The organism is Streptomyces sp. RLA131, from assembly GCF_056270125.1.
Window position 1 is genome coordinate 8,300,753 of sequence record NZ_JBWDOQ010000002.1, and the last position, 114,256, is coordinate 8,415,008.

Here is a 114,256-nt window from a genome sequence, read left to right on the forward strand (position 1 = left end):
CTCCTTGCGGGCCGGGCCGCCGCTCGCTCTGATGTGTGAGAGCCATGACCCGTCGCGGAACTGTTTGGTGACGGGCAGGACGCGGTTGGCGGGCACCCGCCACAGCAGGTCGGCGCCGGTGGCGGTGAACGCCTGCCACAACGGGACGCCAAGGAACCCACGGTCGGCCAGGACCAGCTGACCTGGGCCGGTCGAACGCGGCAGGCGGCCTACCAGAGTGACTTCCCCGGTGCGGCAGCCGGCCAGTTCCGCGTCCAGCACCGCATGGCTGCCGATCTCCACCAGAGCTGCCATCCGCACTTGCGGAAACGCGCTCCTGCCCGACCCGCGGCCACTGCCCGGACGTCCGAAGGCAGTCTCGTTGGCTTCACTGTCCGCGACGTCCCAGCACGTGCCGTCGACGGCGAGCAGCCGCAAGCCCCGCCAGAACGCGCCGGGCGTCGCCTCGGTCGCCATCGGCTTCGCGGTCGTGGCGAACAGCACCCGCAGCGGCTCGGAGCCCAGCCGCTGCCGGGCCCTGAACAGCGAGGACTTCGCCGGAACACGCCAGTTGCCCAGCAGCCCCGAGCCCCGCAAGCCCTCGACGAGATGGCGCATCACTTCCAGATACGGGGCAGGTGAGAACAGGGCCAACGCCAGCACGAAGTACACCACCAGCCGCGCGGGAAGCAGCCGCTGACGTCGCTCGGCACGGCCGCACGCCGTCACCACCCGGTCCACCAAGCCTGGCGGATACACCCAGGTCAACAGGCCGAGACCCGATAAGTCAGACACACTCGCAGCCATCCGAACCACCCCCGGGACGAACTGCCAAGCACAGTACGCCTACAGCAAAGGCAACGGCATTGGGCCTAAGGGCTGTCCCGTGATCCCCGGTGGATCGGCGCGCGGCGTCCGATGCGGTGCATCGCAAGGCGGTGGGGGCACCCCCGGCGGTAGCTGGGAGAGGTCGTCCTCATACCGGGTGTGTCCGGGAGATCCGGCAACGCGGCGAGGCGCCGTAGTCCCCCTGCCCGGCCGAAGGCTGGGGGAGTGCCCCCGCTCGGTCGTGCGGCCGCCGGGGATTACGGGACAGCCCTTGGCCCGCCTCTCAACAGGGTTGACCCCAGCGCCTCTCCCGCGGCAGGTCATTTGGTGAGTCTGCGCCGGCAGATGAAGGTGCAGGCGATGCTGGGCGCTTCCAGCTTCATGTACATCGTCCGACGCGTACCGGAGATCGACGGCCACAGCCGGACGTCTCCTGGCCCGCTCGGCTCGTTGGTACCGTCGTAGAGCAGGTCTCTGAGATGACCCAGCTCACAACATCGCCTTGCGCCGCATGCAGTTCCACCAGCACAGTGAGTGGGTCGGCCTCCGCGTAGTGAAATTCCGCCTTGAACGGCTCGCGGATCGTCGGACCAAGGATGCTGTGGATGTTCAAGCTCAGCGAGCGCATGCTGCAAGGGGGTTGTCGTGGGCACACGGGCTTGGCTGTTGCGTGGACACCGCGGTTCTCCTCATTCTGGCAGGGCGAGTGGAACGACGACGACGGCCACCACACCTGCGACGGGAACATCCCGATCGTGGTGACCACGCTGGACCTGCTGCGTGAGCACGGCCCTACCGGACCGGCGTTCTGCCGCTTCGGCCGCAACAGCCGCCAGCCCCTCCTGGACGCGATCGGCAACCCACGCAGGGACGCCCGCCGACGCCCGCTACTACAAAGCAGAGCGGGCCCGCACGGCCGCGTACAAGACCGAGCAGCAGCGCCTGGCCGATGAGGAGAACGCGAGCGTGAGGCCGGCCGCCCGGTCTGCGTGAGGTGCGGACGGAAGTTCACCGACGACCGGTGGGAAGCCGTCGAAGCGGCGTACCACCGGCAGGGGGCCCCGCTGTCATCGGGCAAGCCTCTGCGACACCGGCGGGTGGCTGCGTCAGTGACAGCTGACTCCGTTGGCAGGTTGGTTCTGACTCCAGTCAGGAGCATCCGGGCCAAGATCTGAAGGCGAGAAGCGACTCCACTCTGGAGGCGTGCGCAACCAGGATTTGAGATGTTGTCTGGCAGCGGTCGACCTCCTGAACCGATGGATCAGGCCGCTGTGAGCGGTGGCCTGGTTCGGGACGCCGGCCGAGCCCATGGGTGGTGGCAGCCCGCTTTTCCCTCCTCGTTGGATCTTCAAGGATGTGAGGACGATCGGGAGCGGCCAGGAACCGAACCGATGCAGGACACGTCTCCCGAACCATGATTTCTGACGAGCACCAAGAGCACGCCGGCTCCGCCGGGTTCACCTCGCCGTCCGCGGTGGCTGTGGATCTGCCGAAGGCCAACGACTACAACAGTTTCGCCGAGGGGTACACGGCCGAAAATGAATCCAACCTCATCAATGCCTACTACGAGCGGCCCGCGACGCTGGCCCTCGCCGGGGACGTGGCCGGCCGGCGGATCCTCGACGCCGGTTGCGGCTCCGGGCCCCTGTTCGCGGCGCTGCGCGCCCGTGGCGCCAGCGTGAGCGGCTTCGACGCGAGTGCCGGGATGCTGGAGCTGGCCCGGCGGCGGCTCGGCGACGGTGCGGACCTGCAGGTGGCCGACCTGGGCAGCCCGCTTCCCTACCCTGACGACACGTTCGACGATGTTGTCGCGTCCCTGGTGCTGCACTACCTGGAGGACTGGGGGCCGGCACTGGCCGAGCTGCGACGCATACTGAAGCCCGGCGGTCGGCTGATCGCGTCCGTCGACCATCCCTTTGCAATCCACCTCATGCACCGCCAGGCCGGCCGCGAGGCCGAGTACAAGTATTTCGACACCACCAACTGGACCGAAGAGTGGACCATGGGCGGTCAGACCGCCCTGATCAGTCTCTGGCACAGGCCGCTGCACGCGATGATCGAGGCCTTCACCGGGGCCGGCTTCCGGATAACGGTCATCAGCGAGCCAGAGCCTGATCCAGCCGCCCGCGAAGTGTTCCCCGAAGCCATCGCGGCCAAGCCGCGCTTCCTGTGTTTCCTGTTCTTCGTCCTGCAGGCCGACTAAATAAGGGCTGTCCCGCAACTGTGTGTCCCGGCTGGAACTACCATGCCGAGCTTCTCCAGCGCCGGACACGCTGGCTGGTCCTTCGGATCGGCGGGCGCTCAGCGTCAGCGGGGCTCTGTCAGCGTAGAGTCCGTTGCTCAATTCCCCTGCTGGTGGTGCCCGGGTACTGCCGGGGTAAGCCCGAAAGGGCCCTTCATTCAGCTTCCGGTGCTGCCGTAGGCGGTGTACGCAGGGCTGGGGGGACGTGGGGCCGGTTGGACCGTCAGCACCCGCGTGGGGCGTGCGGGTAGAAGAGCTGCTGTACGCACGGGCACTCGTAATGCTGCCCCCGGCGCGGAAGTGACCGGCACGGGCAGCGAGAATCCACAGACCACGACGACAACGACGACGAGGGAGGGCCCGTGAAAAGACCGGCCCCGCGCTGCGCCACGGTCCTGTACGCGATGTCCGCGCCCTGCGCCGCCATAGGCGCCCTGCTGTGGATGCGCGGCCAGACCAGCGCGCCCCCCAGGATCTACGGGTCCTTCCTGGCGGCCGACGCCTACACCCCGTCGGCTTGGCGGGTGTGGTCACCGGCAGTGCCCGAAGAACGTCTTGGCCTGTACCTCATCGCGGTCGGGCTGGTGCTGGCTGTGGTGGCGCGCCTGTTCTCTGTACGGCGCGGCTGAGCAGCGGCAGGACCCAGGACGACGAGCACGGGCAGCGCGGCACACGCTCAGGCAGACGTTTCCCCGACCAAGATCGAAGTCCCCGTCGATGTGTTCGAGGTGCTTGCGTGGCACGTTCAGGTGGCCTTCGCGAGCGTGGAACTGCCGGGCGGCTTCCATATTGAGGGCCCACTTGTCGGCCTCCGCGCGTTTCACCGGCCGCTCGTCTTCCCCGGCTGGGGAGAGCCCGAGCATGTTCTCCAGCATCCGCTGCCGCCCGGTGGCGAGCACGGCCGTGCGGCGCGATGAGCGTCTGCAGGACCGGGACGACGACGCAGCCGATCGCCAGCACTGCGAAGAACAGGCCGACGGTGGCTGCGGTGCCCACCCGCAAGGGTGGGAATACCACTTGGCGAACGATGTCGAGGCCCCGATGGTGACGGCATAGACCCACCACGGAGCCGGACGAATGCGGTCATGACCGCCCCCGCCGAATCCCTCCTGACCGTCACCACCGGCGCCCTCTCGGCTCCGCCGTGGCCCGGCTCAACCTCACTGCCATGCGCTGCGCCCTCGCCCTTCTCGGTGCTGGCTCCCCCCCCCCCCGCCGTCGTCCCCTGGTGGGCGATGGGCGCCGTGACGGCGGTCTGCACGGCGGTGGCGGTGGAGTGTGCGGCGGCGGCCGGAGCGTGGTCCCTGCGGCGTCACGGGCTGAGGCAAGCAGACTCTCTTGATGAGAGTTAACTTGCACTATGCGTGTGAGAGGCCTATATTCATGAGAGTCAGCCCTCACGAAGAAGGAAAGAGACCATGACTGCCAACGCCGCCGCCGTCACCGCCGCCACCGTCCGCACCGTCGACCTGGCCGGCGGCCTCTCCCTCACCATCGAGGAGTACGGCGTCAACACCGACGGCAGCGCCGTCCTGCTGCTGCACGGCGGCGCCGGGCCCCGCACGATGACCGGCCTGGCCACCGCGCTGTCCGAGCACGTGTACGCCATCGCCCCGACCCACCCCGGCTTCGACGGCACACCCCGCCCGGAGTGGGCCGACTCCGTCGCCGACCTGGCCGTGGCCTACCTGGACCTGCTCGACACCCTCGACCTGACCGGCGTCATGGTGATCGGCAACTCGCTCGGCGGCTGGATCGCCGCCGAGATGGCCCTGCGCGACACCCGTGGCCGCATTGGCGCCCTCACCCTGCTCAACGCCGTCGGCATCCATGCCCACCTGAAGAAGAACGCGGTCCTCGACCCCCGCACCATGGCCCCGGCCGAGGTGAGCAAGCTGTCCTTCGCCAACGCGGCCTTCCGCCCCGACTTCGCGTCCTTCAGCGATCAGCAGCGGGCTGCGGCCGCCGCCAACCAGAAGACCATGGCCGTCTACGGAGGCGAAGGCTTCACCTACGACCCGAAGCTGCGCGGCCGCCTGCACCGGATCACCCTGCCCGTCCTGGTCGTCTGGGGCGAGCAGGACGGCATCGCGCCCCTGACCTACGGCCGCGGCTACGCCGACTCCTTCCCCAACGGCCATTTCGCGCCCATCCCCGAAGCGGGCCACTTCCCGCAGATCGAGCAGCTGGGACGCACCCTCGGCGCCATCGGTGACTTCGTCGACACCGTCGTCAAGCCCGACGAGGCCGCCTGACCCACCCGCCCGATGGCGATCGCGAACGCGCGTACACCCGGGGGGGTGCGGTGCACCCCCCCGGGCCGGGGTGGGCAGCGGGAGCCGTGGTTCACGGCGACGGCCGCCAACTGCTCCAGGACGTCCGCGACGTCCGCGACGTCCTCGGGGTCCTCGTGGTCCTCGGTGAGGATCTCTTCGGTGAAGCGGATGATGGCCTGGGTGATGCCCGGTGCCGGCGCCGGGCATACGTCGTCCTCAGCGCGCAGGATGCCAAGGCGGATGCGTCCGGGGGCCTCCAGGGCGAAGGAGTCCTCGCACGGCTCCCGGTCCGGGCCGGGCAGTGCGGTGACCGGGGTGATGATGCGTTCGGCGACATCCGCGAGCAGCTTGTCCAGCTGCGGCTCGGTGTCCGGGACCTCGCAGGCGGCGTCGATGTCGCGGGCCTGAACAGCCAGGTGGTAGCGGAAGGCGCTGAAGGCCGTGTCCGGGTCCATCGGAGCGAGCGGCGTGGTGTTGGTCTTGGGCATGACGGCTCCTCACGTACGGGTCGCCGCGCTGGTCACCAGCCGGTCGGCCTTGCGGTCGTGAGCCTGCCGATGCCGTTGGCTTATTGGTTTGCCGTCGGCGAGCCCGGTCGGATAAGAAGTTCGCATGCTGAGGGGCAACAAGGTGGGGCTCAGGGCCCGGCACGAGGACGACGTCCCGATCCTGCGGGCTGAGCTCTACGACGACGTGGTCAACTCCTCGCGGGCCGAAGGCCGGCCGTGGCGGCCGATCACGCCCGGCTCGAAGGACTCGCGGCTCGTGGTGGACGACACGGAGCAAGGACACGTCCCCTTCTCTGTGGTGGAGCTGGACGGCGGCACGCTGGTCGGCACCGCGGTGCTGTGGAACATCGACAACCACAACCGGTCCGCGCACATCGGCCTTGGACTGCTGCCGTCCTCTCGCGGCAAGGGCTACGGCACCGACGTGGTCGCGGTGCTGTGCCACTACGGCTTCGTCGTCCGCGGCTTGCAGCGGCTGCAGATCGAGACGCTGTCGGACAACGCCGCGATGCTGCACTCCGCCGAGCGCAACGGCTTCGTCCGCGAGGGCGTGCTGCGCTCCTCGGCCTGGGTGATGGGCGAGTTCCTGGACCAGGTGCTGCTCGGGCGCCTCGTCCAGGACTGGAAGCCGGACTCCCAGAGCTGGTAGTGCTTCGTTGCCTTGGGTGATCTCGCCTGGTGGTGGGCATCTTTGGGTGGGAGGTGGAACGGCTCCGGGGTGAGTCGGCGGAGTTCGTTGTCGATGTGTTCGGGTCGTTGCTGCGGCGGAATCAGCGGCGGAATCAGCGGCGGTGGGGCGGGCGTTGTATGCGGGGCCTGATGCCGGATCTCGTTGCAGGTGAGCGGGATCAGTCCGTCAGGGCTGGTCCCATCGTCGGCCGGGGCTTGGTCGCGGCGTTCGAGGGTGGTGGTGACCGCGAGGAATGCGTGAGCGAGCAGGGCCAGGGTGCCCCGGCGGTGCCAGGAGCCCCAGCGGCGTACCTGGTGCTCGTCCAGTCCCGCCGGCAGTCCCGCCAGTGTCTTTGAGCTCTGGAACGTCTCCTCCACCGCCCATTCGGCCCGGGCTCCGGCGTCCAGGGCACGTTCGATCATCTGCCAGGCCAGTTGCGGCTTGGTCGCGAAGCCCACATCCCTTGGGACGGCGGCCTGTTCGCAGCGCCTCGGGTCGCCGGTCCAGGACTTGGGCAGGCAGAGGGCGCGGTCGATGCCGGCGTGGCCCGCCGCCCACCGTGAGGGTGCCTTTCTTCAGGTCGCCGGTCTCGTCGAGCCCTTTTCACGGTCGGGGCGGCACACAGCTGCCGCTTCACGCAGCAGGCACCGGGCGCCCGGACGGGCTCACAGAAGTTCCCCGATATTTCCCCGCCCAGTGCCGCCCGATCGGGCACGCAGGGGACACGGGCGGCTGCCTGTGTGCCGCTACGGCGACGGAGTCGGCCTCCTGCTCGGGGCGAATCGACACGGCGAGTCTCTGCCGCGACCTGCATCTCTGACGCGCGGTCGGCGGAGCGACTGGCCGCCGACATCTTCAGAGGTAGAGGAGTAGTCGAACGCGGACCTTGCTTGGGTCAGCCCGTCATGGTCGCCCGGTCGACCTCCACGAACGCCCGCAGCAGCAAGGTGTCGCGCTGCCGGTCGTAGAAGACGGCGTCCGGGATGACCGCCTCGTCCGCCACCGGCCCGGTCCAGCGATCGCACCGGCCACAGCCTCCATGACGTTTCCTCCGACAGTTACGGCCTCCGGCACCAGCCCGGTCGCCTTGCTGACGGTACTCACAGGTGGGGGGTGATGACGGCGCGTCCTTGGATCTTGCCGTCGTGCAGGAGCTGGTAGGCCTCGGCGGCGCCTTCCAAGGGGAAATGCTCGACCAGCAACTTGATCTTTTGCTGCTGGGCGAGGGTGATCACTTCCATCAGTTCGGGAAGGGAGCCCCAGTAGGGCGAGGCGACCGAGCACTCGTGCGGCGGGCTCGAGAAGTTGACGGGCAGGGCTCCGCCGCCGAGACCGACGATGGTCACGTGGCCAAGCACCCTGGCCACCTGAGCAGCCATGCGCAGAGTCGGGTCTATCCCGACCATGTCCAGCACGAGCTGAGCGCCCTGCTGCTCCGTCATGTCCTTGATGCGCGTGACCGCCTCCTCGCCCGAGAGCAGCACCTCGTCCGCGCCCATGCGCTTGGCGGTTTCCAGCTTGCCGGTATCGGTGTCCACGGCGACGACGGTGGTCGCCGCGCTGAGCGCTCGCACCATCTGGATGGCCATCTGGCCCAGACCGCCCACCCCGATCACCACCGCGGTCGAGCCCGGCCCCAGCAGGTGCACCGATCGCTTGACGGCGTGGTAGCTGGTCAGCCCCGCGTCGCTGAGCGGGGCGGCCTGGCGGGGGTCGAGGGTGCCCAGCGGAATCAGGAATCGCGCCGCCGGAACCAGCAGGTACTCAGCCATTCCGCCGTCTTGACCGCCTCCCAGGCCGCCGCCCTGACCACTGACCTTCTGGCAGTAGTTCTCCCGGCCCTGCCGGCAGTTGGCGCACACCCCACAGCCCCAGGGACCGTAGACCATCACGGGGTCTCCGGGCGCGAACCCGGTGACACCTGGTCCCAGCCTCTCCACCCATCCCGCATTCTCATGGCCGAGCGTGAAGGGCAGTTCCGGGGTGAGCCCGGGTGCTGGTCCGGGTGCCTCCATGATGTGCAGATCCGAGTGGCAGGCACCGGCACCCCCGACCTTCACCAGGACCTGCCCCGGCCCGGGCTCGGGCACCGGCACCTCGCGCAGCTCGGGCGGTTGCTGCCATCCGACTAGCTGAAAAGCGCGCATAGCGATCCTTTACGCATGCCGAGTCAGTCGCGGATCCCGTCGATGTCGACCAGGACGTGGCGCGGGCCGCGAAAAATCTGGTTGTGGCGGTACGGCGGTGGGTCCTCTACGAGCCGGGGGTTTTCCACCCGGCGGACGAACTCACCGACCGCGACTTGGACCTCGAGCCGCGCGAGCGGAGCGCCGAAGCAGAAGTGGATGCCCTGGCTGAACCCGACGTGCTGGTTGTCTCGGCGTTCGAGGTCGAGCTCGTCAGGGTTGGCGAACCGCTTCGGGTCGCGGTTCGCCGAGCCGTATGCCAGGAAGATCGGCGCGCCCTTCGGGATGGTGGTGCCCGCGATGTCGATGTCTTCCAAGGCGGAACGGGTGTGCCAGAACTGGACCGACGACTCGAAGCGCAGCAACTCCTCGACCCCGGGCACGATCAGCTCGGGCCGGCGGCGCAGCTTCTCGAGCGCGTCGGGGTGCCGCAGCAGGGTGAGCACGCTGTGGGCGATGAGATTGACCGTGGTTTCATGCCCGGCGAAGATCAGGAGCAAGGCATTGCTCACGAGCACGCCCTTGGACATCCCTCCATCCGGGCTGTCCTCGTTCACCATCGCCGAGAGCATGCCCGGGCCGGGCTGCTGGGCGTACCGGTCGAGCAGCTCAGCTGCGAACTGCCCGAACTCCTTCACGGCCTGGCGACCCCGACCCTCGGCCAGTCGGTTCTGATGCTCCCCGGAGGCAGCCTCGGGGCCGAAATCCAAAGCGTCCAGGGCCGTCTCGATCCAGCCGTGGAAGCGTGACTCGTCTTCCAGCGGCACGCCCAGGACCTTGCAGATCACGGTCACCGGCAGGGGGTAGGCGAACTCGTCGACGGCATCGATCCGGGTCTTGCCCCGCATGTTGTCCAGAAGGCCGTCCACGATGCGGCGGATCTCGGGTTCCAGGTCGGAGATCAGGTGAGGGGAATGGGGCGGTCCGACGAAATGCGGCGTCATCATCCGGCGATCTCGATCATGCTCGGGTGGATCCTGGGTGATGATGTTCGGCTCCAAGGAGATGACCGCCTCCGTGATCGGCTCGGCCTCCGCCGAGCCGGCCTCCGCCGAGCCCTCGGCCGGGGCCGCAACCGGGTCGGGGAGCTTCCTGACATCCGAACTGACCCGGGGGTCGTGGAGTAGCGCGACGATCTCCTGGTAGGTACTGACGACGTAGGTACCGTCCGGCTGCCGCGCCACCGGTGTCCTGCGGAGTTCCTCGTAGAACGGATACGGATTGGCGCGGTTGGCGTAACGGAGGGCCTGCTGCCAGGGAGTTTCCTCGACCACGAGGCTCCCCTCCTTCTCCTGTCGATGCTGTCCGCTGCACGCCCGTCCGGCGGGCGCGTCAACGAGGGCGAGACCGGAACTCGGCCGCCCGCTCGTTCGGGTCGTGGCCGGTCAGGACGACGTCGGGGATCGCTGTCGGGACGCCGAGTTGCGGGAACTTGGCCGGGATCGGCTTCAGGTCGGGGGGCTGGTCCCAGCCCGGAGGCGGAGGCGGGAACGGACCCGATTGCTCGATCAGCTTCCCGTAGTACTCCAGCCACTTGCCGTGATCGAAGGTGACGGCGGCTACGATGCGGCCCCGGCGACCGTAGGCGGCGGCGAAGTGGCGCTCCTCGACTGACCCCTGCGTGAAGACGATCTCGTCGCCGAAAGGCGGCACGCCGACGGATTTGATGTTGACGCCGAACTGACCGGACCAGAAGCCGGGCAGCAACAGATGCGGGCGATAGTGGGGCTCGAGGTTCACCATGTTGTGGGCCGCGGCCTCGGCGCCGAGAACGGCATTGTCCCAGTGCTCCATCGCGAGGAACTGGTACTCGTACAGCACGTGAGGCGCGCGCGCCACGTCCCCTGCCACGTAGATGCTGTCGGTGACCACGCCGTTGATGTCGAAGGCGCGACCACCGGCGTCGCAACCGACGCCCCAGAAGCCGGACGCCAGCCCGGCGCCCTCCAGCCATTCCACGTTGCGGATCGACCCCAGCGAGGCCACCACCACGTCGGCGTCGACGGTGGTTCCGTCCGAGAGATGAGCACGCCGCACGTGTCCGCCGGAGTCCCCCTCCAGTGACGACACGCCCAGGCCGCAGCGCAGGTCCACACCGTGGTCGCGCTGCATCTCCGCGGCGATCTCTCCGATCACCCCGCCGAGCGCGCCGACCAGCGGCGCCGAGCCCCGCTCGACGACGGTCACCGGGAGATCGAGTTCCCGGCAGACGGAGGCCACTTCCGAGCCGATGAACCCGGCGCCGATGACCATGACCCGCGACGGCGGCGCGGCCAGCGCCTTTTGCAGCTGTGCGGCATCATCACGCGAGCGCAGCGTGTAGACCCCGTCCAGGGCGGCCTCGTCCGGGTTCGGCCACTGTCGCGCGCGGGTGCCCGTGGCGATCAGCAACCGGTCGTACGGGATCTGCTCGCCGTCTGCCAGGCGCACCTGTTTGGTGGCTCGGTCCAACGCGGTGGCGGCCACCCCGAGCCGCCACTGCGCATTCACTTCTCGCAGGCGGGGCAGCTTGGTGTGGTCGGCAGGCACCCAGCCTTTGAGTGCCTGCTTGGACAGCGGAGGACGGTCGTAAGGCTCGTACGGCTCGTCCCCGATGATGGTCAGAGGCCCGGTGAAGCCCTCGTCACGCAGGGCTTCGGCGGCCCGCAGTCCGGCCAGGGACGCACCGACGATGACGATCCGGCCGTTGGCTCTGAAGTCGCGCACCAGCTCTGCGACCGTTGCCGGCACGGTCATGATGTCGCGCTCCCTTCTGTGCCGTCCAAGCGTTCGATCACGATCGCCTGCACCGGGCACGCCGCAGCGGCTCGCTCAACCTGCAGGCGCCGCTCGTCATCGGGGTTCGGCTCGTAGGTGAGGGCCTCCTGGCCAGTCAGTCTGAAGACCTCGTGCGCCAAATACACACATTGTGCGTATCCCTGGCATCGATTCAGGTCCACGGTGATCCGCATGGGCAGACTCCTTCCGATCTGCCTGCCGCCCCACAGAGACCATTGACCATCGATCATCGACCATCGACGCGGTCACGTGCCATGCGGCGGTTGCCCGTTGTACAGGTGACCCAGCTGGACAGCCCACCCGTCGCCCCGGCCGACGCCACCGGCTGAGCACCGTACGTTCGATCTTCTTCGCCACGGGGTACCTTCGCGGTGACGCTTACTGCCGGTGAGCTTCACGGTCCGAAGGTCGCGGTACACATCCGATGGCGTGGGCCTCAAGGTTCGCCCTGGTGGTTCTGTCCTACGTAAATTCTCGCCCCGTCTTCCGACGAGCGCAAATCCGCTGTTACGGAACAGGGCCGCTTCGCGCGTAGCGGCCGGAGAACGTCACCGCAGTTGACGAATCAAGCTCCCGCACGGAGGAACCGGATGCTCGCTCGGCCAGGGCGCGAGGAACAGAGGACCCTGGGCGGCTCAGCATTCATGCGCACGAGTCGTCCTCCCGGCCAGAACGCAGGGGGCTCGTTGGACTGAACGGGTACTGGACAGGATGCGGAGCGTGGCAGGTCACCCCAAGGCGCGGTCGAGATTGAAGGCGGCGCTGATGAGGGCAAGGTGGGTGAAAGCCTGGGGGAAGTTGCCCTGTTGCTCTCCGGTGTGGCTGATCTCTTCCGCGTACAGGCCGAGGTGGTTGGCGTAGGTGAGCATCTTCTCGAAGGCCAGGCGGGCTTCGTTCAGGTACCCGGCGTGCGTGAGCGCCTCGACGTACCAGAAGGAACAGATGGAGAAGGTGCCCTCCTCGCCTTCCAGGCCGTCCGGGCTGGCCTTGGGGTCGTAGCGCCAGACCAGGGAGTCGGAGACCAGTTCGTCGCCAAGGGTGTCGAGGGTCGACAGCCATACGGGGTCGCTGGGGGAGATGAACTTGGTCAGCGGCATCATCAGCACCGCGGCGTCCAGCACGTCGTCGTCCTCGTGCTGGACGAACGTCTGCCGGGCGGGCGACCAGCCCTTGTCCATGATCCGCCAGTAGATCGCGTCCCGGACCGGCCCCCAGCGGCCGAGCTCGGCGGGGAGGCTGCGGTGCCGGGCGATGCGGATGGCGCGATCGATGGCCACCCAGCACATCAGGTGGGAGTAGAGGAACTTCTTGCGCCCGCCACGGGTCTCCCACACACCCTCGTCCGGCTGGTCCCAGTGCTCACAGACCCAGTCCACCAGTGCGCACACCGCGCGCCAGTGGCCGCTGGAGATGGGCCGGCACCATTTGTCGCACAGATAGACGGAGTCGAGCAGGGCGCCGTAGATGTCGAGCTGCAGTTGGGTGGCCGCGTCGTTGCCGACCCGCACGGGCGCCGAGCCCCGGTAACCCTCCAGGTGGGGCAGCTCGCGTTCGGGCAACTCGGTGCGTCCGTCGATGCCGTACATGACCTGCAACGGTCCGGACGATTCGTAGCCGCGCCGGTCGGTGTACCGGGTGAGGAAGTCCATGAACGCCTCTGCCTCCTCGGTGAAGCCGAGCCTGAGCAGGGCGTAGACGGCGAACGCGGCGTCGCGCACCCACACATAGCGGTAGTCCCAGTTGCGGCCGCCGCCGATCTGCTCGGGCAGGCTGGTGGTGGGGGCTGCCACGATCGCGCCGGTGGGGGCGTAGGTGAGCAGCTTGAGGGTGAGGGCGGAGCGGTGCACCATCTCCCGCCATCGGCCGCGGTAGCGGGACTGGTGCAGCCAGCGCCGCCAGAAGGCGACCGTGGCGGTGAACTCCCGCTCGGCCTCGGCCTCGGCGTGCGGGCAGCGGCGCGGCGGAGCCTCGCTGCTGCCCTGCTCCAGGACGAAGACCGTGGTGTCGCCCCGGGAGAGTTCGAACTCCGTCCACACGTCCTTTTCGTCGTACTCCAGCGGCACCGTGGCGGTCAGCGTCAGCGTCAGCTCCTCGGAGGCGAACAGGGCGGCCCGGTCCAGCATCCGTACGGTGTGCGGGTGGGCGCCGTAGCCGAACCGGGGGGCCACCCGAGCCCGGAACGGGATCGTTCCGCGGACGCACACCACCCGCCGGATCAGCCGGTGGCGGTCGGAGGCGCCGGAGTCCGCCACGGGCATGAAGTCCTGGATCTCCCCCAGCCCGTCCTCGGTGAAGAAGCGGGTGATCAGCACATTGGTGTCCGGGAAGTAGAACTGTTTGGTGCTGGCAGGCACGGTGGCAGCCAGCTCGAATGCCCCGCCCCGGTCCGCGTCCAGGATGGCCGCGAAGACACTCGGGGAGTCGAAGGAGGGGCAGCAGTACCAGTCGATCGTGCCGTCGGTGCCCACCAGCGCCACCGTGCGCAGATTCCCGATCAAGCCGTGCTCAGCGATCGGCAGATACCGGACGGACTTGTTCTGTGCCGGTGCTTCAGACATAACAGCACCCTCCTTACTCCCGCCTCTCCTGCTTCGGGCCCCTGCGATCGCACCATCCGGCGGAGATTTGACCTGCTCGGTCAGTTCGCGGGAGGCAGCGCGACCCTCCTCGACCGCGCCATCCATATCGCGAAGCCGAGGGCCCGCCGACGGATCGCTTGCGGCCTTCCGCTTCGGCGCCTCGTTCGAGGGTCGTGGGACAACCACGTCCCTCTACCTCCAGTGTCCTACAAACGCCGGAGCAGGTGTCTTTTGCGCCCTGGCCGGTCCCAGCCGTCGAGGGGATCCCGGCCGGCCTGTGTTCGTTCCGATCCTCCTCAGCCCTCCAGCACCCACCCACACCACTGCCCTGCACAACGGGTCCCAGTAGTTCTGCCTTCTCGTAGGCGATGGGACTACGTTGTCCGAGTCGGGACTGACAGCGTCGGGTGTTGTAGCGGTGCAGCCACCGGAACGCCGCCAGTCGGGCCTCGCGCTCGCTGGTCCACCCCTTGCGCCCTGGAGGGCTTCCCGCTTGAAGGTCGCGTTGAAGTCCCCGCAGCAGGCCCGGCGCGGGACCGGAGCGGTGTGGTGCTCCCTGCCGCCGAGAATCAGCAACAGGGCGCAGCTGGGCGCGTCGGAGCCCGAGCCGGAAGTGCTGGTCACTGCGATGTCCTAACCGTACGGCCAGCTCGGTGGGCCGCCGCACGACATGGACGGGAACCGGCACCGGGCGGCAGGCTCGTCAACTCGACCTCGGGGCCTGCGACGCGGAGTGCGGGGTGGCGGGCGGTCACTCGCTCGCGGAAGGGGTGGGGCGAGAGGCGTTTCCCTTGGGTTTGGGGCCGGGGCGGCGGCTGCGCGAGGCGCGGGTGCGGATCTCTTCGGTGGCCGCCCGGTAGGCGGGGGCTGCATGGGTGAAGTAGTCGAAGAGGACCTCGCGCTGCTCGGGCGTGTAGCGGTCCAGGACCTCGGCGATCAGTCGGCGGGCGGGGCCGACCGCGTCCTCGACGTCGGGGAAGGTCTCGGCCGAGGCTTCGATGATGACCCGTCGGCGGTCGGCCGGGTCCGAGGTACGGCGTACGTAGCCAGCTTTTTCGAGCCGGTCGATGAGCCGGGTCGTGGCCCCGGTGGTCAGGCCGGTGCGAGTGGCCAGGTCACCCGAGGTCATGCGTCCGGCCAGGGCGATCAGACTGACCGCGTACCACTCGGTGGGCTGGAGTCCGGCGGCTTCCGCGCCGGCCATGCCGTGCAGTCCCACCGCGTCGAGGTACTGCCGGAAGATCACGTGATGGTCTCCAGGCGTCTCGTTTGCCATCGCTGCGAATGCCCCTTACGCTCATAGTTGCAATGATGCAGATACTGTTTAAAGGCAGGTTCTTCTCCAGCTTAACGAACAGGAGGATGGCATGACCACCCAGGACGACAAGGCTGCGATCACCGCGGTGATGACCGAGATGAACAGCGCATGGGCCCGCAACGACGCCGACGCGTACGGGGAGCTGTTCACCCAGGACGCCACGTACGTCACCTTCGTGGGGACGTACTACAGCGGGAGGGCTGACATCGTGGAGTGCCACCGCACGCTGTTCGCAAAGTTCCTGAAGAACACCAAACTTGCCGGTGAGATCACCGATGTCCGTTTCTACGGCCCGGACACCGCGGTCGTCACCAGCCGCGGCGACACCTACAAGGGCGCCACCGCGCCCAGGGCGTCGAGGCTGTCAAAGGTGCAGACTTACACGTTCGTGCGCGAGGCGGACGGGCAGTGGCGAGTGGCGGCCTTCCACAACACCCAGCGCAAAGCGCTGATGGAAGCCATCTCCTTCAAGACCGCCCCCGGCACGATCCCGGCCGCACAGAAGTGACCGTTCAAGCCGTCCGGCGCACGGTCCTGGTCGCTGGCGCAAGTGCTGGCATCGGCCGCGCGCCGGCCCGCTCCACGGGTGCGGCCGGCTACACGGTCATCCGGCCGTGCCCGGTGAGGTACAGATGAACGTGCTCAGTCATAGATGCCGAGCCGAAACGATCGGCCCATGCTGACCCCCGGGCCTACCCAGAACTGTCAGTGCTGGGTGCAAGGCTCTCCTGCATGAATAGTGAACCCCTCGACCTGCGACAGGTCACAACCCCAGGTGACGTCACGCCGGAGCTGAGGCAAGCACTCATTGGATGCTGGATTGAGGTCACGAACGCCGGCGGAGCAGCAGGGTTCCCCTTCCCGCCCATCGACGCGAGCCAGGCCGCCCCTGCGGTCGACTCCCTCATCGCGGGCCTTGTCCCTGAGACGAGCCGTCTCGTGGTCGCATCGATCAACGGCAACCTCGCCGGGTGGCTAAATGTTCGGCGTGATCCCTTTGAGCTCATCTCCCACTGGGGGACGCTCCACCACGTCCAGACACGGACGGGCCTGCGGGGCCGCGGCATCGGGGCCGCTCTCATGAATCACGTTCGTGACATCGCCCGCGACGAGATGGGGCTGGAACAGCTCCACTTGGCTGCACGCGGCGGCGTTGGGCTGGAGGACTTCTACGGCCGCTTGGGCTGGAAGGAGATAGGCCGTTGGCCGGGCGCTCTTCGCCTCGCCCCCGGCGGTGATCGCGACGAAATCCTGATGATCCTGGCACCGCTCTAACGCCAAGCATCTGTCTCAACACCCCCGCGACAAAAGATCCCGTGTTCGCCCCGATGAACACGGGATCTTGCATGTCAGGCAGACCTCACGATGTCTCATGAGACATCGAAACGGTGGGGAATGTTTCCACTCTTCTGCGCCGAGCCGACGAGGCCAGCATGCATGATGAACAGGAGGACGGCGGCCGACACCGACAGCGCGATCACCGTCAGGGAGGCCAGCACCGCGGTGGTCCGGCCGCGCACCGTGCGGGGCAGAAGTCCCGGACGGCGCCGGGCCAGCTCAGGCCCCATCGGGCCGGAGTCGGTAACTGCCTCCCGCGACAGTCTCGATACTCGCACGGCCGAAAGGGCGGTCGATCTTCCGGCGGAGCGCACTGATGTATACCTCCACGATGTTCGGACCGCGTCGATCCGCACTGTCGCAGACAGCGTCGAGGATGGCCGTCTTGTGGACGGCGGTGTCCGGGCGCTCGGCCAAACAGGCGAGTACCGCGAACTCGCGGCCGGTCAGCGGCACTTCGACGCCGCCACGACGGCAGCGCCTGGCCGCGCTGTCTATCTCCAGATCACCGAGGTGCTGGACAGCCCGTCCCTCGGGCCGGGTGCGCCGCAGCAGCGCGAGCAGTCGTGCCCCCAACACCACGAAGGAGAACGGCTTGACCAAGTAGTCGTTCGCTCCGGTCTCCAAACCCTCGGCCTGGTCGTAGTCGCCGTCCTTCGCCGACAGCGTGGTCTGTCAGGAGCGGCCGGGTGCGTCAGCACGGAGGTCCTTGGCAAGGAGGCGGTACAGCAGCGTGCCGAGGCTGGCCTGTTCCTCGGCCGTCAGTCCGTCGAGCAGGGGGGTTTCGACCGAGCCGACGGCATGGTCCATCTCGCGAAGCAACTGACGGCCTGCGTCGGTGACGCGCAGTTCGGCGGTGCGGCCACGTCCTGCTGGAGTCACGCGGCGGACGGCGCCGGCTTGTTCGAGTTGGCGAACGGTGGCCTGCATGCTCTGCGCGGTGACTCCAGCCCTGCGCCCCAATGCGCTGTAGGAGAGCCCGGGCTCGCGCGAGAGGTGGCCCAGGGCGCTCAGATGTCGCAGCGACAGTCCCTGGGCCTCAAGGGCGCGCTCGACCTCCTCCCGCACGATCCGCCCCAGGGCGAGCAGCAGCAGCGCGGGGCGCCCTGGGGGTGGGGGTGGGCGCTCGGCCGGGTTACTCGTCACCTGTCCCACCTTCCAGAGCCGGATGCGGGCAGCCGGCAGTTCTGGGCTCTTGAAAGCGAAATGCTATCGTCGTCCAAGTTTAAGGCAGACTGAAACCGTGCGCAGGCGCTCCACCCGGCGTGCGCGCGAAAAGGGAGACACCGCCATGGCCAAATTCCTGCTCAGCGTCCATGTGCTGGCGGCGATCCTGCTCATAGGACCGGTCACCATCGCGGCGAGCTTGTTCCCGCGTTACGCGCGCCAGGCCCTGACCGACGGACACGAGCAGCAGGCAGCCACGGGCTCGGTCCGGCTGCTGCACCGAATCTGCCGGGTCTACGCCGTGGCCGGCATCTCCGTCCCGGCCTTCGGCATCGGCACCGCCCAGGTGATGGGCGTGATGGGCAGCGCCTGGCTCATCGCCTCCACGGCTCTGACAGCGGTGGCCGCCGTCCTGCTGGGCATCGCGGTGCTCGGTACCCAGGACAACGTGGTCACCCACCTCGACAACCCCGAACAGCCGTCGACCGCCGCGGAGTCCCTGATCGCCCGGCTGCCCCGCCTGTCGATGATCACCGGCCTGTTCGCCATCGCCTGGCTGATCGTGGTGGTCCTGATGATCGTCCGCCCCGGCTCGACGACAGGCGCATAGCGGCTCAGTCACCGCAGTGAACCCCACGCTCTGCCGGTGGCTGCTGACGTGGTCGTGCCGTTCGACAGCGTGCGGGTGCAACCCAGGGCAAGGCCCCCAGCCTCGAACAAGGGACAGGACCAGACCCAGTCCATAACGGTGGTCGGTGGTGTGGCAGAACCGGCGCACCGTCGCCGTCACCCGCCGGGCCTGGTGCTTGACGGTGATCTTCGTGGAGTCCACCGGCAGGTCACGCTCGATCCCCAGCCGACGCGCGGTCTGCCAGGACGGCAGGCGCTACACGCACGACCTGTTCGGCCGACAGGTCGGCGCCACCGTGGCCGGTGGCGTTGCAGGCGTAGGAGACGGTTTCGGCGGCCAGGCCGCCGGCGGCCTGGCCGAGGGTTGCGCAGCGAGCCCCACGAGGGCACCGGGAATGCGCAGTCCGCCGGCGACTCTCTCGACAGTTGCCAGCGCGGTGACGGCTGCGGTGCCGCAGGCGATCTGCTGACGCGCTCGGCTTTGAGCGCGCACGCTTCGGCGATCCGGTTGAAGGAGAGCGCCGCGTCGTGGGCCATTGCGAAGACCACGGTGAAGTACCGCTCGCGCAGGGCCCGGACGAGGGCGGGGTCGGCCAGCAGATGGTGCGGCACTTGGGCTGGTGACGGCGGTAAGTCGTCCACAAGTCCCCCCTGCCGCGCACCGTCGCGGCGCGCGGGGTGAGCAGAACTGTGAGCGTGGAGGATGGATCCTCGGCTCGGCCGGTGCGCCGTGACCTCGCAGTGGCGTGACTGCACGTACGCGGAGAAGGCGTCCTGGAGGATGGGGTCGAAGCGAGTGGCCGCACCACGATGTGCTGGCGGGTGCCGTCTCCCCGAGCGTGGGTTCGTCGAGTTGCGTGCCCAATACGCTGCGAGACACTGTTTTTGTACGCATTCGTCAGGCAAAGAACCCGAGCCATGAGTACTGGACTCCTCGATCTGGCCATCGCCACCGCCGGCGGTAAGGAGCTCTGGGACACCGTGAGTGGCCTGAAGGCCGATGTCTCCATCGACGGTCCGGTCTGGGCGCTGAAGGGCTGGCCACCGGGGACGAGCTTCGACCAGGTTCTGACGATCGACACGGCCAGAGAACACATCGTGTTCACCCCGTTCACCCGCCCGGAGTGGCAGATGATCTTCGACGCTGCCACTGACAGCGTCACGGTGCAGACTCTCGACGGCGAGCCGGTCGAGACCCTCGCGCCCGCCCGCGCCGCCTTCAAGGGAATGCTACGGAACACCGGCTGGGACGCTCCGCACCTCGGCTACTTCCTCGGCTACGCCTGCTGGAACTACTTCACCAGCCCGTTCCTCTTCACCTATCCGGGCGTGCGGACCCGCGAGATCGAGCAGTGGCACGAGGCAGGGCAGACATGGCGGCGTCTGCACGTGCGCTTCCCGCCCGACATCGCCACACATAGCCCGGACGCGGTGTTCTACTACGACGCCTTCGGTATGCAACGTCGCATGGACTACGTCGCCGAGGTCAACAACAGCTTCCTCGTCGGCCACTACACCGGCCGCCACCAGAGTTTCGACGGTCTGGTCATGCCGACACGACGACGAATGTTCCGCCGCAACCCCGACAACAGCGTCAACCTCAACTTCCCCTCCATCACGGTCGACGTCCACGGTGTTGAGCTCGTCCGCTGTGACGATGAACAGGCACGGCCATGACCACGGACAGCGCCTTCATCGACCACCCCGCCCGGAGGCTTGTCGTGACGCTCCCGCGTCCCTACGACGCGGCGTGCGAGCACTTTGAGACCCTCGTCCCGGAGGCGGATCTCCACCGCTTCTACCAATTGGGCTCCTGGAAAGCCATTCTCGAACTCGCCGAGATCAACGGCCCCCACGGGTTCATGCGCTACTACCGCAGCGACCTCTGCGCCCTCATGGCCGGCTCGCAGTCCCTCTGGAAGGCCACCCAGTACCTCATCGGCAACCACACCATCGCCGAACGCGCGTTCCGCGAGGATGCGTCGGGCGGGCTGTACGCACCGCTGCCCTTCCTGATCTACGCCGACCCCGACGGCGACACCAAACTCGCTGTCGATCAGCCCAGCTTGCTGTTCGCCAGCTACGGCAACCCGCAAATCGCCGAGGTCGGACGCGAGCTCGACGCACGCCTAGCCCAGTTGATCACGCTCCTCGGCGGCGACATACCTGCCCAGCTGTGAGCCTCCGCGACCTCCGGAGGTGTTGCTCGGAGGCCGCGGAGGCCGCGAGCCCACGGCCCAGCACAGTCGTGATCCGCCGGACGGGCCCTGACGACCTCGCGCATGGTAGGCCGTGGCCCGGCGAAGCCACTTCAACTCAAGCCGCGCAGCCCGCCCCCGCTGGGACGGCTTGATGGGCCGGAAGGAGTCGATGCCGGTCAGGACGGTGAGCATGCCACCCGGTGCGGCCAGTCATGTCCCTACACCGCCAGCGGCACCGCCACCACCGCCGAGCCGGCCGCGACCAGCGTCGGGTCCCAGCCGAAGATGCCGTTCAGGCCCTGCGACAGCAGGACCTGGTCCGCGACATCGAAGCCGACGTACGTGAAGATCGTCGCCGCCAGCAGCACGACCACCCCGCGGTAGCCGAACTGGGCCCGCGGCTGGATCATTCGCGGCAGCCCCAGCACGGCCCGAGCGGCAGGCCGGGTGGCGGACCGACGAAGCCGACGGACGGCGATGGTGAAGTACTGGAAGTTGCCGAGGAACCACAGCGGTCCCCGGTGCCAGAGCTTGCCGTGCCGTTCGCCGTCCGGGACCCAGTCGATCGACCGGGTCCCGATGCCCGGCCTCGCTCGCGATTCGGCCACGGCGGTGCCTCGGGGGGACTGGCTGCGGCGCCTGTGGGAGAGCACGGCGCTGTGCTGTGCGAGGACCGTACGCGGCGGGCGCCGAGGATGACTGGTGTGCGTTTGCTGCTTTTGTCGCGCCTTCATGCTGGAAACGCACACCCGGCTTCACGCGGCCACCACACAGCCATCACACCACGACAACACCCAATGTTCGTTCTCTCGTCAGCAACTACGCGCGTCCGGGCCATTTTTCAGCCATTGACTCTCCCCGGTGCGACCAGAGACCGTCGCGCCGCCTGACATGTGGGGGGAGCCGCGATGGCAACCGCAGAATCGGGGTCCGGCAGACCCGGCCCTTACGCCGTCTCCGACGACGTCCCGCGCCGCCTCGGCACCGCGCGCGGCACGGGAGACCGGATCTTCCGGTACCAACTGACCGCCGCCGGGGCCGTGGTGCTCGCCATCATGGCCGCCGTCGGCCTCTTCCTGCTGCTGAGGGCGGGGCAGGCCCTGCGCGCCACCGGCTTCTCCTTCCTCACTGCCTCCCAATGGCAGCCGGACGTCCACCGCTTCGGCATCGCCGCCGTCCTGACCGGCACGCTGTTGATCGCCGCCGTCGCGGTAACGATCTCCGTACCGCTGGCGCTCGGCACGGCGCTGTTCATCTCCGACGTCGCGCCGCGCCGGCTGCGCCGCACGCTGGTGGCAATGGTCGACCTGATGGCGGCGGTCCCGTCGGTGGTCTACGGGCTGTGGGGGCTGTTCTTCCTCCAGAAGAACGTCATCGGGCTCTCGCGCTGGCTGTCGGACTGGTTCGGGTGGATCCCCTTCCTGCACGTGGACGGTGCCCAGCCCGGACAGCCGCTGGCCTCCGCGAGTGTCTACACCGCGTCCACCTTCGTCGCCGGGATCGTGGTCGCGCTGATGGTCGCGCCCATCCAGTGCTCCGTGATGCGCGAGGTCTTCACCCAGGCCCCGGCGGGCGAGCGGGAGGGCGCGTACGCGCTCGGCGCGACCCGGTGGGGCATGATCCGGGCCGTCGTCCTCCCGTACGGGAAGGGCGGGGTCATCGGCGGCACCATGCTGGGACTCGGACGGGCGCTGGGAGAGACGATCGCGGTGTACCTGATCATCTCGCCGGTCTTCACCATCCAGCCGCACATCCTGCAGACCGGCACCAACTCGGTCTCCTCGCTCATCGCCCTGCACTACGGCGACGCCTCCGACTTCGGCATGTCGGCCCTGATGGCGGCGGGTCTGGCGCTCTTCCTGCTCACCCTGGTCGTCAACTTCACCGCGTCGTCGATCGTGGCCCGTTCGCGGTCCGGCGCACAGAGCGAGGGATGAGATGACGCTCCTAGACGAAGCGCCGGCGGTCGACACGGCCCAGGACCCGGCCCCGGACGTACCCGACACACCCCGCCGCATCGGCGGCCCCACCCGCTCCGGAGTGCTCGCCCTGTGCGGCGCCGCCTCGTCCGGGCTGTGTGTCGCGCTGCTGCTCTTCGGCCGACTCGCCCCGCTGTCGGGCGGTCTGGGCTTCGCGGTGGTCGCGTACGCCGCCTTCCTCGCCGCGTACGCGGTGCTGACCGGCCTGGAGGAGGACGGCCCCGCTGTCCGTGACCGGGTGATGACGGTCGTGCTGTGGTCGGCGGCGACGCTGCTGTTCGCCGCGCTCGTCCTGGTCGTCGGCTTCACGCTCTACCGGGGCCGCGAGGCGCTGCCGCATCTCAACTTCTTCACCCAGGACATGCAGCAGGCCGGCCCCCTGGACCCGCTCACCAACGGCGGCATAGCCCACGCCATGCTCGGCACCCTGCTGATGATCGCCATCGCGCTGGCGGTCACCGTACCGCTGGGCCTGGCCTGCGCGGTGTACCTCAACCAGATCCCGGGCCGGTTCTCGCGGTTCGTACGGACCATCGTCGAGGCGATGACCGCGCTGCCGTCGATCGTGGCCGGCCTGATGGTGTACGCCACCTGGATCCTCGGCCTGGGCCTGCAGAAGTCGGGGCTCGCGGCCGGGTTCGCGATCAGCGTCATGATGCTGCCCATCGTGATCCGCGCCGCCGACGTCGTACTGCGGCTGGTCCCCGGCAACCTCACCGAGGCGGCGGAAGCCCTCGGCGCGCCGCGCTGGCGCACCGTCTGGCACGTCGTCCTGCCCACCGCCCGCTCGGGACTGGCCACCGCCGTCATCCTGGGCACCGCCCGGGGTATCGGCGAGACCTCGCCGGTACTGCTCACCGCCGGCTACACCGCCGCCCTCAACACCGATCCGGTGCACGGCCCCATGGTCTCGCTGCCGCTGGCCGTCTTCTCCTTCGTCAAGTCCCCGGAACCGACCATGATCGCCCGAGGCTTCGGCGCCGCGGCGGTCCTGATGGCCCTGGTCCTGGTCCTGTTCGCGGTCGCCCGGATCCTCGGCGGCCGTGGCCCCGGCCAGCAGACCAAGCGGCAGGCGCGCCGCACCGCCCGCGCCTCCAAGCGCGACGCCGCGCGCTTCGCGGAACAGCATGCCCCCGCCCTTTCCCTGTTCGACGGTGAGAATCCCGGAGAGACCTCCTGATGCGCACGTACCTCGCGGCACGCCGGTTCGCCCCCGTGCCCCTGCTTGCCGCGCTGCTCGCCGTGGTCGCGTCCGTGCTGCTCGGGCCCGGCGCGGGCACCGCGGCCGCCACGAGTTACACCCCGATCGCCGGAGCGGGCTCCACGTGGGCCGAGAACGCGGTCGACGAGTGGCGGCGCGACGTCAACCAGTACGGCATGCGGATCAGTTACTCCGGCACCGGCTCCTCCGACGGGCGCCGGCAGTTCCTGAACGGCACCGTGGACTACGCGGTGTCCGACATCCCGTTCCAGACGCACCCCACCGACGGCTCGGCCGCCGAGAACCCGGCCTCGGGCAGTTACGCGTACATGCCGATCGTCGCGGGCGGCACGGTCTTCATGTACCACCTCACGATCGGCGGGAAGAAGGTCACCAACCTCCGCCTGTCCGGCGACGTGGTGACCAAGATCTTCACCCGCGCCATCAGCTACTGGGACGACAGGACCATCAAGGCCGACAACCCCGGCCTCGCGCTCCCGCACCGCACCATCGTCCCCGTCGTCCGCTCCGACGGCTCCGGATCGACGGCCCAGTTCACCCTGTGGATGGCCAACCAGCACAAGTCGCTGTGGAACGCGTACTGCGCGAAGGTCGGCCGCTCCGGGGCCTGCGGCCAGACCTCGAACTACCCCACCACCTCCGGCATGATCGCCCAGTCCGGTGACCTGGGTGTGGCCGGTTACGTGGCCCAGGGCTACGGCGAGGGCTCGATCGGGTACGTCAACTACTCGTACGCGCTCAACGCGCACTTCCCGGTCGCCAAGGTGCTCAACCACGCCGGCTACTACACCGAGCCGACCCCCCGGAACGTCGCGGTGTCACTGCTCAAGGCGAAGATCAACACCAACAGGAACTCCGCCGACTACCTCACGCAGAACCTCGACGGCGTCTACACCGACAGCGACAAGCGCAACTACCCGCTCTCCAGCTACTCGTACATGATCCTTCCGCTCAAGGTCGAGGGCACCTTCACCAAGTCCAAGGGCAAAACGCTGGGCGCGTTCTCGTACTACTTCATGTGCCAGGGGCAGCAACAGGCACCGTCGCTGGGCTACTCACCCCTTCCCATCAACCTGGTGAAGGCCGGCTTCGACCAGATCAAACGCATCCCGGGTGTCGCGGCGAAGTCCATCGACATCAAGAAGTGCAACAACCCCACCTTCAGCGCCGACGGCACCAACAAGCTGGCCCAGACCGCGCCCTACCCCAAGGCCTGTGACAAGAAGGGCGCCGCGCCCTGCACCACCGGCAGCGGCGGCGCGACTGCCTCCGGCGGCAGCACGGGCGGCTCCTCCGGCGGTACGTCCTCCGGCGGCAGCACGGGCGGCACCGGCACCACCGGCGGCGACACGGGCACCACTGGAGCGGCCGGCACCACCACCGGCGGCGCCTCCGTCGACCCCGACACCGGCCAGGCAATCTCCCCCGCGGGCTCCTCCGGCGGCACCACCTCGGACGCTACGACCACAGCCGGCGGCACTGTCGCCCTCGCGCAGCCGGTCACCGTGGCGGGGCAGGACGGCTGGGGAGGCGCCCAGACCCTGATGCTGCTGACGGTGATCAGCGTCCTCGGCCTCCTGCTGCTCCCGTCGGTCGTTTCCCGGCTCCTCCGCACCCACAAGAACTCGTCCTCATGAGGGGCACCATGAAGAAGAGACTGGCCAGGCTCGCCGCAGGCGCACTCGTCGGTGCGCTGCTCGGCACGGCCGTCGCCCAGGCGGCGCAGCCCGCCACGGCCGCGAGCACGGACTCGGCGGTGACGGTCGCCGGGCGCGGCGAGTTCAAGGACATGAAGTTCACCGTCAACCAGACCGCCAACCTCAACAGCCAGGCGGTCAGCGTGTCCTGGACGGGCGGCACGGGCACCACCTTCGCCGGTACGCAGTTCAACACCGACTTCGTACAGATCATGCAGTGCTGGGGCGACGACGACGGCACCGTCGCGTCCAACCCCGGCCCGCCGCGAACCCAGTGCCAGTACGGGGCCTCGCCCACCACCAACCGCACCAGCTGGCCGGGCAGCGGCTACGACGACACCCGCGCCGTCACGTACAGCGCCGACCCGACCAGCTACGGCCAGGACGACCGCTACGGAGCCGCCGGCAACTTCGGCCAGGGCGAGGTTCCGTTCAAGTCCGTGGACGGCACCTGGGTCACCAAGAACCTGCAGAACAACGCGCTCTACAACTACAACACCACCAACGAGGTGGACTTCGCCCGCACCAGCTCCGACGGCGCCGGCCAGGAGTACTTCGAGGTCCAGACCGCCAACGAGGCCCCGCACCTGGGCTGCGGAGGCTCGGCCAGGCCCAACTGCTGGCTTGTCATCGTCCCGCAGGGCCACCTCGACCTGGACGGCCAACCGTACGCCGACCAGACGCAGGTCAACGCGGGCTCCCCGGTGTCGTCGACCAACTGGAAGAACCGAGTGGCGATCAAGCTCGGCTTCAACCCGGTCGGCGTCAGCTGCGCCCTCGGCTCCGACGAGCGCGCCACGACCGGCAGCGAGCTGGCCGCCGACGCCATGACCAGCTGGCAGGCCGCCCTCTGCTCGACGGGCACCGTCTACGGGTACACCCAGCTCGGCGAGCCCGACGCCCGCGCCCGCCTGGAGAACGACGGCAGCACCGGCCTGGCGTACACCACAAAGACCCTGGCGTCCGGTACCACCGGCAAGACCGTCTACGCCCCCGTGGCGCTGTCCGGGGCCGTCATCGGCTTCACCGTCGAGCGAAGAGCCAAGGCCGGCGCACCGGACTCGGAGAAGAAACTCAACGGCAGCAAGGTCGAGTCCATCGACCTCACCCCGCGCCTGGTCGCCAAACTGCTCACCGAGTCCTACCGCAACTCCACCTGGGGATCGGTCACCACCACCTACGCCTCCGACGGCACCTCGTCCCTGACCGCCGCCAAGGGCTACGCCTGGGCGAAGAAGAACCCCGCCGGACTCGTCTCCGACCCCGAATTCCTCGCGCTCAACCCGGAGTTCGCGTATCTGTCGGTCGGCGAGAACCCCAGCACCGACACCGACCTGATCAGCTCCATCGGCCACTCCGACACCGCCCGCGCGATCTGGGACTGGATCATGTCCGACACGGAGGCCCGCAGCTTCCTGGCCGGCGTCCCGGACGACGACGGCATGCGGGTCAACCCGTACTACAGCACCAACGGCGACCTGAACCCCACCGGCTTCGCCTTCGACCCGAACAGCGCGGACGACTACCCCAAGAGCGACCCCTGGTGCACGATCCCGACCGGTTCGGACGCCACCATCAAACAGTGCATGATCGACTTCCATCCGTACGTCGACGACATGCACTCCGGCGCCCTGCACACCCGCCGCGCCGACCAGCTCTGGAAGTCCAGCTGGGACGCGCTCAGCGTGCCCACCGCGTGGAAGTCCCCGGGCCCGCAGACCGTCGGGTCGCGCTTTGTGATCACCATCACCGACGCCGCGTCCGCCAAGCGCTACGGGCTGCAGACCGCCCGGCTGCGCAACGCGTCGGGGAAGTTCGTGGCGGCCACCGGCACCTCCCTGACGGCGACGGCCGGCACGGCGGCCAAGGCCACGGTCCGCACCATCGACCCGGCGACGACGAAGACCACGAAGGCCTACCCGCTCACCGAGCTGGTCTACGCCGCCGTACGCCCCGCCAAGATCAAGGCCGCCGCCCGCAAGGACTACGCGACCCTCATCACGTACGCCGCCGGCGCCGGCCAGACCAGCGGCTCCGACCCCGGCGAGCTGCCGGTCGGCTACGCCCCGCTCCCCGCGAATCTGCGCGCCGAGGCCGACAGCGCCGCCACCGCACTCGTCAACTGGAAGCCGTCCGCCGCCGACCCGGGCGCCGGCACGACCACGGGCAGCGGCTCCACCAGCACCAGCGGCACCGGCACTGACGGCACGGGCGCGAGCGACGGCACCCCGCAGGGCCTGAGCAGCAGCGCCGGCCCTTCGACCGCCGCCGCCTCCCCGGCCCCGTCCTACGACGGCGGCAAGGCCGTCGAGACCACCGCGATGGGCACCACCCCGGCCGACCCGTCCGGCGCACTGTTCTACGCCGTCCCGGTCGGCGCCGCCCTCGGCACCCTCGCCGCCGCCGGCGCCCCCTTCGCGGGCGGCGCCCGGCCCCGCGTGCCGCTTCCGCTGCGCGTCCCGCTCCCCGGCGGCCGCACGGTCACACTGCTGCCTCGCCTGCAACGGCCCAGGTGGCTGCGATGGCCCGGGTGACGCGGCTGATGACAGCACCATCCCAAGCTCCGGGGGCGGCACCGCCGGCCCCGGCCCGCCGGACGCCGTCCGGCACAGCGTCCCGAAGCCCGCGAAGCGGTGCGAGGGGCGCGTAAAGGAAGAGGACGGCCGCCCGCCCCGAAAGGCAGTCGGGGCGGACGGTTGGCACCACCCTGCACGACCGGCGCCGCACGGCGCCACCCGGCACCACCTGGCGCAACCGCACAACCACCCGTCACGACACACGCAGCCCGAGCAGGAGACCTTGATGCGCTCCACCCGCCTTACGGCAGCGATACTCGCCGTTGCCGTTGCCACCGCAAGCGGCATCGCTCTCGCGAGCCCGGCGTCCGCCGACCCGACCCCTGCGGGCACCTTCCGCAGCCTCGTCGGCGTGGGCTCCGACACCACGCAGGACGTGCTCAACGCCCTCGCCGGTGACACCGTCAACGGCACCAGCTACGCCGCCACCGCCGTCAAGGCGAACGGCAACGGCGTCGCCTCGTACGACGCCGTCGAGCCGGGCACCGGCTCGACCTCCTCCACCATCACCACCCGCAGCGGAGGCAACGCCTTCCTGCGCCCCAACGGCTCCGGCGCGGGCCGTACCGCGCTCAGCTCCTCCCTCACCAACGGCCTGTACCCGCTCGCGGGCGGGGTCAATGTCGGCGGCCAGATCGACTTCGGCCGCTCCTCCGGCGGCCCGAGCGTCTCCGGCACCGCCCTCACCTATGTCCCGATGGCCCGGGACGCGGTGGGCGTGGCCGTCCTGGGCAGCGCGCTGCAGAACCTGACGATCGCCCAGCTGCACGACATCTACGCGGGCACGCTCACCACGGTGAACGGCCAGACCGTCCACCCGTACATCCCGCAGACCGGCTCCGGCACCCGTAAGTTCTTCCTCGGGGCCATCGGCCTCACCGACTCCGACATCAAGTCGGACGTCGTCACGACCGTCCAGGAGAACCAGGCCAATGACGCGCTGACCGCCTCCGGCGCCCTGGTGCCGTTCTCGGCCGCCAGCTGGATCGCCCAGCTCAACGGCGTGGCCCCCGACCACAGCAGCACCGCGGCCGCCGCCGGCGCCTACCTGGCCGGCATCGAGCTGGACCCGACGGGCGCCGCGGGCACCTACACCGCCCCCGTCACCACCGTCGGCGGCAAGGTGACCGCGGTCGACTCCTACTACAACAACGCCACCTTCGGCCGCGACGTCTACAACGTCGTCCCAAGCCGGGCGATCGACCCCACCAGCGTCTTCTACGACGACTCGCTGTACGACATCTTCGTCACCGTCGGCACCCACAAGGCGGAACTGGCCTCGGACTCCTCCAGGGCCGTCATCGCCGCCTTCGGCTTCCTCAACGAGTCGTACGACGGGTCGATCGACCCCACCAAGCACGCCAAGTTCGGTGGCCTGGAGAACGGCGCGGTCACCAACCTGCCCACCGCCCCCACCCTCACCGCCACCCCGGCCGCCGGCAGCCTGGCCCTGTCCTGGACCGCCGCCACCAGCGCCGGCCTCCCGGTCACCGACTACCGCGCGGTCCTGACGGGCCCCGACGGCAGCGTCGTCGCCAACAAGGACGTCGCCGCCGGCACCCTCTCCACCACCTTCACCGGTCTGGCTCCCGGCTCGTACGGCGTCTCGCTGACCGCCGACAACCTGGTCGGCGCCGGCGACGCCGCCACCTGGACCGGCACCGTCGCCGCCGTCCAGAGCACCAGCACCACCAAGGCCTCGGCACCCAAGACCGCGTACGGCAAGACCCCCAAGGTCGCCGTCACCGTCACCAGCGCCGGTTCGGCCGTCCCGACCGGCAAGGTGACCGTCAAGGAGGGCACCAAGACCCTCGGCACCGGCACTGTGGACAGCAGCGGCAAGGCCTCGGTCTCGCTGCCGAAGACCCTCAAGGTCGCCACGCACACCCTGACGGTGTCGTACGCCGGTGACGCCAACACCAAGTCGTCCAAGGCCACCGCCAAGCTGACGATCGTCAAGGCCACCGCGAGCGTCAACAGCTCGGCGCCGAAGACCATCGGCCACACCAAGCACGCCAAGGTCACCGTCAAGGTCACCGCCACCGGCACCACGCCGACCGGCAAGGTCAAGATCTACGAGGGCACGAAGGTCATCGCGACCGGCACGCTGAGCCACGGCAAGGTCACCATCACCCTGCCGAAGCTCAAGAAGGGCACGCACAAGCTGCACGCCCGCTACCTGGGCTCGACGACGGTCAACGCCAAGTCCGGCAAGACCTTCACCATCAAGTCCACCTGACACAACCGGAGTCGGGGGCCGGCCGTCCGCAGTGACGGCCGGCCCCCGGCACCGCCCTCCCACTTCCCGAGGTATTCCCAAGGAGGCCGGCCGCCGTGACGGTCGCCGTACAGATCCAGCTCCCCCGGATCCCCGCCGCGCGGCACCTCGCCCGGGGTGCCCTGCTCACCCTCGCCGCGCTGTTGCTGGGCCTGACCGTCCAGCTCCTGCTGCTCAGCGGCCTCCAGCAGCGCGCCGCCCAGCAGGCCGCCCACGACTCCCTGCGCGCCACCCTCGCCGAGGGCACCGCCCCGGTCGCCCAGACCAACCAGCAAGGACAGTTGCTCGCCCCCGGCACGCCGGTCGCGCTGATCGACATTCCGGCGCTCGGCGTCCACCAGGTCGTTCTGGAGGGCACCGACTCGGCCGTCCTGGCCGACGGCCCCGGGCACCGCCGGGACACCCCGATGCCGGGTCAGTCGGGCACCACCGTACTGATGGGCCGCGCGGCCGCGTACGGCGGACCCTTCGGCGCCCTCGACCGGCTGCACACCGGCGACACCTTCAGCGTCACCACCGGCCAGGGCAAGGCCCGTTACCGCGTCCTGGACCTGCGCCGTGCCGGTGACCCGGCCCCGGCCGCGGTGGCCGCCGGGAAGGGCCGGCTGGTCCTGGTGACGGCCACCGGTGTTCCGTACCTTCCCCGGGGGATCCTGCGGGTCGACGCCGATCTGGTCGGTACGCCCGCCCAGACCCCGGCCGCCACCATCCGGTCCGGTACCCTGCCCGACTCCGAGGAGCCCCTCGCGGGTGGCGACGGAGTGCCCTGGCCGCTGGTGATGTGGCTCCAGGCGCTGGCGCTGGCCTCGGCCGGTGCCGTGTGGGCCTGGTACCGCTGGGGCCGCCACCAGACCTGGATCGTCTTCGCGCCGATCGTCGCCGTCCTCGGCCTCCAGGTCGCGGGCCAGGCCACCCAGCTCCTCCCCAACCTCCTCTAAGGGCCAAGCCGATGACCACTGACACCGCAGTCCTCCCCCTGGTGACCACCGCTCCCGCCGCCCTGGACGCCCGGGCCGTCTCCGCCTGGTTCGGCACCCACAAGGTCCTGGAACGCGTCAGCCTCACCATGCCCGCCGGCCAGGTCACCGCCCTCATCGGCCCCTCCGGCTGCGGCAAGTCGACCTTCCTGCGCACCCTGAACCGTATGCACGAGCTGATCCCCGCCGCCCAGCTCGCCGGCGAGGTCCTCTTCGACGGCGAGGACATCTACGCCCCCGGGCGCCGCCTCACCGACGCCCGCCGCAACATCGGCATGGTGTTCCAGAAGCCGAATCCCTTCCCCGCGATGTCCATCTACGACAACGTGGTCGCCGGCCTGCGCCTCACCGGGGCCCGTGCCTCCCGCCGTACGAAGGACGACCTCGTCGAGGAGTGCCTCACCCGCGCCGGCCTCTGGAAGGAGGTCCGTGACCGCCTCCGCCGCCCCGGCGGCGCGCTCTCCGGCGGCCAGCAGCAGCGCCTCTGCATCGCCCGCGCACTGGCCGTGCGCCCCCGCGTCCTGCTGATGGACGAGCCCTGCTCCGCCCTCGACCCCACCTCCACCCGCCGGGTGGAGGAGACCATCCAGGAGTTGGCCAGCGACGTCACCGTCGTGATCGTCACCCACAACATGCAGCAGGCCAACCGTGTCTCCCAGCAGTGCGCCTTCTTCCTCGCCGAGCAGGGCACCCCGGGCGGCATCGTCGAACACGGCCCGACCGACGCCATCTTCGGCTCCCCGAAGGACGAGCGCACCGCCGACTACGTGGCGGGCCGCTTCGGCTAGGAGCGTGGGTCGGTCATGGGCAGGCGGCCGGCTGTCTGATCGACGGGGATCGATCCCGGTCGCGCCGCTGGCACCTGTGGGGCGGTGGCTGGGATCCTGTCCGTCTGGTGCGCGGCCTGCTTTCTGGGCCTGTGGCGGGGCCGGGGGCCCGGCTGGTCAGCTGGCCAGGGCAGCGAGCCCGATGGTTCCGGCGTGTCGGAAGATCTTGCGGAGGTTGTGGCAGGCGGCCAGCAGTCTCCACTCGCCGCGGGCACCGTCCTCGCCGTGCAGGGGGAGCCGGCGACCGTCCTGGCAGGTCATGATCCGGCCGAAGACGGGTCCGACGACGGCCTTGCGGCGGCGGTAGGCGGCTTTACCGGGTTTGGTCCGCAGTGTGCGGGCCATGCGCTCCTTCAGGGTGGCGCTCGCCGGGACGCGTCCGCGTGGTGCGGGTGGGACCTGTTCGTCGTGGGCGAGGCGGCCGGTGGCCATGAAGGTGTCGGTGCCGCAGGCCCGTTGGCGGCCCTTCGCGGACTCAAGGCTGGTCTCGGAGCAGTAGCCGGCGTCGACCAGCGCCTGCTTGGGTGGACGCCGGTGTTCACGGCGGACTGGTCGGGCATCGTGGTGTAGTTCCGCGCGTCCGACGCGTTGGTCGTCACGTCGGCGGCGGTGATGACCTGGTGGTCGGCGTCCACGACGGCCTGGGCGTTGTATGCCTGGATGTCGGCGCCGTCGCTGCCGTCATGATCCGCGAGCAGGGGTCGGTGAAGTTGGCTTGCGCCTTGGGCTTGGGACGGGCCTTCGCCGCAGCTCGTCGCTGGCGCTGGCGCTGGCGATGACCCCGGGTGTCGTGCTGGCTTCGACGAGGAGGGCGACGCCCCCGGCTCCTGATCACGTGCGAAGGACGACGACCTGGTAGGTGATCATTCCGCCGGGGATGGTGAGGGTGTCGCCTTTGGGGTCGAGTCCTCAGCCCTGCCGCCTGACACCGGGGGTACTCCTCCCGGGCACCGCCGCCTGGGCACGGTGCACCGGACGGGCCTGCGCCCGGCGGTCCCGGCGGGCCGGCGAGTAGGTGGCCGGCGCGGTGCCGGGCACGCCGACGGCTGGAAGCGTGTGCGGTTCAAACGGCTGCGCCCTGGACGGGGCCGGCGGCGTTCTCGGGTTCCCGATGGCAGGCATGCGGCGTTGCGGCTGGCTGGAAGACAGTGCCCGGTGGCGGGTCCGGTGTGCGAGCGTCAACCTCGAAACGGCGATTTCCGCCATAGCGGTGGTTTGCGTCCCGGCCGCCGCTCTGCCCGGTGCGCCGCCAGGACACTGGCCGGGGCGGCCAGGGGCGCCGCCGTGGAGCGTGGAGGGCTGGAAACGCATGGCCGACAGCAGGATCCTGGTCGCGGTACCGGAACACCCTCGGGGCGAGGGCGCCGGGCCCCAGCAGCTGCGGAAGATCCGGGACGCGATCGAGGCGGGCGGCTTCGAAGTCCGGTGGGCGGTCACGGCGGAGGACGCGGACGCGGTACTGCGCACCGAGGCTGGTCTCGCGGCTGCGCTGGTGGCCTGGGACCTTCCCAGGGCCGCCGGTGACGGGCCCGGCGCCGCGCTCGCCGCGCCGGGAGGCACCCTCGCCCGGCCGGGCAGCACCCTCGACGGGACCTCGGGCGGCGGCGCCGTGCTGCGCCGGATCGGCCGCCGTTTCCGGGACCTGCCGGTCTTCCTGGTGATGGCCGACGAGGGCGTACGGGACCTGCCGCTGTGGGTGTCCGAGTCGGTCGTGGGCTACGTCTGGCCACTGGAGGACACCCCGGGCTTCATCGCGGGCCGCATCACCACCGCCGCCCGCGCCTACCGGGAATCCGTGCTGCCGCCGTTCTTCCGGGCGCTGCGCCGCTTCGACGACGCCCACGAGTACTCCTGGCACACCCCGGCCCACTCCGGCGGTGTCGCCTTCCTCAAGTCGCCGGCGGGACGCGCCTTCCACGACTACTTCGGGGAGCGGCTGCTGCGCAGCGACCTGTCGATCTCGGTGGAGGAACTGGGCTCGCTGTTCGAGCACACCGGCCCGATCGGCGAGGCGGAGCGCAACGCGGCCCGTGTGTTCGGCTCCGACCTCACCTACTTCGTGCTGCACGGCGACTCCACATGCAACCGCCTGGTCGGCCATTTCAGCGTCACCCGCGACGAGATCGCGCTGGTGGACCGCAACTGCCACAAGTCCGTGCTGCACGGCTTGGTCGTCTCGGGCGCCCGGCCGGTCTACCTGGTCCCCACCCGCAACGGCTACGGCCTGGCGGGACCGCTGCCCCCGGCCGAGATCGCCGCGGACGCGGTGGCGGCCCGGATCGCCGCGCACCCGCTCACCGAGGGCGCGGTGTCCCCGCACCCGCAGTACGCGGTGTTCACCAACTCCACCTACGACGGTCTCAGTTATGACGCCGTACCCACCGCTCGGGCGTTCGCCGCCAGCACGCCCCGGTTGCACTTCGACGAGGCGTGGTTCGCGTACGCCCGTTTCCACCCGCTCTACGCCGGCCGTTACGGCATGTCGGTGGACGAGGAGGCCTTCCCCGGCCCGGACCGTCCGACCGTGTTCGCCACCCAGTCCACGCACAAGCTGCTGGCGGCGCTGTCGCAGAGCGCGATGGTGCACGTGCGGCCCGCACCGCGGGCGCCGGTGGAGCATGACCGGTTCAACGAGGCGCTGATGATGCACGGCACCACCTCGCCCCTCTACCCGATGATCGCCTCGCTCGACGTGGCGACGGCGATGATGGACGGCCCGCAGGGCGAGTGGCTGATCGACGAGGCGGTGACCGAGGCGATCCGCTTCCGTCAGGAGATGGTGCACCTGCGACGGCGGATCGAGAGCGCCGGGGACCGGCCGCCGTGGTTCTTCGGGGTGTGGCAGCCGGACACGGTCACCGACCCGGCGAACGGCGAACGGCTGCCGTTCGAGGAAGCCGCGCCGGAGCTGCTGCGCACCGAGCAGTCCTGCTGGCTGCTGGAGCCCGGCGCCGACTGGCACGGCTTCCCCGGGCTGACCGAGGGCCACTGCATGCTGGACCCCGTCAAGGTCACGCTGACCTGTCCGGGGATCAGCGCCACCGGCGAGATGGCCGAGGAGGGCATCCCGGCCCGGGTGCTCACCGCCTATCTGGCCACCCGCAAGATCGTGGTGGAGAAGACCGACAGTTACACCACGCTGATCCTGTTCTCCATGGGCATCACCAAGGGCAAGTGGGGCACCCTGCTGGACGCTCTGACGGATTTCAAGGCCCTCTACGACGCCGACGCCCCACTGGAGCGCGTCCTGCCGGAGGCCGTCGCCGCGCACCCCCGCCGGTACGCGGGCCTGACCCTGCGCGGGCTGTGCCAGGAGATGCACGAGCAACTGCGCTCGGTGCGCCTGGTGGAGCTTTTGGACGCGGCCTTCCAGCAGCTCCCGCAGCCCGTGGCGCCACCTCAGCACTGTTACCAGCGACTGGTGCGAGGTGGCACCGAGCGGGTCCGGATCTCGGAGGCGGCGGGCCGGGTGGCGGCCGCCATGGTGACGGTCACCCCGCCCGGCATCCCTGTCCTGATGCCGGGCGAGTCCATCGGCGCCCCCGACGGCCCGCTGCTGCGCTATCTCGCCGCCCTGGAGTCCTTCGACCGTCACTTCCCCGGCTTCCACAGCGAGACCCACGGCGTGACCATCGACGAGGACACGGGCGACTACCTGATCGAGTGCCTGTTCCAGGGCGAGGAGCAGCGCCCGGGGCACTCGCCCGGGCGTATCGGCCAGGTGTATTGACCCGCAGGGTTGTTCACACGGCTGATGGGTTGCCGGCCTCCGAGTGCGGTGTGGCAGCGATGGTAGTTGTAGGTGTGGAGGAAGGTGTCGAGGGCTGCGGTCCGGGCCCTTTCGTCGAGCAGGGTGCGGTGGAAGCGTTCGACTTTTGCCGTTGGTCTGGGGCCGGTAGGCGCGGGTGTGCTTTCCCATGGCGCCGAGTTCTCGCAAGGGCCTGTTTCCAGGCCAGGCCCTTGCGGTAGGCCCAGGCGTTGTCGGTTGAGGACCCGCTCGACGTGGGTGATGCCGTGGGTGTGGAAGAACGCGGCCGCGTGGGTGAGGAAGCCGCGCAGGTCGTGACCTTCTCGTCCGCGTGGATCTCGCTGCAGGCCAGGCGCGAGTGGTCGTCGACGGCGGAGTGGACGTAGCCGAAGCCCATCCCGCGGATCGGGCGGCCGGCGTGCCGTCCCGGGCCGGTCGAGCCAGGCAAGGCGGTGCAGGCCGTGGCGGGTCAGGATCCGGTGCACGGCTGTCCGACGGCGAGCTTTCGAGACTTCGTCACCGAGACCGCCGCCGCGGGCCACTGGTACTGATCGAGCGGCCCTCGGCGCACTCCGAGGATCCGCGACCATTGGGCAGGGGCCTGAGCGCTCCTCCGCCGCGTCCGCCTCACCAGTTCCGCAATCGAGAATCGGTCACCGCCAACGGCGGAATCCCAGGTCCCGGACGGCTCATTCTGTACCAGTGGTGGATCCTCGGCTGGGGTCACTGGCTGTCGAAGCGCGTCGTAGTCCGAGGCGGCCGGGGAGCCGGTTGACCACTGCTGCGAGTTCCCGGGAGGGGGGACGGCGGGACACCATGAAAAGTGTGAGGTGGCCGGGCAGGGGTGCGAGGGACAGCCGGTCCGTCTCCTGTGCGTAGGCGCGCCCGAGTCCGCGGGGCAACACGGCCGGGCATTTGAGGAGGCGGGCCATCCGCACGGCGGTCTCCGCGGTGGCCGCCGTGCGGGGCCTGGCGCCGAGTTCGCACAGCCGTTCATGCATGATGCCGGTGGACATGTCGTACGTGTAGGCGACGACGTCGAGGCCGGCGAAGGAACGCCGGCCTTTGCCGACCGGCACTCCGGCGGGTGTCAGGACGGCCAGCCGGTCGCTGCCGACAGGGACCGCGCTCACGGTGGCGGGAAGGCGCATCTGGTTGGCGACGGCAACGAAGGCCGCGTCGAGGGATCCTTCGCCGACCGATTCCGTGAGCCGGTCACCATGTTCCACGACCTGGTGGACGGTGGCGCCGTCCATCAGCTCTTCCAGGGCGGGAAACAGCCACGGCGCAAGGCTGCTGAAAGTGCCGACGGTGAAGGCGCGTGTGCGTGCCGCGGTCCGGATCCAGGGCCAAGGCGATCGCGGCACGCATCCCGTCACAAGACTGATGCCGTCGCCGGCGGCGCGACTGGACCAATCCTTTCGCCGAAATGTCCTCGGCGTCTCATCGGACAGGCCGTTCGGGGATCGTCGGAAGAAGCTTCTCAGCGATGTCGAGGAGAACGCTGTCGTCCGGGAGGGCCGTGGACGTGCTCCACACGGTGATCTCGTAGTAGCCGCCCCGGTCATCACGGTCGAGGGCCACGGACAGCGTCCTGGCTAGGGGACCTTGTTCGACCGGTCCGCCGGATCCGCCACTCCCGAGATTGATCTCGAACTTCATGGTGTGATCCGAGGAGAGGACCGCGGGCCGTCCGAGAACCGTAAGCGTCTTGATGTCCTTCTCATCCCCGAACTTCATCAGCTTCACGTACTGGTCGGTCGACAGCTCGTTGTAGGTGGCCGAGACATTCACGGTGTACGTGTCGAACGTGACCTCGGCCTCCGGTTGGGCGACCTTCCCATCAGTCAGGGGAGCGGTGTTGCTGGTGCCGGAAGCAGTGGTCGCGGTCTCTCCAGGCGTTCCAAGGAGCTTGGCCAGGTCTGGCCGGTTGAGCGCCTTGCACAGTTCTTCACCGGTCACAGGCTGGGGCGTGTCCTTGTAGGCCTTCGGCAACTCCTCGTGTACCCCGTCCGAACACGAGGCGGGCTGCGAGGCGGTGTCGTCGGACGGCATGAAACGTGGGGCCACCAACAGCGCGGCCGCGAGTGCCCCGAACACGGCCACGGCCGCGACGGCCTGGCCCCACGCGTTGGGCTCCTTCTCCGGAGTGTCCGGGCCGGGACGCGGCCCGGTTCCGGCCTGGGCCTGGGGCTGGGGCTGGGGTTGGGGCTGGGGTTGGGCGGCAGCATCGACCGCCGGCCCGTCTGCGGAGGCTGCCGGACTCGGGTTCCGGCGTGCGCGCAGGGCCTGGATCACCGCGTAGACGCGTATCGCGGTGAACACGAGGAACGCCACGCCGAGACCGGCCGCGACCCCGTCGTGATCCCGGACGGCGAGATACATGATGCGTACGCCGAGAACGGACCCGACCGCGATGAGCAGGGGCTCGCGGACCCAGAACGGGAGGAGACGGAGGAGGAAACCGAGCATCCGGCGATCTCACCAGGACAAGAACACATTCGCTATGGTGGAAGCCACAGTTCCGGGCACGTGAAGGGCCGGGGTGTCTGCCTGGTGTTCCCGGAGGCCGATCGTGCTCACTTCTCGGGCTCTTTCTTCCCCTTCTTCTTCTTGGGAAAAAGGCTTTTCCACCAGCCGTCCCCCCAGGGGCGGGGGGACTCGCGCCTGGGTGGCGCGGGGTAGCGGGCGATGCCGCCGCTCGTCGGAAGATCGTCCTCGAATTCGCAAGCGGCTATGGCTAGGTATCCCTGGTGCCACAGCGTCTGGAGGACTGCGGTGATCGCGGCGACTACTTCGTGGGCATCCGCCGTTGGCGGGGCCTCGCACTCCAACACGGTTTCCCATTGGAGGAAGTCGAAGGGATGGGCGCTGCCGGCGGTGGCGTAGCCGTTGCCTGTTCCGTGGACCCGCACCGGGCCGACGGTCAGCTCCCCTGCATCGTCAGCATCGCCGAGGCGGACCTTCAGCCACGCGGTCAGCTGTGAGCCGTCGTCCGCATTGACGTAAATATCGCAGTCCTCGTACGAGACCCCCGCACCGAGAGAAAACGATGACGACCCATCCTCCACTGAACTCCCCAACCCCTCTGTACGGAACTCCGCCGGGACCATCACCCGCAAGGTGCCATCGGCCGATTCAGATGAGCAACTCAAGCTGGTGATCGGCGTGGCGCCCCGGGGCGGGCGCAACTGAGATTCTCCGCCAACACCCGGCATGACCGTGGCTCCTGCCCGCTGGCTACAGCCTCCGTCACTGCTTCCACGTCCGGGCCCGAGGGTCACTCTCGGGGGAGTGGACAGCCACACCCTGATCGGCCACACATAGCATTCACTTGGCAGAAGCGCAGGGCTCGTGCCCGACCTTGGTCGGACACGAGCCCTTTCGGTTCGTGGGGATCTCCCCGCTGCTCAGCGCACGAGCGGCACGACGATTTCCCGAGGACACCACTGCGGGTGGTCTGGGATCAGTCGCGGGTTGTGCGGTCGGTGCCGGCAGGGACGGTGGAGGCGGTGACGTCGCCTTCGTAGACCAGGGCGGTGCGGTGGTTGTACTGGATGGTGTACATGGACTTGCCGCCGATGACGACGGTGCCGCTGGACTTGAAGTAGTCGTCGGTGGGAGCGGCAGGCGCCGTGGAGACGTAAGCCTGACCCGACGGGATGGTGTACATGCTCAACGCAGCCTGGGTGGAAGGTGACAGACCCACGGGGTACTCGGCGGCGTCGGGGTAGCTGGAGCCGTAGACCTGGACGGGCGGGCTGGCGGAGGTCTGGCCGCCCTTGACGATGGTCGTACCGTTGGCGGGGATCGTGTTGACGCCGCCCGGGTTGTGGAACCAGACCTCGGTGCCGCTGTACCAGATCGCGGTCCAGTCGCCGCTCTTGTCAGCCACAACGAACTGCTGGCCGGCCTCGGCGGTGCTGCCCCAGTCGTTGATGCGGTCGGTGCCGGCGGCGCCGGGGTGGACTGCCTGGTCGCCGAACAGCGGCGCCGAGTCGCTGGGGGCGGTGCGCAGGTAGACGAAGTTGGACGGCTGCTCCCCGCGCGTGCACGTCGTGATGGCGCCGGTCGGATCGTCTGCGGGGCAGATCTGAACGGTCTGCTCGTTGCCGGCGAAGCCGGGGGCGATGGTCACCGCCGACCCGACATCACCGATTCCGTGCTCCCCGGCGATCGGGGCGCCGATCAGGGCCATGAAGTGCTCCCAGTCCCAGGACGGACCCGGGTCCCAGTGCATTCCGGACACGGTTCCCGAGGTTGGGCCAACAACGTTGTCATGCCCGATGATGTGCTGCCGGTCCAGTGGGATACCGAACCGCCCCGCCAGGTATTTCACCAGGTCCGCGGTCGCCTCGTACTGCACCTCGGTGTACCAGGTCGCGCCATGCGCGGCGTACCCCTCGTGCTCGATGCCCACGGAGTGCATGTTCGTCGAGTAGTTGCCCGCGTGGAAGGCGAGGTCCTTCGTGGGCACCATCTGCGTCACCGCGCCGTCCGAGGACCGCATCACGTAATGTGCGGCACCGCCGCCGGGGGTCTGGAAGGTGGTGATGGTCGAAGCGTACGAGGACTCGGTGTCATGGATGACGATCGAGTCGATCCTTATGCCATTGGCCGGCCGGTCGGAGACCTGGCCATTGGACGCTGCCGCCGGCACGAACGTGCAGTCCACCGTCGTGGGGCACTCGGTGTCCGCCGCCGCAGCCGACTTCAAGTGCAGCCGGGACAACTGCTCCGTGGCCGGGCTGACCTGGGGGTCGGCCGTCAGTGCCACGCGCTGCCCATCCGCCGTGGTGCGCCCGGCGCCCTTCTTCAGAGTGCCGAAGACGCGGTCGGCGAACGCCTGCGCGCCTTGCCGCTGGGTCGACTGACTGTACCGCGCCACGGCTGCGTACCAATGACCCGGATCGGCCGAGGACTCCTCACCGACCGTCTTCTGGTACGACGCCAAGAGTGCCGCCCCACCTCGGATGTTCGCTGCTGCGTCAGCGCGCAGCTGCTGTTCCGAAAGCCCGGTCAGCCGTGCCGCCGCCTCCAGCGTGTGCAGGGCCGGATCCGCAGCCGTCTTCGCCAGGTCTGCCCGACCCGCCGCACCCGCGTCCCCGCCGGCCAGCATGGATGGTGTCATGTCCGTCAGATGCATCGGCCCGTACCCGCCACCGGCACTGTGTTCGCCAGCATGCGCGTCCCACGCCGACTCCTGATAGGCCACCGCCAGCAGCACTCGTTCCGGCACATCGAACTCCGCCGCCGCAGCCGCGAAATCCGTTTGCCGCAACGCCCCTGCTAGTACTCCAGCTGTAGATGGTGATCTTCAGGCTTGAACGGCTTGTCGCCGGTAGTGGTTGGCCTGGGATCGGGCCTGGTGGCGCCGTCGCCAGTCGGACCAGCCGAGCTGATGGGCGGCATCGTGGACGGGCCGAATGACGAGGGCGATGAACAGGCGCTGGATCTCGTTGCAGGTGAGCGGTATGAGGCCGTTCGGTGCCGACTGCCGGGCGTGTTCATCGGCTCGGACGACAGCGAGGAAGGCATGGGCGAGCATGGCGAGGGTGACCCAGCGGGACCAGGACGCGTAGCGGCGGACCTGGTGCTCGTCCAGAGCGGCCAGGCCTTTTCCTGACTGAAAGAACTCCTCCACCCGCCACCTTGATCCAGCGACTCGCACCAACTCGGCCAGCGGCACTGCGGCGGGCGAGTAACAGCGGTAGTAGGCGAGTTCGCCAGTGCTGCGATTGCGGCGGATCAGCAGCTGGCTGCTTCCGGGGCGGGGGGCGGCGAGGTCGATGACGGCCCAGTCGTAGAAGCGGTGACCCTTCGCCCCGGTCCCAGCCGTCAGCTTCTGCCAAGCACGCTTGGGAACCTTCTTGGCCAGGGCATCCGCGCGGAACGTGCCAGCCCCCGTGGCGGCTTCGTGCGAGCAAGCCACCGCGAGGACGTAGCTGGTGCCGCGTTCCTCCAGCACAGCCCGAAGTTTCGGGTTGCCGCCGTAGACCTCGTCGCCCGCTACCCATGCAGCCCGGTGGCCAGCGTCCAGGAACCGGGCGACCATGCGCGCAGCCAGTTCCGGCTTGGTGGCGAAAGCGGTCTGCTCGCCGAGCCCGGCGGCGCGGCAGCGGTCAGGGTCAGCGGTCCAGGAGCGCGGGATGTACAACTCCCGGTCCACCGCGGCGTGCCCGCGCCGACCGGCGTAGACCATGTAGACGGCAACCTGGGCGTTCTCGATCCGGCCGGCAGTCCCGGTGTACTGGCGCTGGACGCCGACCGTGCCGACGCCCTTCTTCACGTCGCCGGTCTCGTCGACCACCAGCACCGCCCGCTCGTCGTGCAGATGTTCCACTACGTAGCCCCGCAGGGCGTCACGGACCGCGTCAGCGTCCCACTTGGCCCGGCTGAGCAAGTGCTGCATGCCGTCCGGGGTGGACTCCCCGGCCCACTCGGCGATGGTCCAGCAGTTCTTGCGAGGCAAGTCCGACAACAGTCCGAGCACCAACCGCCGGACCCGGCGTCGGGGTTCGACCCGGGCGAAATGGCCTGCGATCCGCGCCATCAGGCCCTCGAATGCCTCCTGCCAGTGGGCAGGATCTAGGCTGTGACCTGCGGCCATCGCGTGATCTTCAGTCTTCACACACCGATGATCAGCGGTGGCCGTACCCATTCCCGCACCGGCCCCTGCCAGTACGAACGCGGCTTGGGGTGATAGCACTGACCACTCACGAGCTGAACCAGCGCAGCCAGATGGGCACGTCCGTCCCTGCGTGCCAGCGGTCGCTTGCCGCACGACGCAGTTCCGGGGTTGTCAGCGGCTCCTCGCGGGTGAGCCAGTCCAGGTACCACTCGCCGAAGGAGGCGGGCTGTCCGTCGTCGTTCAAGAGCGGGTTGAGGCGATCGCAGGTCGCGCGTCCGTCGAACCACATGGCACCACGCATGGGTCCGCTGACCACGAGGAGGGTGTAGAAGCCGCAGCCGTCATCGCAGAGAGGAACGGCCCCGGAAGTCCGCGCGTCCTCGGCGGCATCGGCCGTCTCCAGCCACGCGTCGTGATCGGCTTGGTAGGCCGCAACAGAGGCGTAGTCCCCCTCCTGGGGTTCGGTCAGACAAAGATCTTCGCTCGCTGCGAGAGCGGTGTCGTGGTCCGGGAACGGCACATGCAGGTTCGCACGGTCCACAGGCTGGTCGCCGTCCCAGCGCCAGCCACGCTGATCGACCCGAAGCGTGCGAACCCGCCCGCCGGCACTGACGCGCAGCAGGTACTGGCGATAGTCGTCAGGGAACACCACACCGAACTGTTCCTCGGCCTGACGCACCTGAGCCTCACTTAGAACCGGCGGGAGAACGGCGCTGGCCTTCGATCCCCGCCGTGCGTAGAGAGCGATTGTCCGCTCCCGGACACCGCTCCAGTCCATAGTCTGCATGCCCGGCAAGATAGCCCGTCGGCCAAGGACCATTCAGGCGGCCCTTGTCGGATTCGCCGAGTTGCAGCTGGGGTGTCCCCGCAGTTGACCTCCCATCTCGCGGCGACAGGGAGATCACTGGAAAGCCCAAGATCACGATCTACGACTGGAGTACTAGGGTCTTTTCCCCCGTAGCCTGTGCCGCTGCCGGGACGGCAATGGTCCCGGCCACCGCTAGCAGCGCCGCCGCCAGCGCGATCGGCCGATGTCGCGCGGCGTCCCGTCGGCGTATGTCTGTCTCTGTCGTAATCAAGGGTCCCCGAATCTCAATCGACGGGGCCGTGGCCCCTTCGACAGTGCTGGTTGTTATGGCGTAAGTCGTCCGAAGGCGTGCGGAGCCATCACGCAAGATGCCTTGCCGCCTGTGCGCCGAAGTGCAGCCGACATCCGCCCGTACTCAGCCTGAGGCCGAGTTCTTCGCGAATCTAGCAGACAGCATTGCTCGTGATCACTGAGGAGGTTGCTTCAACTTGGTTGTCAGCAGGACGAGTTGAACTGAAACGTGTGGATAGGTGCGGAGGGACCCCAGTCGTGTGGTGTGTCCGCTGGAGCGGTGTACTGACGGCCATTCGATGATCTCGTGAAGGTCAGCAGTTCGTGCCGAAGAACCGGGTCGAGCTGTGCTTCACCCCGACCTACGCGTCCTGGGCCAACCCCATCGAGGCCCACTTCGGGCCGTTGCGGCAGTTCACCGTCGCCAGCTCCAACCACCCCAACCACGCCGCGCAGACCCGAGCCCTCCACGCCTACCTGCGCTGGCGGAACCAGAACGCACGACACCCCGACGTGCTGACCGCCCAACGCAGGGAGCGTGCTCGGATCCGCAGCGAGAAGGGCATCCGCTGGGGCGGGCGACCGGCGAAAGCCGCGTGACCCTACGAACGGCACCAGCAACACTGACGGCCATGACCGTTGATCGTGAGGCGCTTCAGGCCAGCTGGAACCAGACCCATAGCCACCTCGGCGCCGCCCGGGCGCACTTGATGGGCCTGCCAGACATCGATCTCTCCGTGCTGGACCTGATGCTGTGGGGCCTGCCCACCCACGACGCCGACCCGCTCACCACCGGCACCCTCACCCACGGCAGCAAGATCACCTTCAGCACCAACGCCCCCGACCCCGTCCTGACCGGCGGCTGGCCCCGGCGCATGACGGGGACACGCGCGGAGAAAGCCACTCGCATCGTGGTCAACTCCGTGGTCTTCCGCTCCTCCGGACAGAACCTCACCACCGCCGGCACCTACATCGAGATGGCCTCCCGCCTCCTCGAACCCACCCTGCTCGCCCTCGCCGCCCTCGCCGCCCTCGCCGTCCGCGGCCGCATCAAACGCTGACACCCACCACCCGCCCGAGACCACCGCCACCACGAAGCGTTCAGCCCACTGAACGCTCTACCGGTGATCCCTGCGCCGATATCTCCGGCGCCGCTCCTCACTCCGTTGAGCAGCGGAGCAAATGGGGCGACATCGGTGCCGACTTCTACCACCAGCTCGGGTTCCGGTTCCACTGGCGTGACGTTCGCACGACCGGCTCGCCGGCCAGTGCGGTCGCACCTGGAGCGGCCGACCCCGGCCATCACCTCCGGGAACGCCGGCCTCATCTCGGGTGCTGCGCCTCGAGCGCAGCTCCACCCGGGCCCGCGTCGAATACCGGGGCCCGGAATCCGTCCCACTTGGCCTCGGCGGCGTGCAGCAGGGCAAGGTCCGGGCTGTTGTAGGACAACGCCCGCGACACCGCCACCCTGCGCGACGCCTGCGGCCGCCTCGTCGACGATTATTCGTCGGACCAGGATGGCCACTACCGCGGCGACGCATGTCGCTGACGCCGCATACCGCGGGCGGGCAGACCATGCCGCCTGCCCGCGCACGTGAGACGGCGGCACGTCGGGGTGGTTGGGGTGTGGTGTCAGCCTGCGACGTGGATGCCGGGGCGGCGGGCGGGGTCGGGTTGGTGTTGGCGGATGATCTCGCGGGTGAGGGGGGCGGTGTCGCCGCGGCCGAGGAGGAAGTAGCGGAACATGTGGGTCAGGGGGCTGCCTTCGGCCCAGGCGAAGTAGCAGTGCGGCTGGACGCCGGTGGTGTCGTGCAGGGTGAGGAGGATCGCGGCGATGGCGTTCGGTGCGGCGGGGGCTTCGGCTCGCAGGATCCGGTGCCCGTCGATTTCGACGCCGTGGACGGTGAGGGTTTCGCTGAAGTCGGAGGGGTCGACGACGTCGATCTCCAGGAACAGGATGTCGGCGAGGCCGGGCACAGGGTTGGTGGCACGCTGTTCGCGTTCCTTGTCGGCGTATTCGGCGCCGTCTCCGGCCTGGCGGCGGTTGGTGATGATGTTGATGGCGTTGTCGTGGGCGAGGGTGTCGGTGATGAACCGGCGGGCGGCCTCGTCGAACATGATCTTGTCTGCGCGCAGTTCGGTGGTGCGTGAGATGCGGGAGATCAGCGAGATGGTGATGATGCCGACGATGAACATCGCGGAGATGGTGATGCCGTCCGGCTTGTCGATGATGTTGGCCACCAGCGCGTAGAGCAGTACTGCGGTGAGCGCGGCGAATCCCCCGGACAGGGTGCGCTGGCGGCGGCGCAGTGCGGAGACGGTGGCGGCGAAGGCACCGGAGACCATCATGGCGAGGATGCCGGTGGCGTAGGCGCCGGCCTGGGCGTCGATGGCGGCGTCGAAGGCGATGGTGATGATGACGCACAGGGCTGTGTAGACGAGTACGACGGGGCGTACCGCGCGGCCCCATTCGGGGGCCATGCCGTAGGCGGGCAGGTAGCGCGGGACGATGTTGACCAGTCCGGCCATCGCGGAGGCGCCCGCGAACCAGAGGATCAGGATGGTGCTGATGTCGTATGCAGTGCCGAAGGCTTCCCCGACGTGTTCGTGGGCCAGCCAGGCCAGGGCCCGGCCGTTGGCCGCGCCGCCCGCCTCGAACTCCTTGTGCGGGATGAGGACGGTGGTCACGAAACTGGCGGCCAGCAGGTAGACGCTCATGACAAGTGCAGCCGTCGTGAGCAGTCTGCGGGCGTTGCGGATGCGGGACTTCAGCCGCTGCTCGCTGCTCTCGCCCTTGGCGGCGATGAGGGGCATCATGCTCACCCCGGTCTCGAATCCGGACAGCCCCAGCACCAGCAGCGGGAAGGCCAGCAGCGCGGGTCCGGCCAGGTCACCGAAGCCGCGGCCTTCGGTGAGGGCGCTGGTCCATGCCGAGAAGGCGTCCGGGCTGGTGAACACGTCCACCAGGCCGACGCCGATGGTCACCGCGTTGAGTGCGAGGAAGACGGCGACCAGGGGGATGGCCACGCTCACGGCTTCGCTGAACCCGAGCAGGAACACTCCGCCGAGGAGCACCAGGAGCGCCACGGTGATGACGACCTCGTGTCCTTGCAGAGCGTGCGGGGCGTAGGAGCTCTGCACCAGATGTACGGAGGCGTCGGCCGCGGACAGGGTGATCGTGATGATCCACGAGGTCACCACGAACCCGAGCAGGACCAGGACGAACAGTTTGCCCCGCCAAAACGGCAGCAGGTCCTCAAGCATCGCCACCGACCCGGCCCCGTGAGGACTCTCGCCGGCCACCCGCCGGTACATCGGCAGCATCCCCACCAGGGTCAGCATCACGAGCAAAAGCGTGGCCAGCGGTGAGACCGCACCAGCTGCGAGGGCGGCGATGGCCGGCACGTAGGCCAGGCTGGAAAAGTAGTCCACGCCAGTCAGGCACATCACCTTCCACCAGGCATGAGACTCGCCAGCACCTGTCTCCGCCGTCGGATTGACCGCCTGCACCCGGTGTCGCAGCAACCACCGCGCCAGAGCGCCACCTTGGCGCTCCGGTGTGGCAGGATCCTTCACCACGTCCACCGCGGCCAGATCGTTCACGTCGGTCATATCCCCCCACACCCTTCAACCCGCTCAGCGGACAGGGCTCCACAGCCCCGCGACGATCACCGAGTATGCGGCCTCCCGGCGCCTTCGCCCTACCGGGACGACGGCCCGCAGGAGAGCACGCATCCCCGCCCTTCTTCCCCACCGCTTCCCCGCCACTCATCTGGCGTGCGCGCTAATCACCGAGGAAATGACCTCACCTTCGCCCGGCACCGGGGGCGGCGTCGCGAAGGTTGGCTATGCGTTAGGCGAGAGTCAGGTGAGCTTCCTCGACGGACATCTGGGTATGGACGCGCACGAAGTAGCGGCGTCGCCGACTTTGGCGTCAACAACTCACCCGGCCGTGCGGTGAGAGCCGCGGGTGCGCTTGCGGCCGCGGACTCTGCGGGGAAGGGGGTCAGGGGGGTGGGGGGCGCACCGGTGTTGGCGGGGTAGGTCAGGAAGGGCTGGGGCTCGGCATCGGGGTCGATGACCGGTGACTCCGATCCGAACAGTGAGGGCACCAGCAGCAGCCCGCGGCCCTCCAGCCGCAGATCGTCCTGTGGGCTCAGATCGAGGGCCAGGCGCGCTTCCTGCGGTAACCGGGCAAAGGACCGCCGTCGCCATACGTCGTACCGCACCGGCTGATTCCGGTCCTGCAGGACCCGTACCGCGTTGGCGAGTTCCAGCATCGGCCTCGGCCACCCGGGTCCGGGCCAGGTCCTCGGCGGTGAAATGTATTCGGTAGACCACTGCTTCCCCCGTGCTCGATCGAGCCATGCCTGGTGATCGCCCATGATTTTTCCATCAGCCCGTGATTCAAGCCAGGTTGAAACACCTCGGCCCCTCCTGCCCGGGTGGGACAGGCTGGCGGACGGGCGCAAGTAGTCCCTCCAGGCCTCGAACCGACTCAAACAGGGGAGCAAGCAGATTGCACAGAATCCTTGCGGTGGTGCGAGACCGGTCGTGGCGCAGTCGGCGGTGGAAGGGGTCCAGGCCTCAATCAGGCGCCGGCACCCGTCGAATGTGAAGCACTGGTAGTCAGTCTTCGACGCTGCCAGCACCGGCGGCACTGGTCCGCTCTGTACGCGCTCCGACACACCATCTATAGGAGAAAACCGTGAAACGCATACTGCTCGTACTCATCGCAGCACTGGGCCTGCTGATCGCCGTACCCGGCGCGGCGAACGCCACCGACGACTGGCACTACGACACCAGCTCCCCAGGCGGCCGCGGTTACAATTATTCCGGGGACGAGAGCAGCGTTGCCGGCGGCGTGTACCAAGAGGTCGACGAGTGGACGAACTCCAGCGAGTATTCCGCGATCCAGGCGTACGTGGAGGACACATCCACCGACGGCTACTGCGGGACCATCGAGATCGCCTACACGTGGGGCGGATGGCAAAGTGACGACTGGCACTACCGCACCGTCCCAGTGCTGGACTGCTCCACCAACGGCGTCGGCACGGCCAAGGCATACTTCTACAGCAATTATCCGATTGGGAACCTCAACGCCCGAGCCTGCCACGCGAACTCGGCCGGGGAGATCATCGAGTGCGAGACGAAATGGCACCCGACGGTGCTGTTGCCTTGAGATAAGGGCGAAACGGCCCGCACCCCGAGGCGACGGGAGTGCGGGCCGTTCGTCACGATCCCGATCGTGTCGCGCATGACGATCGTTGCGGCGAGCTGTGAGGTTTCCGGCTGTCCTGTGACAGCGAACCCCCCTGGCTGGTCACCTCCTCCTCCGCTCGCAGGATCGCCGGCACTATCGCCCGACAGCGTCGGAGACACTGGTCATTGGGGCCGAACTTGTAGACCATGACGCGAAACGCTGGAGAGCAGGATCCGGTCCTCCATGTGCAAGTGCCGACCGACGGACCGCGAGACGGAGGCGCTGCGGCTGGTCGCGCAGCGCCTAAGCTGCCGGCAGATCGCTGCGCTGCTCTTCATCTCCCGCCAAACGGTTCACAACGAACGGTAGAACGTGAGCGTGTCGTGCACCTTCTTCCAAGCTGGCAGGTCCAGCACGCCCTCGTCAAGCTGAAGTTGACAACCACGGGGAACTCGTCCACTAAGCCGATCGGCAGTGAGTCGTGGCGCGTGAACACCCCCGGACGATCGAGGACATTGCGATGGGAGCGAGTGCCTACCGCATGCTCACCGAGCGCCACGGCGAGCGTCTGCCGGACTGGTTTCACGCCGTCCGGCAGGACGACCTGCCCTGCCTCCATACCCTGGCCGCCGCCATCGACCGCGACCGCGACGCTGTCATCGCCGGTCCGACCCTGCCCTGGGGCTCGGGTGCAGTTGAAGGGCGCGTCCACCGGATCAAGGTGCTTGAGCGCGAGATGTTCGGCCGCGCCGGCTTCGACCTCCTACCTCCTGCCCAAGCGAGTCCTGCTGGCGTGACACAGGCGCGCGACCTCCCACTGCCGCGACGCCTATACCGGCTCCTCATACAGGTCGATCTCGCAGGGTACGCGATCGAGTAGCAGGTCGAGATGGCCCTCCATGACGGCGAACCACTGGTCGAGGTCCACATCGGTATCGTAAAAGAACCAGGAGTCGAAGCTTCCCAGGGCGTCCAGGGTGGGTTCGGGCTCGTAGCGGAGTTCGTAGTGAACCTGCACGTAATGGTCGTGCTCGCCATCGTCGTCATCGCTGATGACGAACTGGCGAGTGAGGTCGACAGTGAACATCGGTCGCCCGCTGAAGGCGTACGTGCCGTATTGGAAGAGCAGGCCGTCGGAGTCGGGCGTGGGCGCTGTTGCAAAGCGCTGCCTGCCGAATCGCATGAAGGCCAGCCATGCAGCCCGAATGGTCAGCTCAGCCGTCGTTGGCCGCCCGGCCGTCAGCTCGGCACGCAGGATATCGAGGGCTTTCTCCTGCCTTGGCCGGTTGGGCACTCCGCCTCTCCTCGCTTCGTGACTCAGCATCTTGACGTCGTGGGGCCGGATCAAAACCAGTCCGACCAACGGGGCGTTCGCATCGCGTTCTCGCGATGCTCGGTCAGAGCTTCGCAAAATGATCCGCTTCAGCGTCCCCCCTGCTCTCGTCGTCGCAGCCGTGGGCCAGGTCGCCGTGCTTGAGCTCCTGCTTCAGTCGTGTCCACTACCCCGGGCTCGACCGCCCGACGGTCATCGGCCCGGTGACCCGCAGAGCGTCAGTGCCGCCCTCGCGCCACGCGCGCCCGCCGGCGTCGCACCGACTGCGCGCTCATCCGCAGATCCCTCGCGATGCCCTCGGTCTTCTCCCCAACCGCGAACTGCCCGGCTGCCTCCATGCGAAGCCGCCCCCGCTTCTCCCGCTCTGCCGGCGTCAGACCGTCCCGTTGTGCGTACCGCATGGTGCCTTCGGACCGCGACGATCAAGCAACGTCACCAGCTCGCCGACATCGCCAGTTCAACCTGAGTGACTGCGCCCAGTGGAACCGGCCCTCACTCCGTGGCTGCCCGTTTCAGGGAGATGCCTGGCGCATAGAGTGCCAGCACCGCCACAGCGAAGTAGACCAAAGCCACCAAGCCCATTTGCTTGTTGCCGCCCTCGTTGACGAAAAAGGCCAAGCTGGCCATCCCTCCCACAATCGCCAGCACTAGGGCAACCGCGTCGCGTTTTCTCCTGTCGTGATCACGGAGGATGGCCCACCAGCTGAAGAGCACGAGCATCGATGCGATTGCGAAGCACCACTGAAACGCTGGCTCGTGAATTGGCGATGCGGGAGGTATCAGCCAGTCTCTGACATCGACTTGCGAGGGCGAGGAGGTCGAACTCACCGCCCTGGGCAGATGAGCGGCGATGAAATAACTCAGCACCAGATAGATTGTCTGTGCTATGACCGCGACGAGGACTCCGAGTGCGGACATCAAGCGCACTGCTGCGGGAATCTGCGACGCTCTCGTGTACAGGAGACGTGCACGGTCGTGCATCGACTTTGCCCACGCGAACCATGCCTGCAGAGCCATGACGACTACGACGATGTAGAGGACCAGGCTATCGTCCCCGAATACGGTTCCCACGATCGCCTTGAAAATATCGTCTGGCTGAACCGGGTCGGGAATTGCCAATGGACTGTCCTCCGGTCATAAAGCCGATCGTTCAAGGGAAGCCAGCCGCAGGGTCCGGCGTCTTCCACGTCTCAGCGGCGCGACCCCGCAAATGCTCAGCCTCCACCCCGGGCTCCCTCGTGCGCAGCGCAAGGCTATACGGGGAGTTCGTCATCTGGAAGCTGATGGAGGGACCGGAGAGACTGCAAGGATCGGCCGGCTGCTCCTCGTCGGTCTCGTGGCCGGCGGATGCGACCGTTCGTGGTTCGGCTTGCTGATCGTTTCGGAATGAAGTTGTGGGGCGGCGGAGGCAGATGATGCCGCAGGCCAGTTCGAGCAGGCTCTGGTGGAGGTCGGCGCGGCGCTCGTTGCGGATGCGGAGTCGGTTTGAACTGGTGTAGCCACAGGCGAAGAAGGAGGTCAACAAGCTGATCGCCTCCGGGCGGGCTGTCGTCGAGTACGCCTTCGCCCATGGGAAGAACTGGCGGATCCTCACCACGCTGCGCCTTGACGTCCGCCGCGCGACAACCACCGTGAAGTCGATCGCTGACGGACGCTCTTGGCGGAAGACAGGCCGCGGCGACCTGGGCGAGTGTCCCGTCCACAACGCACGCGAGCCCCCGTCAGCTGCAGCTACTCACAAAGAACAGGTTCCTTGCGGAGGAAAGCGCATCCCCTACGCGACGTCGGGCCGTGTCATCAGCGGCGAGCGTAAATGCAACACCAGACTTGGGCCGGTCAGGGGCACGATGTTCCACGTCGCTATCGCTGTCCCCGCGTCGGCGTCGACCGACAGCCGAACCCGGTGCGGTGTGGTGATGACGTAAAGCTCGGCGACGAACGTGTTGCCCTGCCAGGCGCCGGCCGCGACGACAGGGCGGCCGAGCGGCGAACTTTCCCGCCATTCGCCGTGGCCGACCTCGACGTTGAGGAACGACCCGAGTCGAAGGAGCCATCCATCGTCCACGACATCGACGATCACCGTGGTTCCGTCGGGCAGAGGCGAGCCCTCGGCGGAGGCGTCGAGTCTCGCCTTGACGGAACGCTCCGGGGCGGCCGAACCCAGCACCGGTGCCAATGACAATTGCCGCAGCCGATCGGCGAGGATCTCGTCGTCCGGGGTGCTTCCCGCGTCCTCCATGCCGGGCAGCAGGCACTCCCATATTGCGTCAAGCATTGCCTGTGCCTGCGTATGGCCGCCAGTCACGGCGACCACGAGATCGTGCGACGGGACGACCACGCATTGCTGGCCGAATGAGCCGTCCCCGTGGTAGCCGTGACGCGACATCCAGAACTGGTAACCGTAACCACGAAGGTAGTCGACGTCCCCCGATCCGTCCTCGAGTCGCAGCGTATCGGTGTGCCGTCTGGTCGCGAGCTCCACCCATTCGCGCGGGACGAGCCGCCGGTCGTCCCAAGTGCCTCCGCGCAGGAGCAACTCACCGAAGGCGGCGACAGCCTCGGTCGTCAGGTGCAGTCCGTGGAATCCGAAGGCGGCACCGCTCGCCACACGGTCCCATTCGGCGTGATCGACGCCCATCGGCTCGAAGAGGCGCTCGTCCAGCAGTTCCGGGAGGCTGCGGCCCGTGACCCGTTCCACCATCCGGGCCAGGATGAAGGTGGTCGGATTGTCGTAGGCGTGCCGCGTTCCCTCGGCATCGGGAAACGGTACGCGCAGGAAGCCCTTCACCAGGTCGCCGGGTTCCAGTTGCCAGGCCTCGGCGAGGCTGTCCGTGCGATGTCCGGCCGTCATGGACAGCAGGTGGTGAACGGTGAGGCGGCGTCCCTGCTCCGAGATGTCGCCCGGAACGTGGTCGGGCAACACATCCACCACCCGATCGTCCAGTGAGAGCATCCCGTCGGCGATCGCGAGCCCCACGGCGACCGAGGTGAACGACTTGGTCAGCGAGTAGAGAAGGTGCGGGCGTTCGGCCGAGTACGGCGCCCACCAGCCTTCGGCGACGACGTGACCGTGGCGTACAACCATGATGGAGTGACACTCGACGGATCGTGCCTCAAGCCGATCCAGCAACGCGGCGATCGAACGGGACGACATCCCCGAGGCGGCCGGTGTCGAGCGCGGCAGCAGGGTACGCCGAGGAGCCATCCGGGTACCGTATACGAAGGCCCGTTCGGGCCCTAGCGATTAACTGACGCCCGGGATCTTGCGGCCGGCGATCTTGATCGGCAGGCTGTGCGGGTCGGTACTGATCTTGTGCCGGACGACTTGTGGGAGCGTGTGGCTCCGTTGCTGCCACCCGTTCCCGAGCGCCGTCGTCGCTCCCCGCCCCGCCGCTCCCGCCAGGCGGACTCGCGGGCGGCCTGCCACTTGGGGGCGAGTTCTTCGAGCAACTCGCCGAAATGTGCGCGGGAGACTCCGGACAGGGCAGGGTGGGAACAGGCCGCACCACGGGCCCAGGCTTGCGTCACAACTTGCGCAAGCCGTGCGGACCTTCGCCTGTAACGGCCGAGGCGCCTGCCATGATCGTCATCATGGGGGTACACATTGCACCGGCTGGGGTGGCCGACTTCGCGATCGCCTTCCATGGCAGCCTCGGCTTCGACACGAAGATCGTCGACGACTACAACGGCCCCCGCCGGGCTATGGCCGTCTTCCACCGAGACCTGCCGCTCAGCGTCTCGTGGCCCTGACCAGCCAGTCGTCACTGGTCATCGCTCGCCGGGCCGCTACCTCACCCAGCTGCCGACTGGCCACACCGTCCATCAAACCGACCCGGTCGGCTTTGCTACTGCTGTCCGCAGGTTCCTCGACTCATTGTGATCCCATGCCGGCCAGCCGAGTCCTGAAAAGCCTCGGCACCCTGTTGCACACCCTTCCTTGTCCACTTGGTCGGCGACCTGCACTTTTCCTGACGGGCGACCCGCCGCAAGCAACAGAACAGAGTCGAGCAAGAACCGGCCCCATGTCGGTGCCGCGCCTGGAGCGCGACCCCACCCGGCCCGCGTCGACGGAGCCCCCTGCCCGGTCTCATGAGACATCAGGCGCCGACGCATCGGTCACCCCGCCGCCGCGATGTCGCCAGGGGTGAGGTCATCCCCAATACGCAGGTAGCGCACTGGGTGCCGGTGCGGGCCGCGGTCTACCGCTGTGTCAGCGCGTACCTCGGCGACGAGGTCCGGCTGGACGGTGATGTACCGGAGCTTGTTCCCACAGCCCCATCCAGAGCTGATCTGCATTCCGTCCACGGACGCTCGGGCCCGCCGGGAGTCAGCGCGGCCCCCCAGCTCGCGCCGGCGCCGCGCGGCGGCGCCCGGACGGGTGCGGCGAGGGCGAGCGGCACGGGGAACTCCACCCGCCAAGGGTGACCCGGCACCGTGAATTAATACGTCGCCAAGGACGGAACCCCGCGCAACGTACCGATCGACTTCACCTGCCGACGGGTGCGCCTGATCCACGTCCCCACAGGTGGGCGCCTCGACCTCGTGGACTCGCAGCGCTGGCACGGCATGGACATCGCACGCATGGTCTTCAGGCAGGAGACCGACTGGCATCAGAAAGACGGGCGCTCGCCGCTGTGGCGTCACAACGGCCTCACCGACGAGGAAGCCGCGCACCATGCCTGCTGGGCGTACACCGCCAGCACGCCGCTGCGCAGCGCACTGCTGATGCGCTCCATGCCACTGTGGTACCGCTTCGACATTCAGCCTGCCTGGGTCACCGGCCACCCCACACGCCCGGACCGGCTCATCTGGGATGCTCACTTCGACACGGACCACGACCGCGTGGTCGAGCTGCTGACTCGCTCCGAGGCCCGCATCCCAGGAGCTCTCTACCGCGAGAAGACGCGTTGCTCCGGGACTCTAGAGCGCGGGCTCCGGCAGCGCGCAGCTCCCGCTGGCGCCGGCGCCACCAGGCCGTCGCCCGCCGATGCCACTACCAGCGCCGCACGCACCCCTGTCGGGTGAGTCACGAACCACCACCAACCTGATGCAACGTCAACCGACCAGACTCCGAAAGGGCCCCGTGACCAGGGCATATGGAGAAGCGCAACTGGAGTACCAGGACTCCAGCCGTAGATCGTTAAGTGCCCTGGTCTTGGGGCTGTCTGCCACTGGCGGAAACTCGGGTGGCCTCAGCGCACGATCTGGGTAGAGTCGGGCAATGCCCGAGCTGAAGCGGCTGGATGACGGCCACGCCCCGGCGGTCCTGGCCTTCGAGTTGGCGAACCGCACCTACTTCGCTGCCTCGATCTCCGACCGCGGCGACGACTTCTTCGACCAGTTCACCGACCGGTACAACGCCTCGCTGGCCGAGCAGGAGGCCGGTATCTGCGCCTTCTACGTGCTCGTCGCCGAGGACGGCTCGGTACTCGGCAGGTTCAACCTGTACGACTTGGAGGACGGCACTGCCAGACTCGGCTACCGGGTCGCGGAGCGGGTCGCCGGCCGCGGCGTGGCGACCGCGAGCGTCCGGGAGCTGTGCCGGAGGGCGACAGCGACGCACGGCCTGCTCACACTGCGGGCGGCCACCTCCCACGACAACGCCGCGTCCCAGAAAGTCTTGGTCAAGGCCGGGTTCGTCTCGGTGGGCCCTGCCACCCCGGCCGATCTCGGCGGCAAGTCAGGCACTTGGTACCAGCGCGATCTCCAGCCATAGACCTTGATCTTGCTGGTGGATCGGCTGCGGGAAGGCTGCCGCCGCTGATCATCGGGGTGTCGGGGTGTGAAGACTAACGATCTCGCGATGGCCGCAGGTCACAGCGTGGACCCTGCTCGCTGGCAGGAAGCGTTCGAGGGCCTGATGAGCCGGATAGCCGGCCGGTTCTCCCGGGTTGAACCCCGGCGTCGGGTCGCCTCGGGCGTGTGGTATCGCAGGCTCGAGGTGCCCGGCATCGACCGCCTGGAGGGCATCAGCGTCTGCTATGCGGCGACCGTCCACGAGGCCAGTCTCTGCCAGGCGGATCCGGTCGCCGTGGTCGGCGGCGGGAACTCCGCCGCGCAGGCGGCGCTGTTCCTCGCGAACCGCGCGTCCAGGGTCCACCTCCTCGTCCGGGGCGGTGACCTCACCGCGGACATGTCGCGCTACCTGGTGGACCAGGTGGAACGGCACCCGAAGATCGAGGTGCTGCTCCACACCGAAGTCCGGGGCGTCCTTGGGGAGGAGAAGCTGGAGTCGCTGATCGTGGAGGACAACGCAAGCAGTGAGCGACGGGAGTTGCGGGCCGCGGCGCTGTTCGTGTTCATCGGGGCCCGGCCGCGCACGGAATGGCTCAGGGGCGTGCTGGCCCTGGACGAGAGGGGCTTCGTCCTCGCCGGCGCCGACGCCCAAGCGGCGGCCGACGCGACCCGGTGGGACTCGCTCGGCCGTGGTCCGTTGCTGCTGGAGACCACCCTTCCCGGGGTCTTCGCCGCCGGCGACGTCAGGAGTGGCTCGGTCAAACGGGTGGCCTCGGCGGCCGGTGAGGGTGCCATGGCGATCCGTCTCGTGCACGAGCACCGGGAAAAGACCGGCAACCTGGTCCGCGCCACGGGCCCCGAGGAGCCTCGGCCGGTGGCGGGCCGGCCCGCGTCCCGGCGCTCACCCACCCCCTGACTGCCCCCCCGTAGGCGGCCCGGCCACCCTACGGTCGTCCTCCCAGCCAGCGCCCAGCGCACCGCCGACGGTTCCCATGGACGGGAGGAACATGGCAAGGGAAGTTGGTGGCCGGCATCGTGCTGGTGCCCGACGAGCGGGCGCAACGACCGCGGCGTGAGCAGGAACGCCGCGGTGACATGGACGAGCACGAACAGCGTGGCGTAGAGGCTGTGATGCCGATGAACAAGGCAGACCCTCTGTACGGGAAGGACGAGGAGATCCGGCCGTACCGCCTGCACCTGCAGGCGTGGGCCAGCGTGTCACGCGGCGTCGACGCCACCTCGGGGCATTCCGTGAGCACTTGGGACCGCGGGGGCAGCCGACGAGAAGGAGTCATGCGGGTGTGGTCTCAGGGCGTAACGGTCGTGGCTCTCCTGGCGGATCCGGACGCGCCGACGGAGATCGCGCAGCGCATGGCCCGGATGCTTCCTGATCGGCTCGCCGACAAGTCGGGCCAGGGGCGACGGTTCGACGTCGAGGTGGTCAGTGAGCCCTTCACTTCAGGGACGGAGCACCCGGCGCACCTCCGGAGGGGTGGGGCGGTAGGGCCGGTTCGCTGGAGTGGGACTGCTGGGAAACCGCCGAGCACCTCGCCAACGACCTGTTCTACTACGCCGTGCAGCCGGGGCCGCAGAGCCCACCGCTGGACACCCATGTGCCCTCGCGTTGAGCCAGAAGAGGCCGGACGGACCCGCGAAATTCCTCTTCGCGGACCGTGATGCGGGTCCGGCCGGCCTGGTGCAGGTGCTGGAGGCGTGCGGCGCGCTGCTGGTCGTCATGGTGCGTACCACGCCGCCCCGGGTCCGCGCCCACCACGCCGCCGGGGTGTCGGACCCCGAAGGGCTTCGCGGCGCTGGGGGTGCAAGAGACGCTGGTACACATGCACGATCTGGCGGAAGGCTTCGCGCTTGCCTGGACCCCGCCCTCCGCTCTCTGCTCGCGGGTGCTCGCCCGTCTGTTTCCAGAGGCTCCGGGCGGCGCAGATCCCTGGCTCACCCTGTTGTGGGCCACCGGCCGCGCCGAACTGCCGGGGCACCCCCGTCTCACCAGGTGGCGCTCGGACAGCACACCGCGGTCATAGGAGCGGATCGGCTTCAGCCGCGGCCAGGCTGATGATCGTGCCCTTACCGCGGCGAGAGCGCACTGGGCCAGCCGTCCCAACCGGCAACCAGCCTCTTGACGGCACCGTACGCGCATGTCCATGATCGTTGAAGGCCCCGTGATGGCGTGGGCGGCCACCTCGTCTGACCGACGCGGAACTGTGACGCTGGCCGTGGCCCGTAAATTTGGACCCGTACATGAACCTTCTACGGGTGATGCACGTAGTCCCCCGGTAAGACAGGGCGCACGAACAGCACCGAGCGCGGCAGTCACCGCGCTGAGGTGCGCGCCAGAGCGTAACTCATTGGAGGTCAGGGAATTGAGCCAGCGACGACTTCGCCCAGGGGCCAGCCTTGCTATCGGGGCTGCCGTGGCCGCGGTAGCAGCAGCCGCCATCGTGTTGCCGAACGCCCACACCAGCTCGAACGCTGGGGGGCCGCCGGACGCCGGGCAGTTCGCCTTCTTCGCAGCCGCAGAGCCGGTCGGCGTTTTGGGAATCGTAGACCCGGGCAACGGCGGTGGACTCATTAGTGGCTAGCCTCGCGCTTTCATGAAGCGTGCTGTCCGGCAGTGGTCAGAGAAGTAGAAAGTTCCTCTGACCAGCGGGAACGAGGATTGCTGCGGTCCTTGTTCCCGCCCCTGTCGGAGTCGACGGCAACCACCTGATCGAGATTCCCGTTCGACGCACACCCCTCAAGATTGGAACGACAACAGCTACTCGCAGACCCTGCTGCCGCTCCCAGCGTAGGGCGCCCGCCAGTAGCTCCGCCAGGGGCGTAACTGGTGGGAGTCTTGTCGTAGCGGGTGGCCAGTCCGCGCCAGGACGCCTGCCGTGTCCCCGTGTCCCCGTTGCCGCGAAGGCCGCGTGGCCGGCCGCCCGCGACGACGGCGCGATGCCGGCCAACTCGTGCGTGGACGCTTGCCTGACCCTGACTCTCCCTGACGTACGCCTACGGCCAGTACGGGATCCGCACCGAACTGCGCCCGGTCGACCTGGCCGTGCACGGAATCAGTGGGCGGGTCGGCGGAGCTGTCCTTGCGGGGTGTAGGTGAAGGTCTCAGAGAACGGGCCGTCGCCGCAGCGGACGGCGAGCAGCAGCGGCTCGTGATGAGCGGGCGGCCAGGACGGTTCCGTTCCGGGATCGGTGTCGTTCCACAGGTGGAAGAAGACCATCGGCGTGCCGGGGCATCGGCCGCGTAGCCGAGGACCTTGCCGTAGAAGGGGTTGGTGCCTCCGAACAGCACCGACGGCGGGCCGAAAGCGTCGACCACATCGGACCACACCCAGTCCCGGCCCGCCCACCGGCCGACCGCGGCGCGCATCGGCTCCAACGCGTCAGCGTCCAATAGACGGTCAGTGGTGAGCTGCGCGAGGGCGCCATCTCCTCGGCGACGCTGCTCAAGAGGCTGTGGTCCGGCTCGCACAAGAACGCCACGTACGTCGCCTTCCGCGAGGTCGGCCGCGTGATCCGCACGGTGCAGCTGCTGCGGTATCTGGCGGACGCGCCGCCGCGCCGGCGGGTGACGGCCGCGACGAACAAGGTCGAGTCGTTCAACCGGTTCTCCCGGTGGGTCGGCTTCGGCAACCAGGGCGTACTCGCAGACAACGACCCCGTCGAGCAGGAGAAGACGATGAAGTTCAACTCTCTGCTCACGAATGCGGTGATCTTCCACAATGCCCTGGACATCTCCGAGATGGTCCGCCAGCTGCTGGAAGAGGGATGGGAGATCGATCCTGAGGACCTGGCCCATATCTCGCCGTACCTGACCGAGCACATCAAACGGTTCGGCGAGTACAGCAGGCACGAACCCGGCATCGAACCCGACGCGTACGACCCGAAGCTCGACGTCGACTGCACCCTGCTGCGCGAAGGGGATCTGAACGTCGTCGGCTTGGACCAGGCCGCGTGATGCCGGGTGCGGCCACGAGCGGTGAGGCGGCGAGCAGCCCCGGGCGCGCGGGCCGGTGTCTGTACGCGCCGGGTGCGCCCGCGGCGACGACGCGGGCGCCGGGTCGTCAGGCGGGCTGGACGGTGATGGTGCAGAGGCGCTTGGTGGCGCGGGTCAGGGCTACGTACAAGTCCCTTTCCCCACCGGGGCGGGCCGTGATGATTTCCTCGGGGTTCATGACGACGACTCCGTCGAATTCCAGGCCGCGTGCTTCGGACGCCGGCACGATGCGTGCGTGGTGAGCGATGCCCTGGGCCGTCAGCTCGCTCACCCTGGTGTCCGCGCAGATCACTGCCAGAAGCTCGCCCGGGTGCGCGGTGCTCTGGGCGCGGAGTTCCTGAACGACGGCGGTGACCAACCCGTCCGGAGGTGTGGTCACGGTGCGAGGGCTCTCACCGCTTCGCAGTGACCGTGTGGGCCTCTGGTCCGGAGCGATCCGCGTGAGCAGGTCCCGGACGCTCTCCAGGATCTCCTGCGTGGTGCGGTAGCTGACGGTCAGGTTGTGCAGTTTGAACCGCGGTCCGACGTGGGGGCTCAGTGCTTCCTTCCAGTCGCGTGCTGTCGCGACCGGGCCTGCCTGGGCGAAGTCACCCACCAGCGTCATCGCCCTGGCCGGGCAGCGGCGGACGATCATCCGCCACTGCATGGCGGTCAGTTCCTGCGCCTCGTCGACGACGACGTGCCCGTACGTCTGCTCTGGGGGGCCGTCGACCAGGCTCGCCGCCTCGTCCAGCAACGGCACATCGGCATCGGTCCACGGGTCGTCCGGGCCGCGCAGCAGAAGGGACCGCTCCTGCGTGGTCAGGCGGGGCAGGCGCTCGGCGAGAGCGCCGGCGTTCGTCAGGAGCGCCTTCACGAGGTCACCGGGTACCAGCCGCGGCCACAACACCTCGACCGCTCGGTCGACGCCGGCGTCGTCGAGGAGATCGGCTCGGATGGCGTCCAGGTCCAGCTCGTGGACCGGACCCGAGTCGGCCGCACCTTCGGCACGGCGCTGGGCGGCTCCCGTGAACCGGTCGAGGTCCATGCCCGTCATCCTGGCGGCATCGGCGTCGATCTGCTCCAGGAGGTCGCCCATGTCTCGTTGCATCGCGTCGGTGACGGCGTCGACCAAGAGCTCCCTGAACACCTGGCGCGCGGGGTTGTGCCCCGGTGCGGCTGCCACGGCGGCGTCGCGTGCCGTGGCGACTTCCTCACCGGACAGGTGAACCAGTTCCTGTCCGACCCGCACGGTGAAGTCACCGGCGGGGGCTTGGTGGACGCGCAGCAGGCCGGCCAAGGCGTCGGCGAGGTCGGAGCTGCCCTTGAGACGCGCCGTATCGAACGGGTCCACCGTGTCCGTGGACACTCCGGCCAGTTCCCGGCAGGTCGCCAGAACGACGTCGTTCTCTCCGAGCGAGGGAAGGACCTGGGAGATGTAGTCGAGGAACCGGGCGTTCGGGCCCACCACCAGGACACCCTCCTCCGCGGCGCGCGGGAACGCGTACAGGACATAGGCCGCCCGGTGCAGGGCGACCACCGTCTTGCCGGTGCCGGGCCCGCCCTGCACCACGGTCACCCCACGGTGGGCGGAGCGGATGATCTCGTCCTGCTCGGCCTGCAGCGTCGCGACGGCCGCGTGCATCCTGCCCGTACGCCGTGCCGACAGAGCCTCGGTCAACGGGCCGTCCCCCACGACGTCCTTGTCGGTCGGGGCGGTCCCGTCCAGCAGTTCGTCGCTCACCGAGATGACCGTGCGCTCCTCGAGGCGCAGGTGCCGGCGCCGCCGCAGGTCCATCGGGTGGACCGGTGTCGCCTCGTAGAAGGGCCGCGCCGCGTTCGCGCGCCAGTCCACGAGCAGAGGCAGGTCATCCTCCTCCGTATGCAGTCCGATCCGCCCGATGCGCAGGGCCGTGCCGTCCGTCCAGTCGATGCGCCCGAAGACCAGCCCCTTTTCGGCGCCCTCCAGCCGGCCGATTTCCTTGGCCAGACGCTCGGCGGCGATTTCTCTCTCGTATGCCTCACCGGCGCTTCCCGCCGGGGCCTTCAGCACACTCGCTCGGTGTACTCGCGCCTCGGAAAGCCGCTCGGTGAGCAACTCATATAAGGAGGACACATAATCCCGCTCCGATTCAACCGCGCGCACAACGGGATCATTCATTTTCGACAACAGGGGACTCCTTCGATTCGAGCCACACCATACGGTCAAAGTTCCCTAAAGGTAAGTCTTGACTTACTTGGTAAGCCATGGCCCTACGACTGAATCCATGACGGCTGACCGTATGGCGTATCATGCATTCCGCCGTTCCGTATATCGCTAATTGCGCTCCCGGTGCCCGCCTGCCTTATGGCGAGCCCGCCCTTGGCTGCCGGCGATGTTTTGCCGCGCTCGGGAAAAGGGGGGAAGATCCGGCGAGGCGACCGGCGCCGTCGAGCTCACTGCCAGGGGGCATCTGGTCGCTTCGTCTGGCGACCCGACCCACCTCTGCCAGGTCCTCGACGGCACCGCGGCGCTCCCGGCCCAGCGCAAGGCCCGCCGCGAGTACGAGAATCGCGTCAACGCACTCCTGGCTGCCAGCCTGCGTTGAGCTGACCGACCACCACACCCGCCAAGATCAAGAACTGGCGGCTTTTGGACTCTTAGACGATGTCTCATGTGGTGATGCCGTGAGGTGCGGCATCATTGTTCTTCGTGGGTGTTGATCTGTCGCAGCGGCTGGTTCCTGACGGGTTGTGGGAACTGGCTGCTCCTCTGCTGCCGTCGTTCGTGCCGCGTCCGCAGGGTGGTGGGAGTGCGCCGTTGGACGAGCGGGCGGTGTTCACGGCTGTGGTGTACGTGCTGACCAGCGGCTGTGCGTGGCGGCATTTGCCGCCGACGTTCGGGGTGTCGCCGGCTACCGCGCACCGGCGGTTCACGGCCTGGACGAAGGCGGGGGTGTGGCGGCGGTTGCACCGGGCGGTGCTGGACGAGCTGGGAGCCCGGGGCGAGCTGGACTGGTCCTCGGTGATCATCGATGCCGCCTCGGTACGGGCGAAAAGGGGGGCTCGCTGACCGGGCCGAACCCGGTCGATCGCGGCAAGTCCGGCAGCAAGTTACATGTCCTGTCCGAAGGCGAGGGCATTCCGCTGGCGGTAGCCGTCTCCGGGGCCAACACTCACGACAGCCAGGCCCTCAAGCCGCTCGTGAAGGCGATACCGGCCGTACGGTCCCGGCGCGGACCGCGCCGCAGGCGCCCCGGCAAGTTCCGCGCCGACAAGGCGTACCACTCCGCCGACACCCTGCTCTGGCTGCGGAAACGCGGCATCATCACGCGAATCGCACGCCCGGGCATCGAGTCCTCCGAACGACTCGGACGCCACCGTTGGAAGATCGAACGCACCATCTCCTGGCTGTTCGGCTACCGCCGCCTCACTGTCCGGTACGAACGCAAGGGCAGTCACTTCCTCGCCTTCATCGGCCTCGCCGCCGCACTGACCTGCTACAAAAAACTCGCCAAACTCACCACATGAGACATCGTCTTAATGGGTTTAGTCAAGCCTCCTGAACCGCTCCGGCCGCCTTCTCACGGGGGTTGTAGTCCCTCTCGTAGAGCCGGCCGTCGCGGAGCATGGCCCACAGGATGGAGACTCGTTGGCGGGCGACAGCGATGACCGCCTTCTTGTGTCGGCCCTTGTCGTGCGTGTAGCCCTTGTACTTGCGCAGGTACGTCTCGTTCTCCCACGTCCCCACGGTCAAGCACGCGACCTGGCTCGACAGGAAGAATGCCCGCTGGAGGGGGCGGCTGTACTGGGTCGGGCGCAGGCGGTTTCCTGTGTTCGATCCGGAGTCACGGGAGAGCTATACCCAGCGAAAGCGGAATCCAGCACCAGGGAGCGTTTGAGAAGCTGGTGGCGTGCTCAGGGGGCGAGCTGTGTACCGTAGAAATCTGCAGAAACTCGTTCCGCGTCGGTCACTGTCAGTGGTCCCGCATACGGTTCTCCCATGGATCATCAGCGGTCGTCGCCTCCCCAAGAGGACAACTTCACAGTCCGGGAGACCGGGCAACGTGCCCTGCGAGCCAGCGCTATGGGTGGGTCTGCTCCACGTATGTGCGCATCCTGCCGAGGTGGAGATCACGCATGAGCGGAACTCCGATGCACGAGACAGGAGACGTGAGAGAGGCGTGGGGCCGGGTAACCGCGTGGCTTGAACGCGACGACCCTGAAACTCTCGCTGCGCTCGGCGGCCCGGGGAGCCATGCGGCAATCAGGGAAGCCGAACTGCGCATGGGTCTGGACCTGTCGGCGGAGATGCGGCAGTGGCTGCTGGCGAACGACATCGATGCCGGCAGGCAACCCGACGCTCAGTCCTGTCTGGTGGCGCTGGGGTGCGAGATCGACATCCCCGGCGGCCATATCCTTCTCGGGCTGACGGATATTCAGCGGGTCTACCTCAGCCGGATGGGCTTGGAGGAGATGGAGCCGTCCGCAGACCCCGACCACCCGTTCTGGCGTCGTGAGTGGGTGCCCATCGCCGCGGAGAGCGACGGTCTCTACGGGACGTTCTTGGACACGCTCAGCGGAACCATCGGAACCTGGGACGAGGCATACGGTCCCGAGGAGGGCGTATACGCCTCGTTGTTCGCCTTCTTCCAAGAGACAGCGGACCGGCTGGAAGGGGTGTCCTCGGGAGACTGGAGCGGCCCCGGTTGGTCCGCTCGACCCCGGAGTCTCGAACCCCGCCCGGAAGACGAGCCGATACGCCTCTGGGCACGCGCCAACGGCTATCTCGTAAATGATCGTGGGCGTATCCCTGCGGCCGTCCGCGAGGCTTACGAGGTATCGCGGAGGTGAGCACCAGCTCCGGCTGTGCCGGTCAACGACCATTGGTTGGTCACAGCCATTCGTTGATCGCGGCAACGAGGACGGTGGCCGCGAAGCGGACCGCAGGTTTGTCGAAGCGGCAGGCCACCGCCCGGTTCCGCTCCAGGCGGTTGATTGCGCACTCGACCGCGTGCCGGGCCTTGTAGTCCTCACGGTCGAAAGCCGGAGGCCGCCCGCCGGCCTTCCCGCGGCGCTTGCGGTGGCCCGCCTGGTCGGCGGGTTCAGGAATCGTGCACCGGATCCCGCGCCTTCTCAGGTAGGCCCGGTTGGCCCGGGACGAATACGCCTTGTCGCCCCGCACTCGCAGAGGGCGGACACGGGGACGGTCCACCCCGATACGGGGCACTCGGATGCTGTCCAGGACGGCGGCGAACTGGGGACTGTCGCCGCGCTGGCCTGCTGTGACCAGTAGGTACAGTGGCCGCTGGCCTTGCTCGCAGACCAGGTGAATCCTGGTGGTGAAGCCGCCGCGGGAGTGGCCCAGGCCGTGATCGTCGGGCTCAGGGCGGCCGCCGCCCGGCGGTTCCTTCTGGACCTGACCGTCACGGCGGGCGCCTACAGCGTGTTGATGAGCCCGGCAGATCGTGGAGTCGACGTCGACCTCCCACGTGATCAGCCCGGCTGCATCCGCCCGGGCTTGCAGCCCGGTCAGCAGGACGAACCAGGTGCCGTCACGCTGCCAGCGGCGAAAGTGACCGTAGACCGTCTGCCACGGACCGTACTCCGACGGCAGATCCCGCCACGGAACACCAGTTGGTACCCGCCACCGGATCCCGTCGATTGGGCTCCGCCTGCCCAACGGCGGTCGCCCCAACATAACAACCGGCAACAACGGCTTCAGCACCGACCACTGCTCGTCAGAAACCCGCGCGCGGGTTCGCCGTAGTTGACGGGATCTGGCTTCCCGGGCGTTCACCGTGCCGCAGCCAACTGGCTAGCCTGGGGGGCCAGTACGGGTTCGGCATGCCGTCATCGCTCATGTGCGCCCGCTGCCAGATCTCGTTCCAGCCGTACGGGATCTCCGGGACGAGCCGGTGCCGCTGCCCGCACGGACAGCGCACCGGCGCCCACGCGCACCCACGGCACAGCTCGACCCAGCCGTGCCCGGTCGAGTTCGACTCCAGCGGTCCCTCGTCCCCGCAGGCCGGGCAGCCTGGGAGATCGGCGCCGTCCAGAATCACGTTCTGTCGCCGGACGTAGTCGGACAGTCGCAGTGACGGGTGGCGGAACGGGTCTTCGTACCAGGCGCGGTCCGGGCCGTCCCACCTGCTCCGCAGCCACCACGGTCGCGGGTTCGCTACGGCCCGCCGCCCGGCCCGCTTCTCCGCCTGGCGTTGCGTCGCGTACTCTTCCGCCCGCGCGAGCCACAGCACCCGCGCCTCATGCAGTTCCTCGACCGCCCGCACCAGTGCGGGTGGGTCCGCCTCCAGTCGCCGGGGGATCCGGGCGCTGAGTGTGAGGTGGTGGTAGGTCGCCCGGAAGCCGTAGGGCGCGAAGAGGGTGATGCAGGTCCGCAGCGCGCTGTGCCGGCGGCGGAGGGGGAGCCGGGCGTCGTGCACGCGCGCTCGGTGGGTCAGGAAGCTGGTCATTGTGTGGGCCCCAGGTCCAGTGCCCGGGCCAGGGCGGCGGTGACGCCGGCGGCGTGTGCCGGCAGGTGTTGTTCGGCCCAGGTTCCGGCAAGGCTGAGGAAGTCCCGCAAGTCCTGCTGGGCACCGGCGACGAGCGCGCGTACCTGGTCTACTGGCAGCTCGATCACCGGGCTGCCGTCCTTCGCGTGGGCGTCGAGAGTCAGCCGGACGGTGTCGCCGACGCGTTCGGCCACCGAGGACGGGTCGTGGCCGAAGTCGGAGCAGCCGGTGCCGTCGAGCACCTCCAACCAGTCCCGCCAGGTCTCCAGGCCGCTGCAGCAGCCCGGCTCGACGAAGATGCTGCCGGTGGCGTTGTCGGTCACCCGGAACCCGCCGGCGGCGAACAAGTCGGGCATGGTGAGCAGCCCGTGCAGGAACGCGCCGACCGGGTCGGTCGGGCACGGCCCGTGCTCCTCCTCCGGCTCGAAGTCGTTGCAGTCGGCGATCCGCATAACCGCCGTGCCGACATCCGCCGGAGTCAGCTCCCCGTCCAGCACGAGGTAGCCGTACGACTCGTGTTCGCCAACCGGCCAGAGCGCGAAGTTGTCGGCAGCGAAGATTTCCAGAACGGGTTGCATCACAATCACACGGGGATGATGCCGGACCCACTGCCACACCGCCACGGGCTTTAGCTGCGGCACCTCGACGTCATCGCTGACCACACCGACGCCTGGCCGGCTCCACCCCGTCTTGAGGGAGGAGAGGCCGTTGCCACGGCGACGCTGCTACCCCTCCGACACGTGGGACGACGAGTGGGTCCTGATCGACCGCCTGCTGCCTACGCCGGCCTGCGACACCCCGACCGGCGGCCGCCCGGAGAAGCACCCCCGCCGGGAGATCGTGGACGCGATCCGCTACGTCGTGGACACCGGCTGCAAGTGGCGGGCCCTGCCCGAAGACTTCCCACCCTGGCGCACGCGTTACGGATCCATGGCCCGCTGGGTGGCCGCGGGCGTCGTCGGGCAGATCCGCGACCAGCTCCGCAAGCGCATCCGCCGAGAGATGGGCCGGGCGCCCAGGGCCGTGGCCACCGTCATCGACTCCCAGTCGGTGAAGGCCGCCGAAACCGTGGCCCGCAGTGGCCTCCTGTGGGTCCGCAGTCTCCCAGGCTCCCCAGTTGCCCCGCTCTCCTGCGGGATGCGGAGGGTGGTGTAGCCCTCGGGGCGCTTCTCAGGCTTTGCCGCATACGGATTCAGGGGTCCGTCGACATCGAGGAACAGCAACGGCCGACCCATGGCCCCCCCCAATTTTCGCTCCCGATCTACTGAGTCGCCGAAGCATATCCGTCTTCATTTATCGCTGGCGCGTCCGGTGATCTGGGTGAAGCCGGGCATCGCGGGATCCCTGATCGTCACCAGCAACCGGGCGCCCAGCGACCCCAACCCCGTCGTAGCCGAGTCGCTCCTGGACCGGCTGATCAACACCAGCCACCAGGTCATCATGAACGGCCCCAGCTACCGACCGAACAAACGCCCAAAGAACCCCACGTCTGACGCCGGCGACCATAGGACGAGTGCCGGTCGCCCCTGAAATAGGGGTGGCATAGGGTCGCAGCCATGACCCATCCGCTTCCTTCCCCGGTGTTGAGAGAGTTTCTGGCGACACTCCGTCGCGGGGACGAACGCTCGGGAGTGGTTACGTCGATCGAGAACTTCGGCGTCTTCGTGGACCTTGATGGAGCCCCCGAGCCTTCGGCGGGCTTCATTCCTCCGCCGGAGGTCTCGTGGAAGTGGATCTCTTCCTGCGGAGAGGTCGTGACGATGGGCCAACAGGTGACCGCGGCAGTCCTGGGCGTGGACGCCGAGATGCGCGGGCAGGCTGTCCTGTCCCTGATCGCCCTCCAGCCGAACCCCTGGCTGGCATGGGTCGATCAGGTCGGCAGCGTCCTGCGGGGACGCGCTACGAGGCTGGTCCCCTTCGGAGTGTTCGTGAGCGTTGATGACGGCATGGACGGTCTACTCCACAACTCCGAGTTGTCACAGCTGGGCGGCGACCGCGACATCCAGGTCGGCGACGAGCTGACGGCACGGATCGCCGAAGTGGACCCGGCACGGCGCCGCATCCGCCTCTCACTCCCGACCGAGCACACGGCAGCGGACTGACACGGCGGCTCGCCTGGGCCGCCTCAGCCGGACAGCCCCTGGGGAATTGCGTGATCGTCCACACATCGACGTTGAGACGACCGAACCGTCGGACTTACCCGCGCCGCCGGGACCGCTGAATCAGGCGATCACGGCGGATCAGACAGTCGGCCCTACCGCGCCGGCCGACTTCGTCCGGCAAGCCATGGCCGAACTCCCGGAGATCGCCGGCGCAGACCGCGCGACCGCACACCGCTACTTCGACGACTTCGCCCTCCGCCGACTCCCCGCCGCGCTCGCCACGGCCCGTCAGGACACCGTCACGGCGGCCATGGCACCGCTGGCCGAGATGTTCGCCGACGCCGGCGGCATGGTCCAGCTGAGCCGTGAGCAGGCTCGCGGCCGGGCCGGCGACTTCGAGATCATCGAGTACATCCTGCGCGGTCAGCCCGGAGGCGTGCCCGGCACCTGGGGCCACCACTTCGACGACTACCTCCTGCACGCTCCCATCACCGACCAGCACCGCAACAAGATCGCCTACCAGGCCGCACTCATCGAGTCCGCACTCGGGAGCGACCCGGCGGACGTCCCGAGCACGGCCCCCGCGCGCGCCACCGGCCGCCGCATCCTGCTGATAGCGTCCGGAGGCGCCGCCGACCTGCGCCGAGTCGACCCGGCTCTCCTGCACCCCGCCGACCGCCTGGTCCCCAACGACGTCGACCCCGACGCCCTCCAGTACGCCCTCACACACCTGCCGCCCGCGACCCGCGCCCAGACCGCCGCGGCCCCCGGCAACGTCCTGCGCACCGCCGCCCACTTGGCCGCCGACCACGGCCCCTTCGACCTGGTCCTGGCCGGAGGCCTCTTCGACTACCTCGAAGAACGCTTCGCCCGAGCCCTGGTCCGCACCATTCCGTCCCGCCTGTGCCGCCCCGGAGGCACGTTCTACCTCTCCAACATCGCGATCCCGAACCCCTACGCCGCCCTGATGACCGACATCGGCCGCTGGAACCTCGTCGAACGCACCCCCGCCGACATCGAGGCCCACGTCCGTGCCGCCGCGCCGCCGGGAACCGTCGCCGGACTGGACATCACCGCCGATGCCACTGGCCTGACGCTGTTCGCGACGGTGCGGCGCGCTGACGAGCCGGGGTGATCCCCGCAGTCGGCTTCGTGTTCGTCGCCGACGCAGCCTCGATCGTCAGTCGAGGCCTTCGATGATGCGGAAGTCGCGCTCGACGCCGTCAGCAAGTGCGGCCAGCGCCTCCTGGTAGGCCGCACTCGCATGTGCGGCGACCGCCTGTTCGAAGCTGTCGAACTCGATCAGGACGGTGCGCTCGGCGATTCCGGCGTCGTGTGCGACGACCCGGCTGCCGCGGGCGAGCAGCCGCCCGCCCGCGGCCTCGACGGCTGGACCAGCCAGCTTGTTGTAGGCAGCCAGCTTCTCGGGGTCCGCAATGGTGCGGTAGGCGCTGACCCAATAGCCCTTGACCACGGTACCTCCTGTGTTCGGAATTGATGCTCAGAAGCATGCTCAGATCCATGGCCGGCGCGCTGTGGGTCAGCGAGCCGACGGAGACGGCGTCGAAGTCGGACGGCTTCGATCCTCAGCTTCCGGTTCGACTCGACCGGCCCAGGCCCGGCACACCGACTGGGGCTGTGATCGGATTGGTCTCGGGTGAGCGTCGGCGGGCGAGGGCGAGGCCGGCCATCGTCGTGATCGCCATCGCGGCGACGCCGACCAGCGCCGCAGTCGTGTAGGCGTTGTCGTTCGGGAAGAGGCGGCCCGTGGTGGTGCCGGCGGCCAGGACCAGACCGCCGATGGCGCTGCCCAGGGAGTACCCGACGCTGCGGACGACGTAGTTGAAGCTCATGGCGCTCGACGTCTCGCTCTTGGGGGTGACGGCCAGGATGACGCCGGGCATGGCGGCCGAGAAGCTGCCGACGCCGAAGCCCAGCACGCCCATGGCCGCGAGCAGTTCGGCCAGGTTGGACCGGGCGGTGGCGAACAGGACGAACCCGCCGCCGACGATGGCGGCGCTGCCGGCCAGGAGCAGGGGGCCGTCGATCCGTTCGCGGACCCGCGGCGTGAGCTTGCCGGCGACGAACCCCAGCACGGAGAACGGGATGAGGACCAGCCCCGCCACGAAGGTGGTCAGTCCGAAGCCGTAGCCGGCGCTGTGCGGCGTCTGCGCGTAGCGGGTGATGAGCGTGAGCAGGAGGTACATGCCGCTCCCGCCGACGAACATGGCGATGTTCGCCCCGGCGACCGCCGGGTGCCGTACCGCCCGGACGTCGACCAGGGGCGTCTTGGTTCGCAGTTCGGAAACGGTCCAGACGCAGAGCAGGAGTACGGCGGCGACGGCAAGGGTCACCGCCACGGCGAGGTGTCGACTCCACAGGCTCCTCTCGCCGGCCAGGAACAGGACGAGGAGCAGTCCACCTGCCAGGACGAGCGCACCGGCCACGTTCACGTGAGCGGAGCGGCCTTCGGGAGCTGCGGGCATGGAGCGCCACGCGGTCACGAAGGCGATGGCGGTGACGAGCAGGCCGAGGCCGTAGGCGGCCCGCAGTCCGCCGAACTCGGCGAGCAGCGCGGCCAGCGGGTAGCCGACGCCGGCTCCGATGATGGAGACCACTGAGATCAGGGCGATCGTGGCCGCGCTGCGCTCCTCGGGAAGATGGTCGCGGGCCACGCCCATCATCAGCGCCGTGAGACCGAGTCCGACGCCTTGGGCCGCTCTGCCCACGAGCAGCCAGGCGAACGGCAGCGGCAGCACGGTGAGCGCGCTGCCGACGACGACGATCGCCAGCGTGGCGAGAATCGTGGCCCGCCGGTGCGGACCGGCTCCGAGCCGGCCGAGGACGGGTGTGGCGACGGCGCCGCTGAGCAGGGCGATGGTCAGCGTCCACTGCGCGCTGTCGAGGGAGACGTGGAACGTGGTCGCCACGCTGGTGATGAGCGGCGTCCCGAGGCTGGCGACCGCCGCCACGACCAGGGCGATGAACATCAGGGCGGGGACCAGCAGACGTGCCTCGGAACGTATCAGGGCAGTGCTCATGGGCTGGTCATGAGCCTGGGCCGCGGTCACCGGTCCGACTCCTCTCGGGCGTGGCTTTCGAGCTCCGCCAGATGCAGCAGCGCCGGAAGGGCTGCGGCCAAGGCCTCGACCTCGTCACCGGTGAGTTCGTCGATCAACCGCGCGTACGCGTCGACGCCCGCCTGGCGTCGCGTCCGGACGTACGACGCGCCGGCCTCGGTCAGGCACACCAGCGTGACCCGCTTGTCGGACGGATCGCCCTTCCGCTCGACCAGCCCGGATTCCTCCATCACCCGGACCAGGACGGTCATCGCGGGCTGGGTGACGCCCTCGGCCACCGCCAGATCGGTGATCCGTCGCGGGCCGGTCTTGTCCAGGGTGGCCAAGGTGGCGGCGGACGTCAGGCTCATGTCGCGGGGAAGGCGTCTCACGGCCCTGGTGGCCAGACCGTAGAGGGCTGACCCGATGGCATCGGAAGCGCCGTGCGCGGCGTCTCGGCGACTCATGCCTGAAGCATAGCAGCTTTATATGAATCCTTTATGCATCTCCCGATCAGGGTTCGGCGCAGTCAGGGGGCGCAGCGGGTAGCGGCCGACGAAGTTGCGAGCATGGTCGCCGCGCAGGTCGGCCAGGGCCAGTGTCCGGTAAGGCCGCACGGCTCGCTGCGTGGTCGTCGGTTCGGCCCGGGCCTGAGCGGCGGTCGCCCCGCCAAACACTAGTCCCAGGACCGCGACGATCACGGGCCAGCGCCTCCTGACGGGCCGTAAGGGCTCCTCCCTCTGCGTGTCGTCCTGTGTGGAATCATCCGGATCCGCGCGGCGGTCCGGTTGTGCGGGGGGCGGCGGCAGGGGCGGGCACTCGAACCCGGAGCCCATGTGGTCGAGGAGAGCGGACTCGTGGGAATGCACCCCGCTCCTGATCCAGAGCCGGTCGAGCGCTCGCCACAGGGCGGGCTCGTCCTCGTGACGGGAGGGACGGCGCAGGCCCACGGTCCCGACCAAGGACCATCGATAGACGTCGAAGGCCGTCCGGAAGAGCTGGCTGTACGCCTCGGCCGCACCGATGGCGGCTCGGTAGCCGAGCCATGCCACCAGGAATCCGCCCCACCAGCACAGAGCCACGGCGTACCAGGGCGGCAGCCAAACGGCGATGCCGGTGCTCGCCAGCGCGAAGGCCACGCCCAGGGAACACATGGTCACGGCGAATTCCAGTTCGCCGAGCGCCGCGGCAAGGGTGTGCTGGAACGGCTCGGGGAGTGTCGGGTACAGCCGGGGCCACGCGTTGATCGCTCGGATGGCGTACCGGTCGGCGCTGTATTGCTCCGCCCCGCGCATGATGTTGCCGAACGTCGTGGGCAGCAGGAGCCGGTTGTCGCGGGGGTAGAGGTGCCAGCGGGGATCGTCGATGGTGAGCCCGCCGTCGATCGCGCGCTGGCGGCGGAGACCTCTGTCGGTGAGTGCGGGCGGAAGCCTTTGCCAGTAGCCTTCCAGCAGGCGGAACAACGCGGTGCGCTGCGCCGCGACGAGCTGGCTGAGCAGGAGGGCCGCCACCAGCAGCACGCCCACGAGCGCCAGCCGTGCCGAGCCGTCCAAGGCCGCCCACCACCGGACGGACGTCGTCCAGCCGACGCCGGCGACCACCAGCCCGCCGAGGGCGATGAGGAATCCGAGCACAGGCATGAACACCGCACGCAGGATGCGCTGTTCGAGGACCCCCGCAGCTGTGTCGAGCACGCCCATCAGGTGCCGCCACGACGGGACGACGGCACCAGGTCATGGGGGCCGTGCTGGCAGCAGTAGATCTTCGCCTGGCTGTAGTACTCGAACTTGTTTTCCTTGCCGCAGGCAGTGCATGCGATGCGGACCGGATCGGGGAAGTCCGTCGGCCTCCCGAACGGCTGTGAGTCCACCCCGAGCTGGGCTCCTGACGTCTCCAGGAACCTGCTCGCCTCCTCACGCAACGCGGCCACCGACACTACGCCTGCCACGGCCCCGGCCTGCACAACCACCACCCCGGCCGTCTCCTCCAGCACATCGAGAACGTCGGCAGAGGTGAGCAGCGTGACGAGGTCCATGTTCGCGGAGACCACCAGGACCGGCCCCTCACCGTCGGGCCCCAGCAGCCCCAGCGGGATGCCCACCTCGTCCAGCAGGACTATGAAAGAGGCAGGCCGGTTCGGACCGTTCGGCTGGGTATGCGCGGTACGGAAGTCGGTGCTCATGAGGTCGGACACCATACGGTCGGGGGTCATCAGCACCAGTCTCCCGTCAGCACGAACGGCGCCCAGTGGTATGGATCGGCGAAGGCCCTCTCGTCTCCGGAACGCCGCTCGAAGATCGGCCGGGCGAGTCGCACCTGGCCGGCCTGTACCCGGGCGGCGGCGCGCAGACCGTCGTCCAGCGCGGGGGCGGCGCACAGCTTGTCGTAGATCTGCAACGCGGTGCCGACGTCGCCCGAACAGGCGAGGAGCCGGGCTTCCTCCAGCAGGAGTGTCGTCTCAAGACGAGGGTCGTCTGTGAGGGTGGACCGGACGTCCCGTGCGTGGCGAAGGACATCGGTATGGGTCAGCCCACGCAGCCAGGCCTGGGCACGGCGTAGTGATTCCGCCTTGCTGGTACCCGCCCGCAACTCCCTGTAAAAGCGGGTTAGCAGCAAGCCGGTGGACAACTCGTCGACCCGCCACAACGACACCAGGGTGGATGCCGCCCCCGCGTACAGAAGAGCTCGGGTGAGCCCGATCAACTCGTCGCCGGGACGCCGGTCGCTGAGGCCGCTCTCGCACGAGCCGAGCACGACCAGGTCCACCGCTAGAGACAGGCCGAGGACGTCCTCAGCCGTCAGCCTGCCATCGGCCAGTTCGACGCCCGAGCGCATCGGCTCGTCCGGCTCGAACACACCGTGGGCTATGAAGTGCAGAATGTCGGGCGACCCGTTCCCCGCACGCAGCCGCTCCAGTAATCCGGCCCGTGAAGCCTGGTCACCGACGAGTACCTCAGGCTCGGCGAACAGCCCGCTGACCGCTGTGGCCTGCGTGTGTGTGAAGGCCATGGGCAGATCGCCGGGCGGGTCGGCCACCACGAGCACCGACGAACGCGTCGCCTTCCGTCGAGACCAGCAATACCGCAGCACGGACGCGCTGGGTGTCAGTGCGATGGGGTTCCGGTCGGCGAGTGGGGTGCCGTCGAGGGGGATGGCATGGAGCGGTAGCCGGTGCAGCGCATCATGCGGGACAAGGTAGACGAGGTCGGGAACCGTTCGCCGCGCAAAAGGGCGTAGAAGTCGTCGGCCGAAGCCCGTAACTCTGCTCGCGTCAGCCCGACGGTGAGGACTTCCGGCTCCTCCGCCTCGGGAACGATTCCAAAGACGCGTGTGCCGTGCTCGGTGACGTAATACTCGACCAGGATTACACGGACGGTCTCGGCCGACACCACACCCGACCCCCACCTGCCGATCTTCGTCTCTCAGATGACCCTCTAGGGACTGTGCCGAGTTGGGATCTTCATGTGAGGCTCCGGAGCCAGATGACCGCGCCGCGTAGGTGGAGTCCGGCGAGGTAGCTGTCCGGGGTCTTGTCGTAGCGGGTGGCGAGCCCGCGCCAGTCCTTGATCTTGTTGATGCAGCGTTCCACCGTGTTGCGGTCGCGGTAGAGCTCGGTGTCATGGACGGGGGGCCGCCCGCCCCGGCGTCCCTTGTTCTTGCGGTTGGCCGTCTGGTCGGTCTTCTCCGGGATCACCGCCCGGATCCTGCGTCTGCGCAGGTAGGCGCGGTTGGCGCGGGAGGAGTACGCCTTGTCCGCGGCCACGGCGGCGGGGCGGGTGCGGGGCCGGCCGACCGGGCCCCGGACCCTGATGCGTTCCAGGACGGCGGTGAAGCGGGGGCTGTCGGCGGCCTGGCCGGGGGTGAGGACGAAGGACAGCGGGCGGCAGCGGCGGTCCGCCGACAGGTGCACCTTGCTGGTCAGCCCGCCGCGCGAGCGCCCCAGTTCAGCGGCCCGGAGCCGGGCCTTGCGGCGCCGACGCAGGCGCCGTCGCTCCTCGCGGGCGGCAGCCTCCTGCCCGTCCGGCCCGGCTACCGGGGCGTTCTGTCCCTTTGGCGAAGCCCCTTTTCCTCCGCGACGGCCTTCTCCAGGGTTTCGAGCAGCTCCGCATCGACCGTCATCCCGGCGGCATGGTGGTGGGCCCGGGCCACGGTGGAGTCCACGCTCACTAAGCCGAGGTCCACCTGACCACGCGCGGCGGCCTCGGCGATCACCGCTTCCATCAGCCTCTGGAAGACCCCGGACCCGGCCCACAGGTGGAACCGCCCGTAGACGGTGGACCAGGGCCCGTACCGCTCGGGCATGTCCCGCCACGGACCGCCCGTACGGAACCGCCACATCACGCCGTTGACGAGCCTGCGCAGGTCAGGAATGGGACCGCGTTCGCCCAGCGGCAGCAGCGGTTCGAACACAGTCCACTCATCGTCCGTGAGATCACCCCGGGTCATCCCGCCTGTCTACCGTCCCGACCCAGCCAGGACAGCGAAACAGCCAAACCCGTGATCCCAACTCGGCACAGTCCCTAGTACGCACGGTAACGGGACGGACACGTATGCGTGGTGCAGACGGCAGAGGTTCTTCTCGGAAGAGAGTGGATGTTTTCGGCTGATTCCGCCGCCTGCCGGGTACGCTCTGTTGCCCAAGTAAAGTTCTGTACCGGGGAGTTGCTGGTGGCGGATTCCGCTGGCGGACAGGCGGCTTCGCTATCCGCGACGCAGACCGCCGTGCCGACCCCGACGGCCCCGCCGCCGTCCACCACCGTGGAAACAGGGCGGTGGTCCGGGACGCTGGTGCTGGGACCGCTCGGAGCCGGCGACAAGGACCTGGACGCCCAACCACCGGCCCACGCCACGACGGACGCGGACAATGACCTGTACATCACGCTGCCGAAGCCCGCCACGCTCTACGCCCTCGGCAACGCCGACATCGCCGCCTGGCAGGATCCTGGCAGGCAGCCGACCGCTGCCGACTGCGTGAGCACCATCGAGTCAGCTAGCGCAGACGGAGTACCCCTGGCCAAGGGCACCGTCGTGTGCGCCCGCACTGGCGAAGGCCGCATCGTCCGGCTCACGGTCACCGCGATGCCCGGCAACGGCATCGCGACAGCCACCTTCGTCGCAGTGGTCTGGCAAGCGGCGTAACTCCCCACGGCGTACAGTGCCGCCGCGATCCACGCCGCCCACAACACCCGGGGGCGTGACGGCAGGTCACCAATCGGGACCACACGCTTCAGGCCGGCGGATCGAGAAACCCTGTTCTTTGCGCCTGGCAGGCCCGGCGCAGCGAGCAGTAGCAAGCGGCAGCCCGGCAGCGACACTACCGACGATGCCGTGACCGCCGTCCCGGCGGACGCATCAAGTGCGCCGGCGGGGTGCAACCAAGCAGAGCCGCCCTGGGCAGGCTGGTTCCGCGGCTGCGGGGCCAGGAGTTCACCGAGGACGAAACGCGAAACCGTCCGCCGGGGCATCGCGAAGGTGAGGGCGGCGGCCGACTGGCTGGAGACGGCGGTCGACAACGGCGAGTTCACCCTGGACGAGCAGTTGGTTCAGCTCCTCAAGGGCGAGTAGCCGTGCCCGTGGGCTCGGCTCGCCGTCGCCCAGCTCACCGGCGTTCGCGCACCCTCGCCCAGCTCACCAAATAGCCCGGTCACCACCGGTCCCGAGCCCCGCCTGCCGAGCCCGACATGCCTTGGTGGTGAGATCGTCCGCGAGGGCGCGAAGCGGATGTTGGCTGCCGCCCTGGAGGCGGAAGTCAACGCTTACATAGCCGAGTTGGCCGGTGAGCGGGACGATAGCGGTCACCGCCTGGTCGTGCGCAACGGCCATCACCACCCGCGGAACGTCACCACCTCCGCCGGAGTCGTCGAGGTCAAGGCCCCGTGCGTGAACGACAAGCGCCTCGACGAGGCCACGGGCGAACGCAAGTGGTTCTCCTCGGCGATCCTGCCGCCCTGGGCACGGAAGTCCCCGAAGATCAGCGAGGTGCTGCCGCTGCTCTACCTGCACGGCCTGTCCTCCGGCGACTTCGTGCCTGCACTCGAGCTAAGTGTATGTCTGGGCCGACGGCGTCCACCTGCGCATCCGCCTGGAGGAGGCGAAGGGCGCGGTCCTGGTGCTGATGGGCGTGCGGGCCGATGGCACGAAGGATCTGATCGCGATGACCGACGGATACCGCGAGTCGTCCGAGGCATGGGCCGAGCTGCTGCGGGACTGCGCTCGCCGGGGCATGCGGGCCCCGGTCCTGGCCGTCGGCGACGGCGCGCTCGGCTTCTGGAACGCGCTGAACGAGGTGTTCTCCGACACCCGCCATCAAAGGTGCTGGGTTCACAAAACGGCCAACGTTTCGGATGCGCTGCCGAAGGGATCTCCTGCGGGCGTTCAAGGAACTGCTCGTCGAATTCGAGATGGACGAGTTCCGCCTGGTGATGCAACGCGCCGTCGACCAGAGTGAAGTGCGTCCGGACAACCCGGCGTTGGAGTATGTGGTGCACATGATGCTCGGCGGGTTCGCCATCCGCACGCTGATCGACGAGCTGCCGCCGACGCAGCCGTCGCGGAACCCGGGGCATCCATCGGGCCGGTACGCCCGTGCGTGGTGGTGCGCACGTGAGAGACTCGTCATCCGCGGATCGTCTTGGCGGCGCAGAACGTGAACGGGTGGCGCGATTGTGCCGGCTGGTGCCGCGCGTGTCGGCGCCGATGGCGCTCTGCCGGTCCTGTGCGGCGAGCACAGGCGCGCCATGGATGACTTCTGCGCAAAACGGGCGATCCCTGCGTTGTTCCGTTTGGTCACCAAGCGCTTCGGGGACCAGGGGGCTATGGGTGACTACAGCGAGAGCATCAGTGTGCAGGTATCGCCGGACCGGCTCTTTGCCTATCTGTCCGACGTGCAGCATCTGCCGTCGTACATGCCGCGGCTGACGTCCGCGCGCCCTCATGACGGCGACAGGGTCACCGTCACCGCCCACATCAACCCCCCTGATGCATCGGAACAGGACGTGACCAGCGAGGCGTGGATCCACGTACTGGGGGACGGCAGAAGCCTGGAGTGGGGCGCGCCGGGACCGCACGACTACCGGGGCCGGCTGCACGTGGACGAAGGTGAGGGCGCCGGCAGCTCCCGCCTGACTGTGGAGCTGCATACCGAGCACGCGGAAGGCGAGCAGATTGACCACGGGCTCGACGAGGCATTGCGCGGCATTAAGCAGGCGGCGGAAGAGGCTGAACGCTGACACCGCTTCAGCACGGGGGACGACCCGCCGGCGGCGGGTCGAGAGCGTGCTCTTTGACGGGGCAGCAGAGTGCTGCATACCTGGGGCCGGCTGACACCGACACGCAGGGAATAGGGTCGCGGTAAGCGATCGCTTGCCCGCTCTCGGGCCCTTGGGGCCAGTGGCGCGAGGCAGGACGCCAGTCCAGTCAGCGAGGTGCGCCTGCAGCGCTCCACGCTCCGTCACTCCCATCACGAGCTGTTCGAGTCGTTGCGCCAGCAAACGAGGCCGGGGCTGCTGGAAGAGTCGCTGCCGACCAAGTTCCCCGTGGCAGCGATGGCGGCCGACGTCGAGATCGGGCTGTCAACGGCCCGGTGCGGGCCCCAGGGCCGTTGATCAGCGACGACGAGGTGGCCGAGTTCGCCGCCTGGTTTCGACGGGCGGCTACGCGGAGTAGCCGGCGCGGACCTCACCCGGCCGCTCGAGGCCGCGCGCGAACTGCACCGCACGGTGGAGGAAGCCCGGGCGGACGGATGGACCGCTGTCGTGCTCTCGCGAGCGCGGAACCTCGCGACTCGCTCGTTGGTGATCTGCTCGGCGACCTCCACGTCGAACCGGCGTTCGATGTCGCCGCTCTTCGTCTTCCAGTGGGCGGGGGTGTCGGTGCTGCTCGATGCGATCGACGCCGGCGTCGGCTGAGCCAGGCCAAGGTGGTGTGCCCCCGTCACAGCGGGGAGGCCGCGGCAGAGCACCTGGGCGCGGACCTGGGGCGGTCACCTACGCCGCGGTCGCCGAACGCTCCGGTGACGGCCGGGCCACGGTCTACCGCCACCGGCCGCAGCAGCATTTCCTGCCCGGCCACGGTCTGACCGGCTCCGACGGCAGCGGGCGGGGCGCCGACACATTCGCCACGCCGAAGTCCGGGACCGTCTTCCCGCTCTAGGGATTCGTGCCGGTGTCGCCCTCGTCATTCGAAGAGTCCCGCTGCTTCCTCTCGCCCGGAGCGGAGAGGTCCTCGTGCTCGTCCAGCAGCTCCAGGAGCGCGGCGTCCGCCTTCCGCTTTTCCCCTCTCGTCAGTTCAAGAGGTGCGTTGCTGTAGACGGTGTACCGGTCGGGATCGATGATGTTGGCGGCTCTCAAGGTGAACGTCAGAAGGGTGCGCCACCCCTTGCGGTGGCCGACCATCGCCTGAATCTGGGCCTTGTAATTACGCGGCTCCGGAACGAATCCGGAAAACGGTGCCTCGAACTCGATGAAGCGTTGCTGCGCTTCCCTGCCGGCCACGGCGAATACGGCCGGAAACTTCGGCTCCTCCTCCGGCCTGGGTTGGAGACGGGACGGTGAAGAGATCCACAGGAGCGGCAGAGGATAGGCGGGCTCATCAGGGAAGGTCAACCTGAGGTCCTGCACGACTATCGGCTTGGCGCCGGTGTTGTGAAGGACGAGCGGAAGCCTCAGGCGAGCCTCGGAGGAGTGGACGATCGCGGCAAAGGAATGAGGCTCCCAGGACTTCAGGTGCCCTCGCCTGACGTTGATCCACCAGAAGGATGCGACGGTAAAGATCAACGCGCAAACCGACACGACGCCGGCACCAGGAATCGATGGAAACTCACCCTGAACTGCTGCGGCCGTTAGTGGAAGCACAGATTCAGTGTGCCAGCCTCAGGGCGGGCGCGCTAACAGAAGTCGGTGAGGCGGGGTCCTTGAGCGGCCCAGCCTCTGGGTGCGGAGCAGCTGGGTTCCTTCGTCCTTCGGCGATGAGGTGCGCCAGCAAAGCGTCCAAGTCGATGCGCCCGGGCTTCGCGTGGCTCATCCCCGGCGTGTCAGCAGCGGACAATGGTCCGGGGCGGTGACTGGTGGTGTTCGACGACCTCACCCAGCCCTCCGACCTGGACGGGCTGTGGCCGCCGGACAGCCCCGACGGGCGGGCCCTGGTCACCACCCGCCGTCAGGACGCCGCCCCGACCCGGCCCGGTCGGGGCACCGGCTGGAAGCCGGTGCCGCCCCTGCCCGGCCCGCACCCGCCGCACCACCACCGCCGACAGCGCCCGGACCGTGGGCTTCGCGGTGGTGCAATGCCCCGGCCGCGCGGCCCACGCCGCAGGTTCTTGCCCACAGATCCAGGGAGCTGAGCCACGTTCAGTGACGCGGCGGTCACGGCTTTCCAGCGGCATTGGCAACCAGCACTGGGCCCGGGGCCGGTGCGGCCGCGGCCTCGATACGGCGGGGCTTGTCGCGGCGTCGCAGTGCCCTCTCTTCCGTATTGAATGCCAAGCCCGGCTTCGGTGACGGCACCTGATTCCGGTCGCTGCGCCTCCATCGAGCCGAGCCGCGCCGCGGCCACGAGGCGGGAGACTGCTCCTGCTCGCAGACTCCGGCCTCGGGCGGCCGCTGTCATGGCACACCGGGTCGAGAGACATCAGAGCTGTGGGGACTCTCCCGCGACCCACCTCGGTGAGCTGTGGATTCAGGGGGAACCTGGATGACTTGCTCGGACCAGATTGTCTTGCCGTTCTGGCCATGGCGACAGCCCCATCGTCCGCCGAGTTGAGCGATGAGGAAGAGGCCGCGTCCTCCCTCGTCGGTGGTGCGGGCACGCCGTAGACGAGGTTGGGTGCTGCTGGAGTCGGTGACCTCGCATACCAGGACGTGGTGGCGAATCAGACGGAGTTCCATCGGCGGGCGACCGTAGCGGATGGCGTTGGTCACCAGTTCGCTGACGATGAGTTCGGTGGTGAAGAGAAGGTCGTCCAGGCCCCAGATGGTGAGTTGACGGGCTATCCACTCTCGAGCCTTGGAGGCGGCGGTCGGATCGTCTGGGATCTCCCAGTGAGCGATGTCCGTCGCTGGGATGGCGCGGGTGCGGGCCAGCAACAGGGCCGCGTCGTCGCGCGGCGCCTGGTCCGCCAGGTCGGCGAGGAGAGCCCGGCCGGTTTCGTCCAGGGCACGATCCGGACGGCAGCGCGCGGCGAGGGCTTCCGTCAGGTGTCGCAGACCCTGGCCGACGTCGCGATCGCCCCGTTCAACCAGACCGTCGGTGTAGAGAGCGAGAACACTGCCCGGCTCGACGTCGATCACGGTGGTCTCGTACGGCATGCCGCTGAGGGTGAGTGGTGGTCCCGGGGAGATTCCTATCGCTTCTGCGGTCCCGTCGGGCCGGAGCAGGACGGGTGGCGGGTGGCCGGCACTGGCCATGGTGCAGCGCCTGGTGACCGGGTCGTAGACCGCGTACAGGCATGTGCCGCCGACGATGTCGCGGTCGCCGGATGGGGCTTCGGCCGCGAGGCGCTGGATCAGGTCCGCGAGCCGGGCGAGCACCTCGTCCGGTTCGAGTTCCAGGTCCGCGAGCGTCTGGATGGCGGCGCGCAGGCGGCCCATGGTGGCGCTTGCGGGCATGCCGTGGCCGACCACGTCTCCGGCGACAAGGGCCAGCCGCAGAGAGGGCAGAGCAATGGCGTCGTACCAGTCGCCGCTGCTGCCTGCTCCGCTGCCTGCGGGCAGGTAGAGGCCGGCGGTCTCGGCTGCCGGAGTGTCGGTCGTGGCCGGGGGGAGGAGGCTCTGCTGCAAAGCCACGGCCGCCCTGTGCTCGCGCGTGTAACGGCGGGCGTTGTCGATGGCGAGCGCACCCCGTGAGGCGATCTGCTTCATGAGCTCCGCCTCGTCCTCGGTGAAGGGATCGGACCGGCCGCAGCGCCAGGCCGATATGGCGCCGAGCGTGAGACCACGGGCGTGCAACGGTGCCACCAGCATCGAATGGGCGTCCTTCGGGACGAGATACTCGACGAGCTGCGGGTCTCTGACCATGGCGATGAAGTCGTCAAGGCCGAAGACGACCGGCTCGCCGTCTCGGAAGCTGCGCAGCAGGGGGTGGTTGGGAAGGGGCGGGATGGACTCGCCGCGCTTGATGCCGGCCGGCCACACCGCGGTGGCCGGCGCGAGGGCCGCGTTGCCCATGTCTCCACCGCCCAACTGCTTCGAGGGTTCGTCCCCGTCGAAAACGGAGTGCGCAAGGTCGACTGCGGCGAAATCTCCAAACGCAGGTACGAGAACGTCCGCAAGGTCCTGCGCTGTGCGCACGACATCCAGGGATCCTCCTACTCGCTCCGCCACCTCGCGGGCGAGATCCAGATGACGGCGGGCGCGCATCTGGTCGGTGTTGTCGAAGTACAGGGCTGCGATCCCCGTGGGGTGCCCTCGCGCGTCCTCGAGTCGGAAGGCGGACAGCGAGAGCGCGTGCCGCCGCGCCGGATCGTGCCGCCAGCGCACTTGCTGGTTTCTGCGGACCACTGGGGCACCCGTCTCGAGTACCCGGCGCAGTACTGCCTCGAGGTTCTCGGCGTCCTCGGCGCACAGCACGTCGCTCAGCCGAGTGCCGGGCTTTACCGGAGGGCCGTCGAGACCGCCCGGCGTGGCGTTCGTCTGCACGGTGGTGAGATCCGTGTCGTGCACGGCGATCGTGATCCGGTTCTGCGCGGACAGCGCACGCAGGAGCGCTGCGCCCTGCTCGTGGTCGGCGATGTGGTGGGTAGGGGCCGCCAGGACGAGGACCTCCGCCGAGCCGCCCACCTTGGTGGCCCGGAAGGTGACATCGATGGTGTCGCCGCTCCGGTGCCACAGCCGTACCCGGCCGGACGCCGGCATCTCCGTGGCGCGGCGCAGGTCGTCCGGGAGGTCGGCCACCAGTTCCCGCACGGGGCGGCCGCAGACATCCTCGGCGCGGAACCCCGTCAGGTCCTCTGCTGTCCCGGTCCACCGCACCACCGCGCCTCGATTGTCGAGCACGGCGGCTGCCGGAGCGTCGAAGGCGTACAACCTGCCGCTGGGACCGCCGGAACAGGAGACGCCCGTCGACCCTTGGGAGGCGCCTGCCGAGCAGGCGTTGCTGACACTCTCTATATCCATCTCTGGCTTCCTTATACGAGAGCCTGCGGCTCTGGAGACCGCATGCTGTGGCGGCCGTCGGCGGCCCGGTCCGCGGCGCGTCACACCGTGACGGCTTTGGAGGGCAGGTCTTGTTCGGCCCAGACGACCTTGCCGTCCGTAGCGGTGCGGCAGCCCCACCTGCGGGACAACTGAGCGACGAGGAAAAGACCGCGGCCCTGCTCGTCGGTGATGTGCGGCCGGCGGGGGCGTGGGTGGCTGGTGTCGCTGTCGGAGACTTCGCACGTCAAGACCTGGTGCTGGATGAGCCGCAGGCGGATCGGGCCGTCGCCGTGGCGGATGGCGTTGGTGACCAGTTCACTGACGATCAGCTCCACGGTGGTCACCAGACGCTCAAGCCCCCATTCGCTGAGCTGACGGGCGGCTGCCTGCCGGGCGATGTGGACGGCGGCGGGCTGGTTCGGCAGCTCCCAGAAGGCGACCTGGGCCGGTTCGAGTCCGCGCGTCCGCGCAAGGAGCAGGGTGACATCGTCGGCCGGGGACTGAGTCGGCAAGGACTCGATCACCTGAGAGCACAGGTCTTCCAGGGACGAGCTGGTCTCTGCCAGGGCGGCGCCCAGGCGATCCAGGCCCACGTCGATGTCGTCGTCGCGGGACTCGACCAGACCGTCGGTGTAGAGCGCGAGCAGAGTTCCCTCGGGCAGTTCCAGTTCCACGGACTCGAAGGGGACCAGACCGAGGCCGAGGCCGAGCGGGGCCCCGGCGGGCATGTCGGGGAAAGTGATGTGGCCCTGCGGGTCGATGATCGCGGGCGGGGGGTGCCCGGCCCGCGCCATCGTGCACCGCCGGGTGACCGGGTCGTAGACGGCATAGAGACAAGTGGCGCCCACCGCCGCGGGGGCCTGGTCCGGAGCGTCGGCATCCTCCTCGCTCAGCCGCCTGACCGTGTCATCGAGGTGCGTCAGCAGTTCGTGGGGAGGCAGTTCCATGTCCGCGAGGGTGCGGACGGCGGTGCGCAGTCGGCCCATCGTCGCCGCGGCGTTGATGCCGTGTCCGACCACATCTCCGACGACGAGGGCCACCCGGGCGCCGGACAGCTTGATCACGTCGAACCAGTCGCCTCCCACGCCGTGGTCCGTGTCGGCCGGCACGTAGCGCGAGGCCACATCGAGGGCGGCGCCGCCTCCCACATGGTGGGGGAGCAGGTCGCGTTGGAGTGTCAGGGCCGCGGTGCGTTGGTGAGCGTACTGGAGGGCGTTGTCCAGGCTGAGCGCGGCCCGGGTGACGAGCTCTTCGGCGAGGAGGAGGTCGTCCTCCTGGAACGGCGTCTGCTCCTCGGAGCGGCCGAACAGCGCCAGTCCCAGCACACAGTGCCGCGCACGGATGGGGACGACCATCAAAGAGTGGATGCCGCTGTCACGGATCCTCTGCGCCCGCGTCGGATCGTGGTCGACCCATGGGCCGGCATGGGTGTCCAGCACGGGTTCCAGGTGAGATGTGCCCGTGCGCAGGGCGGCGGCGAATGACGAGGTCGGTTGGACGTGGATCACCTCTTCGCGCACCGCCGGCAACTCCAGGGCAGCCAGGTCGATGGAGGCCACCCCGGCACGGCGCAGCACAGGACGGCGGTCGCTCGTCGTGCCGATCCGTGCGGAGGGCTCGAGTCCGAACGGAACCGACTCCACGAGGTCGACGACGGCGACGTCGGCGAGCAGGGGTACGGCGAGGTCTGCCAGTTCTTGCCCGGTCCGCATGACCTCGAGGGTGCTGCCGATGTGCGTGCTGGCTTCGCTGAGGATGGCAAGGCGCTCGCGCGCCCGCCGGTTGCCGGTGACGTCCACGCTCATGGCGCACACGCCCAGTGCCGTGCCGTCCGCGTCCTGGAGGCAGAAGAACGAGGCCGAGTACGCCTGCTCCCGGCGCCGGACCGTCGACGACCACGCCCGGTACTCGTGGACCATGGTGATGCCACTCTCCAGCACCTGCCGCATCACCACCTCGAGCGCTTGGGCCTCGACGGCGGGCAGTGAGTCCCGCAGACGGCGTCCGAACCGTCGCTCAGGAGGAGTGCCGTCGTGGCGCTCCATGACGTCGTTGACCCAGGTACAGCGCAGCTGCGGGTCATAGACAGCGATGCCGACCGGTGCGCGGGCCAGGAGCGACTCCCGCAGAGCTCCGTTGGACGCCCCCGAGGACAGGGTGCCTATGTCGGTCACGGACACCAGCCACCGGGTGCCGGCGTCCTGCCCCCACAGCAGCGAGATCAGCAGCGACATTTTGATGACGTGGCCGTCGCGGTGGCGGACCATCACGGTGCCGGACCACCCACCCTGGGCACGACCCTGCTCGGCTACCCCTGCAGCACTCGGGGCGTCCTCGGCGGGCAGCAGCACGTGTGCGGCGGACCTGCCCACCACTTCCCCGGCCGAGTACCCGACAAGCTGCTCGGCGGCGTGCGTCCACCCCACCACCGTCCCCTCCGCATCGAGCATCGCTATGGCCGCGTCGGGTATCTCTCGGGGGCTCACCGGCTCGGCGAGCGGCGCGTGGTCAGTGTTCGTCATCTGGTTCTTCCCATCGGTGCGGAGGTGTGAGACAGCGCGGCATGTGCGGCGTCGGGCCGATCTGTAGCCGTGGTGGAACGGTGTCGGCCGGGGCTGAGCCCGGCGAGACCGGCCGTGCGAGGGGGCTCGCGACCGCGCCGATGGTTGAGCGGCCCAGCGCGACACCTGCCAACCTTGGACCGCTTTGTCCACTTCTGATGAAAGTGTCAGTTACGAGCGCTTCGTCGTCAAGCCCCTCGGAATTGATCAAAGCGTCAGATGTGAGCGTGTGCCGTCGCATCACGCGACCGTGGAGTCGGGATCGGTGGGCCAGGGTGGACACCCGAGGCGGGCAATGTAATGATGAATCCATCAGAACTGCTGCTCTAATTCATGGAGCATGCCGATGCCAGCCGTACGCAGGAACCGATTCGAACGCCGCCGTGCCGAGACCCGCCAGGCACTCGTCCGCGCCGCGCGGCAGACCCTGGCCGAGTCCGGTGGCGCCAGCGCCAGCATCCATGCCATCGCGGAGCGCGCGGACGTGGGCCTCGGCTCCTTCTACAACCACTTCACGGGCAAGCCGGACCTGTTCGACGTGGCCGTGGCCGAAGCGCTGGAGGAGTACGCCCAAGCCGTCGACGAACGCCTGCACGGCGTCGATGATCCCGCCGAGCGCCTCGCTGGAGGCGTGCGGCTCAGCGTGAGCATGGCCGAGTCATACCCGGAGATCATGCAGATGCTGTACCACAGCCAGCTCGGTCGGATATGCGCCGGCGACGGACTGGCGCGGGCGAAGCGCGATGTGGAGAAGGGCATGGCCGCAGGCCGGTTCACCGTGGTCGACCCGGTGGTCGCCCTGACCGTGCTGAACGGCAGCCTGCTGGCGCTCCTGGAGCTGTGGTGCAAGCGGCCCGAGGCCGACAGCGACCGGGCCGCAGGCACGATGGCCGAGATGATCCTGCACGTGCTCGGCCTCTCCCCGGATGAGGCCCGTGACGTCGCCCGGCGGCCCCTTCCCGCCGCAGCGTGAAGAGGGCCCTGCTGCTGCGCACCAGCCGACCGGCTCCGACGGCGCACCGGTTCCCGCGGCCCGCGTAATGGACCGGGGTGGCTGGTCTCTCTCGCCTGCTGTCGCCGCCCCTCAGCCTCAGAGCCGGACGGGCAGGTGGCGGGGGCCGCGCGGCATGGCGTTCTGCCGGTAGGGGGGCGGGTCCTGGACCAGGTGGTGCCGTGCCGAGGTGGGGGATCAGCGCGCCGAGCGCGGCCTCGGCTTCGATGCGGGCGAGTGGCGCGCCGAAGCACAGGTGGATACCGCTGCCGAAGCCGACGTGCTGGTTGTCCGGGCGGGTGGGGTCGAACCGGTCGGGTTCGCTGAACCGCATGGGATCGCGGCTGCCCGAGGCCAGCGCCAGGATGACGGACGTGCCGCCGGCGATGGTGGTGCCGGCGACGTCGATGTCGACGAGAGGAACCCGCTCGCGCATGTGGACCGGGGGCTCGTAGCGCAGCAGTTCCTCCACCGCTCGTGGCAGCAGGCCGGGGTCTTCGCGCAGACGTGCCGGCTGGTCGGGCCGGCGCAACAGGGTGAGGACGCCGTTGGCGATCAGTGTTCCGTGGTCTCGTGTCCGGCAATGAACAGCAGGATGGTGTTCACCGCGAGGTCCTCCTCGCTGAGCCGTACAGCCGGATCCGGTTCGTTGACGAGGTCGGAGAGCATGTCGCCGGTGGGCCGACCGCGTCGCTGTTCGGCGAGTTGGACCAGGACTGGCCCATCTCCCGCTGCGCCTGGCCGGCCGCCTGGTCCCGTTCGGCGGTGTCACCTTCGGGCCCGATGTCGGCGGACGCGACGAGGATGTCGGTCCAGTCCTGGAAGAGCTGCTCGTCCTTGTCCGGGATGCCGAGCAGGCGGCAGATCACGGACACGGGCAGGGGGTAGGCGAAGTCGTCGACGACGTCGATCTGCCTGCCCTCCTGGAACATTTCCGCCAGTTCCGTGGTCAGCTGGACGATCTCGCCGCGCATGGAGTCGACCCGTTACCGGCGGGCCGAGGCGATCTCCGAGCCCGTGAAGCCGCCGCCGATCAGCAGCACGCGCTCCGGCCCTGCGGCCAGCCGCTGGGCCGGCCCTCCGGTGTCCTCGCGGGTGCGCAGGGTGAACACCCCGTCCAGGGCGGCTTCCTCCGGGTTGGGCCAGGGCCGCGCGCGGGTTCCGGTGGCGATCAGCAGCCGGTCGTACGGCAGTGACTCGCCGTCCTCCAGCTGCACCTGTTTCGCGAGCAGGTCCACGCCGGTGGCGCGCACGCCCAGCCGCCAATCGGCGTCCGGGTCGACGGCGGACAGCATCGGCAGCCCGGTGCTGTCCGCCGTCGCCTGGCCGGCAGCACCTGCTTGGACAGGGGCGGTCGGTCGTAGGGCGGGTCGGGCTCGTCCCCGACCACGGTCAGTGAGCCCGTGAACGCCTCCTCGCGCAGCGCCTCCGCGGCCAGAGCCCGGCCAGCGACGCGCCGACGATGACGATACGGCCGTCCTTGAGGTCACCGGGCACTGGCGCTCACCTCCTCACCGAGGAGGATCGCCTGCACCGGGCACGCCGCCGCGGCCTGGTGCACTCGACCTGGTTGTCGGGGACGGCCGTGGCGTACAGCAACCCCTCCTCCCCGTGCAGCTGGAACACCTCCGGCGCGAGGAACACGCATTGCGCATAGCCCTGGCAGCGCGTGAGATCCACAACGGTCTGCATCCCCACCACTCCCGCCGTTGTCTCACCCCCTCGTTTCCAGCATGGGGGCCGGACCCGGGCGCCCGCATGCCACGGCTCCGGAGACGGAAATCCCGGGCGGCTCGTCCCTCAGGGGCGAGGGCTCAGCCCAGGGCGTGGCCGAGTCCGAAGGCCGCACCGATGAGGGAGAGATGAATGAACGCCCGGGAGTAGCTGGCAGGTTGCTCGCCGGTGTGACTGATCTCCACGGCGCAGAGCCCGAGATGGTCGGTCCAGGTGAGCATCTTCTCGCAGGACGGGCGGACTTCGTCCAGGCGGCCGACGTGTCTCGGCGAAGACGTCGAGCTGTTCATGCCGTGCCCGGCCGGGCGGGCCATTTCCGCCGCCTCGACAGTTCCATACGTTGTATGGTACTCCTAGAAGGGTGATTCCATACGCCGTATGGAAGAGTTTGCTCAGACCACGCCAGGCGCCGCACATCGCCTGCATGCAGCCATGGTGCAGATCGCGCCAATCGGGAAGGAAAGATCATGAAGAAGCTCACGAGGCGCGTTGGCGTCACCGCCTCCTCCGTGGCGGTCGCGGGTGTCGCCCTTCTCGGGGCCGGGGGCACCGCTTTGGCCGCGACCCCGGCATCCGCGCACGTCCAAAGCCCGGCCGCCGCCGGCGACTACCGCTGGGACCACGGTGTCGGCAACCCGTTCGAACTCGGCTACTCATGGGACGAGACCCATGGCTGGCGATCAGCGGTTGCTGACCGCCGCCCAGGCAGGAGTGAAAGTCGATGGAGTCGTTGAAGACCGTCACACAGGGGATGGCCGTGCAGCTTGTCATCTCGCGCACCTACTCGCTGTCCATGTGCATGAGCCTGCGGTACGAGCCCACTGATCCCTATGTCGTCCGTGCCGTCTTCTTCACCCACACCGACGAGCCGGCCGAATGGGTCCTGGGGCGTGATCTTCTGGCCGATGGCCTGAGGGGTTCCGCAGGCCGTGGGGACATCCGGGTCCGGCCGGCCGTCGGCCGTGGTGACCAAGCGATGTACATCGGCCTCGGGGCTCCGGCGGGCACCGCCTTGCTCGAGGTTCCCGTGCAGCACGTCAGGACCTTCCTGGAGGACACGGAGGCGCTGGTGCCACGGGGTACCGAGTCCGGACACATCGACTGGGAGCGCGAACTGGCGAACCTGTTCGCGAAAGGCTGAGAGAAGCCTCCCAACCGCCGTGCCGCTGGGGACCTTTGTCCCGGTGGCAGAAGAGAAGGAGAGAGAGTTCATGTCCCAGTACCAGCTTCGTGTCTACACACTGCGCAGCCCTGAGGCGCTCGTCGCCTACGAGAACATCTGGGCCAAGCACATTCCTGGTATGGCCAAGCACAGGATCACCACACACGGCGTCTGGACGGTGCCCGCAGCTCCCGGGAGTGAGTCGCCGCAGCTGTACGCCCTCGTTTCCTACCGGGACGCCGACGATGTTCAGGAGCGGCTGGAGGCGTACCTGTCCAGCCCCGAATTCCGTGCGGACATGGAGGACTTCGACATCAGCCAGATCGTCGGCGTCGCCGAGTCCTCGCTGACGCCCACCGCTGACTCACCCTTGCGGTGACAGGTACCGGCCGCTCGAAGTCCGCGGCGACCTCAGGAGTGATCGCCACCACGGGCCGCGAGCCCCCCGCGCTGACCTACGGCTTGGTAGCATACATTGTATGGAAAGAGTGAAGCGTACCCCTAGAGGTACTCGGAAGAGGGATGTGCCTCTGACCGAGGCAGGGATCTGCACCTCCGCCCTGCGGCTCATCGACGCGGACGGGGTCGAGGCGCTCACGATGCGCAAACTCGCCGCCGCGCTGGACGCGAACCCAATGTCGCTGTACCACCACGTGCCGAACAGGGAAGCATTGCTGCGTGGCGTGGCGAGAATGGTCGGCGCCCGGTTCCGCACCGTGACACTGGAGGACGCTCCCTGGCAGGAGCGCATGCGCCTGCTCGCCACGGATTTCCGGACGCTGGCACACCGCCATCCCAACCTCATGGCCTACTCGTTCAGCCAGCCGGACTTCCTCCAGCCCGAAGATCCCTTCTGGGTCGCGCTGACCGCCGTACTGGACGCCGCAGGGGTTCCGCAGTCGGAGATCCCGCAGCTCGCCGCGCTCGTGTGCGCCGTCGTCATCGGCGTGATGATCGCCGAGCTCAATGGCGCGCTCCACCGGTGGTCGAACCTCCAGCCCACCACACCCGCCTCCGGCGAGGACGGGCCGACGAACGAGGGCTCTGGCGAGGACGGGATGTTCCGCCTGGTGCTGGACACGATCATCAGCGGCCTGGAAAGCCGGCTCACAGCCGATCACGCCGGTGGGCGCGAAGGCCGGCCCCCGCAGAACCCCCGGCGCGCCACCGGAAGCGTCCCCCGTCAGCTCCGACCACCGGTCGCACGCTGCGAAGGAGAGCCCCCGGGGAATTCCATCTCGGACAGGGCGGCCGGGTTCAACCCGAAAGAGCAGTGAGGACCAAAAGCTGATCCACGGCGTCCCCGACACCCACCGTGTGTGGGACGGCGTGCGCCGGCACCTGATCCGGAGCGAGGTCGAGGCTTGGGATCTGCCCGGCTTCGGCACGCCCCGGCCGCGCGGCTTCGTCTCCACCAAAGAGGAGTACGTCGATCGGCTCATCGAACGTCTGGAGCGGGTGGGCGAGCCGGTGGATCTGGTCGGCCATGACCGGGGCTGCATCCTCACCGCGCGCGTCGCTTCCCTGCGGCCGGACCTCGTTCGTACGTGGACCGGCAGCAGCGGTCCGGTCAGTGCCGAGTACGTCTGGCATCCGTTGGCCAAGATCTGGCAGGACCCGGTCGAGGGCGACCGGTTCATGGACGAGCTCCACCCGGCGTCCTTCGCCAAGGATCCGGTGGAGAACCATGATGTCCCGGCCGAGGTGGCCGAGGACATGGTTCTGCGCGTAGACGGGACGATGAGGGACAGCATCGTCCCGGTGGGGGCGTAGGTGAGCAGCTTCAGGGCGAGGGCGGAGCGGTGCACCATCTCCCGCCGGCGGCCGCGGTAGCGGAACTGCTGCAGCCAGCGCCGCCAGAAGGCGACTGTGGTGGTGCAGTACCCGTCGATGGTCCCGTCGGTACCCACCAGGGCCGCTGTGCGCAGATCCCCGATCAAGCCGTGCTCGGCGATCGGCAGGTACCGGGCTGACGTGTGTGTCGGCGCTCCGGACATCGCAGCAGCCTCTCTACGCTCCTGCGTCCACTATGGTCCTTCCGCGACCGCGGCGGCATCAGTTCGGCCCGGTGGGGCGCCGCCGGACCGCGCCCCGCCCCACCGGAGCCGTTCCGCTTCCGACCGTCACACCCTCTCGTGGGCTCGTGCGACATGGTTCTCCACTCCGGCGACTGCGGCGGTCAGCGCGGAGTCGAACATGGTGTCGATCACGTCCTTGGAGGGCGGGGGCGCTTCTTCCTCGTCGGGGCCCGACGATGCCGGTGGCAGAGTGGCCCACCGCTGCAGTGCCCCGTTCAGTTCACTGAGCAGCAAACCTGTGAGCATACCGACCAGGGTCGCGGCAACGCGCGGAATCTCCTCCTCGGCCAGTTTCGCGGCGGCCAGGATGCCGATCAGTGCCTGCCAGAAGGGGTCCTCCGGCTGCACGTAGTCGGGACGCGTGAAGGAATACCCCATCAGTTCCGGGTGACGGTGCGACAGTTCGCGGAAGTCCCGGGCCAGTTGACGCAGCTGGTCCTGCCAGGGGATGCCCCCCCGCTCGTCCGCGCTGAACTGCGAACCGACCCGGTGGGCCACGCCGCGCAGCACGGCGTCCTTGTTCGGCACGTGGTGATACAGCGACATCGGGTTCGCATCGAGCGCGACCGCGAGTTTGCGCATGGTGAGCTCATCGACCCCGTCGGCGTCGATGAGCTGCAACGCCATGGCGTAGATGCCGTCCTTGGTGAGCGGTACGTCCCTCTTTCTTGTGCCCCGGGGGGGCTTCCGTTCAGTCACCATACAGTGTATGGTACCAGCGCCGGCGGCAATGCGGAGGACAGCGGCACCGTTTTCGGCCCCCCCGTTCCTGCGGCTTCGCAGAAGTGGGGCTGTGCGCGCTGGTGGGCGGCGCCGACTGGCGGCGGGCGGCGTGCTCGCCTGCGGCAGTAGATCACAGGTATGCCCTGACGAGGAGATCCTGGCGAACCCGGCTTGCCCGCCCTCGCGGGCTGATGCCGGACCGATCGAGCGCGGCGTAGGGATTTGAGGCGCCGCCGCGAGGCGGCACACGCGCCTGCTTCTCCGGCGCTGCCGTCAGACACCGACGCGCATGGGTGCAGACCCGACCGCCGCGATGCGCACTGGCAGGCCGGGGGGATTCGCTGCTCGCCGGGATGTCGCCACGGCCGCCGTCGCGGATCGTAGGTGTTCTCCACGGGTCGCACCCACCAGAAGGAGCCCGGTCGAGCTGCCGGCCGACGACGACCGGTCTCGCCCCTCGCCTCCTCCAGCCGGAAGCGCGCTCGGAAGCGCCTGGTCTTGATGCGACCCCGCTGCGCGAGCGTCGCCGTCCCTGATGAGCCCAACATTCCCGTTTTTTCGACCCAGGTCCGCCGATTGAGCTTCCATACGTCGTATGGTATTACTGTAGGCATACAGCGTATGGAAACTGGGCGTTGCCGTACCGGCGCCCCGCCACACCGAATGGCACCCTTGCCCGCCTTTCCCCTTGAAGGAGCCAGCCATGACCACACAGCCCGAGACTGACCTGCGGCCCATCCGGTCTGCGCGCGGGATTCCCCTGCTCGGTCACACGCCGCAGATCCCCAGCACCAACCCGGTGGAGTACTTCGGCGAACTGGCCAAGCAGTTCCCCGAGGGCATCTACGGCATGGACATCGCCGGTATCGAGCAGGTCTTCGTCTGGGACCCGGACCTGGTGGCCGAGGTCTGTGACGAGACGCGGTTCTTCAAGCAGATCGACAAGACGCCGCTGGCCCATGTCCGGGACTTCGCGGGGGCGGGCCTGTTCACGGCTCACCAGCACGAAGAGGAATGGGGCATGGCGCACCGTGTCCTCCTCCCGGCCTTCAGCCAGCGGGCCATGAAGGCCTACTACGGGCAGATGCTGGAGATCGCCCAGAACCTGGCGGGCAAGTGGGAGGCCAGGGAGGGTCAGCCGGTCAACATCACCGACGACTACACCCGGCTGACCCTGGACACCATCGCCCTGTCCGGGTTCGGTTACCGGTTCGACTCCTTCGACAAGGAGGCGCTGCACCCCTTCCTCCAGGCGCTGCTGGAGTCCCTGATCGAGTCGAACCAGCGCTCGCAGGAGCTGCCGAGCATGACCGCGCTCCGCAAGGACGACGACCAGAGGTACCGCGGGAACATCCAGCAGATGCAGGACCTGGTCGAGAGCGTGATCAAGGAGCGCCGCGAGGGGAAGGGCGCCGGTGAGGACGACCTGCTGGGCCTGATGCTGGAGGCCACCGACCCGGAGACCGGCAAGGTGCTGGACGACGACAACGTCCGGGACCAGGTGCTGACGTTCCTGATCGCCGGTCACGAGACCACCAGCGGCCTGCTGTCGTTCGCCACCTACTCGCTGATGCGCAACCCGCACGTCCTGGCCCAGGCCTACGCCGAGGTGGACCGGCTGCTGCCCGGCGACACCGTGCCGGACTACGACACGATCATGAAGATGGACGTCATCCCGCGGATCCTGGAGGAGACCCTGCGGCTGTGGGCTCCCATCCCGGCATTCGGCAAGGCCCCGATCGAGGACACCGTCATCGGCGGCCGGTACGAGCTGAAGGAGGGAACGCGGGTCAACTTGCTGATGGGCCCGCTGCACGCCCACCCCAAGGCGTGGGAGCGGCCCGACGAGTTCGACATCGACCGGTGGCTGCCGGAGAACCGGGTCAACCACCACCCGCACGCCTACAAGCCGTTCGGCAACGGCGTGCGTGCCTGCATCGGCCGGCAGTTCGCGCTCACCGAGGCCCGTCTGGCCCTCGCGCTGGTGCTGCAGAAGTTCAAGTTCTCCGACACCACCGACTACAAGATGGACACCAACGAGGCGCTGACCCGCAAGCCCAGCAACTTCGAGTTGGTCGTCCGTCGCCGTCAGGAACACCAGCGCACCGTCTTCGGCGTCGCGGACCTGCAGAGCGACGACACGCAGGAGCAGGCCGCGGTCAGCGGTGTGGGGGTGAACCTGACCGTCGCCTACGGCTCCAGCCTTGGTTCGTGCGAGGACCTGGCGCGCACCATCGCCGACCGCAGCGAGCGCTCCGGGTTCGGCACCACCCTGGTCGGCCTGGACGAGCTGGGTGACAACCTGCCCACCGAGGGCCTGCTCGTGGTCGTGGCCGCCAGCTACAACGGCAAGGCCCCGGACAACGCGCAGCGTTTCGACGACCTGATCGCCGCCGGACTCCCGGAGGGCTCGCTGAAGGACGTGCGGTTCGCGCTGCTGGGCGCCGGCAACACCCAGTGGGTGGCCACCTACCAGGCCTTCCCCACCCGGATCGAGGAAGGGCTGCTGGCGGCCGGCGCCACCCCCGTCATCGAGCGCGGCATCGCGGACGCCGCCGGTGACTTCGACGGCATGGCCACCCGCTGGATGGACACCCTGTGGACCACCCTGGCCGAGGAGTACGCCGCCGACACCTCCCAGGCCAGCGGCCCGCGGTACCAGGTCCAGCTGCTCACCGAGTCCGACGTGCGCCCCGCGATCGTCTCCGAGCAGGCCTACCCCCTCACCGTCGTGGCCAACGAGGAACTCGTGGCCGACGCCACCGGGCTGTGGGACTTCAGCATCGAGCCGCCGCGCCCGGCCGCGAAGTCCATCACCATCGAGCTCCCCGACGGCGTCACCTACGACACCGGCAACCACCTGGCCGTCTTCGCCAAGAACGAGCAGCCGCTCGTCGACCGCGCCCTCGCCCGCCTGGACGTGGAGCGTGACCAGGTGCTGCGCCTGGACATGCCCGCCGGCGGCCGCACCCACCTGCCGGTCGGCACCCCCGTCACCGCAGGGATCCTGCTCACCGAGTACCTGGAACTGCAGGACGTGGCCACCCGCTCCCAGATACAGACGCTGGCCGAGCACACCGAGTGCCCGTGGACCCGGCCGCAGCTGCAGGCCTACACGGCCGACACCATCGAAGCCGAGGAGCGGTACCAGACCGAGATCCTGGGCAAGCGGGTCTCCGTGCTGGGCCTGCTGGAGCGTTTCCCGGCGGTCGAGCTGCCGCTGGCGGTGTTCCTGGAGATGATGGGCCCGATCCGCCCGCGGTTCTACTCCATCTCCTCCGCCCCGCAGGCCAACCCGCGCCACGTGCGGCTGACCGTGGGCCTGCTGGAAGGCCCGGCCCTGTCCGGCGACGGCCAGTACCGAGGCACCTGCTCCTCCTACATCGCAGGCCTCAATCCCGGAGACGTCTTCTACGGCTACGTGCGCGTCCCCTCCCCGACCTTCGCCCCGCCCGCCGACCCGGCCACACCGCTGATCCTCATCGGTCCCGGCACCGGCATCGCGCCGCTGCGCGGCTTCCTGGAGGAGCGTGCCCACCAGCAGGAGAACGGCACGCAGGTCGGTCTGTCGCAGGTCTTCGTCGGCTGCCGCCACCCGGAGCACGACTACTTCTACCACCAGGAGATGCAGGCCTGGGAGCAGTCCGGGATCGCCCAGGTGCACACCGCCTACTCCGCGGTGACCGGCCACCCGGCCCGGTTCGTGCAGAACGCCATCGCCAACGCCGCCGACACCGTGTGGCAGGCCATCGAAGACGGCGCGTACATCTACGTCTGCGGTGACGGCCGCCGCATGGCACCCGCCGTCCGCGAGGCCCTCGCCGCGATCTACCGCGAGCGGACCGGCGCCGACGACGCGGCCGGCCAGCAGTGGCTCGCCCAGCTGGAAGCCGACGAGCGCTACCAGCAGGACGTCTTCGCCTAACCCCCCCCGGACGCCGGGAGGCGTGCGGGCGCACCTCCCTGCCCGCACGCCTCCCGGCCACCACACTCGCCGGGCACCACCTGGCACCCATCGGCGCGAACCGCCGGGAGTGCCGCTCACAGAAAGCAGAGCACCATGGACACCATGCTCGCCGGACGCTTCCACCTGGACAGCAAGAAGTTCGCCGTGGAAGAGGTCCCAGTCCCCGTTCCCGGCCCGGGCGAGGTCCTCATCGAGGTCAAGGCCGCAGGCGTCTGCCTCTCGGACGTCCACCTCATCGACGGCTCCCTCGTCCCGCTGTTCGCCACCTCCGACACGGTCACCGTCGGCCACGAGGTCTCCGGTGTGATCCACACCCTCGGCCCCGACCTCAAGCGCGGCCTGACCGTCGGCACCCGCGTCACCCTGGAAGCCGGCAAGACCTGCGGCCAGTGCGCCGGCTGCGTGCGCCGCCGCCCCTGCACCCAGATGCTCACCGCCGGAATCGACTACGACGGCGGCTGGGCCCAGTACACCCTCGCCCGCGAGGACACCCTCATCACCATCCCCGACAACCTCCCCTTCGACCAGGCCGCGATCATCCCCGACGCGGTCTCCACCCCCTACGCCGCCGTCGTCACCACCGCCGGCGTACGCCCCGCCCAGTCCGTCGGCATCTGGGGCGTGGGCGGAGTCGGCGCCCACAACGTCCGCATCGCCCGCCTGGCCGGCGCCGCGCCGATCATCGCCGTCGACCCGCTGCCCGGCGCCCGCGAGCGCGCCCTGGAATTCGGCGCGGACTTCGCCCTCGACCCGGCCGCCCCCGACTTCGCCGACCAGGTCCGCGCCGCCACCGCCGGACAGGGCCTGGACTTCGCCTTCGACTGCGCCGGCGTGCCCGCCGTCCGCGAGCAGGCCGCCGCCGCACTCGGCCTGGGCGGAGTGCTTATCCTGGTCGGCATCAGCCCCAGGCCTCTCACCATCAGCGAGGGCATGCTTTTCAACTACATGGGCAAGCAGGTGCGCGGCCACTACGGCGGCAGCCCCGAGTCCGTCACCGAACTGGTCCGCCTCGCCGAGGTCGGCCGTCTCGACCTGGCCCCCTCCATCACCGACCACATCCCGCTCGCCGAGGCCGCCGACGCGGTCAACCGGCTGGAGAACAAGATCGGCGACCCGATCCGCCTCATCCTCGTCCCCTGACAACTGAACAGAAAGTTCAGCAAGACCACCTCGGGCAGGGGTGAGTGGGCGCCGGTGCTTGAGGGAGCACCGGCGCTCACGGCTTCCCGGTATCCGGGTCTGGGGCATACCGACTTCGGGGCAGGTGAAGTCGGGCAGGGCGAGCCGGGTGATACCTCTGCGTGGAACGCACCGATGTACTGGCCGCCGCGGGAGGAACGGAACGCGAGGTCTCCCGGTGAGCGCCACGCCGAGTGGAGAATCAGGTGACTCCTTGTCCGCGTTCAGGTGTACGCCGACGGGCGCTGCGTCTTCAGCCAGTCGAAGCCCCCGAGGAACCTCGCGATCGTCTCGGCGGGCCGGGCGAGATGGTGCTCCTACGGCTCCCGGAACCTCCGGCGCTGCCGCTTCCGAGAAGAGCTCCGGCGCGCCCAGGGCGCACTCCGCCCAGACCGTCTTGCCACGTCGGGCATGGCGCGTTCCCCAGTGCTCGGCGAGTTGGGCGACGAGGAACAGACCTCGCCCGCCCTCGTCGAAGACACGGGCCCGGCGGGCCCGGCGCAGGCGCGGAGTGGTGCTGCCGGCATCCGCGACCTCGCACATGAGGGTGCGATCGTTCCTCCAGTTGTCCCCAGGTGGTCAGCTGCCCGGAGACGCTCGCTCTGCCCCGGGCGACCTCGGCCCGGTCGGCATCCACGTCGCAAGTGGCGACCTGACAGTCCCCGAGGGCGTGGGTGCGGGCCAGGAGGAGTGCCACGTCGTCGCGCGGTCGGTCTGCGGGCAGCAGCGCTTCGAGGAGCGCGTCGCAGCTCACCTCCAAGGAGGCGGAGGACTGCGCGAGGGCCTGGCACAGTCGGGTGAGGCCCGCCTCGACGTCGTGGTCGAGGGCCTTGACCAGGCCGTCGGTGCAGAGGGCGATGAGGCTGCCCTCGGGCAGGTCGATCTCCGCCGTCTCGAACGGCAGGCCGCCCGGCCCGAGTGGCGGGCCGACGGGCGAGGATGCCGGCGGTTCCCTCCCTGGTCACCACCACGGGCGGCACGTGCCCCGCGGTGGCGAGGGTGCAGCAGCCGGCGACGGGATGCTACACGGCGTGCGGGCAGGAGGCCCCGATGTCATTCGCGGCTTCGGTGTCCGTTTCGGCAGAGGCCTCGGAGGAGCCTTCTGCGGACAGACGGATGACGACGTCGTCCAGGTGGGTGAGGAGCTCGTCGGGCGGCAGATCGATGTCGGGGAGGGTGCGCACGGCGGTTCGCGGCCGGCCCATGGTGGCGGCGGCCTGGACGCCGTGGCCGACCACGTTGCCCACCGCGAGTGCGACCCGGGCACCGGACAGCGGGATGACGTCGTACCAATCGCCGCCCACGCCGAGCTGGGAGGCGGCAGGCAGATAACGGCAGGCGACCTCCACGGCGGACTGCGCGGGTGTACCGCGCGGGAGCAGACTGCGCTGGAGGGTGAGGGCGGTGGCGTGCACGTGCGTGTGCGTGTTTCGGCGGGCGTTGTCGATGGCCACCGCCGCCCTGGCCGCGATCTCCTGGGCGAGGAGCAGGTCCTCGTCCCCGTACGCGTCGTGCTCGTGGTGTCGGAAGAACTGGGCGACACCCAGCGTGGTGCCACGGGCGCACAGCGGTACCAGCAGCATTGATGCGGACGGGCCGAGGTAGTGCCGTGAGGGCTGGCCGGTGACCAGGGCGCGAGCCTGTGGCGATCCGTCCGGATACCTATGGAGCTGCTGCGGCGGAATCAGCGGTTCCCCGTAGCTCGCCCCGGCGTAACCGTCCGTTACCCACCGCTGGGCGACCCGGCGGACCACGAGTGTGCCCTGCGCGGGAGGCTCGTCTCCGGAAGACGTGTCGAGGAGGTCGACGGTGACGGCGGCATCGGCGAAGCGCTCACTTGCCAGGCCCGCCAACTCCTGGGCGGTGCGGTCGATGTCCAGGGTCGTTCCGACGCGTACGCTCGCCTCGTTCACCACCGACAGCCGCCACTGAACCTGGCGGTCCCGCTCGTCCTGGAAGGCCAGGACGTCCGCCTCCGATGTGCGGTCCTTGTACTCGGTCGCCAGCGCGATCAGCTTGCGGGTCCCCACACTGATCGTCTCGGCATCGCTGGTGAGCCGGGGCAGCTCTTCGAGCAGCCGGTCGAGGATGAGGCCCTGAGCGAGCCGGACGGCGCGCAGCAGCGCTGTGACCGGCTTCCCGTGCTGAGCCAGCCGACGCGCGCGCTCAGCGTCGGCAGCCGGCGGATCGATCCGCCTTGGCTCGATGCCGTGCTCGCCGCCGTGCTCGATGCCGAAAAGTAGGGCGGCCACGTGCTCAGCGACGTTGTCCCCCGTCATCCGCGCGATGCCCGGTTCGTCCCACAGCTCGTCCGCTCGCGGGCTGAGTTCATGCGCGGCACGGGACAGAAGACTGTCCGCGGTGGAGTCGGCTCTTACGACGTCACGCCGCCCTGGTGGACCGCGAGGCCTCAGCCGGCCGCCTCCGGCTGCGCGGTGGCCGGGAGGGAACCGGTCTCACGGGCTGGTCGAGGACGAGGGTCCGCGCGGCCACCGGCGGACGGGCTGCCGTCCACGGCTTTCCGGTGGCCACGGGGCCTGGCGCGGCAGGTGCTCGGGTCAACCGAGGTCGGGCAGCGGCCGCCGGGTCACCTGGTGGGCGTCGTCCGGCGGGACGCCCAGCATGCGCAGGACCATCTCGGCCAGGTCCGAGGCGGCCTCGTCCCCGTCGAGGTCGGGGCGGTCCAGTCGCAGCGCCACGAGGGACATCAGGGTGCCGCCCAAGGCGGACAGGGCGGTGGTCGCGTTGCGGCAGGTGAAGCGGCCCGAGGCGATGCCGTTCTCCAGGTCGCGCAGGGCTCGCGGGGCGAGTCCGCGGGCGGAGTGGATGTAGGCCAGACCGCGGTCACGCAGGATCCGCATGAGTTCAGGGTGGGAGTCGGCCATCCGGGCGGTGAGCCGGAAGCCCGCAGCGACGAGCTCGGCCGGGTCGTCGATTCCTTGTACCCGCTCGTCGATGACCTGCCCGAACTCGTCCAGGGCGTCCGTCACCGCGGCGTCGAAGAGCTCCGTCTTGGACTCGAAGTGGTTGTAGAAGGAGCCGAAGCCCACGTCCGCGCGCGCGGCGATGGCCTGGATGCTGGCGCTGGTGTCCCCGGTCTCCGCGAGGATCTGCCGGGCCGCACGGACAAGCGCCTGGCGGGTCTCGGCACGGCGCCGTTCGAAGCGGTTCTTGGGCGGGGCTGACGTCGGCATACGGCGAGTGTAACAACCGCCGCGATGAGTCTGCCATTACTGATGGGATTATCAATTATTTGGGTCCACCCTATTGACGATGGGTTACAGCAAAGTTGATGATTTCCTCATTACAGCAGTGTTGCCTGGAGGACACCATGTCCCACACCCCCGTTAACAGAGCCGCTCCCCAGACGCCCCACCAAGACCTCCACAGTGAGCAGGGCGCCCTGCGCGGAGAGCACCCCGGACGTTCCCGGAATCCCGTGATCAAGGTGGCGGATCTGGCCTGGCTCGAGTTCGAGAAGCCGGACCTGGACCGGGCCGAGGTCTTCGCGCGTGACTTCGGGTTCGCGATCGCCGCCCGCACCGAGGGAGAGCTGTGGCTTCGCGGCACCATCGCGGGCTCACCCTGCATGGTCATCCGGCGTGGGCGTACGCCCCGGTTCATCGGGCCGGCGTTCCGCGCGGCCGAGCGGGCCGACCTCGACCGGCTGGCCCGCGCCACCGGCAGTACCGTCCGGGACATCGGCGTACCGGGCGGTGGGCAGTCGGTCGCCCTGCTCGATCCCTCGGGTCTGCCGGTCCGGGTGGTGCACTGCGCCGAGCAGCTGCCCGCGCTGCCCGAGCAGGAGCCGCTGATCCTCAACTTCGGTACCGATCACCGTCGTACGAACGCCACCCAGCGTCCGCCCCGTGAGCCGTCCCGCATCCAGCGGCTGGGCCATGTGGTGCTGGAAACACGGGTGTTCGCCCGCACCCTGGACTGGTACCTGGACACCCTCGGGATGATCGTGTCCGACTTCCTGTTCCTGGACGGGCAGCGCGGGCGCGGGCCGACGATGGCGTTCATCCGGTGTGACCAGGGGAGCGTGGCCGTCGATCACCACACGCTGGCCCTGCACCTGGGGCCCGGAACCGGCTACGTCCACTCGGCCTACCAGGTCACCGACCTCGACTCGATCGCCGCCGGCGGGGAGTACCTGGGCGAGCGCGGCTACCAGCGCAGCTGGGGCATCGGCCGGCACATCCAGGGCAGCCAGCTGTTCGACTACTGGCGCGACCCCGACCACTTCATGCTGGAGCACTTCGCCGACGGCGACCTCTTCTCCTGCGCCCTGGAGCCCGGCTGGGCACCGATGTCGGCGAGCGGCCTGGCCCAGTGGGGCCCGCCGGTCACCCGCGACTTCCTGGGCGCCAACCCTTCCCCCGCCAAGCTGCGCGAGGTCATGACGGCCCTGCGTGGCGACAACGAACTCGACCCCGCACGCCTGCTGGGCCTGATGAAAGCGATGAGCTCATGAGCACCAACGTTCTGCGCACCACCGACGGCTGGTGGGTCGTCCGGGACGAGCGCGCCGTCCGTGTCGCGACCGAGGCGGTCACCACGGCGGAACTGCTCGCCGACCGGGACGCGGTCCGGGAGGCCGCCGCCTCCGCCGAGAGCGGCACGCCCGTCGCCGACCTGGTGACACTGCCACCGGTCACCACCCCGTGCCGGGTGGTCGCCCAGATGGTCAACTACCGTAGCCACGCCAAGGATTCGGGCTTCACCGGTGACATCCCGCCCACCTTCTTCCGCAAGGCCTCCGGCTCGGTCAGCGGCCCCCACGACACGATCATCCGGCCCGAGCACGTGAAGTTCCTCGACTACGAGGTGGAACTCGGCCTCGTCATGGGCGCCACCCTGCCCGTGGGCACCGTCGTCGAGGAGCAGGACCTGCCGCGCTACGTCGCCGGCCTCGTCCTGACCAACGACGTCAGCGCCCGCGACGTCCAGCTGACCAAGACCCAGTTCTACGAGAGCAAGTCCTATCCGACCTTCACCCCGACGGGTCCGTACCTGACCCTGCTGGAGCCCGAGGACTTCGCCCATCTGCTGAACCTGCGGCTGCGGCTGTCGGTCAACGGCGTGTCGCGCCAGGACCGCACGCTGGCCGACATGATCGTACGGCCCGCACAGGCGCTCACCCTGCTCGCCCGCTTCCAGACCCTCGACCCGGGCGACCTGCTGCTGACCGGTACTCCCGGCGGCACGGCCCTGAAGGCCCCGCCCAAGGCGGCCGAGAAGATCGCCGCGCTGCTGCCGCCCGCACTGAAGTGGAAGGCGTTCTTCAAGGGCCAGGCCAAGAACCCCAAGTACCTGCGCGACGGTGACCTCATCACCGCCACGATCGCCACCCCGGACGGGCGGATCGACCTCGGCGAGCAGCGGACCCCCGTCAGGGACGCACCGTGAAGGCCACAGCCCGGAGGCCGGTGGTGATCATCGGTGCCGGACCCGTCGGGGTCACGGCCGCCCTCCTGCTCGCCCGGCACGGAGTGCGCAGCCTGCTCCTCGAACGCCACCGGGACATCTACCCCCAGCCGCGCGCCGTCGTCGCGGACGACGAGGTCCGCCGGATCCTGCAGAGCGTCGGTGTCCACGAGGAGTTCGCCGCCCTGGCGCGCCCGGCGCGCGGGCTGCGGCTGCTGGACGCCCGGCGCCGCATGATCGCCGAGTTCCCGCGGTCCCCGCTCGGGCACCACGGCTTCCCGCAGACCAGCATGTTCGACCAGCCCGAACTGGAACGCCTGCTGCGTGACGCCCTGGCGCGCCGCCCCGAGTGCGAGCTGTGGGGCGGGGTGGAGGTCGTGTCCGTCACCCAGTCCGTCGCAGGGGACACCGACGGACCGGACGACTCCACGGGTCCGGTCCGGGTCACCTTCCGCCGCGACGGCAGCAACGAGGAGGAGCACCTGTGGGCCGATGCCGTCCTCGGCTGCGACGGTGCGGGCAGCCTCACCCGCGACGCCATCGGCGCCGTTTGGGAGGACCTGCATTTCGAGGAGAGCTGGCGGGTCATCGACGTGCGCACCAGCCGCCCGGTGCGCACCTGGGAAGGCGCCGAGCAGATCTGCTGCCCCACCCGTCCGGGCACCTTCATGCGCGTCGGCGAGGACCGCTACCGCTGGGAGTTCCGGCTGGCCGACGATCAGCACCTGGACGGCCCGGACGGATGGGAGCGCCTGCGCGAGCTGGTCGCCCCCTGGGTGGACCTGCCGCCCGATGCCTCGCCGGGCGACGACTTCGAGGTGATCCGGCAGGCCCAGTACACCTTCCGGGCCCGCCTCGCCGACCGGTGGCGCCGGGGGCGCGTCTTCCTGCTGGGCGACGCCGCTCACCTCACCCCGCCCTTCGTCGGGCAGGGCCTGTGCGCGGGCCTGCGTGATGCCCACAACCTGACCTGGAAGCTCGCCCGCGTCCTCCAACAGGGCGCACACGACGGGCTGCTGGACACCTATGAGCGTGAGCGCAAGCCGCACGCCCGCCATGTGATCCGCGTGGCGGTCGCCGTCGGCTGGGCCATGACCGGCGGACAGGACCGGGGCGCGGCGTTCCGCCGGGCCGTCGTGGGCGCGGCCTGTCGCATCCCCGGCGTGACCGCGGCGGTGAGCCGTGACCTCAGCCCCGCGCTGACCGCCGGTCCACTCGTACGGCGCCGCCGCAGACTGACCGGCGGCGTGCTGCCCGGCACCTTCTGCCCGCAGCCCTGGGTACGTCACGACGGCAGGCGAGTACGCCTCGATGACGTTCTCGGGGGCTCCTTCGCCGTCCTGACCGCTGTGCCGTCCACGGCGCAGATGACGGCCGTGGCGACGGCACTGGGCGCCCCGACGATCCACGTGCACGACCTGGGCGACGACGGCACCCTGGCCGGCTGGCTGACACGCGGCCGTGCCGACGCCGTCCTGCTGCGCCCCGACCGCGTCGTGATGGACACCGTCCCGGCCGGTACCGGCGACTTCACGGACACCGCTGCCTGGGCTCCCCTGCTGCACACGGCCCGCCGTACCGCCGACGTCCCGCCCGTCCCCTGACGAGGAGTACCACACCATGACCGCCCCGCACCTCGCGCCGTATCCGGAACCCTTCTTCACTCCCGACCCGAGGTCGGCCGCCCGCAGCCGCATCGCGGACTTCGCCCGATGGGCGGCCCGGCACCAGGGCGGCGAAGGGATCCAGGACCCCACGGACTACCGAGCCCTGTACCAGTGGTCCGTCACCGACCTCGAAGGGTTCTGGGCCGCGGTGTGGGAGTACTTCGACATCGACGCGACGACTGAGTACGAACGGGTGCTGGCCGAGGAGACCATGCCCGGCGCCCACTGGTTCCCCGGAGCCACCCTCAACTACGCCCATCACGCGCTGCGCAACCTGCAGCCGGACGCTCCCGCGATCACCGCCCTGGACGAGAGCGGAGCCGGCTATGAGATCACGGGCCGGGAGCTGCGCGCTCGGGTCGCCTCCGTCGCTGCCAGCCTGCGCGGCCTGGGCGTCGGACAGGGCGACCGGGTGGTGGGATATCTGCCCAACACCCCCCACGCGATCATTGCGTTCCTCGCCACCGCGAGTCTGGGCGCGGTGTGGTCGGTGTGTGGCCAGGACTACGCGCCCAAGGCCGCCGCCGACCGTTTTGCCCAGCTCGAACCCACGGTGCTCATCACGGCGGACGGCTACCTGTTCAACGGCACCACACACGACCGTCGGACCGCCTCGCTCGAACTGGTCCGCGCCCTGCCGACGCTGAAGGCCACGGTGCTCGTGGACCACGTGGGCCTTGCCTGGCCCGAGGACGGGGACTCGGGGCTGACGGTTGCCTGGGAGGACTCGGCTACAGGCGCCGAGTACCTCACCATCGCCCCGGTGCCGTTCGACCACCCTCTGTGGGTCGTCTTCTCCTCCGGTACCACCGGCGTGCCCAAGGGCATCGTCCACGGGCACGGCGGGGTTCTGCTCGAACACCTCAAGATGCTCGGCCTGCAAAGCGATCTGGGCACCGGGGACCGCCTGCTGTGGTACACCACCACCCACTGGATGATGTGGAACCTGGTCGTCTCCACCCTGCTGACCGGTGCCACCACCTGCACCTACGACGGCAGCCCGGCACCGCAGGCGCGCCCGGACATCCTGTGGGAGCTGGCGGCTCGCCACAAGGTCACCCTCTTCGGCACCAGTCCCCAGTACCTGCTGGCCATGGCCAAGCTGGGCATCGAACCCTCCGTGCACGACCTGTCGGCCATCCGCGTCATCGGCTGCACCGGCTCCGCTCTGCCCGCCTCCGCCTACCCGTGGGTCCGCGACCACGTGGGCGCAGGCGTCCAGTTGGCCTCCAGCAGCGGCGGCACGGACGTCGTCTCGGCCTTCGCCGGCAGCGCCACCACGACCCCCGTCTGGGCGGGGGAGCTGTCCGCCCCCAGCCTGGGCGTGGCGCTGGCCGCCTACGGCGAGACGGGCACTCCTGTCCTCGACCAGGTCGGCGAACTGGTCGTGACCCGCCCCATGCCGTCCATGCCGCTGTATTTCTGGAACGACCCCGACGGCAGCCGCTACCGCGACGCCTACTTCGGCGACTACCCCGGTGTGTGGCGGCACGGCGACTGGATCACGCTCACCTCGCACGGCTCGGTGATCGTGCACGGCCGCTCCGACGCCACCCTCAACCGCAACGGAGTGCGCCTGGGCAGTGCCGACATCCATGACATCGTCGAACACCTCCCCGAGATCACCGAGGCCCTCGTCATCGGCGCCGAGGAACCCGACGGCGGCTACTGGATGCCGCTCTTCGTGGTCCTCGCCGACGGGGTCGGCCTGGACGATTCCCTGCGCGAGAAGATCCGCGACGCGATCCGCGCCGGTGCCTCACCTCGCCACGTTCCCGACGAGATCCTTGCCGTACCGGCGCTCCCGCACACGAAGACCGGCAAGAAACTCGAGGTTCCCGTCAAGCGCCTGCTCCAGGGCGCCCCCGCCGAGCAGGTCCTGAACCCCGCGGCGGTCGACAACCCCGACCTGATCGCCTACTTCGCCCGCCTGGGCGCGGAGCGGAACAAGCGGTCAGCACACCACATATGACGTCGGACAGGGGGCCACAGGCCCCTGTGACAGCACCGGGTCCCTGTGCTCGTCCGGCTCCACAAACCCCGTCCCCACCCTGTGGTTGCCGGGGCGGTCGCCCCGCCCCGGCACCACACCATCCGTACAGCCGAAGTAAGAGAGAAACCATGAGTATGACCGACCGTGAACCGCAGGCCCTCGATGTCCTCGACGACGCCGGGCGAAAGGTGCTGTTCACCGAGGCCCGCACCGCGAACACCTTCGCGGAGGTGGCCGTTGCCGACGACGAACTCGCCATGATCTGGGAACTCGCCCGCTGGTCGCCGAGCGCCGCCAACGGCCAGCCGCTGCGCGTTCTCTTCGTGCGCACCCGCGAGGGCAAGGAGCGACTCGTCCGGCATCTCGACGAGGGCAACAAGGCCAAGACGCTCAGCGCGCCGGCCGTGGCGATCCTTGCGTACGACGTCGACTTCCACGACCAGATGCCGACGGTCTTCCCCGCTCGCGGCGACATGCTGCGAGCGGCGTTCGCCGACCAGATCGACAAGCGCGAGAGTCTCGCGGCCTACAACTCGGCACTGCAGACCGGGGTCTTCCTGCTCGCCGTCCGCGCGGCGGGGCTGGCGGCCGGTCCCATGGCGGGCTTCGACAAGGCCGGCGTGGACGAGGAGTTCTTCGCCGGTACCAGCTGGCGCTCGCATCTGTTGGTCAACATCGGTCACCCCGGCGCCGACCCGTGGTTCCCGCGGCTGCCCCGCGTGCCCGTCGAGGACGCCGTCACCTGGGCTTGAGGGCACTGCCGCCTGGTAGGTGAGAGGCGCCATGCCGTGGGCGCCGGTGCTCTTCTGAGTACCGGCGCCCACTTTTACCGAGGTGGCTGTGATGAATTTTCCGCGGAGGGGTCAGGGCACGAGAACTAGTAGGGCTTGGTCAGGTTGGTTGTGGTGGTGCGTGTCCTGTGGGTCGGGTGTGGCGTTGAGTGTGTGTGACTCCGGACGAGATTGCTGTGGTGCGTGGTGAGTTGGAGGCGTTCGCGGCGGAGGTGTTCGAGCCGTTTGCGCGCAAGGATCAGCGTCGGTGGGGGCAGGTCTATCTGCGGGGGCTGCTGACCGATGGGCAGCGTAAGTCGGTCGAGCCGATGGCCGCCCGGCTCGGGGAGGACGGCAATCGTCAGGCACTGGCCAACTTCATCACCACCAGCCCCTGGGACCCGGCGCACATCCGGGCCCGGCTGGCCTGGCGGATGGAGGAGGCGATCGGTCCGGAGGCCCTGGTCTTCGACGACACCGGGTTCTTGAAGGATGGGACGGCCTCGGCATGCGTGTCGCGGCAGTACACCGGCACCGCGGGCAAGGTCACCAACTGCCAGGTCGGCGTCTCGCTCCACCTCGCCTCCGACCACGCTTCGGCGGCGGTCAACTGGCGGCTGTTCCTGCCCCAGACCTGGGACCCCGCCTCACCGAAGGCCGATGCGGACAAGGTCGCCCGACGTGCCGCCTGCGGCATCCCGGACGATATCGGGCATGTGGAGAAGTGGCAGCTGGCCCTGGACATGCTCGACGAGATCCGCTCCTGGGGGATCGAGGTGCCGCTGGCCATCGCGGACGCCGGATACGGCGACGCCGCCGCGTTCCGGCACGGACTGCAGGCCCGCGGCCTGAACTACGTCGTGGGAATCTCCAGCACGCTGTCGGCTCAGCCCGCCGGCGCGGTGCCGGTGGCCGAGCCGTATGCGGGGACCGGACGCCCGCCGGTGGCGAAGTATCCCGACAAGCCGCAGTCGGTGAAGGAGCTGGTCACCGCGGCGGGCCGGAAGGCGGCCCGGCCGGTGCAGTGGCGGGAGGGCTCCCGGCCCGGCACCGGCCGCTCGGGCCGCAGGCGGATGTACTCGCGCTTCGTGGCCCTGCGCATCCGGCCCGCCGGACGCGAGGTCCGCCAGAACGTCGACGGCCCGGAACTGCCCGTGTGCTGGCTGCTGGCCGAATGGCCTGCCGGCGAGAGCGAGCCGGTGCAGTTCTGGCTGTCCGACCTGCCCTGCGGCATGCCGTTGACCACGCTGGTCCGGCTCGCCAAACTCCGCTGGCGCATCGAGCACGACTACCGGGAGATGAAGCAGGCCCTGGGACTCGCCCACTTCGAGGGCCGAACCTGGAACGGCTGGCACCACCACGTCACCCTCGTCTCCGTCGCGCACGCCTTCTGCACCCTGCAACGACTGGCCCGGGCCCCAAAAGACACGGCGCCGGCCTGAGCCTCTACCAAGTCGTCCGCGAGCTACAGACACTCCTCGCCCTCTGGACCGGCGCCTGCCCGACCTGTCACCGCGACATACCAACGTCCATATCAACCTGACCAGGCACTACTAGGTCCTGTCTGGAGTTCGGATCAGGAGTTCGGTAGATCGCCTGCGCGCGAGGGCTCGGTCTTGATAGGCCGTCAGTCATGGCGCGAGGCGATCTCACCGAAGAGCAGTGGGCCCTGATCGAGCCCCATCTCCCGATTGCCGCGGTTGGGCCCATCCCTGACCTGCGGAAACACTTCAACGCGGTGATGTGGCGGTTCCGGACCGGTAGCCCCTGGCGTGACCTGCCGACCGAGTTCGGGCCCTGGCCGAGCGCGTACGACCGCTTCCGGATCTGGGCGACGCGGGGTGTTTTCCAGGATCTGATGCAAACAGTGATCGCCGAGGCCGCCGCCCGCGGCCAGGCCGACCTGGGCCTGGTCAGCGTGGACTCTGCGACCGCCCGGGCCCACCATCACGCCGCCGGGATGGCCCTGGACCCCGAGCAGTTGGCGGCCTTGGAAATGGCCGTCGAGGCCGAAAAGGGGGCGATGGCAAGGCGCAAAGAACGCAGGACGGACAGGCCGAGGATGAGGCGCGCGTCGAGCGGCGACGGGTCCGCCGACGACACCGAGCCCGCTTGAAAGCCGCCGAGCTGGGGCGTTCCCGGGGCGGACTGACGAGCAAGATCCATGTGGCGGCTGACCGACGCTGTCGCCCGCTTGCGTTCGTCCTCACGCCCGGGCAGGCCGGCGACAGTCCACAGTTCGCCCCGGTCCTGGAACGGGTGAAGGTGCGCGGCCCGATCGGGCGCCCGCGGACCCGGCCGGATGCGGTGGCCGCGGACAAGGCGTACTCGTCCCGACGCAACCGCCACTACCTGCGACGACGCGGGATCCGAGCCGTGATCCCGGAGAAGGTCGACCAGGCCGCGAACCGCAAGAAGCGTGGCAGCGCTGGCGGTCGGCCAGTCTCACACGACGCGACACTCTACAAAGAGCGCAACACCGTGGAACGGTGCATCAACCGGCTGCGGAACTGGCGCGGTATCGCTACCCGGTACGACAAGACCCCGGAGAGCTACGAGGCCGGACTGCACCTGTGTGGTGCGATGCTCTGGCTCCGCAGCATCGCACCACACTCGTGATCCGAACTCCAGACAGGACCTAGGGCGTGTTGCGAAAGTAGCGCCGTCCGCCCGCAGGGCGGGCTCCGCGGCGTCTGGTGCGTGCGATCGCAAGGCGGAGGGTCGTCCTCGTACTGGACGTACTTGGATGATCCCGACAACGCGGCGAGCGTGCGTGCCAGGCGTCGTGGAGCAGGCGGGACTTTCGCAACACGCCCTAGACCCAATGCCGTTGCCTTTGCTGTAGGCGTACTGTGCTTGGCAGTTCGTCCCGGGGGTGGTTCGGATGGCTGCGAGTGTGTCTGACTTATCGGGTCTCGGCCTGTTGACCTGGGTGTATCCGCCAGGCTTGGTGGACCGGGTGGTGACGGCGTGCGGCCGTGCCGAGCGACGTCAGCGGCTGCTTCCCGTGCGGCTGGTGGTGTACTTCGTGCTGGCGTTGGCCCTGTTCTCACCTGCCCCGTATCTGGAAGTGATGCGCCATCTCGTCGAGGGCTTGCGGGGCTCGGGGCTGCTGGGCAACTGGCGTGTTCCGGCGAAGTCCTCGCTGTTCAGGGCCCGGCAGCGGCTGGGCTCCGAGCCGCTGCGGGTGCTGTTCGCCACGACCGCGAAGCCGATGGCGACCGAGGCGACGCCCGGCGCGTTCTGGCGGGGCTTGCGGCTGCTCGCCGTCGACGGCACGTGCTGGGACGTCGCGGACAGTGAAGCCAACGAGACTGCCTTCGGACGTCCGGGCAGTGGCCGCGGGTCGGGCAGGAGCGCGTTTCCGCAAGTGCGGATGGCAGCTCTGGTGGAGATCGGCAGCCATGCGGTGCTGGACGCGGAACTGGCCGGCTGCCGCACCGGGGAAGTCACTCTGGTAGGCCGCCTGCCGCGTTCGACCGGCCCAGGTCAGCTGGTCCTGGCCGACCGTGGGTTCCTTGGCGTCCCGTTGTGGCAGGCGTTCACCGCCACCGGCGCCGACCTGCTGTGGCGGGTGCCCGCCAACCGCGTCCTGCCCGTCACCAAACAGTTCCGCGACGGGTCATGGCTCTCACACATCAGAGCGAGCGGCGGCCCGGCCCGCAAGGAGCCGGTTGTGGTCCGTGTCCTGGCCTACCGGCTCAAGGACCGGGCCGGTGAGGGTGAGACCGACGACTATCGCCTGGTCACCAGCCTGCTGGACGCCCGACGGTATCCTGCCCGGCAGCTGGCCGCGCTCTACCGCGAACGCTGGGAGATCGAGTCCGTCTTCGCCGAGATCAAAACCCATCAGCGTGGCGCACGCGTCGTGCTCAGCAGTAAAACACCCGACGGTGTTCACCAGCAGATCTGGGCACACCTGCTGGTCCACCACGCTCTGCGGGAACTCATGCTGAGAACGGCTGCCACCCGTGGCCTGGACCCTGACCGGGTCTCCTTCACCGAAACGCTGCGCTCTGCCCGGCGCAGCGTGACCGTCACGCCGGGCAGTTTTTCCCCCTGACCTCCTGGTCAGAGCACTGGTGATGCTCGAGCAGGACCTCCTGGAACGGCTCCTGCCCGTCAGACGCCTCCGCAGCCAGCCCCGCGTGGTGAAACGCAAGATGTCCAACTACCGCCTCAAGCGAACTGAACACCGTTCCTGGCCACAGCCGACCCGCACCGGACCTCAAGCGGTCCTCATCACAAGACCCCAGCCCGCAAGCCCGTAACGCAACGGCATTGGCCCTAGCACGGCTTGGTCATCGGCGAGTTCGTTGGTGATCCACGCGGCGAGGCGGTCGCGGGCCAGGTCGTGGTCGACGCGGGCGCGGGCGAGGAAGTGCTTGCAGGTGGTGCGGACCACAGTGGCCCAGGGCCTCGGCGAGCGTCCAGCAGTTGCGGGTGTCCAGCTCCATCAGCATCGCCTCGCACATCTCCCGTCCAAGCAGGCGGGGTTCACGCCGTGTGAAGCAGTCCGCCACCGCGGCCATCGCCTTCCTATGACGTCCGTCCACTCACGCTCGGCTATCGTGGCCTCCGCGGCCACCTGGTCCTTGATCGTCATCACAAGCGTTCATGATCACGGTGGCTGTTCCTCTGCCCGCAGCGCCCCGGTAGCCGCCCTGACCAGCAAGGACAGGCCGACGATCAATAACTACAGCTGCCGGGTCTATGCGGCCGGAGCGCCCATGGCGCGGTCGAGGATCTCGGGCAGTGGAGTCGTCCCGTCGCAGGCCATCCACGTATCCGTAGCCGCGTCCAGGCAGGCGAGAGCGGAAGCCACGAGCGCGAGAGCCCGGGGGTCATCGGTAGCGACAGGGTCGGCGCCGAGCCGCCGGGAGACCTCAGGCACCAGCAGGGGCTGCCAGCCCTGCTGTTTCTCCCGGTGACGGGCTTTCAGGGGGCAAGCGTCCCTGAGCAGCCGTGTGAAGCTCAGGGCCTTCTCGGGCTCGTCGGCATGGATTTGGGTGAGTACGTCGAAGGCGCGGCGCAGTGAGTCCCAGGGCCGCTCGTCCGCCGGGCGGGCGCTGAGCGCTGCGGCGACTTCGTGGCCGAGTTCCTCGATGTTGCCCAGAACGACGTCTTCCTTGGTGCCGAAGTAGCGGAAGAAGCTGGCACGCGACAGCCCCGCCTCGGTGGCGATCTGGTCGACCGTCGTGTTCTCGAAGCCCTGCACGGTGAAGAGGCGGAACGCCACTGCGCTGACTTCGTCCCGCATCGCGTGGCGCAGTCGGTCGCGCAGTGCCGGCGGCGCGGCGGAGCGTGGAGATGTGTTCGTGAATGCGGCCATGTCCGCATTATAGACGGCCTCACAGTGAGACCTAGTCTCACTTTGAGGTATGGTTGCTTGCGTAAACTCCATATCAACGCGGCATCCCGCAAGCGAGCGCCAACCCGTCACCGGCTCGTCGAAGTGGGCAGGTGCGGCGACATGGTCGCGGCAGACCGCCCGCAGGGCCTCGGCGGGCCGCCGCGACGTCGTTTTCACGCCGAACCTTGTCGAATCCCCGGTATGGCTCGAAGGTCGCCTCAGCCAGATCCGAGCTGGCGGCGGCGCATGCGGCCTCTCACGCTCATCCCGTCGACCCCAATATTTCACCTTGAGATAGAGTATCAATATGAAACTACGTATCACCTCTAGGAGCGCTAGTCATGACTGATCTCCAGGGCAAGAATGTCGTCATCACCGGGGCGAGCTCGGGGATCGGCGCCGCCGCGGCCCAGCGCTTCGCCCAGCTCGGCGCGACCGTCATCGTCGTGGGCCGGTCGGCGGAGAAGACCAAGGCCGTCGCCGGGTCGATCGGCGCCGAGCATCTCGTCGCCGACTTCAGCCGCCTCGATGACGTTCGCGCGCTGGCCGAGAAGCTGCGCGACCGGCCCATCGACGTCCTGGCCAACAACGCCGGCGGCATCTTCTCCGGGCACCGAACCACGCAGGACGGGCACGAGATGACCTTCCAGGTCAACTACCTCGCTCCGTTCTTGCTGACGAACCTGCTGCTGGACACACTGAAAGGGGGCCGCGTGATCAACACCGGAAGCATGCTGTATCGCCGCGGCCGCCTCGACCTCGACGACCTCACCAGCGCCAGCGGCCAGCGCGCCTACGGCTCCGCCAAACTGGCGGTCCTCCTGTTCACCCGCGAACTGGCCCGCCGCGGCGATGTGACGGCCGCGGCGT

Annotated in this window: 98 protein-coding genes and 16 pseudogenes (2 of these 114 cut by a window edge); 60 read left to right on the top strand and 54 right to left on the bottom strand. The window is 69.0% G+C overall.

Annotated elements, in window-relative coordinates; genetic code table 11:
- A protein-coding gene (locus RWE79_RS38590; RefSeq protein WP_475938055.1) for an IS4 family transposase crosses the window boundary here: on the bottom strand, window positions 1-786 show its 5' portion. It extends 393 nt beyond the left edge of the window; only the first 786 of its 1,179 coding nucleotides appear in the window; its start codon is at window positions 784-786; its stop codon lies beyond the left edge, outside the window.
- 341 nt (window positions 787-1,127) lie between these two features.
- Window positions 1,128-1,460, bottom strand: a complete 333-nt coding sequence (locus RWE79_RS38595) for an SsgA family sporulation/cell division regulator (RefSeq protein WP_475945324.1) — start codon at window positions 1,458-1,460, stop codon at window positions 1,128-1,130.
- Here RWE79_RS38595 and RWE79_RS38600 point away from each other — a divergent pair.
- The 6 genes from RWE79_RS38600 to RWE79_RS38625 all read left to right on the top strand — a co-directional run bounded on the left by RWE79_RS38600 (window position 1,413) and on the right by RWE79_RS38625 (window position 6,483).
- Entirely contained in the window at window positions 1,413-1,760 is a 348-nt protein-coding gene (locus RWE79_RS38600; RefSeq protein WP_475946448.1) for a hypothetical protein, read from the top strand. The genes RWE79_RS38595 and RWE79_RS38600 overlap by 48 nt on opposite strands.
- 461 nt (window positions 1,761-2,221) lie before the next feature.
- Window positions 2,222-3,010, top strand: coding sequence for a class I SAM-dependent methyltransferase (locus RWE79_RS38605; RefSeq protein ID WP_475945326.1), 789 nt, complete (start codon window positions 2,222-2,224; stop codon window positions 3,008-3,010).
- 401 nt (window positions 3,011-3,411) lie between these two features.
- A complete protein-coding gene (locus tag RWE79_RS38610; protein WP_475945328.1) occupies window positions 3,412-3,678 on the top strand; it encodes a hypothetical protein in 267 nt (88 codons plus the stop codon).
- A gap of 232 nt (window positions 3,679-3,910) precedes the next feature.
- Entirely contained in the window at window positions 3,911-4,105 is a 195-nt protein-coding gene (locus tag RWE79_RS38615) for a hypothetical protein (RefSeq protein ID WP_475945330.1), read from the top strand.
- 362 nt (window positions 4,106-4,467) lie between these two features.
- On the top strand, window positions 4,468-5,304 hold the full coding sequence (locus tag RWE79_RS38620) for an alpha/beta fold hydrolase (RefSeq protein WP_475945332.1): 837 nt from the start codon (window positions 4,468-4,470) through the stop codon (window positions 5,302-5,304).
- Between the two features lie 633 nt (window positions 5,305-5,937).
- The gene (locus RWE79_RS38625) at window positions 5,938-6,483 is read left to right on the top strand and encodes a GNAT family N-acetyltransferase (RefSeq protein ID WP_475945334.1); all 546 of its coding nucleotides are present in this window, start codon (window positions 5,938-5,940) and stop codon (window positions 6,481-6,483) included.
- A 418-nt stretch (window positions 6,484-6,901) separates the two neighbouring features.
- On the opposite strand, the pseudogene RWE79_RS38630 reads toward RWE79_RS38625, so the two are convergent.
- From RWE79_RS38630 to RWE79_RS38660, 7 genes and pseudogenes are all read right to left on the bottom strand, one after another.
- Window positions 6,902-7,052: pseudogene (locus RWE79_RS38630) on the bottom strand (transposase); the annotation flags it as partial.
- Window positions 7,053-7,604: 552 nt separating this feature from the next.
- Complete coding sequence (locus RWE79_RS38635; RefSeq protein ID WP_475945336.1) at window positions 7,605-8,651, bottom strand: NAD(P)-dependent alcohol dehydrogenase; 1,047 nt, start codon at window positions 8,649-8,651, stop codon at window positions 7,605-7,607.
- A gap of 23 nt (window positions 8,652-8,674) precedes the next feature.
- Window positions 8,675-9,964: a cytochrome P450 gene (locus RWE79_RS38640; protein WP_475945338.1), complete on the bottom strand. Its 1,290-nt coding sequence runs from the start codon at window positions 9,962-9,964 to the stop codon at window positions 8,675-8,677.
- A gap of 58 nt (window positions 9,965-10,022) precedes the next feature.
- A complete protein-coding gene (locus RWE79_RS38645) occupies window positions 10,023-11,426 on the bottom strand; it encodes an NAD(P)/FAD-dependent oxidoreductase (RefSeq protein ID WP_475945340.1) in 1,404 nt (467 codons plus the stop codon).
- Window positions 11,423-11,641 carry a ferredoxin gene (locus RWE79_RS38650; protein ID WP_475945341.1) on the bottom strand — a complete coding sequence of 73 codons (219 nt, stop codon included), beginning with the start codon at window positions 11,639-11,641 and terminating at the stop codon, window positions 11,423-11,425. Before RWE79_RS38650 ends, RWE79_RS38645 begins: the two co-directional genes overlap by 4 nt.
- A gap of 555 nt (window positions 11,642-12,196) precedes the next feature.
- Complete coding sequence (locus tag RWE79_RS38655; protein ID WP_475945343.1) at window positions 12,197-14,026, bottom strand: glycoside hydrolase family 15 protein; 1,830 nt, start codon at window positions 14,024-14,026, stop codon at window positions 12,197-12,199.
- Between the two features lie 772 nt (window positions 14,027-14,798).
- Entirely contained in the window at window positions 14,799-15,323 is a 525-nt protein-coding gene (locus RWE79_RS38660) for a MarR family winged helix-turn-helix transcriptional regulator (RefSeq protein ID WP_475945345.1), read from the bottom strand.
- A gap of 91 nt (window positions 15,324-15,414) precedes the next feature.
- Here RWE79_RS38660 and RWE79_RS38665 point away from each other — a divergent pair, with 91 nt between their 5' ends.
- Both RWE79_RS38665 and RWE79_RS38670 read left to right on the top strand, forming a co-directional pair.
- Window positions 15,415-15,873 carry an SgcJ/EcaC family oxidoreductase gene (locus RWE79_RS38665; RefSeq protein ID WP_475945347.1) on the top strand — a complete coding sequence of 153 codons (459 nt, stop codon included), beginning with the start codon at window positions 15,415-15,417 and terminating at the stop codon, window positions 15,871-15,873.
- Between the two features lie 224 nt (window positions 15,874-16,097).
- A complete protein-coding gene (locus RWE79_RS38670) occupies window positions 16,098-16,640 on the top strand; it encodes an N-acetyltransferase family protein (protein WP_475945349.1) in 543 nt (180 codons plus the stop codon).
- 95 nt (window positions 16,641-16,735) lie between these two features.
- Here RWE79_RS38670 and RWE79_RS38675 read toward each other — a convergent pair whose 3' ends face one another.
- Genes RWE79_RS38675 through RWE79_RS38685 form a run of 3 tightly spaced genes read right to left on the bottom strand, consistent with a single transcriptional unit; the run spans window position 16,736 to window position 17,849 of the window.
- Window positions 16,736-16,933 (bottom strand): hypothetical protein, encoded by a 198-nt coding sequence (locus RWE79_RS38675; protein WP_475945351.1) that lies wholly within the window; start codon window positions 16,931-16,933, stop codon window positions 16,736-16,738.
- Window positions 16,923-17,330 carry a winged helix-turn-helix domain-containing protein gene (locus tag RWE79_RS38680; protein ID WP_475945353.1) on the bottom strand — a complete coding sequence of 136 codons (408 nt, stop codon included), beginning with the start codon at window positions 17,328-17,330 and terminating at the stop codon, window positions 16,923-16,925. The genes RWE79_RS38675 and RWE79_RS38680 overlap by 11 nt, the downstream gene beginning before the upstream one ends.
- Before the next feature lie 48 nt (window positions 17,331-17,378).
- On the bottom strand, window positions 17,379-17,849 hold the full coding sequence (locus RWE79_RS38685) for a MarR family winged helix-turn-helix transcriptional regulator (protein WP_475945355.1): 471 nt from the start codon (window positions 17,847-17,849) through the stop codon (window positions 17,379-17,381).
- Between the two features lie 145 nt (window positions 17,850-17,994).
- Here RWE79_RS38685 and RWE79_RS38690 point away from each other — a divergent pair, with 145 nt between their 5' ends.
- The 3 genes from RWE79_RS38690 (at window position 17,995) to RWE79_RS38700 (ending at window position 20,680) form a co-directional block, all read left to right on the top strand.
- Window positions 17,995-18,480, top strand: coding sequence for a DUF2269 family protein (locus RWE79_RS38690; RefSeq protein ID WP_475945357.1), 486 nt, complete (start codon window positions 17,995-17,997; stop codon window positions 18,478-18,480).
- Between the two features lie 938 nt (window positions 18,481-19,418).
- Window positions 19,419-20,177, top strand: coding sequence for a hypothetical protein (locus RWE79_RS38695; RefSeq protein WP_475945359.1), 759 nt, complete (start codon window positions 19,419-19,421; stop codon window positions 20,175-20,177).
- Complete coding sequence (locus tag RWE79_RS38700) at window positions 20,174-20,680, top strand: DUF302 domain-containing protein (RefSeq protein WP_475945361.1); 507 nt, start codon at window positions 20,174-20,176, stop codon at window positions 20,678-20,680. The genes RWE79_RS38695 and RWE79_RS38700 overlap by 4 nt, the downstream gene beginning before the upstream one ends.
- A gap of 239 nt (window positions 20,681-20,919) precedes the next feature.
- On the opposite strand, the gene RWE79_RS38705 is transcribed toward RWE79_RS38700, so the two are convergent.
- Window positions 20,920-21,309, bottom strand: a complete 390-nt coding sequence (locus RWE79_RS38705) for a hypothetical protein (protein WP_475945363.1) — start codon at window positions 21,307-21,309, stop codon at window positions 20,920-20,922.
- Window positions 21,310-21,609: 300 nt separating this feature from the next.
- On the opposite strand from RWE79_RS38705, the gene pstC reads away from it, so the two are divergent.
- From pstC to pstB, 7 genes are all read left to right on the top strand, one after another.
- On the top strand, window positions 21,610-22,638 hold the full coding sequence (gene pstC, locus RWE79_RS38710) for a phosphate ABC transporter permease subunit PstC (RefSeq protein WP_475945365.1): 1,029 nt from the start codon (window positions 21,610-21,612) through the stop codon (window positions 22,636-22,638).
- Between the two features lies 1 nt (window position 22,639).
- Window positions 22,640-23,860, top strand: a complete 1,221-nt coding sequence (gene pstA, locus RWE79_RS38715; protein WP_475945367.1) for a phosphate ABC transporter permease PstA — start codon at window positions 22,640-22,642, stop codon at window positions 23,858-23,860.
- The gene (locus tag RWE79_RS38720) at window positions 23,860-25,539 is read left to right on the top strand and encodes a substrate-binding domain-containing protein (protein ID WP_475945369.1); all 1,680 of its coding nucleotides are present in this window, start codon (window positions 23,860-23,862) and stop codon (window positions 25,537-25,539) included. The genes pstA and RWE79_RS38720 overlap by 1 nt, the downstream gene beginning before the upstream one ends.
- 8 nt (window positions 25,540-25,547) lie before the next feature.
- Entirely contained in the window at window positions 25,548-28,133 is a 2,586-nt protein-coding gene (locus RWE79_RS38725) for a hypothetical protein (RefSeq protein WP_475945371.1), read from the top strand.
- A gap of 268 nt (window positions 28,134-28,401) precedes the next feature.
- On the top strand, window positions 28,402-30,414 hold the full coding sequence (locus RWE79_RS38730; RefSeq protein ID WP_475945373.1) for an Ig-like domain repeat protein: 2,013 nt from the start codon (window positions 28,402-28,404) through the stop codon (window positions 30,412-30,414).
- A 95-nt stretch (window positions 30,415-30,509) separates the two neighbouring features.
- Window positions 30,510-31,391, top strand: coding sequence for a sortase (locus tag RWE79_RS38735; protein WP_475945375.1), 882 nt, complete (start codon window positions 30,510-30,512; stop codon window positions 31,389-31,391).
- An 11-nt stretch (window positions 31,392-31,402) separates the two neighbouring features.
- Entirely contained in the window at window positions 31,403-32,218 is an 816-nt protein-coding gene (gene pstB, locus RWE79_RS38740) for a phosphate ABC transporter ATP-binding protein PstB (protein ID WP_475945376.1), read from the top strand.
- A gap of 156 nt (window positions 32,219-32,374) precedes the next feature.
- Here pstB and RWE79_RS38745 read toward each other — a convergent pair.
- Window positions 32,375-33,011: pseudogene (locus RWE79_RS38745) on the bottom strand (transposase); the annotation flags it as partial.
- A 555-nt stretch (window positions 33,012-33,566) separates the two neighbouring features.
- Here RWE79_RS38745 and RWE79_RS38750 point away from each other — a divergent pair.
- On the top strand, window positions 33,567-35,987 hold the full coding sequence (locus tag RWE79_RS38750; RefSeq protein ID WP_475945378.1) for an Orn/Lys/Arg family decarboxylase: 2,421 nt from the start codon (window positions 33,567-33,569) through the stop codon (window positions 35,985-35,987).
- Here the strand turns inward: RWE79_RS38750 and RWE79_RS38755 are convergent.
- The 7 genes and pseudogenes from RWE79_RS38755 to RWE79_RS38785 form a co-directional block, all read right to left on the bottom strand.
- Window positions 35,978-36,496, bottom strand: a pseudogene (locus RWE79_RS38755) (integrase core domain-containing protein); the annotation flags it as partial. The gene RWE79_RS38750 and the pseudogene RWE79_RS38755 overlap by 10 nt on opposite strands.
- 198 nt (window positions 36,497-36,694) lie before the next feature.
- Window positions 36,695-37,384 (bottom strand): LysR family transcriptional regulator substrate-binding protein, encoded by a 690-nt coding sequence (locus tag RWE79_RS38760; protein ID WP_475945380.1) that lies wholly within the window; start codon window positions 37,382-37,384, stop codon window positions 36,695-36,697.
- 64 nt (window positions 37,385-37,448) lie between these two features.
- Window positions 37,449-38,477 carry a DUF6215 domain-containing protein gene (locus RWE79_RS38765; RefSeq protein WP_475945382.1) on the bottom strand — a complete coding sequence of 343 codons (1,029 nt, stop codon included), beginning with the start codon at window positions 38,475-38,477 and terminating at the stop codon, window positions 37,449-37,451.
- Between the two features lie 107 nt (window positions 38,478-38,584).
- Window positions 38,585-39,118 (bottom strand): hypothetical protein, encoded by a 534-nt coding sequence (locus RWE79_RS38770; RefSeq protein ID WP_475945384.1) that lies wholly within the window; start codon window positions 39,116-39,118, stop codon window positions 38,585-38,587.
- Window positions 39,119-39,471: 353 nt separating this feature from the next.
- Window positions 39,472-41,286 (bottom strand): N-acetylmuramoyl-L-alanine amidase, encoded by a 1,815-nt coding sequence (locus RWE79_RS38775; RefSeq protein ID WP_475945386.1) that lies wholly within the window; start codon window positions 41,284-41,286, stop codon window positions 39,472-39,474.
- A gap of 36 nt (window positions 41,287-41,322) precedes the next feature.
- The gene (locus tag RWE79_RS38780) at window positions 41,323-42,615 is read right to left on the bottom strand and encodes an IS701 family transposase (RefSeq protein WP_475946266.1); all 1,293 of its coding nucleotides are present in this window, start codon (window positions 42,613-42,615) and stop codon (window positions 41,323-41,325) included.
- 106 nt (window positions 42,616-42,721) lie between these two features.
- Window positions 42,722-43,456, bottom strand: a complete 735-nt coding sequence (locus tag RWE79_RS38785) for an SMI1/KNR4 family protein (protein WP_475943840.1) — start codon at window positions 43,454-43,456, stop codon at window positions 42,722-42,724.
- Window positions 43,457-44,068: 612 nt separating this feature from the next.
- On the opposite strand from RWE79_RS38785, the pseudogene RWE79_RS38790 reads away from it, so the two are divergent.
- Window positions 44,069-44,335: pseudogene (locus RWE79_RS38790) on the top strand (IS630 family transposase); the annotation flags it as partial.
- 32 nt (window positions 44,336-44,367) lie between these two features.
- Window positions 44,368-44,796: a hypothetical protein gene (locus RWE79_RS38795; protein WP_475945388.1), complete on the top strand. Its 429-nt coding sequence runs from the start codon at window positions 44,368-44,370 to the stop codon at window positions 44,794-44,796.
- 571 nt (window positions 44,797-45,367) lie between these two features.
- Here the strand turns inward: RWE79_RS38795 and RWE79_RS38800 are convergent.
- Window positions 45,368-47,347, bottom strand: coding sequence for an APC family permease (locus tag RWE79_RS38800; RefSeq protein ID WP_475945390.1), 1,980 nt, complete (start codon window positions 47,345-47,347; stop codon window positions 45,368-45,370).
- Window positions 47,348-48,443: 1,096 nt separating this feature from the next.
- On the opposite strand from RWE79_RS38800, the gene RWE79_RS38805 reads away from it, so the two are divergent.
- The 3 genes from RWE79_RS38805 (at window position 48,444) to RWE79_RS38815 (ending at window position 49,818) form a co-directional block, all read left to right on the top strand.
- A complete protein-coding gene (locus tag RWE79_RS38805) occupies window positions 48,444-48,917 on the top strand; it encodes a hypothetical protein (RefSeq protein ID WP_475945392.1) in 474 nt (157 codons plus the stop codon).
- A gap of 264 nt (window positions 48,918-49,181) precedes the next feature.
- On the top strand, window positions 49,182-49,307 hold the full coding sequence (locus tag RWE79_RS38810) for a helix-turn-helix domain-containing protein (RefSeq protein ID WP_475945393.1): 126 nt from the start codon (window positions 49,182-49,184) through the stop codon (window positions 49,305-49,307).
- Between the two features lie 112 nt (window positions 49,308-49,419).
- Window positions 49,420-49,818: a hypothetical protein gene (locus RWE79_RS38815; protein ID WP_475946450.1), complete on the top strand. Its 399-nt coding sequence runs from the start codon at window positions 49,420-49,422 to the stop codon at window positions 49,816-49,818.
- Here RWE79_RS38815 and RWE79_RS38820 read toward each other — a convergent pair.
- From RWE79_RS38820 to RWE79_RS38835, 4 genes are all read right to left on the bottom strand, one after another.
- Complete coding sequence (locus RWE79_RS38820; RefSeq protein WP_475945395.1) at window positions 49,768-50,232, bottom strand: hypothetical protein; 465 nt, start codon at window positions 50,230-50,232, stop codon at window positions 49,768-49,770. The genes RWE79_RS38815 and RWE79_RS38820 overlap by 51 nt on opposite strands.
- A gap of 531 nt (window positions 50,233-50,763) precedes the next feature.
- Window positions 50,764-51,390: a hypothetical protein gene (locus RWE79_RS38825; RefSeq protein ID WP_475945397.1), complete on the bottom strand. Its 627-nt coding sequence runs from the start codon at window positions 51,388-51,390 to the stop codon at window positions 50,764-50,766.
- 31 nt (window positions 51,391-51,421) lie between these two features.
- Entirely contained in the window at window positions 51,422-51,865 is a 444-nt protein-coding gene (locus RWE79_RS38830) for a hypothetical protein (RefSeq protein WP_475945399.1), read from the bottom strand.
- A gap of 180 nt (window positions 51,866-52,045) precedes the next feature.
- Complete coding sequence (locus RWE79_RS38835) at window positions 52,046-53,476, bottom strand: serine hydrolase domain-containing protein (protein WP_475945401.1); 1,431 nt, start codon at window positions 53,474-53,476, stop codon at window positions 52,046-52,048.
- 386 nt (window positions 53,477-53,862) lie between these two features.
- Here RWE79_RS38835 and RWE79_RS38840 point away from each other — a divergent pair, with 386 nt between their 5' ends.
- From RWE79_RS38840 to RWE79_RS38860, 5 genes and pseudogenes are all read left to right on the top strand, one after another.
- Window positions 53,863-54,021, top strand: a complete 159-nt coding sequence (locus RWE79_RS38840; protein ID WP_475945403.1) for a hypothetical protein — start codon at window positions 53,863-53,865, stop codon at window positions 54,019-54,021.
- Between the two features lie 816 nt (window positions 54,022-54,837).
- A complete protein-coding gene (locus tag RWE79_RS38845) occupies window positions 54,838-55,296 on the top strand; it encodes a hypothetical protein (RefSeq protein ID WP_475945405.1) in 459 nt (152 codons plus the stop codon).
- A 196-nt stretch (window positions 55,297-55,492) separates the two neighbouring features.
- The gene (locus tag RWE79_RS38850; RefSeq protein WP_475945407.1) at window positions 55,493-55,987 is read left to right on the top strand and encodes a GNAT family N-acetyltransferase; all 495 of its coding nucleotides are present in this window, start codon (window positions 55,493-55,495) and stop codon (window positions 55,985-55,987) included.
- Between the two features lie 192 nt (window positions 55,988-56,179).
- A pseudogene (locus tag RWE79_RS38855) lies at window positions 56,180-56,923 on the top strand (NAD(P)/FAD-dependent oxidoreductase); the annotation flags it as partial.
- A 562-nt stretch (window positions 56,924-57,485) separates the two neighbouring features.
- Window positions 57,486-58,046: pseudogene (locus tag RWE79_RS38860) on the top strand (hypothetical protein); the annotation flags it as partial.
- 1,029 nt (window positions 58,047-59,075) lie between these two features.
- On the opposite strand, the gene RWE79_RS38865 reads toward RWE79_RS38860, so the two are convergent.
- Window positions 59,076-59,240, bottom strand: a complete 165-nt coding sequence (locus tag RWE79_RS38865) for a hypothetical protein (protein WP_475945409.1) — start codon at window positions 59,238-59,240, stop codon at window positions 59,076-59,078.
- Window positions 59,241-59,431: 191 nt separating this feature from the next.
- On the opposite strand from RWE79_RS38865, the gene RWE79_RS38870 reads away from it, so the two are divergent.
- The gene (locus RWE79_RS38870; protein WP_475946399.1) at window positions 59,432-59,977 is read left to right on the top strand and encodes a Tn3 family transposase; all 546 of its coding nucleotides are present in this window, start codon (window positions 59,432-59,434) and stop codon (window positions 59,975-59,977) included.
- A 106-nt stretch (window positions 59,978-60,083) separates the two neighbouring features.
- Here the strand turns inward: RWE79_RS38870 and RWE79_RS38875 are convergent, their stop codons facing one another.
- Entirely contained in the window at window positions 60,084-62,156 is a 2,073-nt protein-coding gene (locus RWE79_RS38875) for a HelD family protein (protein ID WP_475946401.1), read from the bottom strand.
- Window positions 62,157-62,699: 543 nt separating this feature from the next.
- On the opposite strand from RWE79_RS38875, the gene RWE79_RS38880 reads away from it, so the two are divergent.
- Window positions 62,700-63,505, top strand: a protein-coding gene (locus RWE79_RS38880) for an IS5 family transposase (RefSeq protein WP_475946403.1) whose coding sequence is annotated in 2 segments (ribosomal slippage) — window positions 62,700-63,030 and window positions 63,030-63,505 — 807 coding nt in all. Because the reading frame shifts where the segments join, the coding sequence is not laid out codon by codon here.
- 22 nt (window positions 63,506-63,527) lie between these two features.
- Here RWE79_RS38880 and RWE79_RS38885 read toward each other — a convergent pair.
- Complete coding sequence (locus RWE79_RS38885) at window positions 63,528-63,731, bottom strand: hypothetical protein (protein ID WP_475945411.1); 204 nt, start codon at window positions 63,729-63,731, stop codon at window positions 63,528-63,530.
- Window positions 63,732-64,114: 383 nt separating this feature from the next.
- Here RWE79_RS38885 and RWE79_RS38890 point away from each other — a divergent pair, with 383 nt between their 5' ends.
- Window positions 64,115-64,828 (top strand): Lsr2 family DNA-binding protein, encoded by a 714-nt coding sequence (locus RWE79_RS38890; protein ID WP_475945413.1) that lies wholly within the window; start codon window positions 64,115-64,117, stop codon window positions 64,826-64,828.
- A 40-nt stretch (window positions 64,829-64,868) separates the two neighbouring features.
- Here RWE79_RS38890 and RWE79_RS38895 read toward each other — a convergent pair whose 3' ends face one another.
- From RWE79_RS38895 to RWE79_RS38905, 3 genes are read right to left on the bottom strand one after another with little or no spacing between them, the layout of a single operon-like run.
- Window positions 64,869-65,675, bottom strand: coding sequence for an IS5 family transposase (locus RWE79_RS38895; protein ID WP_475946405.1), 807 nt, complete (start codon window positions 65,673-65,675; stop codon window positions 64,869-64,871).
- A 40-nt stretch (window positions 65,676-65,715) separates the two neighbouring features.
- Entirely contained in the window at window positions 65,716-66,447 is a 732-nt protein-coding gene (locus RWE79_RS38900; RefSeq protein WP_475945415.1) for a hypothetical protein, read from the bottom strand.
- Entirely contained in the window at window positions 66,444-67,064 is a 621-nt protein-coding gene (locus RWE79_RS38905) for a hypothetical protein (protein ID WP_475946407.1), read from the bottom strand. Before RWE79_RS38905 ends, RWE79_RS38900 begins: the two co-directional genes overlap by 4 nt.
- Window positions 67,065-67,194: 130 nt before the next feature.
- Here RWE79_RS38905 and RWE79_RS38910 point away from each other — a divergent pair.
- From RWE79_RS38910 to RWE79_RS38925, 4 genes and pseudogenes are all read left to right on the top strand, one after another.
- A pseudogene (locus RWE79_RS38910) lies at window positions 67,195-67,563 on the top strand (transposase); the annotation flags it as partial.
- A 264-nt stretch (window positions 67,564-67,827) separates the two neighbouring features.
- A pseudogene (locus RWE79_RS38915) lies at window positions 67,828-68,016 on the top strand (hypothetical protein); the annotation flags it as partial.
- Window positions 68,017-68,042: 26 nt separating this feature from the next.
- Window positions 68,043-68,588 carry a S1 RNA-binding domain-containing protein gene (locus RWE79_RS38920; RefSeq protein WP_475945417.1) on the top strand — a complete coding sequence of 182 codons (546 nt, stop codon included), beginning with the start codon at window positions 68,043-68,045 and terminating at the stop codon, window positions 68,586-68,588.
- A gap of 184 nt (window positions 68,589-68,772) precedes the next feature.
- Complete coding sequence (locus RWE79_RS38925; RefSeq protein WP_475945419.1) at window positions 68,773-69,723, top strand: class I SAM-dependent methyltransferase; 951 nt, start codon at window positions 68,773-68,775, stop codon at window positions 69,721-69,723.
- Window positions 69,724-69,768: 45 nt separating this feature from the next.
- On the opposite strand, the gene RWE79_RS38930 is transcribed toward RWE79_RS38925, so the two are convergent.
- The 8 genes from RWE79_RS38930 to RWE79_RS38965 form a co-directional block, all read right to left on the bottom strand.
- Window positions 69,769-70,062, bottom strand: a complete 294-nt coding sequence (locus RWE79_RS38930) for a DUF1330 domain-containing protein (protein WP_248966384.1) — start codon at window positions 70,060-70,062, stop codon at window positions 69,769-69,771.
- A 112-nt stretch (window positions 70,063-70,174) separates the two neighbouring features.
- Window positions 70,175-71,629: an MFS transporter gene (locus RWE79_RS38935; protein WP_475945422.1), complete on the bottom strand. Its 1,455-nt coding sequence runs from the start codon at window positions 71,627-71,629 to the stop codon at window positions 70,175-70,177.
- 26 nt (window positions 71,630-71,655) lie between these two features.
- Window positions 71,656-72,114: a MarR family winged helix-turn-helix transcriptional regulator gene (locus RWE79_RS38940; RefSeq protein WP_229876805.1), complete on the bottom strand. Its 459-nt coding sequence runs from the start codon at window positions 72,112-72,114 to the stop codon at window positions 71,656-71,658.
- A gap of 18 nt (window positions 72,115-72,132) precedes the next feature.
- Entirely contained in the window at window positions 72,133-73,347 is a 1,215-nt protein-coding gene (locus RWE79_RS38945) for a hypothetical protein (protein WP_475945424.1), read from the bottom strand.
- Window positions 73,347-73,859, bottom strand: coding sequence for a hypothetical protein (locus RWE79_RS38950; RefSeq protein ID WP_475945426.1), 513 nt, complete (start codon window positions 73,857-73,859; stop codon window positions 73,347-73,349). Before RWE79_RS38950 ends, RWE79_RS38945 begins: the two co-directional genes overlap by 1 nt.
- Window positions 73,859-74,824, bottom strand: a complete 966-nt coding sequence (locus RWE79_RS38955) for a CHAT domain-containing protein (protein ID WP_475946409.1) — start codon at window positions 74,822-74,824, stop codon at window positions 73,859-73,861. Before RWE79_RS38955 ends, RWE79_RS38950 begins: the two co-directional genes overlap by 1 nt.
- A complete protein-coding gene (locus RWE79_RS38960) occupies window positions 74,752-75,039 on the bottom strand; it encodes a hypothetical protein (protein WP_475946452.1) in 288 nt (95 codons plus the stop codon). Before RWE79_RS38960 ends, RWE79_RS38955 begins: the two co-directional genes overlap by 73 nt.
- 68 nt (window positions 75,040-75,107) lie before the next feature.
- A protein-coding gene (locus RWE79_RS38965; protein ID WP_475938267.1) for an IS5 family transposase occupies window positions 75,108-76,093 on the bottom strand; the annotation gives its coding sequence in 2 pieces (ribosomal slippage) (window positions 75,108-75,704 and window positions 75,707-76,093; 984 coding nt in all).
- A 276-nt stretch (window positions 76,094-76,369) separates the two neighbouring features.
- Between RWE79_RS38965 and RWE79_RS38970 the strand changes: the two genes are divergently transcribed.
- The 7 genes and pseudogenes from RWE79_RS38970 to RWE79_RS39000 all read left to right on the top strand — a co-directional run bounded on the left by RWE79_RS38970 (window position 76,370) and on the right by RWE79_RS39000 (window position 79,798).
- On the top strand, window positions 76,370-76,786 hold the full coding sequence (locus tag RWE79_RS38970; RefSeq protein WP_475945428.1) for a hypothetical protein: 417 nt from the start codon (window positions 76,370-76,372) through the stop codon (window positions 76,784-76,786).
- A gap of 189 nt (window positions 76,787-76,975) precedes the next feature.
- Window positions 76,976-77,212 carry a DUF6192 family protein gene (locus RWE79_RS38975; protein WP_475945430.1) on the top strand — a complete coding sequence of 79 codons (237 nt, stop codon included), beginning with the start codon at window positions 76,976-76,978 and terminating at the stop codon, window positions 77,210-77,212.
- A gap of 102 nt (window positions 77,213-77,314) precedes the next feature.
- Window positions 77,315-78,044: pseudogene (locus tag RWE79_RS38980) on the top strand (transposase); the annotation flags it as partial.
- Window positions 78,007-78,297 (top strand): annotated as a pseudogene (locus tag RWE79_RS38985) (TetR family transcriptional regulator C-terminal domain-containing protein); the annotation flags it as partial. The pseudogenes RWE79_RS38980 and RWE79_RS38985, both read left to right, overlap by 38 nt.
- 87 nt (window positions 78,298-78,384) lie before the next feature.
- The gene (locus RWE79_RS38990; protein ID WP_475945432.1) at window positions 78,385-78,876 is read left to right on the top strand and encodes an SRPBCC family protein; all 492 of its coding nucleotides are present in this window, start codon (window positions 78,385-78,387) and stop codon (window positions 78,874-78,876) included.
- A 525-nt stretch (window positions 78,877-79,401) separates the two neighbouring features.
- The gene (locus RWE79_RS38995) at window positions 79,402-79,554 is read left to right on the top strand and encodes a hypothetical protein (RefSeq protein ID WP_475945434.1); all 153 of its coding nucleotides are present in this window, start codon (window positions 79,402-79,404) and stop codon (window positions 79,552-79,554) included.
- Window positions 79,555-79,570: 16 nt separating this feature from the next.
- Complete coding sequence (locus RWE79_RS39000; protein WP_475945436.1) at window positions 79,571-79,798, top strand: hypothetical protein; 228 nt, start codon at window positions 79,571-79,573, stop codon at window positions 79,796-79,798.
- Here RWE79_RS39000 and RWE79_RS39005 read toward each other — a convergent pair.
- From RWE79_RS39005 to RWE79_RS39015, 3 genes are all read right to left on the bottom strand, one after another.
- On the bottom strand, window positions 79,795-80,499 hold the full coding sequence (locus tag RWE79_RS39005; protein WP_475945438.1) for a hypothetical protein: 705 nt from the start codon (window positions 80,497-80,499) through the stop codon (window positions 79,795-79,797). The two genes, RWE79_RS39000 and RWE79_RS39005, sit on opposite strands and share 4 nt — an antisense overlap.
- A gap of 750 nt (window positions 80,500-81,249) precedes the next feature.
- Entirely contained in the window at window positions 81,250-83,667 is a 2,418-nt protein-coding gene (locus tag RWE79_RS39010) for an ATP-binding SpoIIE family protein phosphatase (protein WP_475945440.1), read from the bottom strand.
- A gap of 170 nt (window positions 83,668-83,837) precedes the next feature.
- Window positions 83,838-86,300, bottom strand: a complete 2,463-nt coding sequence (locus RWE79_RS39015) for a SpoIIE family protein phosphatase (protein ID WP_475945443.1) — start codon at window positions 86,298-86,300, stop codon at window positions 83,838-83,840.
- Window positions 86,301-86,679: 379 nt separating this feature from the next.
- Between RWE79_RS39015 and RWE79_RS39020 the strand changes: the two genes are divergently transcribed.
- Entirely contained in the window at window positions 86,680-87,312 is a 633-nt protein-coding gene (locus RWE79_RS39020; RefSeq protein WP_475945445.1) for a TetR/AcrR family transcriptional regulator, read from the top strand.
- Between the two features lie 193 nt (window positions 87,313-87,505).
- On the opposite strand, the pseudogene RWE79_RS39025 reads toward RWE79_RS39020, so the two are convergent.
- From RWE79_RS39025 to RWE79_RS39045, 5 genes and pseudogenes are all read right to left on the bottom strand, one after another.
- Window positions 87,506-87,766: pseudogene (locus RWE79_RS39025) on the bottom strand (cytochrome P450); the annotation flags it as partial.
- Window positions 87,767-87,932: 166 nt separating this feature from the next.
- Window positions 87,933-88,304, bottom strand: coding sequence for a hypothetical protein (locus RWE79_RS39030; protein WP_475945447.1), 372 nt, complete (start codon window positions 88,302-88,304; stop codon window positions 87,933-87,935).
- 15 nt (window positions 88,305-88,319) lie between these two features.
- Window positions 88,320-88,827 (bottom strand): annotated as a pseudogene (locus RWE79_RS39035) (FAD-dependent oxidoreductase); the annotation flags it as partial.
- Window positions 88,817-89,022, bottom strand: a pseudogene (locus RWE79_RS39040) (ferredoxin). The pseudogenes RWE79_RS39040 and RWE79_RS39035, both read right to left, overlap by 11 nt.
- Window positions 89,023-89,144: 122 nt before the next feature.
- Window positions 89,145-89,378 (bottom strand): hypothetical protein, encoded by a 234-nt coding sequence (locus RWE79_RS39045; RefSeq protein WP_475945449.1) that lies wholly within the window; start codon window positions 89,376-89,378, stop codon window positions 89,145-89,147.
- A gap of 153 nt (window positions 89,379-89,531) precedes the next feature.
- Between RWE79_RS39045 and RWE79_RS39050 the strand changes: the two genes are divergently transcribed.
- From RWE79_RS39050 to RWE79_RS39070, 5 genes and pseudogenes are all read left to right on the top strand, one after another.
- Window positions 89,532-89,798: a hypothetical protein gene (locus RWE79_RS39050; protein ID WP_475945451.1), complete on the top strand. Its 267-nt coding sequence runs from the start codon at window positions 89,532-89,534 to the stop codon at window positions 89,796-89,798.
- On the top strand, window positions 89,786-90,205 hold the full coding sequence (locus tag RWE79_RS39055; protein WP_475945453.1) for an SsgA family sporulation/cell division regulator: 420 nt from the start codon (window positions 89,786-89,788) through the stop codon (window positions 90,203-90,205). Before RWE79_RS39050 ends, RWE79_RS39055 begins: the two co-directional genes overlap by 13 nt.
- Before the next feature lie 70 nt (window positions 90,206-90,275).
- Window positions 90,276-90,605 carry an NIPSNAP family protein gene (locus tag RWE79_RS39060; protein ID WP_475945456.1) on the top strand — a complete coding sequence of 110 codons (330 nt, stop codon included), beginning with the start codon at window positions 90,276-90,278 and terminating at the stop codon, window positions 90,603-90,605.
- Between the two features lie 100 nt (window positions 90,606-90,705).
- A complete protein-coding gene (locus RWE79_RS39065) occupies window positions 90,706-91,503 on the top strand; it encodes a TetR/AcrR family transcriptional regulator (protein WP_475945458.1) in 798 nt (265 codons plus the stop codon).
- Window positions 91,457-91,877: pseudogene (locus RWE79_RS39070) on the top strand (alpha/beta fold hydrolase); the annotation flags it as partial. The gene RWE79_RS39065 and the pseudogene RWE79_RS39070, both read left to right, overlap by 47 nt.
- Window positions 91,878-91,971: 94 nt before the next feature.
- Here RWE79_RS39070 and RWE79_RS39075 read toward each other — a convergent pair.
- Both RWE79_RS39075 and RWE79_RS39080 read right to left on the bottom strand, forming a co-directional pair.
- Window positions 91,972-92,223 (bottom strand): annotated as a pseudogene (locus RWE79_RS39075) (hypothetical protein); the annotation flags it as partial.
- A gap of 126 nt (window positions 92,224-92,349) precedes the next feature.
- Window positions 92,350-92,931: a TetR/AcrR family transcriptional regulator gene (locus RWE79_RS39080; RefSeq protein ID WP_475945460.1), complete on the bottom strand. Its 582-nt coding sequence runs from the start codon at window positions 92,929-92,931 to the stop codon at window positions 92,350-92,352.
- A gap of 799 nt (window positions 92,932-93,730) precedes the next feature.
- Between RWE79_RS39080 and RWE79_RS39085 the strand changes: the two genes are divergently transcribed.
- A complete protein-coding gene (locus RWE79_RS39085; protein WP_475945462.1) occupies window positions 93,731-96,952 on the top strand; it encodes a bifunctional cytochrome P450/NADPH--P450 reductase in 3,222 nt (1,073 codons plus the stop codon).
- Between the two features lie 135 nt (window positions 96,953-97,087).
- Window positions 97,088-98,134: a zinc-binding dehydrogenase gene (locus RWE79_RS39090; protein ID WP_475945464.1), complete on the top strand. Its 1,047-nt coding sequence runs from the start codon at window positions 97,088-97,090 to the stop codon at window positions 98,132-98,134.
- A 292-nt stretch (window positions 98,135-98,426) separates the two neighbouring features.
- Here the strand turns inward: RWE79_RS39090 and RWE79_RS39095 are convergent, their stop codons facing one another.
- The 3 genes from RWE79_RS39095 to RWE79_RS39105 form a co-directional block, all read right to left on the bottom strand.
- Window positions 98,427-99,077, bottom strand: coding sequence for a SpoIIE family protein phosphatase (locus RWE79_RS39095; RefSeq protein WP_475946411.1), 651 nt, complete (start codon window positions 99,075-99,077; stop codon window positions 98,427-98,429).
- Between the two features lie 118 nt (window positions 99,078-99,195).
- The gene (locus RWE79_RS39100) at window positions 99,196-100,425 is read right to left on the bottom strand and encodes a PP2C family protein-serine/threonine phosphatase (RefSeq protein ID WP_475945466.1); all 1,230 of its coding nucleotides are present in this window, start codon (window positions 100,423-100,425) and stop codon (window positions 99,196-99,198) included.
- Window positions 100,426-100,731: 306 nt separating this feature from the next.
- On the bottom strand, window positions 100,732-101,367 hold the full coding sequence (locus tag RWE79_RS39105; RefSeq protein WP_475945468.1) for a TetR/AcrR family transcriptional regulator: 636 nt from the start codon (window positions 101,365-101,367) through the stop codon (window positions 100,732-100,734).
- 137 nt (window positions 101,368-101,504) lie between these two features.
- On the opposite strand from RWE79_RS39105, the gene RWE79_RS39110 reads away from it, so the two are divergent.
- From RWE79_RS39110 to RWE79_RS39145, 8 genes and pseudogenes are all read left to right on the top strand, one after another.
- Window positions 101,505-102,650, top strand: a complete 1,146-nt coding sequence (locus RWE79_RS39110) for a VOC family protein (protein WP_475945470.1) — start codon at window positions 101,505-101,507, stop codon at window positions 102,648-102,650.
- Window positions 102,647-103,585 (top strand): fumarylacetoacetate hydrolase family protein, encoded by a 939-nt coding sequence (locus tag RWE79_RS39115; RefSeq protein WP_475945472.1) that lies wholly within the window; start codon window positions 102,647-102,649, stop codon window positions 103,583-103,585. Before RWE79_RS39110 ends, RWE79_RS39115 begins: the two co-directional genes overlap by 4 nt.
- Window positions 103,582-105,207 (top strand): bifunctional 3-(3-hydroxy-phenyl)propionate/3-hydroxycinnamic acid hydroxylase MhpA, encoded by a 1,626-nt coding sequence (gene mhpA / locus RWE79_RS39120; RefSeq protein WP_475945474.1) that lies wholly within the window; start codon window positions 103,582-103,584, stop codon window positions 105,205-105,207. The genes RWE79_RS39115 and mhpA overlap by 4 nt, the downstream gene beginning before the upstream one ends.
- A 16-nt stretch (window positions 105,208-105,223) precedes the next feature.
- On the top strand, window positions 105,224-107,242 hold the full coding sequence (locus RWE79_RS39125) for an acetoacetate--CoA ligase (RefSeq protein ID WP_475945476.1): 2,019 nt from the start codon (window positions 105,224-105,226) through the stop codon (window positions 107,240-107,242).
- Between the two features lie 149 nt (window positions 107,243-107,391).
- Window positions 107,392-108,015 carry a malonic semialdehyde reductase gene (locus RWE79_RS39130; RefSeq protein WP_475945478.1) on the top strand — a complete coding sequence of 208 codons (624 nt, stop codon included), beginning with the start codon at window positions 107,392-107,394 and terminating at the stop codon, window positions 108,013-108,015.
- A gap of 194 nt (window positions 108,016-108,209) precedes the next feature.
- Window positions 108,210-109,475 carry an IS701 family transposase gene (locus RWE79_RS39135; RefSeq protein ID WP_475938225.1) on the top strand — a complete coding sequence of 422 codons (1,266 nt, stop codon included), beginning with the start codon at window positions 108,210-108,212 and terminating at the stop codon, window positions 109,473-109,475.
- A 191-nt stretch (window positions 109,476-109,666) separates the two neighbouring features.
- Window positions 109,667-110,652: pseudogene (locus RWE79_RS39140) on the top strand (IS5 family transposase).
- A gap of 265 nt (window positions 110,653-110,917) precedes the next feature.
- Window positions 110,918-112,096 (top strand): IS4 family transposase, encoded by a 1,179-nt coding sequence (locus tag RWE79_RS39145; protein WP_475945480.1) that lies wholly within the window; start codon window positions 110,918-110,920, stop codon window positions 112,094-112,096.
- A 648-nt stretch (window positions 112,097-112,744) separates the two neighbouring features.
- Here the strand turns inward: RWE79_RS39145 and RWE79_RS39150 are convergent.
- Window positions 112,745-113,365 (bottom strand): TetR/AcrR family transcriptional regulator, encoded by a 621-nt coding sequence (locus tag RWE79_RS39150; protein ID WP_475945482.1) that lies wholly within the window; start codon window positions 113,363-113,365, stop codon window positions 112,745-112,747.
- Between the two features lie 362 nt (window positions 113,366-113,727).
- Between RWE79_RS39150 and RWE79_RS39155 the strand changes: the two genes are divergently transcribed.
- Window positions 113,728-114,256 carry the 5' portion of an SDR family NAD(P)-dependent oxidoreductase gene (locus RWE79_RS39155; RefSeq protein ID WP_475945484.1) on the top strand. The gene runs 263 nt beyond the window's last position, so 529 of the gene's 792 nt are visible here — the first part of the coding sequence; it begins with the start codon at window positions 113,728-113,730; its stop codon lies beyond the right edge, outside the window.

Excerpts from the sequence above, each read along its gene's own strand:
- RWE79_RS38730 (WP_475945373.1), top strand. The coding sequence starts at position 28,402 with ATGCGCTCCACCCGCCTTACGGCAGCGATACTCGCCGTTGCCGTTGCC.
- RWE79_RS38785 (WP_475943840.1), bottom strand. The coding sequence starts at position 43,456 with ATGGTCCTTGGCCGACGGGCTATCTTGCCGGGCATGCAGACTATGGAC.
- RWE79_RS39150 (WP_475945482.1), bottom strand. The coding sequence starts at position 113,365 with ATGGCCGCATTCACGAACACATCTCCACGCTCCGCCGCGCCGCCGGCA.
- RWE79_RS38725 (WP_475945371.1), top strand. The coding sequence starts at position 25,548 with ATGAAGAAGAGACTGGCCAGGCTCGCCGCAGGCGCACTCGTCGGTGCG.
- RWE79_RS39105 (WP_475945468.1), bottom strand. The coding sequence starts at position 101,367 with ATGCCGACGTCAGCCCCGCCCAAGAACCGCTTCGAACGGCGCCGTGCC.
- pstB (WP_475945376.1), top strand. The coding sequence starts at position 31,403 with ATGACCACTGACACCGCAGTCCTCCCCCTGGTGACCACCGCTCCCGCC.
- RWE79_RS38865 (WP_475945409.1), bottom strand. The coding sequence starts at position 59,240 with ATGGTCTTCTTCCACCTGTGGAACGACACCGATCCCGGAACGGAACCG.
- RWE79_RS38850 (WP_475945407.1), top strand. The coding sequence starts at position 55,493 with ATGCCCGAGCTGAAGCGGCTGGATGACGGCCACGCCCCGGCGGTCCTG.
- RWE79_RS38890 (WP_475945413.1), top strand. The coding sequence starts at position 64,115 with ATGAGCGGAACTCCGATGCACGAGACAGGAGACGTGAGAGAGGCGTGG.
- RWE79_RS39145 (WP_475945480.1), top strand. The coding sequence starts at position 110,918 with ATGGCTGCGAGTGTGTCTGACTTATCGGGTCTCGGCCTGTTGACCTGG.
- RWE79_RS38695 (WP_475945359.1), top strand. The coding sequence starts at position 19,419 with ATGAGTACTGGACTCCTCGATCTGGCCATCGCCACCGCCGGCGGTAAG.
- pstA (WP_475945367.1), top strand. The coding sequence starts at position 22,640 with ATGACGCTCCTAGACGAAGCGCCGGCGGTCGACACGGCCCAGGACCCG.
- RWE79_RS38670 (WP_475945349.1), top strand. The coding sequence starts at position 16,098 with ATGAATAGTGAACCCCTCGACCTGCGACAGGTCACAACCCCAGGTGAC.
- RWE79_RS39050 (WP_475945451.1), top strand. The coding sequence starts at position 89,532 with ATGAAGAAGCTCACGAGGCGCGTTGGCGTCACCGCCTCCTCCGTGGCG.
- RWE79_RS38655 (WP_475945343.1), bottom strand. The coding sequence starts at position 14,026 with ATGTCTGAAGCACCGGCACAGAACAAGTCCGTCCGGTATCTGCCGATC.
- RWE79_RS39125 (WP_475945476.1), top strand. The coding sequence starts at position 105,224 with ATGACCGCCCCGCACCTCGCGCCGTATCCGGAACCCTTCTTCACTCCC.
- RWE79_RS38780 (WP_475946266.1), bottom strand. The coding sequence starts at position 42,615 with ATGGCCGCAGGTCACAGCCTAGATCCTGCCCACTGGCAGGAGGCATTC.
- RWE79_RS38690 (WP_475945357.1), top strand. The coding sequence starts at position 17,995 with ATGGCCAAATTCCTGCTCAGCGTCCATGTGCTGGCGGCGATCCTGCTC.
- RWE79_RS38845 (WP_475945405.1), top strand. The coding sequence starts at position 54,838 with ATGGACATCGCACGCATGGTCTTCAGGCAGGAGACCGACTGGCATCAG.
- RWE79_RS39130 (WP_475945478.1), top strand. The coding sequence starts at position 107,392 with ATGAGTATGACCGACCGTGAACCGCAGGCCCTCGATGTCCTCGACGAC.
- RWE79_RS38875 (WP_475946401.1), bottom strand. The coding sequence starts at position 62,156 with ATGAATGATCCCGTTGTGCGCGCGGTTGAATCGGAGCGGGATTATGTG.
- RWE79_RS38700 (WP_475945361.1), top strand. The coding sequence starts at position 20,174 with ATGACCACGGACAGCGCCTTCATCGACCACCCCGCCCGGAGGCTTGTC.
- RWE79_RS38935 (WP_475945422.1), bottom strand. The coding sequence starts at position 71,629 with ATGAGCACTGCCCTGATACGTTCCGAGGCACGTCTGCTGGTCCCCGCC.
- pstC (WP_475945365.1), top strand. The coding sequence starts at position 21,610 with ATGGCAACCGCAGAATCGGGGTCCGGCAGACCCGGCCCTTACGCCGTC.
- RWE79_RS39020 (WP_475945445.1), top strand. The coding sequence starts at position 86,680 with ATGCCGATGCCAGCCGTACGCAGGAACCGATTCGAACGCCGCCGTGCC.
- RWE79_RS38945 (WP_475945424.1), bottom strand. The coding sequence starts at position 73,347 with ATGGGCGTGCTCGACACAGCTGCGGGGGTCCTCGAACAGCGCATCCTG.
- RWE79_RS38605 (WP_475945326.1), top strand. The coding sequence starts at position 2,222 with ATGATTTCTGACGAGCACCAAGAGCACGCCGGCTCCGCCGGGTTCACC.
- RWE79_RS38765 (WP_475945382.1), bottom strand. The coding sequence starts at position 38,477 with ATGCTCGGTTTCCTCCTCCGTCTCCTCCCGTTCTGGGTCCGCGAGCCC.
- RWE79_RS38900 (WP_475945415.1), bottom strand. The coding sequence starts at position 66,447 with ATGACCAGCTTCCTGACCCACCGAGCGCGCGTGCACGACGCCCGGCTC.
- RWE79_RS38920 (WP_475945417.1), top strand. The coding sequence starts at position 68,043 with ATGACCCATCCGCTTCCTTCCCCGGTGTTGAGAGAGTTTCTGGCGACA.
- RWE79_RS39060 (WP_475945456.1), top strand. The coding sequence starts at position 90,276 with ATGTCCCAGTACCAGCTTCGTGTCTACACACTGCGCAGCCCTGAGGCG.
- RWE79_RS38840 (WP_475945403.1), top strand. The coding sequence starts at position 53,863 with ATGGGGGTACACATTGCACCGGCTGGGGTGGCCGACTTCGCGATCGCC.
- RWE79_RS38895 (WP_475946405.1), bottom strand. The coding sequence starts at position 65,675 with ATGTTGGGGCGACCGCCGTTGGGCAGGCGGAGCCCAATCGACGGGATC.
- RWE79_RS39085 (WP_475945462.1), top strand. The coding sequence starts at position 93,731 with ATGACCACACAGCCCGAGACTGACCTGCGGCCCATCCGGTCTGCGCGC.
- RWE79_RS38660 (WP_475945345.1), bottom strand. The coding sequence starts at position 15,323 with ATGGCAAACGAGACGCCTGGAGACCATCACGTGATCTTCCGGCAGTAC.
- RWE79_RS39080 (WP_475945460.1), bottom strand. The coding sequence starts at position 92,931 with ATGGCGTTGCAGCTCATCGACGCCGACGGGGTCGATGAGCTCACCATG.
- RWE79_RS38940 (WP_229876805.1), bottom strand. The coding sequence starts at position 72,114 with ATGAGTCGCCGAGACGCCGCGCACGGCGCTTCCGATGCCATCGGGTCA.
- RWE79_RS39115 (WP_475945472.1), top strand. The coding sequence starts at position 102,647 with ATGAGCACCAACGTTCTGCGCACCACCGACGGCTGGTGGGTCGTCCGG.
- RWE79_RS38835 (WP_475945401.1), bottom strand. The coding sequence starts at position 53,476 with ATGGCTCCTCGGCGTACCCTGCTGCCGCGCTCGACACCGGCCGCCTCG.
- RWE79_RS39090 (WP_475945464.1), top strand. The coding sequence starts at position 97,088 with ATGGACACCATGCTCGCCGGACGCTTCCACCTGGACAGCAAGAAGTTC.
- RWE79_RS38600 (WP_475946448.1), top strand. The coding sequence starts at position 1,413 with ATGTTCAAGCTCAGCGAGCGCATGCTGCAAGGGGGTTGTCGTGGGCAC.
- RWE79_RS38990 (WP_475945432.1), top strand. The coding sequence starts at position 78,385 with ATGGATGACTTCTGCGCAAAACGGGCGATCCCTGCGTTGTTCCGTTTG.
- RWE79_RS38665 (WP_475945347.1), top strand. The coding sequence starts at position 15,415 with ATGACCACCCAGGACGACAAGGCTGCGATCACCGCGGTGATGACCGAG.
- RWE79_RS38720 (WP_475945369.1), top strand. The coding sequence starts at position 23,860 with ATGCGCACGTACCTCGCGGCACGCCGGTTCGCCCCCGTGCCCCTGCTT.
- RWE79_RS39110 (WP_475945470.1), top strand. The coding sequence starts at position 101,505 with ATGTCCCACACCCCCGTTAACAGAGCCGCTCCCCAGACGCCCCACCAA.
- RWE79_RS38950 (WP_475945426.1), bottom strand. The coding sequence starts at position 73,859 with ATGACCCCCGACCGTATGGTGTCCGACCTCATGAGCACCGACTTCCGT.
- RWE79_RS38615 (WP_475945330.1), top strand. The coding sequence starts at position 3,911 with ATGTTCTCCAGCATCCGCTGCCGCCCGGTGGCGAGCACGGCCGTGCGG.
- RWE79_RS38770 (WP_475945384.1), bottom strand. The coding sequence starts at position 39,118 with ATGGTCCCGGCGGAGTTCCGTACAGAGGGGTTGGGGAGTTCAGTGGAG.
- RWE79_RS38800 (WP_475945390.1), bottom strand. The coding sequence starts at position 47,347 with ATGACCGACGTGAACGATCTGGCCGCGGTGGACGTGGTGAAGGATCCT.
- RWE79_RS39065 (WP_475945458.1), top strand. The coding sequence starts at position 90,706 with ATGGAAAGAGTGAAGCGTACCCCTAGAGGTACTCGGAAGAGGGATGTG.
- RWE79_RS38925 (WP_475945419.1), top strand. The coding sequence starts at position 68,773 with ATGGCCGAACTCCCGGAGATCGCCGGCGCAGACCGCGCGACCGCACAC.
- RWE79_RS38795 (WP_475945388.1), top strand. The coding sequence starts at position 44,368 with ATGACCGTTGATCGTGAGGCGCTTCAGGCCAGCTGGAACCAGACCCAT.
- RWE79_RS39045 (WP_475945449.1), bottom strand. The coding sequence starts at position 89,378 with ATGGCCCGCCCGGCCGGGCACGGCATGAACAGCTCGACGTCTTCGCCG.
- RWE79_RS38645 (WP_475945340.1), bottom strand. The coding sequence starts at position 11,426 with ATGACCGTGCCGGCAACGGTCGCAGAGCTGGTGCGCGACTTCAGAGCC.
- RWE79_RS39055 (WP_475945453.1), top strand. The coding sequence starts at position 89,786 with ATGGAGTCGTTGAAGACCGTCACACAGGGGATGGCCGTGCAGCTTGTC.
- RWE79_RS38905 (WP_475946407.1), bottom strand. The coding sequence starts at position 67,064 with ATGCAACCCGTTCTGGAAATCTTCGCTGCCGACAACTTCGCGCTCTGG.
- RWE79_RS38625 (WP_475945334.1), top strand. The coding sequence starts at position 5,938 with ATGCTGAGGGGCAACAAGGTGGGGCTCAGGGCCCGGCACGAGGACGAC.
- RWE79_RS38810 (WP_475945393.1), top strand. The coding sequence starts at position 49,182 with ATGTGCAAGTGCCGACCGACGGACCGCGAGACGGAGGCGCTGCGGCTG.
- RWE79_RS38650 (WP_475945341.1), bottom strand. The coding sequence starts at position 11,641 with ATGCGGATCACCGTGGACCTGAATCGATGCCAGGGATACGCACAATGT.
- RWE79_RS38750 (WP_475945378.1), top strand. The coding sequence starts at position 33,567 with ATGGCCGACAGCAGGATCCTGGTCGCGGTACCGGAACACCCTCGGGGC.
- RWE79_RS39015 (WP_475945443.1), bottom strand. The coding sequence starts at position 86,300 with ATGACGAACACTGACCACGCGCCGCTCGCCGAGCCGGTGAGCCCCCGA.
- RWE79_RS38675 (WP_475945351.1), bottom strand. The coding sequence starts at position 16,933 with ATGGGGCCTGAGCTGGCCCGGCGCCGTCCGGGACTTCTGCCCCGCACG.
- RWE79_RS38635 (WP_475945336.1), bottom strand. The coding sequence starts at position 8,651 with ATGCGCGCTTTTCAGCTAGTCGGATGGCAGCAACCGCCCGAGCTGCGC.
- RWE79_RS38620 (WP_475945332.1), top strand. The coding sequence starts at position 4,468 with ATGACTGCCAACGCCGCCGCCGTCACCGCCGCCACCGTCCGCACCGTC.
- RWE79_RS39030 (WP_475945447.1), bottom strand. The coding sequence starts at position 88,304 with ATGCGCGGCGAGATCGTCCAGCTGACCACGGAACTGGCGGAAATGTTC.